The sequence below is a fragment of the Paractinoplanes bogorensis genome (assembly GCF_018829635.1).
GTDB classification, from domain to species: domain Bacteria; phylum Actinomycetota; class Actinomycetes; order Mycobacteriales; family Micromonosporaceae; genus Actinoplanes; species Actinoplanes bogorensis.
The window spans coordinates 343,973-454,185 of sequence record NZ_JAHKKG010000009.1; the positions used below are offsets into that span (position 1 = coordinate 343,973).

The window sequence follows — 110,213 nt, forward strand, 5'->3', positions numbered from 1 at the left end:
CGACCGGGACCAGCACGGTGGAGAGGAGCAGGGTGGAGAGGAAGGAGTCGGTGTTGTGCGACTCGGCGGCGTCGAAGAGGTCCTGCTCGACCTCGTTGGCCGGGTGGAACTGCACCGCGGGGGTGCTCGGCATCGCGGGGGCGGGCGCATCCAACGGCGGCTGCGCGCCGAGCCGGGCCGGGCGGTCGCTGCCGGGCGAACCGGGGATGACCGGCGGGGCCATCGGCTGGCTCGGCTGGTTGGCCGGGTTCGTCTGGAACGCCGGGAACGAGGTCATACCGGGGCGCTCGGCGGCCGACGCGGCCTGCCGGCGGGGCAGCGGGGTGCCGAAGCCCGGGCTCGGCTCGCTCGGCATTCCGGGAGCGGACATGCCGGACTGGCGCTCGGTGGGAGCGCTCGGTGGAGCCGGCGCGGCCTGCGGAGCCGGCGGGGCCGAGATGGGGGGCATGGCGGCCGCGGGGGTGCGCTGAGCGGCCGCGGCCTGCGGTGAAGCCGGGCCCTGTGGGAAGCCGCCGCCACTGGTGGGCTGACGACCCTCGGCGGGCTGGCGGCGCGGCAGGTCGGTCAGCGCACTCGGAGCACGCGGGGTCGAGGTGGGCGCCGACGATTCCCAGCTCGGGTTGAACGGGGTCTCGTCGGGGTTGTGCGGCGCGAAACCCTCGGGGGCCGGCGGGGTCTGCGCCATGGGGGTGCGGACCGGGAGCGGGGCGTTGGCGTCCGGCAGCGGGCCGCGCGGGTCGTCGCCGGTGGGCGACGGGCGGCCCATCGGCGGCAGGGGCGGTGGCTGGTAGGCGGGCGGCACCACGGCCGGGCCCGCGGACGAGGGCGCCGCGGGCGGTGCCGACATAGGCGCCGACATGGGCGCTGCGGACGGGCCCGAGCCGAAGCCGGACATGGGTGCAGCCGACGCCGGGCCGGGCGCGGCGCTCGGCGTGCGGGCGGGAAGTCCGCTCGGCAGGACGGTGCTGGGCGTCCGGACCGGGAGGCCGCCGGGGCCGATCGACTCGGGCGTTGCCGACTGGCCGTCCGCCGACGGGTTGGGCGAAGCCGGGCTTGGTGCTGCTGGGCTTGGTGCTGCCGGCTGGCCGTAGGCCGAGGGTGCGCTCGCGGGGCGGCCGTACGCGGGCGGAGCGCTCGCCGGAGACGCGCTCGAAGGCTGGCCGTACGCGGGTGGGGCGCTCGCAGGCTCGCCGTAGGCCGGGGGGGCACTCGCTGGGCGGCCATAAGGCGATGGGGCAGCGGGCGAGCGATTCTCCGCGGGCGGGGCGCTGGCCGGACGACCGTAGGCCGCTGGAGCGTCGGGCTGGCTGCTAGCAGGGCGACCGTAAGCCGCAGGCACGTCGGGCGGGCCACCGGCCGGGCGACCGTAAGCCGCAGGCACGTCGGGCGGGCCACCGGCCGGGCGACCGTAAGCCGCAGGCACGTCGGGCGGGCCACCGGCCGGGCGACCGTAAGCCGCGGGTGCGTCGGGCTGCCCACTGGTCGGGCGGCCATAAGCAGCAGGGGCCTCGGCCGGGCGACTATAAGGGGACGTTGCGGGCGGCGTGTTCGACGGCTGCCCATAGGCCGGAGGAGCGCTTGCCGGCTGGCCGTACGCCGGAGGGGCACTCGCCGGCTGACCGTAGGCCGGCGGGGCACTGGCCGGGCGCCCGTAGGCGGGTGGCGCGCTGGCCGGGGCAGTGGGTGCCGACTGGCCGAAGCCGGCCGCAGGCGTACGCGTCGGCAGGCCACCGTTAGCGGCGGCGGCGCGGGCGCCCAACCCGTCAGCGGCGGAGGGCGTGCGCGTCGGGAGGCCACCGGCCGGCTCGCCCGCCGGACCGTAGGCGGGCGACGGCGCACGGGTGGGAAGGCCACCGGCGGGCGCCTGCTCGGCGGGCTGACCGCGGTCGAGTCCGGGCGTCCGCGTCGGCAGGTCACTGGCGGGCGGCTGACCCGGGGTCGGGGCGTAGGCGCCGCCGTACGTGTTCGCAGCAGCCTGCCCATAAGCGGCCGGTGCCTGACCGGCGCCCGACGACTGGGCGCCGCCCAGGGACAGGCCCGGAGCCGACGGCTGGGCCGCGGCCGACATCTGACCAACGCTGGACGGCTGGCCGTAGGTGGCCGCCGGATATTGCGGATAGGAGCCGGTGACCGCGGTGAGCGGCGCGTCGGCGCGCGTGGGACCGCCCGGCCGCTCGTCCTTGCTGAGCGCGGCCGCGTTGGCCGCCATCGCGGCCGCCTGCAGATCCTGCATCTTGTTACCGCCGCCGGTGCTGGTCGGGGCGTCGGCGCGACCCGGGCCCCGGGTCGGCAGCCTCAGGTCGCCGCGGGACAGCTGAGCCACGAACCAGGCCGGCAGATAGCCCTCGATCGGCAGGCCGGGGTTGACCGCCAGCCACCACTCGAGATTGGGCCAGGTGTTGGCCAGCTCGGCGTAGGGGACGCGGCGCGCGGAGCCGGTGTAGTCGGCCAGGCACGACTGCAGAGCCGCCGTCGACGTGAACGCCAGCACATGCGTGCGTCCGCCCGTGCTCCACGTGCCCCAGCCGAGCGGGGCGAGACCCGCCAACGCATCGGCGGAGACAGGTAAGAGCAGGTCAACGCCGGAGAGGATGCGGAAGTAGGACTCTTGATCGTCGGTGCGCAACGCATCGCGCATTGCCACCTCGGCGTCCGTAGCCGGTTCCCACTCGGACACGTCCACCTCTCCCCACCGCGCGACGAGGCCATCTCAACGCGTACAACCTACAAGGTCAGGCCACGATCACAATGGGCGGCGGTACGCAGACGCAGAAGTCGGGTGGTCGAAGCCTTCTGAGGGCGCTCGGAAGCTCTCCGAAAAGCCCTTTCGGTTGCTCGAAGCGATCAAACAACAACTGATCGTAGCGTTATCGCCCAGACAGACCAGTACGCGTTCGAGGGACACCAAGCTTCGCAAGAACGGACCAAAAGGACGAACGGGTCGACAAGAATGATCGGAAAGCGAAACGGCCGGCAGTCGTCAGACTGATCCGGCCGTTCACGGGTGCGGCGGCACCGCGCTCACTGGAAGCGCTGGGTCGCCTGCTTTTCGGTGCGGACGTAGTCGTCGACCGACTGGTCGACCGCGCCCTTGATGTTCTGCAGGATGTTCGTCAGGTCGGCGGCCGACTTGCGCCAGATCTCCTGACGCGCGTAGTAGGCCTGCTGGGCCTCGCCGTCCCACGAGTTGACCAGGCGCTGCGAATCGCGCTCGAGCTGGTCGAGCTGCGACTGGAGCGAGCTGACCGCTTTCTGGATGTCGACGCCCGCCTGCTGCAGAGCGCCGAAGTTGACGAGAAGTACGCCGTCGTTAGGCATGTCTAAAGCTCTCCCCCGGTCAGAGCGGCAGCGAGAAGTTGCCGCCGGTGTTGGTCACGCGGCTGGCCGCCTCGGTGTCGGTCGCGTCGTAGGTGACCCCGGACTGCCGGATCGAGTCGGCCGTCTGGGACAGGGCCGTGTTGAGGCTCTTCAGGTCCTGCTCGTACTGAACCTTGACCTGCTCGAACGCGGCGGCGCCGAGACCCTTCCACGTGCCGCTGAGCGTGGACAGCTCGGAGATCAGCGTGCTCAGCATCTGCTGCAGCCCAGCGTTGACGCTGTCGAAATTCTTGGCGGCTGCCGCCATTTCGTCCGATGTAACCTGCGTTGATCCGGCCACCCCGGAACTCACCCCGCTTCCTCGTTCGGGTCGTCGATCACGTCATGATCCGTTGTGGACGGACGGTGATCCTTCACCTGTGACATATCGACGTTGGCCACCAGGCTAACCCCTGACCACAAGCCTCGGGGGGCGGGCCGTGAGCGACCGATTACTCTTCCATGACGTTGCCGACCGTAGCGAAACCCGTCAAGCGACGGTAGGCCGAAATCGGGGCCTGTGGATAACTTCGGCTAGTCCACAGGGCACGCCGCAGGTGGGCCGGAGCCCCTACGATGGGCGCCGCACGGGCGAACTCGCGGGGAAGGGCGGTGCGCCTTGACAGTCCAGCTTTCCGGCCCGGCCACGTCACCACCCCTGGCCTCGCCGAAGGCCACCGCGCGGCCGGTCCGGCGTGGACGGTTGCTCGGCATGCGGGCGGGTCAGCTGGTGGCCACCCAGATCGCCGTCGTCGCCGTCGCGATCGGAGCGGTCAACGGCCCGATCGGGTTGGTCGCGGGTGGCGTTCTCGCCTTGGCCGTTCTCGCTCTCACCTGGCTGCGGCTTCGACGACGCTGGGCGTTCGAGTGGCTCGGGGTGGGCCTTCGCTTCGGCGGGCGGCGACATTCCGCGTCGGTGGAAAGCGGACCGACGGCGCTGCTGCAGTTCCTGTCCCCCGGCGCCCGGGTCGAGCAGACCGACCTCGCCGGTGATCCGGCGGCGGTGCTGGTCGACGGCCACGGCCTGACCGCGGTGCTCGAGCTCGGCGATCCGGCGGGCCTGCTCGCCGAGGACGCGCCGGCCCTGCCCGCACCGGCCACGCTGCTCCCCTCGGCCGAGGCCGAGCTGCCGCCGGTACTGATCCAGTTGCTGCTCACCGGAGCACCGGCACCGTCCCTGCGCGCGGGCGCGGGCACCCCGGCCAATTCCTATCGCCAGCTCACCGAGGGTCGCCTGCTCGGGCACAGCCGGGCTCTGCTCGCCGTCCGGGTGCTGCGGGCCGAGGGCTGGTCCGAGGAAGAGCTGCGCCGCTCGTTGTCCGGCCTCGTCCGCAAACTGGTGCGGCGGCTCTCCGCGGTGCCGGCCCGGCCGCTGGGCGAGGCGGCCGCGCTGCGGGTGATCGCCGAGCTGGCCCACGACGACGGCACCGGCTCGGCCCACGAGACGTGGCCCGGTCTGCGGGTCGGTGGCCTGGCCCAGACCACCTTCCGGCTGCGGCGCTGGCCCGACCCGCAGGTCGAGACGTCACGACGCCTGGTGTCGCGGATGCTCGCCCTGCCCGCGGCCGCGACGACCGTCTCGCTCACGGCCGGGCCGCAGGTGGCACACGGCCCGACCGCGCTCGACGTGGCCGTGCGGCTGTCCGCGCCCGATCCCGGTTCGCTCGGGGTCGCGAGCCAGGCGCTGCGCAAACTGCTGTCGGGCGAGTACGCCGGGGTCCAGCGCCTCGACGGCGAACATCTGCAGGGCCTGCTCGCGACGCTGCCGTTGGGCGGTGCGCCGAGCGGCGTCCCCGGCATGGCGCCCGACGGGGTCCAGCCGGCCGAACTGCTCGAGGGGCTGCACCTGCCGGTCGGCACGTCGGGGCTGATGCTGGGTCGCAACCGCCACGGCAACCCGGTCGTGATCCGGCTGTTCCGTCCCGAGCAGACCCGGGCCCTGCTCGTCGGCGGGGTGCGCTGCGCCCAGTTGGTCGCGCTCCGGGCGATGGCCCTGGGCGCGCGAGTGGTGGTGCAGACGGCGCGTCCGCGGGCGTGGGAGCCGTTCGTCCGGGGCGCGGCCGTGCCCGGTGAGTCGATCGCCGTCGTCCCGCCCGGTCGCGCGGTCGAGATCGCACCGGGCTCGGCTCTGCATCCACTTCTGGTCGTGGTCGACATCGGCCCGGTCGGCGCCGACAACCGCCCCGGCGATGGCTGGCAGGCGACGCTGGTGGTCCGCGACGAGTTCTCGGCCGTCGACGTCGACGTGGCCTCGCGGGCCGACCTGCTGATCCTGCAGCCGCTGCGTCCCGAGGAGGCGACACTGCTCGGGGGCGCGCTGGGTCTGGGCGAGGTGGCCCAGTGGATGACGCGGATCCGCCCCGACATGGTGGGCGTCGTCAACCGCCGGGCCGTCCGCTGGGCGGCGCTGGCCCACACCCCGATCGAGGCCCAACTGGTCGGCCCGCCCGGCCGCTGACCGAGACCGCAGCCAACACCAGCGGCACGGCCGACGCAGCACGGCACGGCCGGGGCGGCAAGGCAGCGATGGCGCGGCCGACGCGGCACGACGCGGCCGACGCGGCACGACGCGGGCCGACGCGGCACGGCACGGCAGGGGCGGCACAGCGCGGCCGGGGCGGCACCGCAGCGATGGCGCGGCCGAGATGCATCTCGGCCGACGAGGCACGGCCAAGATGGCGCGGCCGACGCGGCACGGCCGACGCGGCACGGCCCGAGCGGCACGGCCGCGATGGCGCCGAGCGATATGTCGTGGTTTCGGCAACGGCATCGACAAGATCGGGGTGTGTCGCGGCCGGGAGTGGCGTGATCGTGACACCATTCCGGGCCATGGGCCTCATCATTCGGCTTCTGATCACCGCGTTCTCGTTGTGGCTGGCCACCGTCTTGATCGACGGGATTCAGCTGACCACCGACAAGGTGTCGGAGCAGATCATCACGCTGCTGATCGTCGCGGTCATTTTTGGCGTCATCAACGCGGTACTCCGGCCGATCATCAAGGTGGTCGGCTGCGGGTTCTACGTGCTGACGCTCGGGTTGATCGCGCTGGTCGTCAACGGCGCGCTCTTCCTGCTGACGAGCTGGATCGCCGGTCAGTTCGACCTGCCGTTCCACGTGGACGACTTCTGGCCGAGCGCCGTCCTCGGCGCGCTGCTCGTCGGCGTCGTGAGCTGGCTGCTCAACATGCTCGTCCCCGACGGCGGCGACGACTGACAACCGCCTGAATGCCCGGTCGCGACTCCTGCCCAGGCGTCACGGCCGGGCTTGCTGCGTCCCGGGGCGGGATGCGGCCGTGAGGTGGGCCATAGGCAAGGGGTGAAACACGCTCGAAACCTTACGGTGAGGGCATGAGCGACGAGCGGCGTGGATATCTCTACGGCATCGGTGCGTACGTGTTGTGGGGATTTTTCCCGATCTACTTCAAGCACCTGCAGCCCGCGTCACCGCTGGAGATCCTGGCCCACCGGGTGATCTGGTCGGTCGTGTTCGTCAGTCTGCTGCTCTCGATCATCCGGAACTGGGGGTTCGTCCGCCGGCTCGTGCGCAGCCCCAGGCTCCTCGGCGGTCTTGCGCTGGCCGCCGTCCTCATCGCGTTCAACTGGGGCGCCTACATCTACGGCGTCAACTCGGATCGGGTCGTCGAAACGGCGCTCGGCTACTTCATCACGCCGCTGGTCCTGGTGCTTCTGGGCGTGACCGTGCAGCGTGAGCGGGTCTATCTGCTGCAGTGGGTCGCGGTGGGGGTCGGCGCCGTCGCGGTCGTCGTGCTGACCATCGACTACGGCCACCTGCCGTACATCGCGCTGATCCTGGCCGGCAGCTTCGGCACGTACAGCCTGGTCAAGAAGCGCCTGTCGGTGCCGCCCGCCCAGGGCCTGTTCGTCGAGTCGAGCGTGCTGGCCATTCCCGCGCTCGGCTATCTGACCTGGCTGATGGCCGCGGGCCGGGCCGAGTTCGGGCATGTGTCGGCCACCCATACCGTGCTCATGATCTTTTCGGGGCTGGCCACGGCTCTGCCGCTGCTGCTGTTCGCATCGGCCGCCAACCGCGTGCCGATGGTCGGGATCGGCATCCTGCAGTACATCGCGCCGATCCTGCAGCTCGCCGTCGGCCTGCTGATCTATCACGAGCCGATGCCGCCGGCCCGCCTGGCCGGTTTCGCCCTGGTGTGGGTGGCGCTCATCATCTTCACGATCGACGCGCTGCGCCGCCGCCCCGGGAAAGGGGAGACAGCGGCCGATCCGACGGCCGCCACCGTCGAACCGGCCGCTACCCTGCCACCCCGCTGACCTGGAATCAACAGGTCAGGGGACGTCGTAGGCGAGCAGCACCTTTCCGTCGAACTGCACCAGTTCGAGCCGGGACAGGGCGTCGCGGCCGAAGTGGGTGACGCCGGGCATCGAGAACTCGGCGCCGGGCGTGGCCTGCCAGGAGCCGAGCTGCTCCTTCTGCTCGTCGGGCCCGTACGCGATCAGCCGGAACGTGTAGGGACGAGAGGCGGCCGCGCTGTAGGAGCAGAGCAGGTCGACCTTGGTGCCGCCGGAGGTGCTGGTCAGTCGCACCGAAGCGGTCACCGGGGACGAGCTCTGGACGGCGGTCATCGCGGTGGCCGGGCCGGTCGGTCCGGCGGCGGGAGCGGCGTTGTCCCGCGTCCACGCGAGGATTCCGACGGCGACGAGCGCCACCAGCACGACGGCCGCCGCGCTGCTCATAACCCGTACGCGGAAAGCCTTTGACCTGGTTTTCTTGCCGCGACGACCGTCAGGCGCCGAAGAAGACGGCGTGCCACGCTTCGCCTCGGCCGACAGGGTGGCCCACTCGCTGGTCGCCCAGTCGCGGAAGGCCGCCCCGGGATGACCGTCACCGCTGGTCAGCGACGGGTCGAGGAGTTTCGCGAACTCCCGCGCGTCGAGCCGGGACAGCAGGTCGGGCAGGGCCGAGATGTCGGCCACCGCCTCGCGGCAGAACGAACAGGTCGCCAGATGACCCTCGTAGGCCGCGCGTTCCGCCGGCGACAGGGCGCCCAGCACGTACGCCCCGTCGTCGTGCTCGTGCTCGCAGTGCACCCGTCACCACCCTCCGCCGATATCCCCCTTGCACCCTGCTTTACGTGAGGGATGCGCCGGAGGTTCAACGGAGTCTTAGGTCTGCATGTCAGGCCGTGGCGGATTCCCCGGCGGACAGCGCTTCGGCGACATTGCGCGCGGCGGCGGTCAGTTTGGCCCGGACGACCCGCGCCGAGGTGAGCATCTCGGCGGCCGGCAGCGCACACGCCAGCACCAGCCGCCGCTCGATGTCACGATCGGCGATGACCAGCACCGACGCGCAGGCCAAGCCCTGCCGGAACTGGCCCATCTCGAGCTGCATGCCGCGCCGCTCACCGGCCGCGAGGTCAGCCTCGAGCGCCTCGGGCGTGGTGAGGGTGGCCGGGGTGAACGCCCGCATGCCGTAGTCGCGCAGATAACGCGCCCGCTGATCCGGAGTGAGGGTGGCCAGCAGGGCCTTGCCGAGCGCGGTCGCGTGACCACCCTCGTCGAAGCCGGGCGACATGTCGTCGATGAACGGGGAGCGTGCCCCCTCGGCCGACGCGGTCACCGCTATCCGGCCGCCGACGAACCGGCCCAGGTAGTGGCTGTAGCCACTGTCGAGGGCCGCGCGCCGCAACGCCTCACCGACCGCGGGCGGCCCGCGGAAGGCCGAGACCAGCTCGCGGTAGCGGTCGGCGATCTCCAGACCCACGATGTACGTGCCGTCCTCACGGCGGATCACGTAACCCTCGTAGGCCAGAGTCCGCACAAGGTGATAGGTCGTCGCGACGGTCAACTCGCATCGCCGCGCTATCTGCTTCACGGTGAGTCCGCGGGGTGCCCGGCCTACCGACTCGAGTACGCGCAAAGCGCGTGACACGCTCCGGATCAGATCGGACGGCTCCGCCAGGGGGTCGCGCACAGCTACCTCCGACGCCAGGGACTTACACCATATGAATAATCTTCCTCCGATGGAATGCCAAAAGCGTGTGGATCACGGTCGATTTACACGAGCCGTGTGGTCATTAGCACTCAGCGCGCTCGGATGCATTCTGCTGACATAGTGTGCCGAGGATGCATCCGAGCTCGCCCACCAGCGCATTCCGGGCCGCAGCGGGAGCCCTGACCACGACGATCGCGGTCAGCGTGCCGGTGTTCCTGGTCGGTGGGCTCGCCGTGCAGATCGGCGACGAGCTCGAGTTCTCGCCGGCCGGGCTCGGTCTCGCCGTGTCGGCCTACTTCGGTGCCAGCGCGCTCGCCTCGGTTCCGGCCGGCCACCTGGTCGAGCGCTTCGGCGCCACGCGGGTGTCCCGGGCCGGGATCGCGCTGGCGTCGGCCTCGTTGCTGGGCGTGGCGGCGTTCGCCACTTCACTGTGGAGTCTCATCGCGATCCTGGCCCTCGGCGCCGGGGCCAACGCGATGGGCCAGCTCGCCAGCAACACCACGCTGTCGCGGCACGTGCCGCCGCGACGGCAGGGGCTCTCGTTCGGCATCAAGCAGGCCGCCATCCCGGTGGCCACGCTGCTGTCCGGTGCATCCGTGCCGGTCATCGCGCTGACCCTGGGCTGGCGGTGGGCGTTCGTCTTCGTGGCGGTGCTGGCCGCGGGGGCCCTGTTCCTCGTGCCCGCCGAGCCACCCGCGCTTCACAAGAAAGCGGCCAAAGGCGCGAAACAGGCGACGGGCGCATTGATCGTCGTCGGGGTGGGTGCCACCCTCGCGGGGGCGTCGGCCAACGCGCTGGGCACCTTCCTGGTCGACTCGGCGGTCGCTCGCGGTATCGCACCGGGCCCGGCCGGACTGGCCCTCACGCTGGGTAGCGCGGTCTGCGTGACCGCGCGAATCCTCGGCGGCTGGCTCGCCGACCGCCGGCCGGACAGCTCGATCGCGGTCATCGCCGGGCTGCTGGTGACCGGCGCGGTCGGGCTGGGGCTGCTCGCCGTGCCGGGCGGGCTCCCGCTGGTCGCCGGAGTGGTGCTCGGCTTCGGGTTCGGATGGTCCTGGCCCGGGCTGATGAACTTCGCGGTGGTCCGGCTGCATCCGCAGGCGCCGGCCGCGGCCACCTCTATCACCCAGACCGGGGTCTACGCGGGCGGATGCGTGGGACCGCTCGGACTGGGCGCGGTGGCCACGACGACCAGTTATCCGACGATGTGGGTGGTGGCCGCGGTGGCGATGCTGGCCGCCGCGGGTGCCATGTTGCTCGGCAGTCACCTGCTGCGCCGTCACACTCCTGTCATAAAGCCTGCCTAGGGCCGCGCACCCGGTTTAACCGGCTTAAACGTCGCCACCCCTAGGCCGTGGTCGCCGGACTCATGTGGCATCGTGAAAGCGTGGTGAGCACTGGGGAAATGACGCTGTCGTCGCTCGGCCTCGACATCGATCCCGCGATCGATGCCCGGGTGTCGGCAACGCTGGCCGCCGTGGAGGACGCGCTGCGCGACAACGTCGCCAGTGCCGACCCGCTGGTGGCCGAGGCCGCACGCCATCTCGCCGACGCGGGCGGCAAGCGGATCCGGCCGATCCTGGTCGCGTTCGGGGCCCAGTTCGGCGACCCCGACGCCCCCGAGATCATCGCCGCGGCCAACGTGGTCGAGCTGACCCACCTGGCGACGCTCTATCACGACGACGTCATGGACGAGGCTCTCGTACGCCGCGGCGCGCCCAGCGCCAACGCCCGCTGGGGCAACTCGGTGGCGATCCTGGTCGGCGACTATCTGTTCGCCCGTGCGGCCGACATCGCGGCCTCCCTCGGCCCCGAGGCGGTGCACCTGCAGGCGCGCACGTTCGCCCGGCTGGTGCACGGTCAGATCGCCGAGACGGTCGGCCCGCGCGACTCCGACCCGATCGAGCATTACCTGCACGTGATCGCCGAGAAGACGGCATCGCTGTTCGCCACCTCGGCCCGCTTCGGGGGCATGTTCTCCGGCGCCCCGGCCGAATACGTCGACGCGCTGGCCGGCTACGGCGAGACCATCGGCGTGGCGTTCCAGCTCTCCGACGACCTGCTCGACATCGCGTCCGAGTCGGTGCAGTCAGGCAAGACCCCGGGCACCGACCTGCGCGAGGGGGTGCCGACCCTGCCGGTGCTCTACGCGCTGGCCGGCGACGACACCGACGCGCGGCTGCGCGAGCTGCTGTCGGCCGGGCCGATCACCGACGACGCCCTGCACGCCGAGGCGCTCGGCCTGCTGCGCGAGTCGGCCGCGATGAAGAAGGCGCGGGAGACCGTGCGGAGCTACGCCGAAGAGGCCCGGGCCAGGTTGGCGCCGTTGCCCGACGGCTCGGCGAAGCAGGCCATGGCCGCGCTCTGCGACTTCATCGCCGACCGCACGAGCTGAGCCCACGCCGCGAGCCGAGCCGCAGCGAGCCGAAAGCTCACGCGCCGAGCGAACGAAAAAGGCCCCGGGATCCCCCGGGGCCTTTTGCATAAGCCGTCAGCGGACGAACTGCGCCGCATCTCGCGTCAGGTCGATCAGCGGAGCCGGCACGACGCCCAGGGCGAACGTGGCGACCACCCCGATGACCAGCGCGGCCGAGGTCAGGAAGCCCGGGATCGACACCGTAGGCGTCGACTCGTTCGGCTCGGACAGCCACATCAGCACGACCACCCGCAGGTAGGGGAAGGCCAGCAGCATGCTGGTGATCACGCCGAAGACGACCAGCCAGGTCTGCCCGCCCGTGACCGCCGCGCCGAAGACCGCGAACTTGGCCGTGAAGCCACTGGTCAGCGGAATACCGGCGAAGGCCAGCAGGATGAACGTGAAGGTCGCGGCGAAGAGCGGGCTCTTGCGCCCCAGACCGGCCCACCGGGCGAGGTGGGTCGCCTCTCCGTCGGCGTCGCGCACCAGGGTCACGATGCCGAAGGCGGCCAGCACCGAGAAGCCGTACGCCACCAGATAGAACATCGTGCTGCTGAGGCCCTCCTCGTTGAGCGCGAGGACGCCGACCAGCAGGTAGCCCGCGTTCGCGACCGAGGAGTAGGCCAGCAGGCGCTTCATGTCGGTCTGGGTGACCGCCAGCACGGCGCCGACCAGCATCGTCAGCACCGCGATGGCACCCAGCACCGGCTGGAAGTCCCAGCGCACGCCGTCGAACGCGACGTACAGGATCCGAAGCAGGGCACCGAACGCGGCGACCTTGGTGCAGGCCGCCATCAGGGCGGTGATCGGCGTCGGCGCGCCCTGGTAGACGTCCGGCGTCCACACGTGGAACGGGGCGAGGGCCGCCTTGAAGAGCAGACCGATCGCGATCATGGCCAGGCCGGCGTAGAGCAGCACCTGGCTGCGCTCCGGGTTGGCCACCGCGTCGTGCACCGCGCTGAGCGAGATGCCGCCGGAGAAGCCGTAGACCAGCGCGACGCCGAACAGGAAGAACGCGGAGGCGTACGAGCCGAGCAGGAAGTATTTGAGCGCGGCCTCCTGGCTGAGCAGGCGACGGCGGCGGGCCAGCGCGCACAGCAGGTAGAGCGGCAGCGAGAAGACCTCGAGCGCGATGAACATGGTGAGCAGGTCGTTGGCGGCGACGAAGAGCAGCATGCCGCCGAGCGCGAACAGGGTCAGCGGGTAGACCTCGGTCATGCCGGGCTGGTCACCCGCCTGCTTGACGTCCTTCTGCGACCCCACGGTGATCGCCGCCTGCGAGACGAACGGGCCGCCCCGCTCGATCGAGCGCTCCCCGATCAGCATCAGCGAGACCGCGCCGAGCACGAGCAGCGCACCCTGCAGGAAGACGGTCGGGCCGTCGACCGCGACCGCGCCGCCGATCGTGATCTTGCGGGTGCTGTGCTGGACGATCACGGCCACGAACGAGGCCGTGACGGCCAGGAACGCGACGGTCAGCTGGATCGCGTGACGCGACCGGCGGGGAGTGAACACCTCGATCAGGATGCCGACGGCCGCCGCCCCGAACAGGATCAACATCGGCAGCAGCGCGCCGTAGTCGATGCCGGGCAGTTTCAGGTCTCCCATGGCTAGCGCGCCACCCTTTCGTTAGCGACGACCGACGTCGGGCCCGGATCTTGCACGCCGACGTCCTGCATGGTCGCCTGCACCGCCGGGTTGATCACGTCGGTGACCGGCTTGGGATAGAAGCCGAGCAGGAGGATCAGCAGGATCAGCGGGGCCACCACGACCTTCTCGCGGAGCGTGATGTCCTTCTTCATCTCCGGCACCTCGGCGAGGGCCGGATTCAGGGTGCCCTGCGTGGTGCGCTGCACCATCCAGAGCACGTACGCGGCGGCCAGGATGATTCCGGTCGTCGCCACCACCGCGTACGCCGGGTGCACGGTGAAGGTGCCGATCAGCACGAGGAACTCGCTGATGAAGGGCGCCGTGCCGGGCAGGGCCAGCGAGGCCAGACCGGCGAAGAAGAGCACCCCGGCGAGCACCGGGACCATCTTGCCGGCGCCGCCGAAGTCGCTGACCAGGGCCGAACCGCGGCGGGCGACGAACATGCCGACCACGATGAACAGCAGGCCGGTGGCCAGGCCGTGGTTGACCATGTAGAGCACCGAGCCGGTGCCGGCCTGGGTGGTGAACGCGAAGATGCCGATGCCGATGAAGCCGAAGTGGGCGATCGACGTGTACGACACCAGGCGCTTGAGGTCGTTCTGGCCGACCGCGAGCAGGGCGGCGTAGATGATCCCGATGACGCCGAGCACCAGGGCGGCCGGGGCGAACCAGCGCGACGCCTCCGGGAAGAGCGAGAGGCAGTAGCGCAGGATGCCGAACGTGCCGACCTTGTCCATGATGCCGACGAGCAGCGCGGCGGCACCGGCCGGAGCCGCACCACCGGCGTCCGGCAGCCAGGTGTGGAACGGGAAGAACGGCGCCTTGATCGCGAACGCGACGAAGAAGCCGAGGAACAGCCACCGGGCGGTGTTCTGGTCGATGGACCCGGCCGCCTCGGCCAGCTTGGCCCAGTCGAACGTGTTGCCGCCGACCACCCAGAGCCCGATCACGGCGGCCAGCATGAACAGACCGCCGACCAGGCTGTAGAGGAAGAACTTGACCGCCGCGTACTGGCGCCGCTGACCGCCGAACGACCCGATGATGAAGTACATCGGGATGAGCATGACCTCGAAGAACACGTAGAACAGGAAGATGTCGGCGGCCGCGAAGACGCCGATCATCGTGAACTCGAAGGCCAGCAGCAGGGCGAAGTAGGCCGGGGCGGAGCGGTTGCTCTTCTCGACGTCGTGCCAGGAGGCCAGGATCACGACCGGGAACAGGATCGCGATCAGCATCAGCATCACCAGCGCGATGCCGTCCGCGGCGAACGTGAACCGGGCGTCCCAGGACGGGATCCAGGCGTACGACTCGCGGAACTGGAAGCGGTCGCCGCCCACCTTGAACGCGATCCACATGACGATGCTGAGCACCAGGACGACCAGCGACCAGACGAGCGCGATCGTCTTGGCCAGCTCGGCCCGCTGGCGCGGGATGAGGGCCACGACGAGGGCGCCGACCAGCGGCAGCACCGTCAGGATGGACAAGAACGGAAAGTCGGTCACGCCAACCACCCAAGCTGGATCGCGAGGAAGGCGCCGACGACAAGAACGGCACCGGTGAGCATGGAGAGGGCGTACGAGCGAACGAAGCCGGTCTGCAGCCGCCGCAGACGGCCGGAGCTGCCGCCGATGCCGGCCGCGATGCCGTTGACCACCCCGTCGATGCCCTTGTTGTCGAGGTAGACCAGCGCCCGGGTGAGGTAGATGCCGGGACGCTCGAACACCGCCTCGTTGATCGCGTCGGTGTAGAGGTTGCGGCGGGCCGCGGTGACCACGACCCCGGCCGGCTGCGGCTCGAGCGCCGTGCCCCGCCGGAACATCGACCAGGCCAGGCCCGCACCCAGCACCGTCACGACCAGACCGAGGATGGTGATCAACGAGTGCGGGATGACCGCCTCGTGATGCGCCTCCTCGGCCCCGAAGACCGGCTCCAGCCAGCTCGGCACCGAAGTGGAGAGCAGCCAGCCGGCCCCGATCGAGCCGAGGGCCAGCAGCATCAGGGGCACGGTCATGATGAACGGCGACTCGTGCGGATGCTTGTTGTCCTCGGTGTAGCGCTCCGGCCCGTGGAACGTGAGCACGAACAGGCGCGTCATGTAGAAGGCGGTCAGCCCGGCACCGAGCAGCGCCGCACCGCCGTACATCCAGGAGGTCCAGTCGCCGCGCTCGAAGGCCGCCGCGATGATCGGCTCCTTGGAGAAGTAGCCGGACAGCGGCGGGATACCGATGATCGCGAGCCAGCCCATCATGAAGGTGAGCCAGGTCCACTTCATGTACTTGCGCAGGCCGCCGAAGCGCCGGATGTCCACCTGGTCGTGCATGCCGTGCATCACCGAGCCGGCGCCGAGGAACATGTTGGCCTTGAAGAAGCCGTGCGCCAGCAGGTGGATGATCGCCAGCGCGTACGCCCCGCCGCCGAGCCCGACGCCGAGGAACATGTAGCCGATCTGGCTGACCGTCGACCAGGCCAGCACCCGCTTGATGTCGTCCTTGGCGGCGCCGATGATGCAGCCCATCAGCAGCGTCAGGGCGCCGACGCTGACCACGACCGTCTGCAGCACCGTGTTCGCGGTGAAGATCGCGTTGGAGCGGGCGATCAGGTAGACGCCCGCGGTGACCATCGTGGCCGCGTGGATCAGGGCGGAGACCGGGGTCGGGCCCTCCATCGCGTCGGGCAACCAGGCGTGCAGCGGGAACTGACCGGACTTGCCGGCCGCGCCGAGCAGCAGGAGCAGGCCCAGGACCAGCACCGTGGTCGAGCTCAGGGCGCTGACGTTGCTGAAGACCTCGTCGTACTGGGTGGTGCCGAGCGTGGCGAACATCAGGAAGATGCCGATGGCCAGGCCGGCGTCGCCGACCCGGTTCATCAGGAACGCCTTCTTGCCGGCGGTGGCCGCGGACGGCCGGGTGTACCAGAACGAGATCAGCAGGTACGACGCGAGACCCACGCCCTCCCAGCCGAAGTACAGCATCACGTAGTTGTTGCCGAGGACCAGCAGCAACATCGCGGCGACGAAGAGGTTGAAGTAGGCGAAGAACTTGCGCCGGCCCGGGTCGTGCTCCATGTAGCCGACCGCGTACAGGTGGATCAGCGAGCCGACGCCCGTGATCAGCAGGACGAAGACGCCGGCCAGCGGGTCGAACAGCAGGCCGAAGTCGACATGCAGGTTCCCCACGGCGATGAAGTCCCACATGCTCAGCTGAGCGGCCCGGCTCTCGGCGTCGAGCCCCCGCAGGCTGAAGAAGAAGATCAGCCCGAGCACGAACGACGCGGCCACGGCGAGGACGCCCAGCCAGTGCCCCCACTTGTCGGCCCGCTTGCCGAGCAGCAGCAGGATCGCCGCGCTGACGAGCGGGATGGCCACCAGCAGCCAGATGCCGCTCAGCGTCCCCGTCGCGGGGGCGTACTCCACTGTTGATTCCACGGTGAAGGCCCCTTTAGTACTTCAGAAGGTTCGCGTCGTCGACGCTCGCCGAGCGCCGCGTACGGAAGATCGACATGATGATCGCCAGACCCACCACGACCTCGGCGGCGGCCACGACCATCACGAAGAACGAGATGATCTGGCCGTCGAGGCTGCCGTTGATGCGGCTGAAGGTGACCAGCGCGAGGTTCGCGGCGTTGAGCATGAGCTCGATGCACATGAACAGCACGATCGCGTTCCGGCGGACCAGCACCCCGGCCGCTCCGATGGTGAACAGGATCGCGGCCAGCACCAGGTAATAGTCGGGAGTCACTTCTCAGTTCCCTTCGGTGCCGCCTCATCCGCGGTGAGTTCACGGATGGGCAGGATCGGGGAGATGCTGCGCTCGGCGCCGTTACCGTCGGGCAGCCGCGCGGGGGCGGCGACCGACATGGTGTTGGCGTAGACGCCGGGGCCGGCCTTGGGGCCGGGGTAGTTGCCCGGGCGGAACCGCTCCTTCATCCGGGTCAACTGGTCGACCTTGTCCTCCTTGGCCTTCTCGACGTGGGCCAGGATCATCGCGCCGACGGCGGCGGTGATCAGCAGCGCCGAGGTGACCTCGAAGGCGAAGACGTAGCGGGTGAAGAGCAGCGAGGCCAGGCCCTGGACGTTGCCGTCCGCGTTGGCCTCGGTCAGTCCGACCGCTGTGGCGTCGCCGAGCGAGCGGGCCAGGCCGGTGCCGATCAGCGCGGCCAGGCCGACGCCGAGGATGACCGCCGCGACCCGCTGGCCGCGCAACGTCTCGATCAGCGAGTCCGAGGCGTCCCGGCCGACCAGCATGAGCACGAACAGGAACAGCATCATGATCGCGCCGGTGTAGACGATGATCTGCACCGCGCCCAGGAACGGCGCCGAGTTGACCACGTACAGGAAACCCAGGCAGAGCATCGTCACGACGAGCCAGAGCGCGGAGTGGACCGCGTTGCGGGCCAGCACCATGCCGAGCGCGCCGATCACCGCGAGCGTGCCGAGGATCCAGAAGGCGACGGCTTCGCCGGTGGAGACGTGGTCCATCACACGCCCTCCTTCGCGGCTCCGCCGCTGGCGTCCGACTCTTCGTTGGTCGCCCACGGGGCCCGCTCGGCGCCGGCCGACGTGCCCGGGTTGCTGAGCGCGCCGACGTAGTAGTCCTTGTCGGTCTCGCCCAGGCGCATCGGGTGCGGCGGCTGCTCCATGCCGGGCAGCAGCGGGGCCAGCAGTTCCTTCTTGGTGAAGATCAGGTCTTGCCGGCTGTCGCGGGCCAGCTCGTACTCGTTGCTCATGGTCAGCGAACGGGTCGGGCAGGCCTCGATGCAGAGCCCGCAGAAGATGCAGCGGGCGTAGTTGATCTGGTAGATGCCGGCGTAGCGCTCACCCGGCGAGAAGCGCTCCTCGTCGGTGTTGTTGGCGCCCTCGACATAGATCGCGTCGGCCGGGCAGGCCCAGGCGCACAGCTCGCAGCCGATGCACTTCTCGAGGCCGTCCGGGTGCCGGTTGAGGATGTGCCGCCCGTGGTAGCGCGGCGCCGGCGTCGGTGGCGTGAACGGGTAGTCGGTCGTGATGACCTTGCGGAACATGTGCGCGAAGGTCACCCCGAAGCCCTTGAAGGAGCCGGTGAACGTACCCACGTCACACCTCCTTGTTTTCTTCGGCGGAGTCTCCGCCGACCGTGGCCGGAGCACGCTCGGCCACGGCCCGGCGGGCGCGTGGACTGGGGGGAACCTGCAGGTCCATGGGTGGCACCGGGAAACTGCCCGGTGGCCGGGACGCCAGTTCTTCCTCGATGGAGATCTGTCTCGGCTTGCGGGCGGCCGGCCAGAGCATGGCGATCAGCAGGATCACGACGACGATGCCGACGATCGACAACCACTTGACCTGCGTGGAGAACTCGTTGTTGGCGACCTTGATGTAGCTCAGGAAGAGGATCCACACCAGGTTGACCGGGATGAGGACCTTCCAGCCGAACCGCATGAACTGGTCGTAGCGCATGCGGGGCAGGGTCGCCCGCAGCCAGATGAAGCCGAAGAGCAGGATCAGCACCTTGGCGAAGAACCAGATCAGCGGCCAGTAGCCGCCGTTCGCGCCGTCCCAGAACCAGGTGATCGGCCAGGGTGCCCGCCATCCGCCGAGGAACAGCGTGGTCGCGAACGCCGAGACGGTGATCATGTTGATGTACTCGGCCAGGAAGAACAGCGCGAACTTGAACGACGAGTACTCGGTGTGGAAACCGCCGACCAGCTCGGACTCCGCCTCGGGCAGGTCGAACGGGGCGCGGTTGGTCTCACCGACGGCCGCGATGCAGTAGATGATGAAGCTCGGGAGCAGCAGGACGGCGTACCAGCCGGGGGCCGTGGCCTCCCAGCCGAAGATCGTCACCGGGTTGCCGTGGGCCTGCGCCGCCACGATCTGCGAGGTGCTCATCGTCCCGGCCGTCATGAAGACCGCGACGATCGAAAGACCCATGGCGACCTCGTACGAGATCATCTGGGCGCTCGACCGCAGACCACCCAGCAGCGGGTACGTCGAGCCGGAGGCCCAGCCCGCGAGCACGACACCGTAGACGGCCATCGACGAACAGGCGAGCAGCACCAGCACCGAGACCGGCACGTCGGTCAGCTGCAGCGCCGTCTGCTGGCCGAACATGTTCACCACGCCGCCGAACGGGATGACGGAGAACGCGGTGAACGCCACCGTCGCCGAGATCACCGGGGCGATGAAGTAGACGACCTTGTCGGCTGTCTTCGGGATGATCTCTTCCTTGAACGGCAACTTGACGCCGTCCGTGAGGCTCTGCAGCCACCCCTTGGGCCCGACCTGGTTGGGGCCGGGCCGCACCGCCATCCGGGCCACGACCTTGCGCTCGTAGACGATCGTGAAGAGCGTCAGCAGGAGCAGCAGGACGAAGACGCCGAGCAGCTTGATCAGCGAGATCCACCAGACGTCGTTCTCGAACGTCTGGAGGGTCGGGTCGACGGCGTGCGCCGCCAGCACCATGTCGGTCATGCCGAGGCCTCCGAGGCCGCGAGGATCGGGCCGGTCGAACCGGCGGAGAGCCGGACGACCGCACCCGCGGTGACGCCGAGGCTGCGTCCGACGGACGAGCCGGGCGAGTTGGTGGGCAGCCACACCACACGGGCCGGCAGGTCGGTGACCGCGGCCGGCAGGGTGATCGCGCCGCGGTCGGTGCCGACGGTGATCGCGTCACCGTCGACCACGCCCAGCGACTCGGCCAGGTCCTTGCCGATCCGCGCCACCGGCGGCCGCGCGGTGCCGGCCAGGACCGGGTCGCCGTCGAGCAGCGAGCTGTTGTCGATCGCGTGGTGCCAGGTCGCGAGCACGGCCTCGTGCTCGCCGGGCTCGGGCCGGGTCTCCGCGGCGACCGCGGGGGCCGACGGGCGAGGCGCCTTGCTGGCCGGCATGGCGCCCAGCTCGCGGCGGATCGCCATCACGTCCCCGGTGCCTAGTGAGACCTCCATCAGCGCGGCGATCGCCTCGAGCACGCGGCCGTCGGTCATCGCCGTGGTCGGGAGCACCACGCCGAAGGACCGCAGCCGGCCCTCCCAGTTGAGGTAGGTGCCGGCCTTCTCGGCCGCCGGAGCGATCGGGAGCACCACGTCGGCGCGGCGGGTGACCGCGCTCTGCCGCAGCTCGAGGCTGACCACGAAGCCGGCGTTGTCGAGCGCCTGCTCGGCCAGTCGCGGGTCGGCCAGGTCACCCGGGTCGACGCCGCCGACCAGCAGGCCACCGAGCTGACCGGCGGCGGCCGCGGCGACGATCGCGTCGGTGTCGCGGCCGGGCGCGCTGGGCAGCCCGCCCGCTTCGAGGTCCCAGGCCAGCGAGATCTCGGCCCGGGCCGCCGGGTCGCTCACCGGACGGCCACCGGGCAGCAGGTTGGGCAGGCAGCCGGCGTCGATCGCACCCCGGTCCCCGGCGCGGCGGGGCACCCAGGCCAGGCGGGCTCCGGTCCGCGCGGCCAGAGCCGCCGCCGCCGACAGGGCACCCGGCACGGTGGCCAGGCGCTCGCCGATGATCAGCAGCGAACCGGGCGCGGTCAGCGCCGCGGCGACCGCCGGGTCTTCGGCCAGCACCCGGGCCTCGTCGCCGGGTACGGTCGCGACCAGTGCCGCGCCCATCTTGTCGAAGCCGCGGGTGAGGAACGGGGCAACCGCCGTGACCTGCAGCTTCTTGCGCAGGTGACCCTTGCGCAGCCGCAGGAAGAGGATGCCGCTCTCCTCCTCGGGCTCGAGGCCCGCAATCACCGCCGACGGGGCGTTCTCGACGTCGGTGTAGGTGACGTCGGAGATGCCGGCGACCGACGAGGCCAGGAAGTCGGCCTCCTCGGCGCTGAGCGGGCGGGCCCGGAAGTCGATGTCGTTGGTGCCGAGGGCGACCCGGGCGAACTTCGCGTACGCGTACGCGTCCTCCACCGTGAGCCGGCCACCGGCCAGCACCCCGACGCCGCCGTTGCCGGTCGCCGCCTTGAGACCTTCGGCCGCGGCCAGCAGGGCCTCGCTCCAGGACGCCTCGCGCAGCTGACCGGTCGCCGGGTCACGCAGCTGCGGCGTCATGATCCGGTCGGAGGCGGTCTGATACTGGAAGCCCCAGCGACCCTTGTCGCAGTTCCACTCCTCGTTCACCGCCGGGTCGTCACCGGCCAGGCGGCGCAGCACCTTGCCCCGGCGGTGGTCGGCCCGCATCGAGCAGCCGCCCGCGCAGTGCTCGCAGGTGGTGGGCGTGGAGACCAGGTCGAACGGGCGGGCGCGGAACCGGTACTGCTCGCCGGTCAGCGCGCCGACCGGGCAGATCTGGATCGTGTTGCCGGAGAAGTACGAGTTGAAGGCGACGTCACCCTCGCCCTCGCCGACCTGGCCGTCCCCGGTGCCCGTACCGCCGAAGAAGTCGTCCCGGTAGACGTTGATCTGCTCGCCCGACGAGCGGTCCATCAGGTCGATGAACTTGTCGCCGGCGATCTCTTCGGAGAACCGGGTGCAGCGCTGGCACAGGATGCAGCGCTCGCGGTCGAGCAGCACCTGGCTGGAGATGTGGATCGGCTTCTCGTACTCGCGCTTGTGCTCCTTGAAGCGCGAGTCGGACCGTCCGTTGGTCATCGCCTGGTTCTGCAGCGGGCACTCGCCGCCCTTGTCGCAGGTCGGGCAGTCCAGCGGGTGGTTCGCCAGGAGCAGCTCCATCACGCCGCCCTGCGCCTTGGCCGCGACCTCGGAGGTGAGCTGCGTACGCACCACCATCCCCTCGGCCACGGTCTGGGTGCACGAGGCGACCGGCTTGCGCTGGCCCTCGACGTCGACCAGGCACTGGCGGCAGGCGCCGGCCGGGGCGAGCAGCGGGTGGTCGCAGAAGCGCGGGATCGCGATGCCCATCCGCTCGGCGACCCGGATGACCAGCTCGCCCTTCGCAGCGGTGACCTCGATGCCGTCGATGGTGAGCGTGACGGTGTCGGTCTTCTTGGCTACGTCCGTCATCAGTGAGCTCCAACCAGAGCCTTGGCGGACAGCCGCGGAGCGGTCCGGCCCTCGATGTAGTCCAGGTAGTCCTGGCGGAAGTACTTGAGCGTCGACACCACCGGGGTCGCGGCGCCGTCGCCGAGACCACAGAACGACCGGCCGAAGATGTTGTCGGCGGTGTCCTGGAGGGTGTCCAGGTCGGAGAGCGTGCCCTCACCGGAGAGGATCCGGCGGTAGGTCCGCACCATCCAGTAGTTGCCCTCGCGGCACGGGGTGCACTTGCCGCACGACTCGTGGTGGTAGAACTCCAGCCACCGCCAGGTCGAATAGACCGGGCAGTCCTGGTCACTGAAGATCTGCATCGCCGTGGTGCCCAGGATCGACCCGGCCGCGGCCACCCCCTCGAAGTCCATCGGGGTGTCGATGTGCTCGGCCGTGAGCAGCGGGGTGGACGATCCGCCCGGGGTCCAGAACTTCAGGTTGTGCCCGGGCTTCATGCCGCCGGCCATCTCGATCAGCTCGCGCAGGGTGATGCCGAGGCCGCACTCGTACTGGCCCGGGTTGGCGATCCGGCCGGACAGCGAATAGATCATCGGGCCGGACGACTTCTCCGTGCCCATGCTCTTCCACCAGGCCGGGCCGCCTAGCACGATGTACGGCACCGAGGCGATGGTGCCGACGTTGTTGACCACCGTGGGGCTGGCGTAGAGACCCGCGATCGCCGGGAAGGGCGGGCGCAGCCGGGGCTGGCCGCGGAAGCCCTCGAGCGAGTCGAGCAGCGCGGTCTCTTCGCCGCAGATGTAGGCGCCGGCACCGCTGTGCACGATCAGTTCCAGGTCGAAGCCGGAGCCGAGGATGTTCGTGCCCAGGTAACCCTTGGCCTTCGCCTCCTCGACCGCGTTGCGCAGCCGGCGGGCGGCGTGGACGGCCTCACCGCGGATGTAGATGAAGGCCCGGTTGGCGCGGATCGCGTACGAGGCGATGATCGCGCCTTCGATCAGCGAGTGCGGGTCGTACGTCATCAGGGGCAGGTCTTTGCAGGTGCCCGGCTCGCCCTCGTCCGCGTTGATCACGAGGTAGTGCGGCTTGCCGTCGCCCTGCGGGATGAAGCCCCACTTGAGACCGGTCGGGAAGCCCGCACCGCCGCGGCCGCGCAGACCCGAGTCCTTGATCAGCTGGATCAGGTCGTCGGGGTGGACGTCGAGGGCCTTGCGGAGGGCCGCGTAGCCGTCGAGCCGCTCGTAGACGCCGATCTTCCAGGCGTCCGGCGAGAGCCAGCGCTTGGTGAGCACCGGGGTCAGCTTCTCGAGAATCTCACGCCGTGGCTGAGTCACTTCTTCACCTCGTTACCGACGCTGTCCCCGGCCGGCTTGGCGTCGGCGGCGGGCTTGTTGGACGCCACACCGGCGGCCTCGGCCGGGTTGGCGGGCGTCGTCTTGCCCTCGCGCGCCGGCTTCGTGGTGGTGATCGGCGTGTCCGGGTTGAAGTCGGCGACCGCGATGCCGTGCTCCTGGGCCAGCGTCACGCCGCGCAGGGTCGGCGCTCCGGCCAGGCCATCGGCGACCGCACCGTCGCGCGGTTCGGCGAACCCGGCCAGCTGCAGCTGCATCTCCTTGAGCGAGCAGACGCGCGCGCCCCGGCTGGGCGTGACCGCCTCGCCGTTGCGCAGCTTGTCGACCATGCCGACCGCGGCTTCCGGGGTGGCCTCGTCGATCGCGAAGTCGTAGTTGACCGTCACGACCGGCGCGTAGTCGCAGGCCGCGAGGCATTCGGCGTGCTCGAGCGTGATCCGCCCGTCGGCCGTGGTCTCGTCGTGCCCGACGCCGAGGTGCTCGGACAGCTCGTCGTAGACCTGCTGGCCGCCGAGCGTGTTGCAGAGCGTGTTGGTGCAGACGCTGACCAGGTATTCGCCGGTCGGGCGGCGCTTGTACATGGTGTAGAACGTGGCGACCGCGCCGACCTGGGCCTTGTTGATGCCCAGCACTTCGGCGCAGAAGGCCACGCCGGTCGGGCTGACGAAACCTTCATCCGTCTGAACGAGGTGCAGCAGCGGCAGCAGGGCCGAGCGGCTGCGCCCCGCCGGGTAGCGGGCGATGATCTCGAGGGCCTGCGGCAGCAGACCGGCGAGCTTGGCGGCGGCGGGGGTCAGTTCCACCGTGGTATCGGACATTTAGCGGTCACACCCACCCATCACGGGGTCCAGGGACGCGCCGCCGGCGATCACGTCGGCCAGCAGCGCACCTTCGGCCATCGCGGGGATGGCCTGGAGGTTCACGAAGCTCGGGTCCCGCATGTGGACCCGGTAGGGATGGGTGCCACCGTCCGAGACGGCGTGCACGCCCAGCTCACCACGCGGGTGCTCGATCGCGACGTAGACCTGGCCCGGCGGCACCCGGAAGCCCTCGGTCACGAGCTTGAAGTGGTGGATCAGGGATTCCATCGACTGGCCCATGATCTTGGCGACGTGCTCGAGCGAGTTGCCCATGCCGTCCAGCCCGACCGCCAGCTGCGCGGGCCAGGCGATCTTCTTGTCGGCCACGAAGATCGGGCCGGGCCGGAGCCGGTCGAGGGCCTGCTCCACGATCTTGAGCGACTCGCGGATCTCGGCCAGGCGCACCTGGTACCGGCCCCACACGTCGGCCGTCGTCGCGGTCGGCACGTCGAACTCGTAGTCCTCGTACCCGCAGTACGGCATCGTCTTGCGCAGGTCCCAGGCCAGGCCCGAGGCACGCAGGACGGGACCGGTGACGCCCATGGCGAGGCACCCGGTGACGTCGAGAACGGCGACGCCCTTCGTCCGCTCCTGCCAGATGATCTGGCCGGAGAGCATGTCCTCGTACTCCTTGAGCTTCTTGGGCAGGTAGACCAGGAAGTCGCGGATCTTCTTGATCGCCGACTCCGGCACGTCCTGCGCCACGCCGCCCGGGCGGAAGTACGCGTGGTTCATCCGCAGGCCGCTGGTCTCCTCGAAGATGTCGAGGATGTACTCACGCTCGCGGAAGCCGTACAGCATCATCGAGATGGCGCCGAGCTCCATGCCCGTGGTGGCCAGCCACACCAGGTGCGACGAGATCCGGTTGAGCTCCATGAAGAGCACCCGGATCGTGTTGGCCCGCTCGGTGATCTGGTCGGTGATGCCCAGCAGCTTCTCGACCGCCAGGCAGTAGCCGGCCTCGTTGAACAGCGGCGCCAGGTAGTCGGCGCGGGTCACGAACGTCGTGCCCTGCGTCCAGTTGCGGTATTCGAGGTTCTTCTCGATACCGGTGTGCAGGTAGCCGACGACCGGCCGGACCTCGGTGACCGTCTCGCCCTCGAGTTCCAGCACCAGCCGCAGCACGCCGTGCGTGGACGGGTGCTGCGGACCCATGTTGACGACGATCTTCTCGTTGCTCAGCGGGTCGATGCTGCCGGTGACGGTGTCCCAGTCGCCGCCGGTGACCGTGAAGACCCGGCCCTCGGTGGTCTCGCGCTCGCTTGCGTATCCGGACTGTGTCATTGGTAGACCCTCCGCTGGTCAGGAGGCGGAATCTCGGCGCCCTTGTACTCGACGGGCACGCCGCCGAGCGGGTAGTCCTTGCGCTGGGGGTGGCCCTCCCAGTCGTCCGGCATGAGCACCCGCGTCAGGTTCGGGTGACCCGTGAAGATCACCCCGAACATGTCGTACGTCTCCCGCTCCTGCCAGTCGGCGGTCGGGTAGACGCTGGTGACGGTCGGGACGCTGCCGCCCACCGGCACGGCGACCTCGAGCCGTACGCGCCGCCGGTAGGTCATCGAGGCCAGGTGGTAGGTCACGTGCAGCCGGCGGGCGTCGCTGTTGAGGTAGTCCACGCCGGAGACCGACGAGCACAGCTCGAACCGCAGCGACTCGTCGTCCCGCATGATCTGCGCGACCTCGGCGAGGCGCTCGGGCACGATGTGCAGCGTCAGTTCGTCCCGGTCGACGACCACCTTCTCGATGGCGTCGGCGAATCCCGGGTACGCCTCCTCGAGCGCGTCGGTGACCTCGTCGAAGTACCCGCCGTAGGGCTTCGGCGTGCCGACCACCTCGTGGCGCGGGCGAACCAGGCCACCGAAGCCGGACACGTCACCGGTGCCGGTGATACCGAACATGCCCTTCTGTGGGCTCGACGGCACCTGGGCCGGGGCACCGAGGTTGGCGCCCTCGGGGCTGGTGGGTTCGATACTCACTTGCCGTCCTCCCGGAGGTGCGGCTGAAGCTTCATCCAGTTCTCGATGCGGAGCTGTTCCTCGCGGCCTTCCTTGACCGCCTGGGTCCACTCCGCACGCCGGACCTTGTCGACCCGGTACGACGACGGCATCGCGCCCGGGGCGACGATCGGCATCTTGCCCTCGGCCTTGCGCGCCTCGAGCATCTTCTTGCCGTTCGGGCCGAGCGGGGCCGCCATGACCTTCTCGCGCATCTTGAGGATGGCGTCGATCAGCATCTCGGGCCGCGGCGGGCAGCCGGGCAGGTAGATGTCGACCGGCACGATGTGGTCGACGCCCTGCACGATCGCGTAGTTGTTGAACATGCCGCCGGACGAGGCGCACACGCCCATCGAGATCACCGAGCGCGGCTCGGGCATCTGGTCGTAGATCTGGCGGACGACGGGCGCCATCTTCTGGCTCACCCGGCCCGCGACGATCATCAGGTCGGCCTGGCGGGGCGAGGCCCGGAAGACCTCCATGCCCCAGCGGCCCAGGTCGTAGTGCGGGCCGCCGGCCGCCATCATCTCGATGGCGCAGCAGGCCAGACCGAAGGTCGCGCCCCAGAACGAGGACTTACGCGCCCAGTTCGAGAGCTTCTCGACGGAGGTGAGCAGGATCCCGGCAGGGAGTTTCTCTTCGATACCCATGGCGAATCAGTCCCAGTTGAGTCCGCCGCGTCGCCACACATAGGTGTAGGCGATGAAGACGGTGAGGATGAAGAGGACCATCTCGACGAACCCGAACAGGCCGAGCGCTCCGAAGGAGACGGCCCACGGGTACAGGAAGATGGTCTCGATGTCGAAGATGATGAAGAGCATCGCGGTCAGATAGAACTTGACCGGGAAGCGGCCGCCCCCGACCGGCTGCGGCGCCGGCTCGATTCCGCACTCGTACGCGTCGAGTTTGGCGCGGTTGTAGCGATGTGGGCCGACGATGGGCGCGATCGACACCGAGAACAACGCGAAGAGCGCGCCGAGGATCAGCAACCCGACGATCGGGACATATGGGTTGACCGTCATTGATTCTCCTGCTCGACTACCCGGTTTAGTTTCTTTCGGTTTTCCGCTGCGGGGAGACTCAGTCGGTTCACACTATTCGTCCGAATTATCCGACTTGCCTGCGGGGTGCTCATACCGCCGGCGCGATCTTCGTCAGACCGTTGATGATCCGGTCCATGCTGTCGCCCCCACGCGGGTCCGTGAGGTTGGCCAGCAGTTTCAGAACGAACCGCATCAGCATCGGGTGCGGCATCCCGTGCTTGGTGGCGATCCGCATGATCTGAGGGTTCCCGATCAACTTCACGAATACGCCACCGAGACGGTAATAACCGCCGAACCGCAAACTCAGTTCCGACGGGTACGCCCGGAGAGCCCGCTCGCGGTCGGCCCCGGCCGGGCGCGCGAGCGCCTGAACCGCGACCTCGGCCGCCAGCTCGCCGCTCTCCATCGCGTAGGCGATGCCCTCGCCGTTCATCGGGTTGACCATGCCGCCCGAGTCACCGACCAGCATCAGGCCACGCGTGTAGTGCGGCACCCGGTTGAACCCCATCGGCAGGGCGGCCCCCAGGATCGGCCCGTCCGCGTTGGACTCGTCGCGCATGCCCCAGTCGGCCGGCGTCCCGGCCAGCCAGTCAGTCAGCAGCGTGCGGTAGTTGGTCTTGCCGAACGCGTCGGAGCTGTTCAGGATGCCCAGGCCCACGTTCACCCGGCCGTCGCCCATGCCGAAGATCCAGCCGTAGCCGGGCAGCAGGACGTCGCGGTTCTTGGCGCTGCGCAGCTCGAGCCACGATTCGAGGTAATCGTCGTCGGCGCGGACCGGCGAGTGGTAATAGCGCCGGACGGCCACCCCGAGCGGGCGGTCGTCGCGCTTGGTCAGACCCATCGCGATCGGGAGCTTGCCGGAGACGCCGTCGGCGGCGACCACGAGCGGCGCGCGGAACTCGACCGGCTCCTTGCCCGGGCCCACCTTGGCCTCGACGCCGATCGCGTGCCCGTCCTCGTCGAGCACCGGACCGGTCACATTGGTGTTGGTGTGCAGCACGACACCCGCCTCGACGGCCCGCTTGGCCAGCATGTCGTCGAAGTCGAGCCGCGTCCGCACCAGGCCGTAGTTGGGGAAGCTGGCCAGATCGGGCCAGTCCAGTTCCAGCCGTACGCCCCCACCGATCACCCGCAGACCCTTGTTCTGCAGCCAGCCGGCCTTTTCCGAGGTGTCGACGCCCATCCGGACGAGCTGGCGGACGGCGCGCGGGGTGAGCCCGTCGCCGCAGACCTTCTCGCGCGGGAACTCGGTCTTCTCCAGCAGCAGGACTCTGAGCCCGTGCCGAGCCATGTGATAGGCCGCCGCGGATCCGCCCGGACCCGCGCCGACGACTATGACATCAGCCTCGTCGGCTATTCGTCCGGATGGTACTTGGTTGCGCACACCACACCTCCGTCTCGCAGCGGCTCGTGAAACAGTTCACAAGCACGCCCAAGTCGGAGTCTAGGACGGCCATTGAAGGTCGTTCGGGTTAGGGAACCCTAACTGTTTCGGCTGGATGAATCGCGCTGCGTGAGCACCCGGTCGGCCGCCTGCCGCGCGTCACCGTCGAGGTAGTCACGGAAGTTGCCGCCCATGGCCTGGTCCAGCGCCACGATCAGGTTGTCGACCAGCTCCTGAGCCAGGTCAGGGTCTTCGGCGGCGACCATCCGGAGCCGGGTCGCCAGCTCCATGCCGCGACGCTCGCCGGCGTCGCGCTCGTCGATCGCGATGTCGATGTCGGTGTCTTCGAGATGCCCGAAGGTCGTCATGACCCGAGCCAAACAGGCCGTGCGGCTTTTCGTGGTAAAAGCCTTTTTTATCCCTCTTTAGGCCTTCCCGTACGCCCGTGCGCCCGGCCCGCCACAGGTCAGGCGGCCTTGGTCGCGCGGTGGAGCGCCACCACTCCCCCGGTCAAATTGCGCCAGCCGATCCGGCTCCACGGGCCGGCCGCGGCGATCCGGGCGGCCAGCGCCGGCTGGTCGGGCCAGGCCCGGATCGACTCGGCGAGATAGACGTACGCCTCCGGGTTGCTCGACACACGGCGGGCGACCTCGGGCAGCGAGCGCATCAGATATTGCATGTAGACGGTGTGGAACGCCTTGTTGGTCGGGCTGCTGAACTCGCAGATGACCAGCCGCCCGCCGGGCCGGGTGACCCGGGCGAGTTCGCGCAGCGCGCCCTCGACGTCGACGACGTTGCGGATGGCGAACGAGATGGTGACCGCGTCGAACGTCTCGTCGGCGAACGGCAGCTTCAACGCGTCACCGGCGACCAGCGGGACCTGCGGCCGGACGCGGCGACCGGCACGCAGCATGCCGGTGGAGAGGTCGGCGCCGACCGCGAACGCGCCCGAGCGTCCCAACTCGTCGGTCGAGACACCGGTGCCGGCGCCCACGTCGAGCACCCGCTCACCCGGCCGCAGCCCCAGGGCCGCGCGGGTGGCACGCCGCCAGCCGCGGTCCTGCCCGAAGGCGAGCACGGTGTTGGTCAGGTCGTACCGCTCGGCCACGCCGTCGAACATCTCGGCGACCTCGTGCGGCTGCTTGTCCAGGTCTGCGCGCGTCACGAGACCAACTCTCTCACTCCATCCAACCGCCCCGCCCGCCACCCAGAAGCGGACTGAAGCCGGAAACACAGAACGGGCGGGATGGTCACCCATCCCGCCCGTTTCCTTGTGCGTTATATATACGACCGCCATCGGTCGGGTCCGCGACCATCACCAGGAGTGGAGCTCCCGGCTCTGCGTCAGGAAGTTCTCAGGCCTTACGCGAAGCACCGTAACCAGGGCCGGAACACTGGCAACAGAGGTTCACGTCCCTCGTTACGAAGGAGATACCCACCCTCCCCAGTTCGGGGAGGGGTACCTGACCGAACGGTCAGCCGGAAGCCGCCGAAGAGCCCTCTCAGGAAGCTTCCACCAACGGCAACTGGGTGCGGCCGACGCCGCCGCCCGGAATCGCGATCGACGAGAAGTGGGACGTGACACGCTCATCGGTCGGGTCGTCGGCCGGGGTGTGGTGGACGGCCAGGTGGCGGTAGAGGGTGTCGCGCTGGGCCGGGGTGCGGTCGGCCGTACGGATCATCCAGATCAGGTCGTGCAGGTTGGACCGGTGCTTGGCGCCGGCCGAGGAGATCACGTTTTCCTCGAGCATGATCGAGCCCAGATCGTCGACGCCCAGGTGCAGCGCGAGCTGGCCGACGTCCTTGCCCGTGGTCAGCCAGGACGCCTGCAGGTGGGCGAAGTTGTCGAAGAACAGCCGCGACATGGCCAGGAACCGCAGGTATTCCATGCTCGTGGCCTGCGTGCGGCCCTTGAGGTGGTTGTTTTCCGGCTGGTAGGTCCACGGAATAAAGGCGCGGAAGCCACCCACCTCATGAGAGGTCTCGATCGCGTCGTCGCGGTAGCCGTTGGCGACGGCCTTGTCCTGCACGTCGCGGATCATGCGGATGTGCTCGATGCGCTCGGCGTGCGTCTCGCCGGTGCCCATCATCATCGTCGCGGTCGACGAGAGGCCGTGGCGGTGCGCGACCGTCATCACCTCGAGCCAGCGGGCGCCGCTCTCCTTGAGCGGGGCGATCGCCTTGCGCGGGCGGTCGGGCAGCATCTCGGCCCCGGCGCCGGCGATCGAGTCGAGCCCGGCCGCCTTGATCCGGATCACGGCGTCTTCGATCGAGACTCCGGAGACCTTGGCCATGTGCAGGATCTCGGACGGGCCGATCGAGTGGATCGCCAGCTGCGGATACGCCTGCTTGACGGACGAGAAGAGATTTTCGTAGTACTCCACGCCGAAGTCGGGGTGGTGGCCGCCCTGCAGCATCACCTGGGTGGCGCCGAGATCGACCGCCTCGCCGCAGCGGTGCAGGATCTCTTCCATCGGGTGGGACCAGCCCTCGGCGTGCTTGGGTGCCCGGAAGAAGGCACAGAATTTGCAGGCCGTGACGCAGACGTTCGTGTAGTTGATGTTGCGATCGATCAGGTACGTGACGATGCCGTCGGGATAACGACGGCGGCGCACCGTGTCGGCAGCCTCGGCCAGCGCGTGGAACGGCGCCTCCGTATAGATGAGCAGCGCCTCGTCGGGGGTGATCCGCCCGCCGTCGGCGGCTCGCTGCAGGATGCTGTCGATCTCCGGGTTCGCCGTCACGTAGTCGAGATTACGTCCCCCGCTCCCCAGGCGTCAGTCGGCCGGTTGCGTGGCGATGAGCACTCCGCGACCGGAGTCGGGGAATTTACGCCGTAACATGTACGGAGTATCAGCTCGGCCTCGGCGGTCGTTAGTCTCGACGCGAACTTTTCAGGGGGTGGGTGTGCTCGTCGTGCATGGCGGCTGGGTCCCGGGCACGGACCGGCCGGGTCAGCTCGCGCTCTGGGCCGAAGATCCAGATCTTCCGTCGACGACCCGTTCGCGGGCGCAGCGGCGGCAACACCCGTTCGCCGCCGGCTCCGATGCGCTGCTCCGTGAGCTGGCTACTGACGCGCTCGACCAGGCCGTCGAGGGGCTCCTGACGCTGCGGCTGCCCAGCTCGGCCGGCGGCCCGGTGCCCTCGCCGGACACCGGGGTCGAGTCGGCGAGCCGCGGCGTCCGGCTGTCCGAGTGGTCGGTGCCGGTGCTGCTGGTGCCGGGCGACGCCGCTCTCGAGGCTCTGGCCGCGCTGGCCGATCCCGGCGACTCCTGGCTGGCCGGCTCCTCCCTGCGCTATCTGAGCGTGCTCACGGCACACGCCTTCGACCTGGCCCGCCGCGGGCGCATGCTGCCCCAACTGGTCACCGAGGCGGGCGTGGCCACCGCCCGTTGGCGGCCGGTCATCACGGGTGCCGACGCCGCCACCTATCGCGACTTCGCCACGGCCATGCCCGCCGTGGTCCGGGCCACCGGCCGCGGCGTGGCCGACACGCTGCGCGATGCGCTGGCCACCCTCGTCGACAGGGCCGCCCGCACGGTCATGCCCGAGCGCATCCTGATCGGCCACCGCGCCGGGCCCAAGGCGCCGCTGCCCGACCGGTGGATCGCGGCCCTCACCGCCGACGACCCCACGCTGCCCGGCGCCAAGCCGGCCGAGGAGCGGGAGCTGCGGGCGGCGCTCGACGAATGGCTGCGGGCGGCCCACGAGGCGAACGGGCCGATCCGGGTCAGCTTCCGGCTCAGCGAGCCCGAGGTCGGGTCCGACCTGTGGGGTCTGGAGTTCGCGCTGCAGTCGGCCGAAGACCCGAGCCTCTATCTGGCCGCGGCCGACATCTGGGAGGGCGGACGGTTCCCGGGGCTGCCCCCTCGGCCCGACGAGACGTTGCTGGCCGGGCTCGGGCGGGCCATGCGTCTGTTCCCCCTGCTCCACCTGGCCCTCCAGGAGCAGGAGCCGGCGAGCCTCGAGATCGACACCGGCGAGGCGCACGAGTTCCTGCGTCAGGCGGCACCACTGCTGCAGGCGGCCGGGTTCGGCGTGCAGTTGCCGTCCTGGGCCGGGCGCAAGGGCGTCGGCCTCAAGCTGACCACCCGGTCGAAGTCGAAGAAGGGCAGCGCGTCGCGGGCCGTGGCCGATTCCGGGTTCGGGCTCGACGACCTGGTCAGCTTCCAGCTCGACCTGGTGATCGGCGACGGCGTGGTGACCGCCGAGGAACTGGCCGAGCTGGCCCGGCTCAAGGTGCCGCTGGTTCGCGTACGCGGGCAATGGGTCGAACTCGACGACCGCCAGCTCAAGGCCGCGCTCAAGGCGGTCGGTAAGCGCCGCGAGGGCGAGCTCACCGCCGGCGAGGTGCTGCAGCAGGTGATGGACGGCGGCGAGGAGGACCTGCCGCTGGTCGAGGTCGACGCCGACGGGATGCTCGGCGATCTGCTCTCCGGGCAGGCGGCCGATCGACTCGACCTGGTGCCGACGCCGCCGACGTTCCAGGGCACCCTACGGCCGTACCAGGAACGCGGTTTGTCCTGGCTGCACTTCCTGTCGCGCCTGGGCCTGGGCGGCATCCTGGCCGACGACATGGGTCTGGGCAAGACCGCGCAGACCCTGTCGCTGCTGCTGGCCGAGCGGACCGGGAACGCGACTCCGGTCGCGCCGACACTGCTTATCTGTCCTATGTCTCTGGTGAGCAACTGGTTCAAGGAGGCGGGCCGGTTCGCGCCGAGCCTGCGGGTCTACGTGCACCACGGCGGCACCCGCCGGCGCGGCGCCGATTTCGACGCAGCGGTTCGCGATGCCGATCTTGTGGTCACGACGTACGGAACGGCCGTCCGTGACCTGGAGACGTTGCGCAGTGTCCACTGGGGACGCGTCGCGTGCGACGAGGCGCAGGCGATCAAAAACAGTGGCACGAGACAGTCCCAGGCCGTACGCGCATTTCCCGCTCGCACCCGTCTCGCCCTGACCGGCACGCCCGTCGAAAATCACCTGGCCGAACTGTGGTCCATCATGGACTTCACCAACCCCGGCCTGCTCGGACCGGTCAAGAAGTTCCGCCGCCGCTTCCAGGAACCGATCGAGGTGCGACAGGACGAAGACGCCGCGGCCGCCCTGAAACGGGCGACCGGCCCGTTCGTGCTGCGGCGCCTCAAGACCGACAAGTCGATCATCTCGGACCTGCCCGAGAAGAACGAGATGAAGGTCTGGTGCACGCTCACCCCCGAGCAGGGGACGCTCTATCAGGCCGTGGTCGAAGACATGATGGAGACGATCTCGAGCAGCGAGGGCATCCAGCGGCGGGGCAACGTGCTGGCCGCCATGACCAAGCTCAAACAGGTCTGCAACCACCCCACCCACCTGCTCAAAGACGGCTCACGCCTGCCCGGCCGCTCGGGCAAGCTGGCCCGCCTCGAGGAACTCGCCGAAGAGATCATCGAGGAAGGCGACAAGGCACTGATCTTCACGCAGTACGCGGAATGGGGCTCACTGCTGCAGCCCTACCTGGCCGCGCACCTCGACCGGCCGGTGCTGTGGCTCCACGGTGGACTGTCGAAGGCCAAGCGTGACGAGATGGTCGAGCGGTTCCAGACCGACGACGAGCCGATGCTGTTCCTGCTGTCGCTCAAAGCCGCCGGCACCGGCCTCAACCTGACCGCGGCCAACCACGTCGTCCACTTTGACCGGTGGTGGAACCCGGCCGTCGAAGATCAGGCGACTGACCGCGCGTTCCGCATCGGACAGTCGCGCAACGTGCAGGTCCGCAAGTTCATCTGCACGGGGACGCTCGAGGAGAAGATCGACGCGATGATCGAACGAAAGAAGGCACTGGCCTCGTCCGTGGTCGGCACCGGCGAAGACTGGATCACCGACCTCAACACCGATCAGCTGCGCGAACTGTTCGCGCTCGACCCGGCGGCGGTGCGCTGACATGCCGATCGATCGCGAGGGACGGTTCTTCGAGGGCGGCCGGCCGATCGAGGTCGAGGGTGGCATCGCCGTACGCGCGAAACGGGGGCAGATCGGCGGCAGCTGGTGGTCCCGCAAGTTCGTCGACGTGCTCGAGCAGGTCTGCGACGGTGGGCGGCTGGCGCGCGGACGGGCGTACGCGCGTAAGGGCCAGGTCATGGACTTCACGCTGACGGCGGGCCGGGTCACCGGCCGGGTGCAGGGTTCCCGGCCGCAGCCGTACGAGGTCACGATCGACATCGCGGTGTTCGACGAGACATTGTGGACCGAGTTGACCGAGGCGCTGGGCACGCAGGCGCTCTATCGGGCCGCGCTGCTGGCGGGCGAGATGCCGCACGAGATCGTCGACCTGTTCGCCGCGCACGAGGCCCCCCTCTTTCCGAGCAATTTGGACATTTGTTGCAACTGTCCTGATTGGGGCGTGCCCTGCAAGCACGGGTCCGCGGTGCTCTACGTGCTGGCCGAGGCCTTCGACGACGACCCGTTCCTGGTGCTGGCCTGGCGCGGCCGCCCGCGGGAGGCCCTGCTCGACGCTTTGCGGGGCACGCCCGAGCCCACACCCACGGTCGACCCGCTCGCGGTGGAAGAGTCCTCTTTGGATGACCGCCTGGCCGACTTCTACACACCCGCGATCAGCCTGAGCCGCCTGCGCGAACGCCCGTCCCGCATCATCGCGCCGCCCGAGTTGCTGCTGCGAGCGCTCGACGCCCCTCCGATCCGGGTCCGCCACATCCCCCTGGTCGACCTGCTGCGCCCCGCCTACCGAGACCTGGCCACACCCCCGGACGCCTAGGATCCGTACCAGGGCAACAAACTAAGATCTGCGCGTGGAGATGCGTGAGCTGGTCGCGGAGGATCTCGAGCTGGTCGAGTTCGCGCGCGGGATCGTGGACGCCAACACCGACGGCGAGTTCGGGGTGCACACGATGGGCGCCGCGGTGCGGGAGGCCGACGGGCGGATGTTCGGCGGGATCAACCTCTACCACTTCCTCGGCGGGCCCTGTGCCGAACTGGTCGCGCTCGGGAACGCGCGCGCGTCGGGTGGGCGGGAGTTCACGACCATCGTCGCGGTCGGCAACTTCAATCGGGGGCCGGTCGGGCCGTGCGGGCGTGACCGTCAGATCCTCTTCGACTACCACACCGGGATCCGCGTCATTCTGCCTACTGATCAGGGGATTCGCAGCGTCCGGATCACCGATCTGATGCCGTTGGCCGCGCGCTGGGACCCCGACACCGGCACGCAGCCGTTCGACCCGACGCCATGACCGGCTGAGCCGCTCGGGGGCACAAGCACAAGCCCGAACCGAATGAGCCGTGTCAGGTGGTGAGCCGCCAGGAAACGCCAGACTCGTACGTGAGGTGGGCGCCGGGGGTGAAGACGTGGACGGTGGCGGGGCCGGCGTTTCGGGCCTCGACACCGTCGACGATGACGCCGGACGTTTCGGGGATCGCCAGCACGTTCACGTTGTGGCCGGCGGCCCACTCGGCGGCCGTCGTCTCCTGGTCGGGGGTGTAGTGCGGGTAGACGACGTGGCCGGCGAGCAGGTCGGCGCCGGTCGTGTCGGTCAGGCCGATGTCGTTCGGGTCGAGGATGCCGGCGATGTCGATGTCGGCGCCCAGCAGGATCGCGCCCGCGCTGCCGCCGTAGACGTGCCCGCCGGCCTGCAGAAACGCCGACAGGGCGGGGAGGCGCGAGCGCACGGCCGCGAGCAGGTCGTACGTGTTGCCGCCGGGGATGACGAGGACGTCAGCACCCGGCAAGGAGTCGGTGACCGTAAAGGTGCCCCGAGGTGCGAGCGCATCGCGGAACCACGAGACGACCGCGGCCCGGTCGGCCGGCGGCATCGCATAGGGCCACACGACGACACGCTGACCGGGGACGAAGAGCGAATCCCACAACTGCGACTCGTCGGACTCACTGCCGCCGCCTCCGAGAAAGATCACGCGTGGAAGCGTACGGGGAAACGGTCTTGATCTTAAAAAGGCGGCCCCACCACGAGAGTCCATGGTGGAGCCGCCGACACGACTCAGCCCTTGCGCCACTTCTGGTTGGCGGCGCCGACGCAGTCCCACAGGTGCAGGCGCGCCCCGTCGTTGGGGTTGACCTCCTTGATGTCGACACACCGGTTGGCCTGGGGGTTGACCAGGTCACCGGCGCCGCTCAGCACGAACTGCTGGGCCGCCGTCCCGTTGCAGGTGTAGAGCTGGATCGGCGTGCCGTTGCCGGTGCCCGCGGCCTGCACGTCCATGCACTTGCCGCCGGCCTGCAGCGTCCCGCCGGTGAAGTTCCACTTCTGGGCGGCGGTGTTGTTGCAGGTCCACATCTGCAGCGGCGCGCTGTCGACGAAGTTGGAGCTCGGCACGTCGATGCACTTGTTGTTGAGCGAGCTGATCACCGGCACACCGCCCGTGGACGGCGGCGGGTTGGTCGTGCCCCCACCGGTGAACGGCGTCAGGTGGATGCCGGCCGAGCGCGGGTCGCCGTCGTGCACGAGCGACTCGAACGCGCCGACGTCGTCGAAGGCGAACGCGTAGGCCTTGCCGTCCTGCATGTTCGCGTGGACCGCCTTGGCGTACACGTTGGTCGGGTTGTTCTTGTAGAAGTCGGCCGCGTTGGTGCTCGGCTGCGTGTCGATGGTGCCCAGCGTGCCGCGGTTGAGGGCGGCGCACAGCGTACGGGAAATGGGTCCGACGACCTGGTCGTTGGGGGCCGGCAGGTCGCCGTCGCAGCCCCAGACCGAGGAGGACGACGGCCGGTTGAACGACGCCACCTGCGCGCCCGACGAGTTCGTGAAGCGCATGACGTTGCCCGAGGTCCGACCGGTGTACCGCACGTTGGGCTGGTCGCCGAACGGAACAACGGTCAAATTCTTCCCGGTGTACGCGTTCCAGGCCGACGCGATATAGGAGTCCAGATACGTCGTGCTCATCAGGCCCGCGCCCGCCGCCTTGCCGGGTGCGAGGGCCCGCAGCACGGTGCCGTCCGACCGGGCATAGATGGTGTTACCCAGACCGGCGTTGCGGAGCGCGGCGAAAATGTTGTCGCGCCCGTTGGCGACCAGGTCACCCGTACGCTTCGTGGCCCCGCCCGCCCCGGTCACCGAGACCGCGTGCGGCACCGCGAACATGTCGACCTGCGAGCTGTTCAGCCACAGGCCGGCGTCGTTGTAGGTGAACTCGCTCCAGTCGAACAGGATGTCGCGGTTGGAGTCACCACCGGCCCACGGCGCCGGCTGCACCAGGCCGTCCGGAGTGAGGAAGAACTTGAGCTTCTGGCCGAGCGAGAAGTACACGCGCCCGGAGAACCCGCGCGGGAAGTTGATCGTCGTCGAGCCTCCGTTCCCGGCGGCGTTGATGGCCACGTCCGGGGCGGGTGCGGGCGGGTTGGCGCCGCCGCTCCACGCGGTGAACGTGCCGCCCTGGTTGACGTAGCCAAGCCGGCCGGACGACAGCTGGATGCCGATGACGTAGAGGTACACCGCGTCGCCGCGACCGGTGTTGTTGGAGACGGTGACGGGCAGGATGTTCGGGCCGATGGCCTGGGCCGCGGGTGGGGAGACCGCGACCGCGGCCGGTATGGCCAGGGCCGCTGCGACCAGGGTTCGCAGGAGGGTACGCACGGGGGAACACCTTCCGCTGAAGGGGGGAACGGGGAGAGCGCTCTCAGAGAGAGTCGGATTTGTTTCCGACTTGTGTCAATAGACGCTTGCCGATGTCGCGCGGTCCCGGGCAAACGTCGGCCCGAACGGGCATAGGGTCGAGCGCATGAGTGAGATGAGCTATCGGCGGCTGGGCACCTCGGGCCTGGTCGTCTCCGTCGTCGGCATCGGCTGCAACAACTTCGGCCGCAAGCTGGACGCCGACGGCACGCGCGAGGTCGTGGACGCGGCGTTCGACGCCGGGATCACGCTGTTCGACACCGCCGACCGCTACGGCGAGCCGGCCGGCGCCTCCGAGGAATGCCTGGGTGCGGCACTCAAGGGCCGTCGCGACGAGGTGGTGCTGGCGACCAAGTTCGGGCTCGACGTGTCCGGCCTCAACGGCAACGACTTCGGCGCCCGCGGGTCGCGCCGCTACATCGTCCGCGCGGTCGAGTCGTCGCTACGCCGGCTCGAGACCGACTACATCGACCTGTACCAGATGCACGAACCCGACCCGCTGACCCCGATCGACGAGACGCTGGCCGCCCTCGACGACCTGGTGCGTTCGGGCAAGGTGCGCTATCTGGGCAACTCGAACTTCGCCGGCTGGCAGATCGCCGACGCCGACTGGACCGCCCGGGCGGCCGGCCACACCCCGTTCATCAGCGCGCAGAACCAGTACAGCCTGCTCCACCGCGAGGTCGAGAAGGAGGTCGTGCCCGCCTGCGAGCAGTTCGGGCTGGGCCTGCTGCCGTTCTTCCCGCTCGACTCGGGTCTGCTCAGCGGTAAGTACAGCCGCGGCTCGGCACCCACGCCGGGCACCCGGTTGTCGCTGCCCCGCTACCAGCGCTGGCTCGACGGTGCCGACTGGGACACCATCGAGGCGCTCACCGCGTTCGGCGCCGCACGCGGCCACAGCCTGCTCGACGTGGCGATCGCCGGCCTGGCCGCTCGTCCGGCCGTGACCAGCGTGATCGCGGGCGCGACGACGGCCGAGCAGGCGCACGCCAACGCGGCAGCCGGATCGTGGGAGCTGTCCACGGCCGACGTCGCCGCGCTGGACCAGGCGCTAGAGCCCGAATCCGCCTGACACCTCGACGTTCTGGGCGGTGATCCACCGGCTCTCGTCGCCGAGCAGCGCGACGATCGCCGCCCCCACGTCGTCGGGTTCGCCGAGCCGGCCCAGCGCCGTCTGCCCGGCCAGAATCGGAATCATTTCCGGGTACGCGTCGAAGCCCACCACGCCGTCGGCATCGGCCAGCCGGGTGCGGGTCGGGCCGGGCGAGACCGCGTTGACCCGGATCCCGCGGACGGCGAGTTCCTTGGCCAGCACCCGGGTCCACACGTTGAGCCCGCCCTTCATCGCCGCGTAGGCCGTGTATCCGGCGTCGGCCGCCCCCGACGGCAGCGCCGAGTTGCTGCTGACGTTGACGATCGCGCCACCGTCGGTGAGCAGCGGCAACAGCGCCTGGGTGAGGAAGTACGGCCCCTTGAGCAGCACCCGCAGGAACCGGTCGAACAACTCCTCGGTCACGTCGGCGAACATCGCCATCCCGCCGAACCCCGCACTGTTGACCAGATAGTCGAACGAGTCACGCTGCCAGTTGTCGCGCAGCGCGGCCGCGACCTGCTCGCGGAACGCCGGGAACTCCTCGGTCCGCCCGACGTCGAGCCGGAACGCGACCGCCGTCCCACCCTCCTTCTCGACCAGCGCCACGGTGTCGCGGGCCCCGCTCGGATTGCCGCTGTAGGTGACGATCACGCCCACGCCGCGCCGCGCCAGCTGCACCGCCGTCGCCTGCCCGATGCCCGAGCTGCCCCCGACCACGATTCCGACTCGCATGATCCAACCCCTTTTCCCGTACGCCGTCATTTCGTTGCTTCTATTCGAGCAGCTCGTGGGATTTTCGAGTAGAACGAGACTGGCTCTCACTTGCCTATTACTCCCATCGCGAGCAGGCTGGTCTCGTGGACGAGTTGCGCGCACTCCTCAACCGGCACGCCCGATCCGGTAGCACCACGGCGATCGACGGGATGCTGATCGGGCGGGCGGAACGGGCGTACGAGGAAAGCACCTCGATGTCCGGGACTGTGCTCGCCCTCATCGCGCAGGGGGCCAAGACGCTCGCGCTCGGCGACCGCGTATACGAATATCGGGCCGGGCAATACCTCGTCGCCTCGATCGACCTGCCGGTGACCGGCCATTACACGGAGGCGCCGGCCCTCGGTTTCGGGCTCGTGCTCGACCCGGCCGAGATCGCCGCGCTGCTGCTCGAAGCTCCGGCCGGCTCGCTACCCGCAGCCACCGGTTCGCCGTCCGCGATCGCGGTCAGTGACGCTCCCGCCGAGCTGATCGACGCCGCAGTCCGCATGGTGCGACTGCTGGAGACCCCGCGCGACATTCCGGTGGTGGCACCCCTGATCCGCCGCGAGATCCTGTGGCGCCTGGTCAGCGGCGAGCAGGGCGCGGCCGTACGGCAACTGGGCCTGACCGACAGCAGCCTGTCCCACGTGGCCCAGGCCGTGCAGTGGATCCGCGACAACTACCGCGAGTCATTCCGCGTCGACGACGTGGCGCGACGGGCCGGGATGAGCGCGTCCGCGTTCTACCGCAACTTCCAGGCGGTCACCGCGATGAGCCCGATCCAGTTCCAAAAGCAGATCCGCCTCCAGCAGGCGCGCCTTCTGCTGGCCGCCCGCCCAACCGACATAACCGGCGTAGGCCACCGAGTCGGCTACGACAGTCCGTCCCAGTTCAGCCGCGAGTACCGCCGCCAGTTCGGCGCCCCACCCAGCCAAGACGCAGCCCGCCTGCGCGACCGGTCACCCGCACCGGCCGTTCCGTGAGCCTGTCCACCATTCAGCCGCAAGTACCACCCGAGCTCGGCGCCCCACCCAGCCCGCCCGCACCGGCCGTTCCGTGAATCTGTCCACCAGTCAGCCGCGAGTACCGCCCCGAGCTCGGCGGCCCCACCCAGCCCGCCCGCCCGCGCAGCCAGACACCCGCACCGGCCGTTCCGTGAGTCCGTCCACAAACTCAGCCGTGACTACCGCCGCCAGTTCGCCGCCGCCACCCAGCCAAGACGCAGCCCGCCTGCGCGACCAGACGCCCGGGCCGACCGTTCCGTAAGTCTGTCCACAGTCTCGCGATATCCACAGGGCAGGCGCTCGTCGACCGCCAAGATTCGCCCAGCCCCGTAAAATCCGTGGTGGCCGGGGGCGCCCCCGGTGGAGGGCGGGCTCTGCGCTCGGCCGACCACCAAGACCACTGCGCATGCCGGCTACGCGCGCAAGCCCACCGGCCAGCAGCGCCGAGGCGGGCAGGCCCAAGTCGCCGCGGTCGGTGCAATGCCGCAGCGACCCGGTGAGCGCCAAGTCGATAACGGCCAGCGCCGCGAGCCGCCGCCCCGCCTCATCAACCAGCTCGCGACGCCATCCAGCGTCCCGGCGAAGGCCGGTTATGAGCCGACGCGGGCGGGCCAGGCGCCACGGTCGATGCGATGCCCGCCTCTGCCCGCTGAGCGCCAAGTCCATAACGGCCCTGCACAGCAGCGCCGCGAGCCGCCGCCCCGCCTCATCAACCAGCTCGCGACGCCATCCAGCGTCCCGGCGAAGGCCGGCTGTGAGCCGACGCGGGCGGGCCAGGCGCCACGGTCGATGCGATGCCCGCCTCTGCCCGCTGAGCGCCAAGTCCATAACGGCCCTGCACAGCAGCGCCGCTGGCAACGCCATCCAGCGTCCCGGCGGATGCCGGTTAAGAGCGGATGCCGGTCAAGAGCGGACGCCGGTCAAAAGCGGACGCCGCCCGCCAGCAGCGCCGACGCGGGCAGGGCCAGGTCGCCGCGGTCGGTGCGGTAGGGGGCAGTCAGCTCGTCGAACGCAGCCCGCACCTCGGCCACGACCGACGGCGGCTGGGCGTCGAGGATCAGCCCGGCGGTGCTCAGGCCGGCGGCCGGCCCGGCCCACCAGTCGTCGGCGGTGATGTGCAGCGTCCACGAGACCGTCGAGCAGGTGACCTCGGTCAGGCCGGCGCTCTCGAGCAGGGCGGACAGGCCCGATTCCGTACGCGGGAAGTCCTTCGCCGGTTCGAGACGGGGCATCGTGGCGGGCCGTTCCGCGCCGGCGGCGTCGAAGATCTCGCCCCACAGCCGTTGGGCGGTCGGCGGCGGGGACGGCCAGAGCGTCACCGCAACCCGCCCGCCGGGACGGGTCACCCGCGCGAGTTCGGCCACCGCGGCGGCCGGGTTGCCGACGTGGTTGATCACGAAGTTGGCCACGGCGACGTCGAAAGTGCGCGCCGGGAAGGGCAGCACCGGCAGGGTCGCGAGCACGGTCGCCCCGGGTGGAAGGCGGGTCGCGGCCAGCTCGAGCATGGACGGTTCGGCGTCGGCGGCCATCACCGTCGCGCCACGGGCGGAGGCCAGGGCGGCCACCGTGCCGGTTCCGGTGCCGGCGTCGAGCAGGTGATGCCCCTTGTCGACCTCCGCCGCATCCAGCAGCGCCTCGGCCGGATGCGCGCAGAGTCGTGCGAAGCTGCGGTCGTAGGCGACGGCACGCCCGGCCCAGCGGGCCCGCTCGTGCCCGTCGAACTGGGGACTCTTCATGGCCCGACGGACCCTAGCAAGCGGGGTCAAATGCGGCGTTGACCACCGCATCGCCCTCGGAGATCAAACTTCGGCGAACAGCGGGCCTTCGGCGGGCAGCGGGGGAACCTCACCGCGAGCCGCCGCACGGCGGGCGAACTCTCGCACACCGGCGATCTGGCGCTCGCCGAGCGAGAAGTCGAGCGCCCGGAAGTAGGTGGCCAGGGTCTCGGCGTCGAACGGTTCCCAGCGGGCGGCCGAGGCGGCGACCTCGTCGAGTTCGCCCAGGCAGAGGTCGCGGGACCGCTGGAACGCCTCGTGCACCTCTTTGACCACGCCGGGGTGGGCGGCCGCGAACTCCTTGCGGACGGCCCACACCGCGAACACCATCGGCAGGCCGGTCCAGTCGCGCCAGGCCTGGCCCAGGTCGGTGACCTGCAGGCCGAGGCGGGGTGCCTCGTACATGGCGCGGAGGGCCGGGTCACCGATCAGCACGCCGGCGTCGGCTTCGATCAGCATCTGGGTGAGTTCGGGCGGGCAGCGGAAGTATTCGGGCTCGGCGCCGTACTGCTCGGCCAGCAACATCTGGGCCAGCAGCACGCCCGTTCGGCTGGTCGAGCCGAGCGCGACCGGCCGGCCGTCGAGCTCGGCCAGCGGCCGGGTCGAGATCAGGTTGACGCTGAGCACCGGGCCGTCGCTGCCGACGGCCAGGTTGGGCAGTAGCAGCAGGTCGTCGGCGTGACGCAGATATTCGACGAGCGTGATCGGGCCGATGTCGAGGCGGCCCGCGACCAGGTCGGCGCTGAGCCGCTCGGGCGTGTCTTTGTGCAGGTCGACATCGATGAGGGCGCCGGACCGCATCAGACCCCAGTAGATCGGGAGGCAGTTGAGGAACTGGATGTGCCCGACCCGGGGCCGACCGGCGCTGTCGCTCATGCTGCGACGCTATCCCGCACCGGCACGGAACCGCTCGCGACCGGATCCGATGGTGGCTCACGTCGCACCACCAGCGCCCCGGCCAAGGTCATGACCAGGCCGAACGCACCCGCTGCGGCCACCAGCAGGCGGGCGTCGAACTGGTCGACCAGCGGTCCCGCGGCCAGCAGCCCGATCACCCCGGCGCCCTGGACGGCGGCGCCCAGCGCGGCGAAGGCCCGGCCGTGCACGGACCCGGGGGTGCGGCCCGCGATGATCACCATGACGAAGACGTTGATGCCGCCGTTGCAGATACCGCCGGCGATCCACAGCGGGAACAGCCAGCCCGGCCCGGGAACCGTCGCCCCGACAACCATCGGCAGGCACGATCCGGCCACGACCATGAGCACCGCGGGCACGCTGATGCGATGCGGCGGAACCCGGCTGAAGATCACGTTGCCGAGCAGCATGCCGGCCGTCCACGACGCCGCGACCAGGCCGAATACGGTGGTCGAGGCGCCCAGCGTGTCCCGGATGAAGAACACCTCGAACACGTTGATCGCACTGACCCCGGCGATGGTCGCGGCGAGCACGCCGATCATGACCGTCAGGGTCCGGTCATCCCGCAGACGCCACTTCGCGAGGTCGGCTTGGTGGGCTTTCAGACCTTTCCTTCGCGTACGCAGGAAGAGCGCAGCAACCACAAGCGCCAGGTAACTCGCCGCGTCGAGCAGCAGCGGCAACCGGGCTCCGGTCGACCCGACCAGGAAGCCGGCCAGTGCGGGTGCGACCAGCATGCCGATGTTGCCCGCGGTCTGGCTCAGGCCGCTCGCCTTGGCCAGGTCACGACGCTGCACCATCTCGGGCAGCAGCGCCGACAGCACCGGCTGGGTGAACGCCAGCCCGCAGGCCAGCAGCGTGACCAGCCCGATGATGGCCACCGGGGAACTGACGAAGGCCAGGGCCAGGCAGACCACGGCCTGGGCCAGCGGCACGACGGTCAGGATCGTGCGGCTGTCGGCCCGGTCGGCGAGCCGCCCGGTGATCGGCGCGAGCAGGGCCAGCGGCACGCTCGCGGCCAGCAGCAGCCCCGACACGGCCAGGCCGCCGTGGCCGCTCTGCTGCAGCACCAGCGCCAGCGTCGTCGCCGCGAGGAAGTCGCCGCAGACCGACACGGCCCGCGACCCGGCCACGACGTAGACGTCGGACCAGCGCGTTGCATCGCCAGATGTGAAGGACATACTTCGAAAATAGTCCTTCACATCTGGTTCGCGCCAGCCCCCTTACTCGTCCGGGAATGCCAAATAGTTCAGATGGACGCGCCGGGCCCCGGCGGGAGGATCGGATTTCCGCGTACGCATGAGGTAGGGCTCGATGAGCTCACCGACCCGCTCGTTGAGCTGCCGCAACTCGTCCGCGGTGAGCAACAGCTGGCGGCTGCTGATCGTCCCCGCGTCCCGCCACTCCTCGGGTTCGGTCAGCTCCCGGGCGATGAAGTCACGGGCACGCGCCATGTCCCGCTCGAGAAAGATGTCGACCAGGGCCGACCGCGCCGACGCCGACTCCGGGTCATCCTGGTCGGCGTCGATCCGCAGTCCGGTGCCCGTGCTCCGCCAGAGCCGCTCGCGCCCGTCCCCGCGGCTGGGCGCCTGCTCGACCAGCCCGTATTTGGCCAGCTCACGCAGGTGATAGCTGATCGCACTGGGCGACAGATCAACCAGCGCCGCCGCCTCGGTCGCCGTCACCACGGCCCCGGTGTTGTTGAGATGCTCGACGATCGCGATCCGCGCCGGGTGGGCCAGAGCCCGCATGACTCGCGGATCCGTGATCCGAGTCCCTCCACCGTGCCCGCGCTCGCGCTCGTCCGTCATGGTCCGGTCTCCAGGTCGTACGCCGCGAGGATCGCCTCGGCCAGCGCGGGTTCCTGCCTGGGCAGCAGATAGCCCACTCGCCGGCCGATGGCCGAGCGCGGGATCGTCGTGACGTTGTCGCAGGACACCACCGAGTCATGGTCGAGCCCGTTCGCCTTGCCGACGGGCACCTCGGTCGACAGGCCGCGAATGGTGCCGGTGATGGGCGCGACGGTGATGGCGTTGAGATAGGGCCGCACGTGCTCGCGCGTGAGCACCAGCACGGGCCGGCTCTTGTCGAGGTCGGCCAGGTGGATCGGCCGCATCAGTCGAGGTCCAGCGACCGGCCGCCGGCCCAGGCAGCGAGCCCGTCGAGATCGTCGCGGTCGTTGCCGTCCGCGGCATAGATGGCCGCATCCCGCTCGGCGGCGGCCCGGCGGCGCTCCCGCTCGAGGGCGCGCACCACCACCGCGGCACGACTGGCCGCAGACCCGGAACTCACCTGTCCGTCGACAAACGCAACAAGCTCGTCCGGCAGCCGTACAGCGATCTGAGTGCTCATACCCAAACGGTACCTGCGTGGGATGCAGCCCGATACCGCCGTCGGAGCAGGGTCACGCCACCTTGAGCTGCTCGTCCCCGAAGTCGGCGATGAGCCTCAGCGTGCCGCCGAGCGCCTCGATGTACCGCGCGAGAACGTCGTGGGTCGAGACGTCGCCCGCCTCGATCTGGGACACGCGCGCCACGGAGACGCCCATCCGGGTCGCCACCTGGTCCTGCGTCATCTCGCGCCGCCGGCGCATCTCGGCCAGACGCCATCCCCGCGCCTCGTCGAGCATCCGGCCCAGGCCCGCCTCAAAGGCGTCGGGCCCACCCGCCGTCTCGATCGCGCGACCCAGGTGCTCGGTGTCCCGCCAGCGCTTAGTCCCGCTCATCCGTCATCTCCCCCTGCCGCTCCTCGAGATAGAGGGCAAAGCGCTCCTCCGCCTCCGGGACGGCGTCTCGATACCACCGACTGAAGTTTTCCGACTTGTCTCCCGCGACCAGCAGAATCGCTGAGCGCCACGGATCAAAAGCGAACAGGATGCGGATCTCTGTTCGCTTTCGAGAGGACGGTCGCAACTCCTTCAGATTGGCCAGCCGGGAGGCGGTGATGCTGTCGACCAGAGGTCGGCCCGCACCTGGCCCGACCCGCTCCAACACGAGTATCGCCTGGTTGACGAGCCGACGAGAGTCTCGGTCGGACTCATAGAGCGCGTCGAGAAAATCCTCGACCTGCTCGGTCATGAAGATCTCCCATTCCATCGGACACCTCAGGCGGGTTAAGAATATGCTTAACTCGGGGAAACGCCGAGGCCAGGCTGCGGTATTTCAGGGACTCGAGGTGCGGGGGACATTGCGCCCTGTCAACCACCCGAACTCGGTCATCCACAGCCCAGGCGCTATCCACAGATGCGGGGTAATTCGGTGGAGGCGCCCGACCAGGTGGCGTAACGTGGATGGCCGCTTGACGGCCGTGGTGAGCATGCACCGCAGCGGACGTCCCCCCGCGCCGAGCGGCCGACGTGGAACCCTCGGATACGCGAGCAGCCAGGAACCACCTGCCTGAGGATGCACCGTGCCCGCATTCGACCTGGACGCCGAACTCTCCGCCGAACGACACCACCTGACCGAGTCGCGCGCCGCGCTCGCCCGGATGCGGGGCCGCGCCGAGGAGCTCTTCTCGACCGGCGACCGGGTGGCCGGCGACGCCTACACCGCCGAGCAGCTCGGCCGCCACATGGCCCGTCGCGTCAAGGAGCTGGCCGACGACCCGACGACGCCGTTGTTTTTCGGAAGGCTGGACATCGACGACGCGGCCTATCACGTCGGCCGCCGCCACGTGACCGACGACGCCGGTGAGCCGATGGTGCTCGACTGGCGCGCGCCGCTCTCCCGCAGCTTCTACCGGGCCAGCGTCCGCGACCCGCAGGGCGTCGCCACCCGGCGCCGGTTCGGGTTCGTGCTGGGTGAGCTCACCAGCTTCGAGGACGAGCATCTCGACCGCGGCGAGGAGCTGGGCACCAAGAGCCGCATCCTGACCGCCGAGATCGAGCGCCCCCGCGTCGGTCCGATGCGCGACATCGTGGCCACCATTCAGCCCGAGCAGGACGAGCTCGTACGGGCGGACCTGGCCGACTCGATCTGCGTGCAGGGCGCGCCCGGCACCGGTAAGACCGCCGTCGGCCTGCACCGGGCCGCCTATCTGCTCTATCTGCACCGGGAACGGCTGCGGCGCTCGGGCGTGCTCATCGTCGGCCCGAACACGGCTTTCCTGTCCTACATCGCGGCCGTGCTGCCGGCTCTGGGCGAGGTCGAGGTGCAGCAGGCGACCGTCGAGGAGCTGGTCGGGCGTTTTCCCGTACGCACGATCGACTCCCCAGCCGCAACGCTGGTCAAGAACGATGTGCGGATGGCCGACGTGCTGGCCAAGACACTGTGGCGCAAGCTCACCAAGCCGACCGAACCGATCATGGTGTCGGACGGCTCGTACCGGTGGCGCATCGATGCCGAGCCACTGCGCCGGATCGTCGACGAGGCACGGCGCGAGAATCTCCCCTACAAAGTGGGCCGGGAACGGGTCCAAAGCCGGGTCGTCGCCCTTCTGCAACGACAGTCCGAATATCGCACCGGGAACTCGCCCGGCGAGGGCTGGCTGCGCAAGATGGGCAAGGTCGCGCCGGTGACCGGGTTTCTCGAGGCAGCCTGGCCCGCCGTGACGCCCGAGTCGCTGGTGGCCGAGATCCTCACCGATCCGCCCGAGGGCCTGCTGTCCGACGAGGAACGTGACGCGATCCGCTGGGCCAAGCCGCCCAAGACGGTCAGGTCGGCCAAGTTCAGCGCGGCCGACCTGGTGCTGATCGACGAGGCGGCCGGGCTGCTCGAGCGCGAGACCAGCTTCGGGCACGTGGTGGTCGACGAGGCCCAGGACCTCTCCCCCATGCAGGCCCGCGCGATCGCCCGGCGCAGCGAGCACGGGTCGATCACCGTGCTCGGCGATCTGGCCCAGGGCACCGCGCCGTGGGCCGCCGCCGAATGGCAGACGACGCTGGGTCACCTGGGCAAGCCGGATGCCGCGGTGGTGCCGCTGACGGTCGGTTTCCGGGTGCCTGCCTCGGTCGTCGAACTGGCCAACCGCCTGCTGCCGATGCTCGGCGTCGACGTGCCCGAGGCGGTGTCGCTGCGCCGCGACGGCGACCTGGTGATTGTGCCGGTGTCCGATCCGTCCGATCTGGACGCCGCCACCCTGACCGAGGTGACCGCGGCCCTGACGCACGAGGGCTCGGTGGCCGTGATCGCCGCCGATGCCGCGGTGGAACGACTGGTCATCGACAACCCCCGGGTCGAGGTCGTGCCGGCCAGCATGGTCAAGGGCCTCGAGTACGACCACGTGATCGTCCACGAGCCGGCCGACATCGTCGACGCCGAGCCGAAGGGTCTCAACCGGCTCTACGTGGTGCTGACGCGGGCCGTCTCGCGACTCTCGGTCGTACACGCAAAGCCCCTGCCCGCGCCCCTCATGAAAGCGGCTTGACCCAGCGCGACCAGTCCTCCTGACGGCGATATCCACGGGCGGCCCAGATCGCGTGGCCCCGCTCGTTGCCGTCGAGCACCATCGCGTCGACCCGCGTGCCGCCGAGGGCCCGGAACCGCTCCTCGGCGGCGTCGATCAGGGCCGCTCCGATGCCCTCGCGGCGCCGGCCGGGCGCGACCGCGAGCCGGTAGAGGTGACAGCGCCACCCGTCCCAGCCGGCGATCACGGTACCGACGATGCGCTCGCCGTCGAGCGCGACGATCAGCGCCTGGTCGTCGCGGCGATGCAGCGCGGCCAGGGCCTCGGCCGTGTCGGCGGGACGGCTGTCGTTCTCGGCGGCGGTCGTCCAGAACCGCAGAATCTCGTGGAGTTCCGAGGTCAGCGCGGGTCGCAAGATCATGCCCACCACCCTGTCAACTTTATGGCACAAACCTCTTTGACTTTGTGCGGTAAAGTTCTTTGCATGACCCCGATAGATGACGACGCTCCCCCTCTGAACCCGGCCGAGTCCCTGGCCCTCATCGAGCGCGAGCGGCGCAACGTCGGCCGTGACCTCTCGCCCGACCCGCGCGTGATGTTCTGGCCGTGGGGCATCGCCTGGCTGGTCGGCTTCGCCTTCTTCTTCCTGCGGTTCGGCCCCGACGGCCGGGTCTTCGTCGACATGCCGCAGTGGCTGCCGCTGGCCGTCCTGCCGGTGCTGATGATCGTCGCGGGCATCGTCACCGGCATCGCCGGCAGCCGGGTCAGCGGTCGCGTCAGCGGCCCGAGCAACCGCCAGGGCATCATGTACGGGATCAGCTGGTCGATCGCCTTCACCGGCTTCTCGATCCTGTTCGCCCAGTTCAGCCAGCTGCTGCCGGAAGAGAAATCGGGCCTGCTGTGGGCCGGCGGCATGGTCGCGCTGACCGGCGCGCTGCACATGGCCGGCGGCGCCGTCTGGAACGACCGCGACCTGTTCGTCCTCGGCGCCTGGACCAGCCTGATCAACATCGTCGGCATCCTGATCGGACCCGGCTGGCACTCGCTGATCGTCGCGGTCGCGGGCGGCGGCGGCATGATCGCGGCCGGGATCGTCGGCTGGGTACGCATGCGATGAGCGACACCAACGAACCGCTGGTCACCGAGCTCGACCCGGTCATCCACGCCCAGGCCCGGCTACGCGTCGTCTCCGCCCTCTCGGTGTTACGCGAGGACGACCGCATCACGTTCCCCCAGCTCCAGGAGTCGCTGCGGATGACCGCCGGCAACCTCTCGGTCCACCTGCGCAAGCTCGAGGACGCGGGATACGTCGAGGTCACCAAGACCCATCAGGGCCGCACCCCGGCCACCCTGGTCCGGCTCACCCGCCGCGGCCGGCTCGCCTTCGACGACTACACCGCCGCGCTCCGAGCGCTGCTGAATCCGTGAGGAGAAGCCATGGTCCTGGCCCGCGCAGTTGATGTCACCCGCCGCTACGGCGACAACCTGGCCCTCGACGGCGTCAATTTCGAGGTCGAGCCGGGCGAGCTGGTCGGCCTGCTCGGCCCGAACGGCGCCGGCAAGAGCACCCTGGTCAACCTGCTGATCGGCATCCGGACGCCGACCTCGGGCCGGGTCGAGCTGTTCGGCGGCGACCCGCGGCAGCCGCAAAACAGGCGGCGGCTGGGCGTCACTCCACAAGAGACCGGTCTGCCCGCGTCGCTGCGGGTCGGCGAGGTCATCGACTTCGTGTCCGCCCACTACGACGACCCGCTGCCCAAGGCCGAGCTGCTCGACCGGTTCGGGCTGACCGATTTCGTACGCCGGCAGACCGGTGGACTGTCCGGCGGTGAGAAGCGGCGCGTCGCCGTCGCCCTGGCGTTCCTCGGGCGGCCGCAGATCGTCTTCCTCGACGAACCGACCACGGGCCTCGACGTGGAGGCCCGCCGGTTCCTGTGGGACGCCATCCGCTCCTTCTCGGCCGAGGGCGGCACGGTCGTGCTGACCAGCCACTACCTGGAGGAGATCGAGGCGCTGGCCCGGCGGGTGGTGGTGATCGGGGGTGGCCGGGTGCTCGCCGACGACACGGTCGACGCGGTGCGCGGCCTGGTCGCCGTCCACCGGGTCAGTCTCACCGTGGCCGGCGATCTGCCCGAACTCGACGGCATCGTCAGCGCCGAGCGGGAGGGCGACCGGTTGCACCTGCTGACCGGTGACGCCGACCGGCTGGTGCGCGACCTGGTCGCGTACGAGGTCCCGTTCCAGGGCCTCGAGGTGCGCCCGACCTCGCTCGAGGAAGCGTTCCTCACCCTCACGCGCGAACCCGTCCCGGCCTGAGAAAGGGAACAACGATGACCTCGCTCGCGCTCACCCATGCCAAATTCCAGATCATCGAGACCGCGCGCATCCCGATCGCCCTGTTCGGCAGCGCTTTCTTCCCGTCCGCGGCGATGCTCGCGTTCGTCGTCCCGTTCGTCGGTGACAATGCCGAATACGCCACCACCGCGACCGCCTCGATGATCACTTTCTCGGTGATGTCGACCAATCTTTTCCAGTACGGGGTGGGAGTCGCCGAAGATCGGGCGCAGCCCTGGGATCCGTACGTGCGAACTCTCCCCGCCGGTGCCGGACCTCGCTTCGCCGGCCGCATCCTGGCCGGCCTCGCGCTGATGTTCGTCTCGCTGATCCCGGTGATCCTGATCGCCACGTTCCTGACCGAGGCCACCGTGACCCCGGCCGCGTTCCTGATCACCGCGGCCACCACGGTCGTCATCGCCATCCCGTTCATCCTGATGGGACTCGCGATCGGCTACTCGATGCCGCAGAAGGCCGCCATCGTGGTCGCTCAGCTGCTGTTCTTCCCGCTGGCGTTCCTGGGCGGACTGATGACCGGCCCCGGCCTGGCACCCGGGTTCGTGGAAAATCTGGCGCCCTATCTGCCGACCGGTGGTGCGGCCCGCCTGATGTGGGCCGGGGTCAGTGATTTCCCGTACGACGCCGGCTCGATCGCGGCCCTGGCCGGCTGGACGATTGCCCTAGGTTGGGTGGCCGTATGGGCCTATCGACGGGATGAGGGTCGTCGGTTCAGCTAGAACAACGACACTTAAGCCCGTGCAAAGGTGCGCGATGCGACGATGCGCGCATGACCCCATCGACTCCTGGATCACCTGCGTGGGTCGATCTCGGTACCGCCGATCCCGTCGACGCGGAACGGTTCTACACCGCGTTGTTCGGGTGGACGGCGGAGGTGGCCGGCGACTACACCACCTTTCTGCTCAACGGCCTGCCGGTGGCCGGAGCGGGCCCGCTCTACGGCGTCGGGCAGCCGACGGCCTGGAGCACGTACATCGGCACCAATGACGCCGACGGCGTCGCGCACCGCGTGGCCGCGGCCGGCGGCAAGGTCCTGGTCGAACCGTTCGACGTGCAGGACCAGGGCCGGATGGCCGCGTTCCTCGACCCGGGCGGCGCGCCGTTCAGCGTGTGGGAGCCGGGCACGATGCGCGGCGCCGAGCTGATGGACGTACCGGGCGCCCTGACCTGGAACGAGCTGAACACCCGCGACCTCGACGGCTCGATGTCCTTCTACCGCGCGGTGTTCGGCTGGCAGTTCCGCAACAGCTCGATGTCCGGCGTCCCCTACGTGGTGGCCAAGGTGCGCGACATCCCGGTCTGCGGCATTCAGGCGATGCGCCCCGAGGACTGGCCCGACGACATCGGACCGCACTGGGTGGTCTACTTCGCGGTGCAGGACGTCGACCGGGCGACCGACCACGCGCTGGCTCTCGGCGGCAGCGTGCTGATGGTGCCGACCACGCTGCCGATCGGCCGGTACGCCGTGCTGACCGACGCCCAGGGTGGCCTGTTCGCCGTGCTGGGCGGGCGCAGCCGGCACTAGCGTCTGTCCCTAGCCACGGACCGGGACCACCAGCGGGCCGTGCTCACCCTCGATGACCCGGACACGCACCCGGTAGTGCTTGGCCAGGTTCTCCTCGGTGAGCACCTCGCGGGCCGTCCCGGCCGCGACCACGGCACCCTCGGCCAGCAGCACCATCCGGTCGGCGTACTCGCCCGCGGTGGACAGGTCGTGCATCGTGGCCAGCACGGTCAGCCCACGCTCGGCCCGCAGCCGGTCGATCAGTTCGAGCACCTCCTGCTGGTGTCCGATGTCGAGCGCGCTGGTCGGCTCGTCCAGCAGCAGGATGCCCGCGCCCTGGGCCAGCGCCCGGGCCAGAAAGACGCGCTGCCGCTCGCCGCCGGACAGCGTCTCGAGTCGCCGGCTCGCGAACCGGGCCACGTCGAGCGACTCGAGCACCTCCTCGACGGCGGCCAGGTCGGCGGCGGACTCGCGGCCGAGCGGGGGGATGTAGGGCGTACGGCCGAGAAGCGCGTAGTCGAGGACGCGCATGGCCGGCGGCACGGCCGGGTTCTGGGCCACGGTGGCGATCGTGGTGGCACGTTTACGGCGGGGCATCCGCTCGATCGGGACGCCGTTGACCTCCACACTGCCGGTGGCGGGCAGCAGACCGCCGATCGCGCGCAACGCCGTCGACTTCCCGGCGCCGTTGGGGCCGATCACCATGACCCACTCGCCGTCGGCCACCTCGAGGTCGACACCGTCGACGATCAAGTTCCCGTCCAGCCGTACGCGGAGATCCCGCACCCGGATCATGGTGTCCCCGCCCCGCGGCTCCGGCGCAGCACGACGATGAAGAACGGCGCCCCGAAGAACGCCGTGACCACGCCGATCGGGATCTCGGCCTGGCCCCCGGCGGTGCGGGCGAGCAGGTCGGCCAGGGCCAGGAAGGCGCCCCCGAACAGCACCGACAACGGCAGGATCGAGCGGTAACTGGGCCCGGCCAGCAGGCGCATCGTGTGCGGCACGATGATGCCGACGAAGCCGATCAGCCCGGACACCGAGACCGCGGCCGCCGTGCCGAGCGAGGCGGCCACGATCAGCAGATAGCGGCTGCGCTGCGGATGCAGGCCCAGGCTGCTCGCCTCCTCGTCGCCGACAGTGAGCACGTCGAGTTCACGCCGCTGCGACAGGACGATGGCGGCGGTCACCACGGCGTACGGGAGAACGATCAGCACGTCGTGCCAGCCCGCGGTGGCCAACCGGCCGAGCAGCCACGAATAGACCTCGCGCAGCGTGTCGACGTGCTGCTGCATCAGATAGGTCTGCCCGGCGGCCAGGAACGACGACACCGCCACACCGGCCAGGATCAACGTGGCCGGCGAGCGGTCGCGACCCCCGGCCGCGCCGAGCAGCCAGGTCAGCGCGACCGCCAGCAGCGCACCGGCGAACGCCGCGACCGGTACGCCCACCGGCAGGTTCGCGGTGGCGTCGCCGCTGGTCCCGGCCCGTAGGGAGATCACCGCGGTGACGCCCAGCCCGGCGCCGGCCGCTACCCCGAGCAGATGCGGGTCGGCCAGCGGGTTGCGGAACACGCCCTGATAGGCGGCCCCGGCCAGCGCGAGCAGGCCGCCGACGAGCAGGCCGAGCACCACTCGCGGGAGCCGGAGCTCGGTGAGGATGGCCACCTCGCGCTCGGTCAGGCCGCTGTGCAGGTGGACGCCGGGGATCAGGTTGAGCAGCTCGATCGCGACTCCCGCCGGGGGCAGCGACACCGAGCCGAAGGCCAGGCCGGCGACGAGCGCGATCAGCACCGCGACCACGCCACCGGCCAGCCAGCCGGCCCGCAGGCCGGCCGGTCGCACGGTCCCGGCCGGCCTCGTTGTCCCGGCCGGCCGCACGGTCACGCCGGGACCTTGGTCACCGCGTCGGCAATCGCACGAACCAGGTCGACGGTGCGCGGGCCCCAGCGGGAGGCGATGTCGTCGTCGAGCGCGTAGATCTGCTTGCTCTTCACGGCCGTGATCGTGCTCCAGCCCTTGCGCGCGGCCACCGTGGCCGGCGACTGCTGGCAGCACTTGCTGTCGGCCAGGAAGATCGTGTCCGGATCGGACTTGACCAGCGCCTCCGCCGAGAGCTGCGGATAGCCGCTCTTGGCCCCGTCGGCGTCGGCCGGGTCGGCCACGTTGGTCAGGCCGAAGAGCGTGAAGACCGACCCGACGAAGGTCTTCGACGTCACCGAGTAGAAGGTCGGGTCGAGCTCGTAGTAGTAGCTGAGCGGCGTGCTCCGCTGCGGCACGTCCTTGACGATCTTGTCGATGTCGGTCTTCATCTGCGTGCTCAGCGCACCGGCCTCATCCGCGTGCCCGGTCAGCGTGCCCAGCTGTCCGATCTGCTCATAGGTGCCGTCGAGGTCGGCGGTGGCCGCGGCCAGGAAGACCGGGATCTTCAGCGCGGTCAACTGCGAGACGATCTTGTCGATGTCGTTGGCCAGCACCACCAGGTCGGGGTCCTTGGCCGCGATCGCCTCGGCGTTCGGCTTGAAGCCGGACAGGTCCGACTTGGGCGCGTCGGCCGGGAAGTTCGACTGATCGTCGACCGCGGTGACCTGCGCACCGGCCCCGATGGCGAAGAGCATCTCGGTGGCCGTCGCACTCAGCGAGACGATCTTTTCCGGACGGGCGTCGAGCGTGAGGTCGCCGACCGTCACCGGATAGGAGGCGGCGGCGCTCGACGGTGTCGTGGCCGCCGGCTGGGCACTGTCGTCGTTGCCGCCGCACGCTCCGGCGAGCAGCAGGGTGGTGGCCGCGAGGGCGGCGGTGAACACGCGTTTCATGGGGTCCTCCGGTCGGCCGGGTGGTGGCCGACGGAAGCCGGCCCGGTGCTTCGCCGACGGGAATCCGCCCGCGAGGCGCCCCTCCCCGGGAGCGCTGAATCGCGACCGCGCCCAGGCGACCTGGCTCGACCTCCGCTGAGGAGGACACACAGTTGCGGGACAGCGCCGGGCTCACACCGGCTTCGCTGAGACGCGGTCTCTCCGACGCTAACGCACGCGGATGGTCACGCGGGCTTTTCGCCGGCCGCGCGGTCACCCTGGGCGGCCGCGTCCTCGTCGCCGGCCAGGGCGGCGCGCAGCCGGTCCTTCTCGGCCTTGCGCCGGGTGGCCACGCCCACGAGCTGCTCGTTCATCTCGTTGCGCCACTTGGCAAGCAGGAAGTAGGACGCGACGGCCGACACCACGATCGCGATCATGCCGGCGACCAGGAGGTTGAGCGGGGCGAAGGACAGCGCGCCGAGAACCAGCACGAACAGCCCCACGCGCCCCAGCGTGTATTTGATGGCCGGACTCATGGTCTTCCCCTTCACCCCATGCGGTGGCTCAGCCACCGGAGGCCGTAGAACCACACCAGGCAATAGACGGCCGTGAAGGCCAGGGCACCGGCAAAACCGCTGATCAGCGTCGGGAACTGGTTTGCGGCCAGGCCGGCCAAGGTCATGCCGGCGACCACGGCGAAGCCGATGCCGAGCAGCGCGACCACGATGCGCGAGGCGCCGAAGCCCTCGGCCCGGAACTCCTCGACGAACAGCCACACCGGCAGGATGATCGCGAGCCATCCGCTCGTGTCGCCGAACTCGGAGACGTGGGTCAGCGACAGGATCGCCTCGAGGATCAGCACCAGGACGCCACTGACCACCAGCCCGGCCATCGCGGTGCCGAGAAGGTCACCGATGGTGGACAGGCGTCCACTGGGGTCGCGGCGCGGTCGGCGCTCGCTCTTCGTCTCCGTCATGACAACAGCAGGATACGCGCCGGGCTCAGGCCCAGACTTTCTGCGGCTCGCGGCGACGCTCGGCCAACGACGGGGCACGATCATGTTCCCGTACGACGTGGTAGCGCGCGTCGCGTCCGACCGGCTGGAAGCCCGCGTCCCAGATCAGCTCGAGCAGGTCGGCACGCTGCACCGAGTCCGGCGGGCCGGCGTCGTCGGACAGCGGACCGACCAGGTCGTCGGCGCCGAAGTTGAGGGTGAGCTGCGCGACCGACAGTCCGAGCGTGGTCCAGACACATGTCACGTGGGCCACGTTGTCGAACAGCAGACGCGACACGGCGAAGGTCTTGAGCGATTCGGCCGGCGCGGCCATGGTCGCGTCGTCCTGGTGGCGCAGCGGAATGAAGGCGGCGAAGCCACCGGTCTCGTCCTGCGTCTCGCGCAGCCGCAGGATCTGGTCGACGCGCTGCGCGGGCTCTTCACCCTGGCCGAAAATCATGGTGGCGACGTTCTCCGCGTCGTCGTCGGCGGCCGCGAACATCACCCGGTCGCCGTTGAGCTCGGTGCGCCTGTGGTGCGCGAGCCGGCCGAGCCAGGCGAGGTCGTCACTCGCGTACAGCACTTCGCCGTCGGCGCGGCTCAGTCGCTCCCCGGCGTAGACCTTCGCCTCGAGCTCACGCTTGAGTCCGGCATCCATCTGCGGCGCTCCTTCATCCCCGGCAACGTCTCCGAGCGTACGGGCAAGCCTTTGTGATCTTGAAAGAGCGCTCGCGGTCGGGGCCCAGGTCACGCGGTTGTTGGCCGAATTCCCAGGCTTCTTTCATCTTCGATCAATCGACAGGCGTGTAAGGAGTGAGGTAAGTCTTTAGGGGGAACGGCAGCGACACACGATGTCGCGGCGGACGGGGAGCAGATGGCGACAGCACGAGTTGGGGTCCAGCGGTCACGCAGCGCGCGCCCATGGTGGCGCCCTGTGGTGTTCTCTGCTGTCGCCGCCACCATCGCCGCCCTGTTCCAGCCCGTCCCCGCCTTCGCCGACCCGGCCGCCGCCCCGCAAGACACCTTCAGCGTCGCCGTTCCCGACGTCGGCTCCCGGCCGATGCCCCTGGGCACGCTGGCCATGCCGGGGCAGAAGGCCGCGACGCCCACCCCGACCACCTCGCTCACCGGCGTCGCCACCAGCCCGGTCCTGCAGCAGATCGAAAAGGGTCGCAACGAGATCTCGACCCTGGGCGACGAGCTGATCCAGCTCGGGCAGGATCGCGACCTCGCCCGTGACCAGCAGACCGCGGCCAAGCTGAAATACGAGCAGGCGACCGAGGCCCTGCGGCAGGCGCAGACCGCCGCCGCCGAGGCCGCTGCCCAGTCCGTGGTCGACGCCGCCGCGGCTCCTCCCGGCGGGCTCGGCGGTCTCTCCGACCTCGGCGACCTCGCCCGCCTGCAGCGCGGCGACGGCACCCAGCAGGCCGTGGCCCGCCAGATCCAGCTGGCTCAGATCAACTCGCAGCTCGCCCTCGACGAGCAGGCGCTGAGCACCGATCGCTACAACCAGTCGGCGACGAAGTACAACCAGCTCAACAGCAAGCTGAGCACCAAGCAGGCAGCCCAGCAGCGCCTCGAGCTGGCGCACACCGACGAGATCGCCGCCGCCGAGGCGAGCCAGGCCGGGGTCGACAGCGCGCTCGGCGCGGGCTTCCTGGCCGGCGCCGAGGCCGGTCGTGGCGCCGACGCCCGGGCCATCAACGCGCTCAAATACGCCCTGGCTCAGCGCGGCGACCCCTACGTCTGGTCCGAGGAAGGCCCGGACGAATACGACTGCTCCGGTCTCATGTACGCGGCATACCGCTCGGTCGGCTTCCCGCTCACCCGCGTCTCCCGCGACCAGTACTGGCAGACCCGCAACAAGGTCGTGTCGCGCTACTCGCTGCTCCCCGGCGACCTGCTGTTCTTCAGCTACACGAACAGCTGGAAGGGCATTCACCACGTCGCCATGTACGCCGGCAACGGCATGATGGTCGAGGCCCCGCGCACCGGCCTCAACGTGCGGCTGACCCCGGTCCGGTGGTCGCGGCTCTTCCAGGCCACCCGCATCTTCGGCTCGATCGAGGGCGTCGTCCCCGGCCCCGAGCTGGGCCAGCCCGACCCCGACCCGACCGGCGGCAACCCGGCGCAGCCCACATTGCCGACGAGGCCGACCACGCCTCCGGCGACCACAAAGCCGCCGACCACTCCGCCGGCCACCACAAAGCCGCCGACCACCCCACCGGCCACCACAAAGCCGCCGACCACCCCACCGGCCACCACAAAGCCGCCGACCACCACTCCACCCGCCACGACTCCACCGGCGACCACGCCGCCCGCGACCACGCCGCCGGCCACCACCCCGCCCGCGACCACGGCCCCGCCGGTCGCGACGCAGCCGCCGGCCACGACGCCGACGACCGGTGGGTCGGGTTCGGGCGGCAGCCCGTCCGGCGGCGGGTCCAACTCGGCCGGTGCCGGTTCCTCGGCGGCCAACACGCCGAGCGGCACGACCAGCTCGGCCAACGCCACCGAATCCAAGACCCAGTCCGCCTCGGCGTCCGCTTCCGGCAACTGACAGCACGGTTGGGCCGGGCGTCCGCTTCGGTCCGGCCGGGCCGGCGCCACGTCCACCGGCAGGCGTTCAAATTTCGCCTTTCCGGTGGTCAGTGCCGGGCCGGGGGCATGGTCCGGTTGATGCCGGGTGTGCTGACGCGCACGGATATGGCACGGTTATGTGCAGCGCCCGACGACCGAATCCCGTCGGCACGCGGCGGTCGGGAGGATCCATGGACGAGCGGCAGGCGGCACCGGACAGCGACGGCATGAAGCCGCCCGCTGCGCGGACGCCCGCAGACGACCAGGACGGTTACGCACCCCCGCCGCCGCCCGCACCGGGCGCCCTGTGGGCCGCCAAGCCGGCCGACCAGGATTCCGGCCCGGCCCGCGCCTCCGCCCCCGTTTCCGCAGCTCCCGTCTCCGGCTCGGCCCGCGCGTCCGCCCCCGTCTCGGCGGCGCCGGCTTCCGGCTCGGCCCCTGTCTCGGCGGCGCCGGCTTCCGGCTCGGCCCCGGTTTCCGCGGCTCCCGCTTCCGGCGGCGGCACCTACGGCACACCCGTCTCCGCAGCCCCTGTCTCCGGCCCCGGCACCTACGGCACGCCCGTCGCCGCAGCCCCTGTCTCCGCGGCCCCTGTCTCCGGCGCCGGCACCTACGGCACGCCCGTGTCCGCGACTTCTGCCGCCGACGTGCCGGCCTCGGGCGGACCGATCTTCGGCTCGCCCACCTCCGGCGTGCCTGCGTCCGGCTCGGCCGGTTCCGGTTCGCCTTCGTCTGCCTCCCCCGCCGTCGGCTCGCCCGGCTCCGGTGGGCCGATTTCGGAGGCGCCGGTTTCCGGTGCTCCGGGCGACGGCGGCCAGAGCCGGGCCATCGGCTCAGCCCGCCCGACCAGCCCCGCCGCCGGTGATCTTGTGCCCGAGCGCGTCGACGGCACCAGCCGCCGGCTTCCGTCCACCCTGGGCACCGGCGCCGCACGGGCCACGGTGCCCGGCTCGATCAGTCCCGATTCGGCGGGTGCGGCCCGCGCGACCGGCTGGGGCACGGGCGAGGCGAAGCTCTACGGCAGCAAGTCGGCCGAGGCCGCGGGCGCCAAGGTCGTCACCCCGACGTCGACGGCCTCGGCCCCCGTCTCCGCTGCCCCGTCAGCCCCGGTCGTCTCATCGGCCCCCGTCTCCGCTGCCCCGTCGGCGGCCCCGGTCGCCTCATCGGCCCCGCCGGCTGGATCGTCGGGAGCGCCCACCGCTTATTCCGGATCGTCCGGGGTCTCTTCCGCGCCACCGGCCCGCGATTCCTCGCGCTCGGAGTTCTTCCCGCCGACAGACACCGCCAAGAGCAGCTCGACCACCCGCTCGACCGCGCCGGAGTCCGATCAGGAGAGCCGCCCGCCCGCGCCCGAGCCCGGCCAGGTGAGCCGCCCGTCCGCGCCCGAGCCCGGCCAGGTGAGCCGCTCGGTCGTCGCCCGCGCCAAGGTCACACCGCCCCCGACGGGTTCCCGTCCGCAGGCCACCTCGCCCGAGCCGGGCCCTGGTGATCCCACGCCGTCCGACCCCAAGCCTTCGGATCCCCGGCCGTCCGATCCACAGCCTGGACGTCCTTCGCCCGGCGACCCGCGCCCGACCGACCCCGACCCGGGTCAGCCGCAGCCCGGCCATCCCGAGCCGACCCAACCCGACCCGTCGGAGCCGGAGCCCGTCGAGCCCGAACCCGAGCGCCCGGCCCCGGTGCCGGCACCGCCGTCGCGTCCCGAGCCGACCAGCCCCGCGCCCGGCCGCCCCGACCCGATCCAGCCTCCGGACCCGTTCCCGGCCCCGCCCACGCCCGGTCCGTTCCCGGCGCCCACTCCGGGCCCGTTCCCGAGCCCGGAGCCGCGGCCGGCCCCGACCCCGCCCGGACCGAACCCGCCCGGGCCCTATCCGCCGAGCCCGGTTCCGAGTCCGGCGCCGCCCGGTCCCGTACCGCCCGGCCCTGGTCCGTCGCCGGTTCCGCCCGGTCCCGGCCCCTCTCCGATGCCACCCGGCCCCGGCCCGTCGCCCGTGCCGCCAGGACCGGGGCCGAGCCCCGTACCTGGCCCGCCCGGACCGAGCCCCGTGCCCGGGCCGCCGCAGCCGATCGTCCCGCCGCCCCCGATGATCCAGACTGGCGGCAGCGGCCTACCTTCGTACACGGTGCCGCCCGCCACCGGAGGCCGTTCCCCGGCCGCCACCACCCCGTTCGGGGTCGTCGGGCCGGACCCTCAGCAGCCACCGATCGGCGCGAGTTCGTCTCGTCCGTTCGGTTCCCGCCCCAGCCAGGAGGCTTCCATTTCCGGTCCGAGCGAGTCCGCGCCGGCCACCCAGGTCAGCGCCGCTCCCGCCTACCCGCCCGGCTTCGACCCCGAGCCGACCATGGCCGTGCCGCAGCAGCGGATCCACCCCAACGGCACGCTCTACGGAACCGGTGGATACGAGACGATCGACGCGACGATGCCCGTCTCGACCAATCCGGTGGAGAATTCCGGGTCGCTAACCGGACACATCCTGGCCCAGGGCTGGCGTGACGAGGTCGTCGACCGGCGGCGCAGCAACCTCAAGGTCGCGGTCGCCATGCTGGTGGTGTTGGGCCTGCTCGTGACGGTGAGCATCGTGTTCCTGCTGACCGCGGGCAGCTCGTTCAGCGACTGGATCGGCGGCATCTTCTCCTGATCGCGGCGGGCCGCCGGTCCCGATTCGGCGAGTCGCCCGATTTGGTATGTCGCCCGGTGCGGCCTAAGCTTGCCGGGTTTGCGCAGCATGAGCTGCGTGCCCTGCGTCACTGGTGCGGTGAGCCTGCCCACTAGCGGCGTGGAATGCGGTCGGCGTGCGAAACGTTGAGCCGTACACTTATGACAGTTACTGACGCGGCGTGCCCTTGCGGAGCACGCCACGGGCGTTCTTGCGGGCATTTCAGCGGCCGGCTCTCGGCAGCCGCGGCGGGCTATTCGCGAGCATGCGCCCCCGTAGAGAGGTTCTCTTGACCACTTTCGCTGATCCCAGCACGTTCCCGTCCGTCTTCGAACCCCGTTCCACCGAAGAGCAGACCCCCGAGACTCCGGCCACCGACGAGACGTCGGTCACCGTCGAGACTGCGGAAGCCACCACTGAGGAGCCCACGGCGACCACGCACACGACCACCGAGCCGACGACCGCCGAACTCACGATCACCGAGCCCGCCGCTGTCGAGCCCGCGGTCTTCGCGGAGCCCGCGGCCACGGTCGCTGAGCCCACGGCCGCAGTCGCGGAGCCGGCTGTCGAGGAAATCGAGGAGCCCGCGGTCCCGGCCGTCGTCCTGCCGAGCTTCGCCGAGCTGGGCCTGCCTGCCGAGCTGGTGCGCGTCCTCACCCGCGAGGGCATCACCACGCCGTTCGAGATCCAGGCCGCGACCATGCCCGACGCGCTGGCCGGTCGTGACGTTCTCGGCCGCGGTCAGACCGGCTCGGGCAAGACCCTGGCCTTCGGTCTGCCGCTGCTGGCCCGGGTCGCCCAGGGCGGCCGCGCCAAGCCGCACCACCCCAAGGCCCTGATCCTGGTGCCGACGCGTGAGCTGGCCATGCAGGTGGCTGACGCGCTGATGCCGCTCGGCCGTTCGGTCGGCGTCTTCCTCAAGACCGCAGTCGGCGGCGTTCCCTACGACCGTCAGATGGACGCGCTGCGCCGCGGCGTCGAGGTCATGGTCGCCACCCCGGGCCGCCTCGGCGACCTGATCGAGCGGGGTGCCTGCAAGCTCGACGACATCGAGATCACCGTGCTCGACGAGGCCGACCAGATGGCCGACATGGGCTTCCTGCCCGAGGTCACCGAGCTGCTGGCCAAGACCCCCGAGCACGCGCAGCGCCTGCTCTTCTCGGCCACCCTCGACGGTGACGTCGACGCGCTGGTCAAGCGGTTCATGCACGACCCGGTCACGCACTCGACGGCTCCGGCCGAGGCGAGCGTGTCCACCATGGACCACCACCTGCTGCTGATCCCGCCGCACGACAAGTTCCCGATCGCGGCCGCGATCGCCAACCGGGCCGGCAAGACGATCGTCTTCGCCCGCACCCAGATGGGCGTCGACCGGCTGGTCGAGCAGCTGCGTCAGGTCGGCGTCCGGGCCGGTGCGCTGCACGGCGGCAAGACCCAGCGGGTCCGCACGCGCACGCTGGCCGAGTTCAAGGAGGGCCGCACCAGCGTCCTGGTGGCGACCGACGTGGCCGCCCGCGGCATCCACGTCGACGGCATCTCGCTGGTCATGCACGTCGACCCGCCCAAGGACCCGAAGGACTACCTGCACCGGGCCGGTCGCACGGCCCGGGCCGGCGAGTCCGGCGCCGTGGTCACGCTGGTGCTGCCCAAGCAGCGCCGCAGCACCCAGGCCATGATGTCGAAGGCCGGTGTCGCGCCGACCGAGACCCGGGTGCGCAACGGTGACGAGAAGCTGATCGAGATCACCGGCGCCCGCGAGCCGAGCGGCGTGCCCGTGGTCGACGAGCCGGAGCCCCGCCGCGAGCGTGGCGACCGGCCGCGGGGCCGCTTCGGCGACCGCCCGCAGCGCTCGTACGGCGACCGCTCCCGCGGTGACCGTCCGCAGCGCTCGTACGGTGACCGTCCGCAGCGCTCCTTCGACGGCGGTGACCGTCCGCAGCGGTCGTACGGTGACCGTCCGGCGGGCGACCGTTCCGAGCGCGGTGGCTACGGCGACCGCCCCCAGCGGTCCTACGGCGACCGTCCGGCCGGCGAGCGCGGCAGCTACGGCGACCGCTCGGGCTCGGGCGACCGCGCCACCGGCGGCGGCTACAGCGGCGACCGCGGTGGCTACGGCGACCGTCCGCGCGGCGAGCGCAGCTTCGGCGGCGCCCGCAACGGCGAGCGGGCCGGCGGCTTCCGTCGCGACAACAACCAGCGCAACGACCGCCGCGAGGGCCCCGCGGGCCGCTTCGGCTCGGCCCGCCCGGCGCGCACCTACTGAGAAACACCCAGCAAGACCGGACGCCCGGCCCCCCGAATCAGCGGGGGCCGGGCGTCCGGCTTTTCCACAGTTCCCACCAGAGCACGGCGCTCCTTTGGACAAGTCCCCCACGAACTTGACGCCGGGCTAGCGTCCCTTCCTATTCCCCAGGGCGGGTGGGGGCTAGACGAGTAAGTCCTAACCGCGGTTAGTGGTCGTAGGCGATCAGTGACCTGGTCACGGGCTGGCCGGTGGCGCGGTTGTGCCAGATCGCGGCGGTCAGGGCGAGGATGCGTTAGGCGATACGGGCGGTGACGCCTTCGATCTGCGACCGCCGTGCAGTTCGAGGTCGAGTTGGCCTTTCAACGCGTCGTTGACCGACTCGATGAGCTGCCGGACCGCCTGCCTGAGCAGCGATGACGCCGCCCGCAGGCGTTTGTTGTAGCCGGACTGGCCGGGCAGATACGGGAACGTGCCAGGCAGACGCTGAGGCAGGAACCGCAGCCAGCGGGCCTCGGACCGGATCCCGAGCAGAGCCTGGGCGACCGCGATGGTCTAGGGATGGCGGCTCCGGTCGCGCACGAAAAATCGAAGGCGGGCGCCGGCTCCCGTCGGGCACGACAATCGGGCGCTGGGCGGGTAGACAGGAGGGATGCTGCCCTCCTCGCTGTTCTGGCAACGCAAGGACACCGCCGGCGCTGAGCACGTTCTGGCCGACTCGTCCGATGGGCTCTACGCCCGCGGCACGGCGCTGGCCGTCGACCCGATTCCCTACACCTGCCGCTATGAGCTGCGCACCGGTCCCGACTGGACCACGTCCTACTTCGACGTCGCGGCTGAGGGGGCCGGCTGGGCCCGCACGGTGCGGCTGGAACTCGCCGCCGGCCGTTGGCGGGTCACCACGGCCGAGCAGGGCAACCTCGACGCGGTGCTGGCGGCCGCGGGGCACGCCGGCGCGGGGCTCCCGGGCACCGAGGATCCCGATCTGCTGTACGGCGCGTTCGACGTCGATCTGAGCGGCTCACCGCTGACCAACACCTTGCCCGTACGGCGTCTGGGCCTGCACCACCCCACGACAGATGACACCGGTGTCGCCCATCGGCTCAACGTGGCCTGGGTGCTCCTGCCAAGCTTGGAGGTCGTGGCCGCGGATCAGATCTACACGGCTCTCGGCGAGGGCCGCGTACGGTTCGCCAACGAGACCTTCAGTGCCGACATCGCCATCGACGATGACGGCTTCGTGCTCGACTATCCGGGCCTGGCCCAGCGGGCTGGTCAGCCGCACCCGCAGCGGGCCGGTTGAGTGGCGCAGCGGCGTTCTGACGGCACTTCCCAGGGCACTGCCCTGGATGTCCACCCTGCCAGAACCGACCACCCCGCGGGCGAGAACCGGCGAGGACCGGGGAGCGAGAGCCGCCGAGGACCGGGCACGCTTTCCGCCCGTACGGGAAAACGGGTTTTCAGCCGAGACCGGGCTGCGGCCGGTTCTCCCACTTGGTGGAAAGCGCGATCGCCGTGCGCGTCGAGGCGACACCGGGGGTGCGGTTGATGCGCACGATGAGCTGCTCGAGCTCGGCGATCGTGCCGACCCGGACGGTCAGCTGGTACGACTCCACGCCGGCCATGAAGTAGCAACTCTCCACCTCGGGCATGGCCCGCACGGCGGCCATCACGTCGTCGGTGTCGGCGCCCGAGTCCTCGATGATGCCGATCAGCGCGGTCACGCCCAGGCCCAGCGCCTCGTGGTCGACCTCGGCCCGGTAGCCGCGGATCGTTCCCGCCGCCTCGAGCTTGCCGACCCGCTCGTGCACGGCCGGCGCCGACAGCCCGACCTTGCGGGCGAGCTCGGCGTACGACGAGCGGGCATTCTCCCGTAGCAGCTCGATCAGCCGTAGGTCGATGGAGTCCATGCTGATGACCCTAAACGGGTGGCAGATCGCCACTCACGCCCGGTAGCGACGAATCGGCGGCAGGATAACGATCACTGTCGCAATTAGGGCTTTTTCCGCATTCCAGGGACTCGGTTCCGGGGCAATGCTCTAATGGCTTTACGTCCCGATCGAGCACGCCGACACTCACCGTGATCACGGCCGCTCCAACTGACCGACGCGAGGAGGGGGCTGTGGACACTGGAGATCGTCTGCTGACGCCAGGCGAGGTGGCCGCGCTGTTCCGCGTCGACCCGAAGACGGTCACGCGATGGGCCGCCGCCGGACGTATCGGCAGCATTCGCACGCCAGGTGGTCACCGCCGCTTCCGTGAATCCGAGGTCCGAGCGTTGCTGGAAGGCGACGGCGTGGTCGAGGAAATGCGTGAGGACGATGCCGCCAACCGCCCACGTAATTCCGGCCCGAGCAATCCGGGCCTGGGTTACGGACCGCCCAACGGGTTGCGCTGAGCGTTCAGCTCGCCCTTCCAGCGGGTGAGGAGCGTGTGCTCCACACCGAGCGCGTCCAGCGCCTTGCCCGCGATGAAGTCGATGAGTTGCTGCGCTGTCGCCTGCGCCCCGGAGCCGTAGAAGCCCGGGCTTGCAGGCAGAACGACCGCTCCGGCGTCGTGCAGGGCGATCAGGTGCTCCAGGTGACTGCGAGTGACCGGCGTTTCCCGCGGCACGATGACTGTGCGTCGACGCTCTTTGAGGTTGACCTCGGCCGCGCGCTGGAGCAGATCTTTGGACAGCCCGATCGCTATGCCGGCGCACGCAGCCGTGCTGGCGGGCACCACGATCATGCCCTTCGCCGGGTATGACCCACTGCTGGGACCGGCGGCCAGATCGGCCGCCGGCCAGTAGGTCAGGTCGCCCAGATCGCGGCCCAGCCATGCGCCGACGTCGTCCTTCCAATGCGCATCCCGTACGGTCGCACCGGTCTCGTCGAGAATCGTCAGCCGGGCGGCTTTCGAGATGACGAGGTCGACGGCCTCACCGGCGTCCAGCAGTCCGCTGAGCACGGCACGGGCGTACGGCGTACCGGAAGCTCCTGAGACACCCACGACCCACGGTTCACGCATGCCTCAAGTGTGCAACCTAGTCGCTCGGCACCTGAGCCGAAGTGGGAAAGGACTCCACGGTCGTCCGCTCGGCCTCGGTGAGCCGGCCCGACACCGCCATCCGCTTGAGGTCCGCGATCGGCACGTCGGGACTCGACCGGGCGACCAGATAACTGTCGTTGTCCGGAGCGACCTCGCACTCCGTCGCGGGTGTGTCCGGAGATTGGCCCCACGACCGGGATTCGATGACCGACCGGCACGTCGGCGTCCGCCCCAGTCGAGCCGTGAAGCCCGGGGTCATGCCGATGGCGATGCCACCGGGCGGCACCGGCGTATAGCCCGGCGGAGACGAGAGGGGCATGGGAAAGGCGTAGTCGACCACGTTCCCCGCCGAGTCCACGGTCGGTGAACTCCACCCGGCCGTCGTCATCTCGGTCTGATCCACCCGCGGATCGATGGTGAAGCCGGCACTGTCACGCGCCGGAACGAACACCGCCGTCGGCGAGCCTCCGCGACCGCCCTCCACGGCGACCAGCCGCAGGCCGGGTGGCACCCACGAGACGGCGTAGCTCTGCCGGGCCGGTCGGGCCTCGGACAGACGGAACGCCGTGGCCACTCGCACCATCTCCTTGCGGCTGAGTTCGCCGTACGACATCACGACGCCCAGCGCGCCGTCGGCGTACTCCCAGACGAGCAGGCGGTCGGCCCGGTTGCCCGCGGTCACCGTCGGCTTGGCGAAATACGCCTGACCGCCTCGAATCGGCTCGGCCGCGGCGACGGTGGCGGCATCCCAGAGGTCGGGTGGGGTGAAGCCGGGGCGGTAGAGGGCGAGCCGGCCGGCCGACTCGTAGACACTCGGCCGGGACGAGAGCGAGGCGCTGGACGGCACGGCGCGGGCGATCCAGGTGGTCTGGTTGTTGACGCTGACCCAGTCCGGATCGCCGACGCGGAGGTCGCCGCTCAGATACCCCGAGAAGATCTGGTCGAACGGCTTCGCCCCGGGCGGGTAGGCGGGCAGCAGCACGTCGTCATGCCGGGTGAGGATCTGCGGCACCCCGATCGCGATGGCTACCGCCACCACGGCCGCGATCGCCCACCCGGCATTCCGGCGCCGCCGACGACGGCGGCCCGCCGACACGAAATCGTCGACGGAGTATCGGGCCGGAGGTGCGCCCTCCAGCAGGTCAGAAAGCTTCATGACGGGCCTCCGTCCGCCGTCGATCGGCCGCGACGGGGCCGGAGACACGCTCGTCGAGACTGAGGTCGGCGCCGAGAATCCGGCGCAGCGTTTCGAGACCCCGCGACGTGTACGCCTTGACCGTGCCCTCGGGGCAGCGCAGCGCCGCCGCCGTCTGCGGCACGCTGAGTCCCTCGAGAAACCGCAGCACCAGCACGGCCCGGTGCTTGACCGGCACCTGCATCAGGGCGGCGCGCAACTGCACACGGTCGTCCACGTCCGGGATCACGTCGGGCGCCGGCATCTCGGGCATGGCGTGACTGTGTGACTGTTCGCGGCGCCACCACGGCCGGCGCGTCTCGTCGATCGCCGCGCGGACCACCGCCGTACGGGCGTAGGAACCGTGGTTCTCGACCCGGCCCCATTTCACATAGAGCCGGGCCAACGCGGACAACACCGCGTCTTCGGCCACCTGCCAGTCGCCGCATGTGAGGTAGGCGAGGCCGCGCAGCGACTCCATCTGCGCCCCGACGAACTCGCGGAACTCGGCCTCATGGTCGCTCACGCCGGTTAGACGGACGCCGATGGCGAAACGGTTACAGCAGCATCAGGTCGAGCAGGGCGAACAGGAACAGCGCGATGCCGACAAAGCCGTTGGCCGTGAAGAAGGCGCGGTTGACCTTGGACAGGTCGTTCGGCGTGACCACGATGTGCTGGTAGACGAAGGCGGCCGCGGTCAGGAGCAGACCGATCCACCACAGCCAGCCGAGGCCGACGAGCTGGCCGAACCACACGAACAGCGCGAACGTCACCACGTGGGTCGCGGTCGAGATGTGCAGCGCCGTGCGGACGCCGAACCGGGCCGGGGTCGAGTGCACGCCGATCCGGCGGTCGACGTCGACATCCTGGCAGGCGTAGATGATGTCGAACCCGCCGATCCAGAGGCCGACCGCGACGCCGAGCAGCCAGGCCGGGCCCGAACCGTCGAACGTGCCGGTCATCGCCAGCCAGGCACCGACCGGGGCCACCGCCTGGGCCAGTGCGAGCACGTAATGCGGGAAGTTGGTGAACCGCTTGGCGTACGGATAGATCACCAGCGGGATCACGGCCAGCGGCGACAGCACCAGGCAGAGCGGGTTGAGCAGCCCGGCCGCCACGAACAGGACGACCAGCGAGATCGCCGCGCCCGTCCACGCCGTCCGCAGGCTGACCGCGCCGGTGACGAGCTCGCGGTTCTGCGTCCGCGGGTTGAGGGCGTCGATCTTGCGGTCGAGGATGCGGTTGGCGGCCATGGCGAACGTGCGGCCGGACACCATCGCGACCGTCACCAGCAGCAGGTCGATCCAGTGGATGCCGGTGTCGAGGCGGTCGAGCGCGACCAGCGCCGACAGGTAGGCGAACGGCAGCGCGAACACCGAGTGCTCGATGGCGACCAGGCGCAGGAACGCCTTGACCTTGCCCGGTTTCTCGGGGACTTCGGCGATCGCCGTCATATGCCGTATTCCTTCCAGCGCTTGTCCACCAGGCTGGTCACCTCGGGGGACATCACCATCTCTTCGGGCCAGCCTCGTGAGTAGCCCTCCGACGGCAGCTTACGGGTGGCGTCGATGCCCGCCTTACCGCCCCAGAACTGCTGGTAGGAGGCGTGGTCGAGGTGGTCGACCGGGCCCTCGGTGAGCAGCAGGTCGCGGCTGTAGTCGACGTTGCCGAGCGCGCGGAAGGCGACCTCGGCGTAGTCGTGGACGTTGCAGTCCTCGTCGACGATCACGATCAGCTTGGTGAACGCCATCGAGTGCGCGCCCCAGATGGCGTTCATCACCTTCTGCGCGTGCTTCGGGTAGCGCTTCTTGATCGAGACGATCGCACAGTTGTGGAAGACGCCCGCCGACGGCAGGTCGTAGTCGACGATGTCGGGGATCATCATCTTGAGCAGCGGCCGGAAGATGCGCTCGGTGGCCTTGCCGAGGCCGTGATCTTCCTGCGGCGGCTGCGACGTGATGATCGAGTGGTAGATCGGCTTCTTCCGCATGGTCATGCACTCGATGTGCAGCACCGGGAACGGCTCGACCGGCGTGTAGAAGCCGGTGTGGTCGCCGAACGGGCCCTCGGGCAGCCGCTCGCCGGGCTCGAGATAGCCCTCGAGGATGATCTGGGCCTCGGCCGGCACCTGGAGCGGCACGGTCAGGCAGTCGACCATCTCGACCCGCTCGCCGCGCAGGAAGCCCGCGAACAGGTATTCGTCGATGTCGGACGGCAGCGGCGCCGAAGCGGAGTAGCTGACCACCGGGTCGCAGCCGATCGCGATGGCCACCGGCAGGCGCTGGCCGAGCCGCTCGGCCACCGCGTGGTGGGCGGTCGAGTCCTTGTGGATCTGCCAGTGCATGCCCAGCGTGTTTTTCGAGTGCTGCTGCAGGCGGTAGAGCCCGAGGTTGCGCTTGCCGGTCTCGGGGTGCTTGGTGTGGGTGAGCCCGAAGTTATGGAAGATGCCGCCGTCGCCGGGCCAGACCTGCAGGCCGGGCAGCAGGCCGAGGTCGACCTCGTCGCCCTTGAGCACCACCTCTTGGCAGGGCGCCGTCTTGACCTTGCGCGGCGGCAGCGACTTGAGCTGCAGCACCTTGCCGATGCCCTCGCGGATGCCGGACCAGCCGACCGGCAGCTCCGGCTTGATCATCGAGCCGATGCGGTCGCCGACCTCGTCCAGCGTCTCGACCCCGAGCGCCATGGCCATGCGTTTCTCGGTGCCGAAGAGGTTGATCGCCAGCGGCATCGAGCCCCGGGTGGGCCGCTCGAACAGCAGCGCCGGGCCGCCCTCGCGGACCGTGCGGGTCACCACCTCGCTGATCTCGAGCGTCGGGTCGACCGGCACGGTGACCCGGCGCAGCTCACCGGCCGCCTCGAGGGCGTCGAGGAAGCTCTGCAGATCGGCATAGGGAAACCCACGGGACGCCATGCCAGTAAGTCTCGCGCACGGGTCCGACAGTTCCGAGCCCGGGCGATCACCGTCACTCATCATGTCCGATTCGAGTTGGAGTGGGCGATTTCCCGACACTCAGGCGAGGTGCAGGTGAAGATCCGGAAAGCAGTGCTGTGGTGCGCCCTGGCCGCGCTGGTCACCGCAGGTCCGACGCCTAGCGAGGCGGCCGCCACGGCGACCGGGCTGCCCGCGTGCCCGAAAGCCGGGAAGTCCACTCGGCCCCCCACCGAGCGGGCCGGACGGGCGACCCCGGGAGCGTGCCGTGCCGCAGGTCACATCCTCGAATCCGGGGTGAGGCTGGCCCGGCGCGGCGAGGCCGGGTTCACCCCGAGCGGCTATCACCACCTGGGCGCCAACACCGGCGGCGAATGGGCCGGCGTCTCCGGGCGCATGTCGGTGGTGGACGGCTCGATCCGCCCCCGCTCGTACGACTTCGTAGCCGGCCGCTTCATGGTCAAGCGCAACATGGGCCGGGGCGACATCCGGTGGCTCGAGGCGGGCTGGGCCGAGACCGGCTGGGCCGGGCCGGGCCGCCAGCAGATCTACACGTTCAACACCAACACCAAGACCTGGCAGTTCTACGAGCAGTACGCGCTGAAGCCGGGCGACAAGGTCTGGCTCGACCTGCACGCCGATGCGGGTGGCTACTGGAGTGCCTGGCTCTGGTGGGGCAACCGGTGGAACCTGCTGACCGCCCAGCAGCTGCCGCTCGGCGCCACCGCGACCGTCGAGCAGTACGTCGAGGTGCACGTCGACGCGGGCAAGCCGGGCCTGATCGACGTGCCGCCGGTGATGGTCGACAACGTGCGGCTGCGCCCGGGCGGCGGCGGGGACTCCCGCTTCTGGCGCGAGGACATCCCCACCCTGACCGGTTCGAACCCGGCCCAGCGCGAACTCAACGGCGGCTTCTGCCTGGACTGGCTGACCCGCTATGACACCTGGACGGCGGGCGACTGCGGCAAGGGCTAACCGGCGTTCGCGTACGAGTGCAGGCCCTCGAAGAACAGGTTGACGCCGAACAGGTTCATCAGCATGGTCAGGAAGCCGAACAGGGCGATCCAGGTCGCCACCGTGCGCTTGACGCTGGGCGTGGCCCGCGCGTGCAGGTAACCGGCGTAGACGACCCAGGAGATGAACGCCCACACCTCCTTGGGGTCCCAGCCCCAGTAGCGGCCCCACGACGCCTCGGCCCAGATCGGACCCGCGATCAGCGCGCCAAAGGTGAACAGCGGGAACGCGAAGGCGTGCAGCCGGAACGTCAGGCGCTCGAGCGAGACCGCCTCGGGCACGTGCTTGCCCAGCGTGTAGGGGAAGCGGCGCTTGCCTTCGTCGTAGCCGTTGCGGATGAGGAACATCGCGGCCGGCACGGCCCCGATCAGGAAGATGCCGGAGCCGATGATGATCGTCGACACGTGGATGATGAACCAGTAGGAGTGCAGCGCCGGCACCAGCGGGCCCACCGGGGTGTAGGCGATCATGCTGGCCGCGCCGATCATGACGACCAGGAACAGCGTGGCGAACAGGCCCAGGTGGCGTACGGCCGGACGGGCGAGCACGACGCCCAGCCACACCGCCGAGGCGATGAAGGTAGTCGACAGGATGTACTCGTACATGTTGCCCCACGGCATCCGGTCGGCCGCGACACCGCGCGTGACCAGGCCGCCGAGGTGCAGCAGCACGGCGAGGACGTTGATGCCGACCGCGATCTGGCCGACCAGCTCACCGCGGTTGCGCCGGGCGGCGGCAACGTAGTCCGCGGCCGCCACATCGGCGGCGGGCGCAACGTCATCAGCGGGCGGAACAACGTCATCAGCGACGGACGCCGGCGCTCCCGCGCCCACCAGCTGCTTAGCGGGGCGAACGGCGGCACGGCCGATCCGGCTGCGTTTGCCGAACGCGTACTCCCCCGCGTAGGCGACCATCGCGGCCAGATATGCCAGGACGGCCGCGGCCATCAGCTGGTTCGACAACTCCGCCATCAGGGTGTCCCTTCCTCGGCGGCCTTCACCAGTGCCTTGAACTCGGCTTCGAAACCGGGATAGTCGGTGCGTGGCAGCCCACCGGCCGTCAACAACGTACCGCCGGACTCTCCCGGCGAACCTGCCAGGTCAGCATTTTGCGACACACGGAACCACACCCGCCGCCGGCGCCCGCTCAGCGAGAACATCAGACCGATCAGGCCGACCACCGCGCCGGCCAGGGCAAGCAGCTGGGTCGGGTCGTGGCGGATGGAGAGCGTGGCGAACGGGCGGGTGCCGACGAACTCCAGCTTGGTGCCGTCGTCCAGGGTCCAGGTGTCGCCCAGCTTGAGCGCGTACGGGCGGTCGCCGCTGACCTTCTTGAGGTCTCCACTGGTGATCTGGCTCTGGTCGAGCGAGTAGACCGAGCCCGGTGTGCCGACGTCGAGGCCCAGGTCGCCGCGGAACGCGCTCAGATAGAGCATCGGGTTGTTCTCGGCCGGGAACACCGAGGTCGCCCGGCCGTCGGTGGGCGCCGTGGGCAGGTAGACGCCCTCGAAGCCCATCTGCAGCGTGGAGTCCCGTTTGTCGGTCTTGGGGTCGATGTTGACGTCGGGGAACTGCGCGACGCCCTCGCTGGTCTGCATCGCGTCCATCGGCAGGAACGGCACGACCTTGGTCTGCGAGACGCCGTAGCGGTCGGTGTACTTGAGCACCGGCGCGTAGCCGTGGCCGAGCAGGTAGACGTTGGCGCCGTCGAGCCGCAGCGGGTCGTTGACCGTGAACTTCCGGGTCTCGTACGGGCCGTTGTTCTCGCTCACCCCGACGGTGGCCGAGAAGGACTTGGGCTGACCGGTGCTCTGGAACGTGGCGTCGAAGTCGCTCAGCCGCAGGCAGAAGTTGGGCAGGTCGGACGGCTCGACACGCGGTCCGAGGGTGGAGTCGTCATATTGCGTGAGCGTGTTGCAGAAGCCCGAGTCGTTGCCGCCGACCAGGATCCGGTTGGCGTGCCAGCCGTACCAGTGCCCGAAGCCGACGCCGAGCAGCACGGCCAGCAGGGCGGTGTGGAAGAACAGGTTGCCGGTCTCTTTGAGGTAGCCCTTCTCGGCCGAGACCGTCCAGCTGCCGTCTTCGCTCTCGCGCACCCGGGTGCGGAACCGGTGGCGGCGCAGCATGCCGGCGACGTTCGACGCAACCTCGGCCGGCGCGCCGGTCCGCGACCCGAGATCGGCGAACTGCGGCAGCCGCTGCAGCCGCTTGGGCGCGTCCGGTGGGGCCTGGCGCAGCGCGCGGACGTGGTCGGCGATGCGCGGGATGATGCAGCCGACCAGCGACGTGAACAGCAGCAGATAGATCGAGGCGAACCAGGGCGAGGCGTAGACCTCGAAGCCGCCGAGCCGCTCGACCCAGGGCGCCAGCTGCGGATGAGCCTGGTAATAGCGCGTGACCCGCTCGGTGTTGACCGCACGCTGCGGGAAGACCGAGCCCGGGATGGCCGCGATGGCCAGCAGGAAGAGCAGGACCAGCGCCGTACGCATGCTGGTGAGCTGCCGCCACGAATTGCGCAGCAGGGCCCAGAGCCGGTTCGGCCGGCGGGGCGGCGGCGCGGCCGGTGCGGCCGGTCGTTCCTGGGTGACCGTCATAGCAGGGTCCCCGCGTCGAAGTTGAAGGTCGTCAGCAGCCACACCAGGAAGTGGTCCCACCCGCCGCTGACCAGCATGACGCCGACGAGGATGAGCAGCACGCCGCCGATCCGGGTGACCCACTGGCTGTTGCGGCGGATGAATCGGAACACGCCGAGCAGCTTGCGGAAGAACAGACCGAAGAGCACGAACGGAATTCCCAGGCCCAGGCTGTACGCGAGGGCGAGCACGACGGCCCGGTTGGTCTCCCCGCTCGTGGTGGCCAGCGCGAGCACGGCGGCCAGGGTGGGCCCGGTGCAGGGCAGCCACGAGAACGCGAAGATCGCCCCGAAGATCGGCGCACCGATCAGGCCGGCCGCGGGCAGCTTGGAGATGCGGGCCTCGCGCTGCATGCCCGGGATCCAGCCCAGGTAGCCGAGGCCGAGCACGATCACCAGGATGCCCAGACCGATGTTGAGCGCCTCCTTGTTGCGCAGCAGGAAGCCGAGATTGGCGACCAGCGACGCGAGCAGCGTGAAGACGACCGCGAAGCCGAGCACGAACAAGCTCGTACCGGCCAGCACCCGGCCCCGGCGAGTGGTCGGGCGGGTGAGCGTCTGGACGCCGCCCTCCGGCGAAGGCTTCGGCGCGGAGGAGTCGAGATCGGAGCCGGCCAGTCCGGTCACATAGGACAGGTAGCCGGGTAACAACGGCAGCACGCAGGGCGAAAGGATGCTGACCAGGCCGGCCAGCGCGGCCACGGCGATGGCCAGCAGCAGCGGCCCTCCGCTGGCGATGTTGGCGAAGGAGTCGGCCATCAGCGCTGCCCCTCGGCCGCGATCTTCTCGACCAGCGGCTTCAGTTGCGTCTCGGTGGTGGCACCGCGCAGGGCGATCGCGATCCGCCCCTGCCGATCGATGATCAACGTGGACGGCGTGCTGACCGCGGTCACGTCGAACTGGATGCCGACCCGGCCCTCGAAGTCGTAGAGGCTGGGGTAGGTCACCCGGCCGCGCTCGAACTCGCGGGCGGAATCCTTGTCGTCCCGCGAGTTGACGCCGAGGAACGTGACGTCTTTGGCCTTGGTGGCCTGGAAGGTGTTCTCCAGGTCGTCGGCCTCGGCCCGGCAGGGCGAGCACCACGATCCCCAGAAGTTGACCACGATGACCTTGCCGCGATCCTGGCTGATGTCGTACGCCTTGCCGTCGAGCAGCTCGCCCTGGATCGGCTTGACGGCGGGCCGGTTTTCGGGGGCGCACTCGACCACACCCGACGCGGTGGCGCACTTCTTGGTCCAGTTGTCCTCCCCGCTGCATCCGGCGAGCACACCGCCCGTGAGAGCGGCGGCGGCCAGGACGGCGGCGAGGCGGCGCATGGTCAAGCTCCCTTGGCGGTCTTGGCTGTCGCGGAGAGGGCCACCAGGTGGGCGGCCGGCTCGGAGTAGTCGATGCCGACTACCTTGCTGTCTTCGAACCGGAACGAGGTCAGGCTGGCCAGACCGCACTGACGCTTGCGCGGGTCGTGCCACAGACGCTTCTTTTCCACATAGCGTCGAAGCGTCCAGATCGGTAGCTGGTGTGAGACGCAGACGGCTTCGTGACCCTCGGCGGCGACCCGGGCCGCCTGGACCGCGGCGAACATCCGCTGGGCGATGACCAGGTAGGCCTCGCCCCACGACGGCGTGATCGGGTCGCGCAGCACCCACCAGTGCCGCGGGTTGGTCAGCGCGCCGTCGCCGACCGAGACCTTCTTGCCCTCGAAGTAGTTGGCGCTCTCGATCAGCCGGGTGTCGGTGGCGATCTCGAGGTCGAACTCGCCGGCGATCGGGACGGCCGTCTCCTGCGCGCGCTCGAGCGGGCTGGCCACGACGTGCGTGATGTCGCGCTTGGCCAGCGCCTCGGCCGCCGCCTTGGCCATCTGGGTGCCGAGTTCGGACAGGTGGAAGTCGGGCAGCCGGCCGTACAGGATCTTGCCGGGGTTGAACACCTCGCCGTGCCGCAGCACGTGGACGGTCGTCTTGGTGGTCATGCTGCTCCCCCCGCCGCGGCCGCCCGTGCCGCGAAGGGCAGCGCGGTCGCGATCGTCTCCAGCGCTTCCTCGTCGATCGCGGTCGAGACGAACCACGACTCGAAGGCGCTCGGCGGCAGATAGACACCGCGGGCCAGCATCTCGTGGAAGAACGCCTTGAACGCGGCCGCGTCCTGCGTCTTCGCCGTCTCGTAGTCGTGCACCTCGGAGGCGGTGAAGAAAATCGAGAACATGTTTCCCGCGTACGCGAGATGGTGCGCGACACCCGCAGTCGTCAGCGCATCGGAAGCGAGTGCCCCGACCGTCGCCGAGAGTTCGTCGAGCCGCTTGTACGTCGCATCGTCGGCCAGCCGCAGTGAGGCGAGCCCGGCCGCACAGGCCAGCGGGTTACCCGAGAGCGTGCCCGCCTGATAGACCGGGCCGGCCGGAGCGAGCCGCGACATGATCTCGCGCCGCCCGCCGAACGCCGCCGCGGGCAGCCCGCCGCCCATCACCTTGCCAAAGGTGAACAGGTCGGCGTCGACCGGGTCGAGCCCGGCCCAGCCCCCGGGCGAGACGCGGAAGCCGGTCATCACCTCGTCGACGATGAGCAGGGCGCCGGCCGCGTGGGCGATCTCGGCCAGCCGCTGGTTGAAGCCGTCGCGCGGGGCGACCACGCCCATGTTGCCGGCCGCGGCCTCGGTGATGATCGCGGCGATCTCGGCGCCGTCCTGCCGGAAGGCCTCCTCGACGGCGGCCACGTCGTTGTAGGGCAGCACGATCGTCTCGCTGGCGGCCGCGCCGGTGACGCCGGGCGAGTCGGGCAGGCCCAGCGTCGCGACCCCGGAGCCGGCCGCGGCCAGCAGCGCGTCGACGTGGCCGTGGTAGCAGCCGGCGAACTTCACGATCTTGGAGCGGCCGGTGTAGCCGCGGGCCAGCCGGATCGCCGTCATGGTGGCCTCGGTGCCCGAGTTGACCAGGCGGACCTCGTCGACCGGGGTGCGGCGGACGATCTCCTCGGCCAGGTCGACCTCGCCCGCCGTCGGGGTGCCGAAGCTGGTGCCCCGGGCGGCGGCGGCCGTGACGGCCGCGATGATCTCGGGGTGGGCGTGGCCGTGGATCAGCGGACCCCACGAGCAGACCAGGTCGACGTAGCGACGGCCGTCCACGTCCGTCATCCAGGCGCCGGAGCCGGAGGCCATGAATCGGGGCGTGCCGCCGACCGCCCGGAACGCACGCACGGGTGAATTGACCCCGCCCGGCACGATGGCCTGGGCGCGGTCGAACAGGGCCTGGGAAGCCGGGGCGTCCTCCGGGTAGGGGAGGCCCTCGGCGCGGTATGAGGTGGTCACAGCGGCTCCCATTGTGTCAGCGCGGTCGGGCGGGAATCTCAAGAGGGTTCCTCACATCACCCGAGGATGGCGCACGGCGGCACCCGCGGATGTCGGGAACGCCCCGATCTGGCCGAGCCCAACAGGCCGAACAAGCGCACAGGCGATAGGCTGGCCCGGTGGAACGACCCGAGCTGTCGATCACGGTTGAGCACGCACCCGACGAGGTCACCTTCCATCTCGCCGGGGAGATCGACGTGCTCACGGTCACGAACCTGTCGACCCTGGTCAACGAGACATTGACCGACCCGCCGGCCCGCATCGTGCTCGACATGGCCGGTGTCACGTTCTGCGACTCCCAGGGTCTCGGCACCCTCGTGGTGCTCAGCCGCAAGGCCCAGCATGCCCGTTCTGTCCTGTCTCTGGCGAACGTGGGCGACTTCCTGCTGCGAGTGCTCGATATCACCGGCCTGCGCAGCGCCCTGATGATCAGCAGCACTGCTTAGCTAACTGCCCCAGCGGGCTTTCTCGAGCAGGGCCAGCGCCTCGGCCGCGGCGTCTTCGCCACCCGAACGCAGCACCCGGGCGGCCTCGTCGACCGTCTCGGTGAGCCGGTCCCACTGCGCCTCACGCTCGCGGGTCGCCTCGCCCTGAGCCTTGAGCTGCTGGGTCTTGGTCCACAGCTCGACGAAGATGTTGACCTTGGCACGCAGCACCCACGGGTCGAACGGCTTGGTCAGGTAGTCGACCGCGCCGACGGCGTAGCCGCGCAGGGCGAGCTGGGCGTCCCGGTCGGCCGCGGTGAGGAACAGGATCGGCACATGGCGGGTCCGTTCCCGCCGCTTGATGTGGCTGGCGGTCTCGAACCCGTCCATGTTGGGCATCTGCGCGTCCAGCAGGATGACCGCGAAATCGTCGGTGAGCAGCTGTTTCAGCGCGGCCTCGCCGCTCTCGACGGCCACCGGCGTGACCGGCAGGCCCTGCAGGATCGCCTCCAGGGCGAGCAGGTTGTCCCTGCGGTCGTCGACCAGCAGGGCCTTCGCTAGCTCCGCCACTTTGCTCCCCTCGTGGACCGGTCAGCCCAGGTCCGGCTCCGTGGACTTGTCGGCGTTCACCCAGCGGGCCATCAGTTCGATCAGCTCGTCCAGGTCGACGGGCTTGGTGATGTAGTCGCTGGCGCCGGCCGCGAGTGCCGACTCCCGGTCGCCGGGCATCGCCTTGGCCGTCAGGAACACTACCGGGAGATCCTGGAAGCGCTGATTGCGCCGGATTCCGCGGGTGGTCTCGTAGCCGTCCTGATCGGGCATCATCGCGTCCATCAGCACGATGTCGACCTCGGGATGCTCGGCCAGCAGCCGTACGCCGTCGACCCCGTTGTCGGAGTAGAGCACGTTCAGCCCGTGCATCTCGAGCGCGCTGGTCAGCGCGAACACGTTCCGCACGTCGTCGTCGACGATGAGCACCGTGGCGCCGTCGAGCTGCCGGCTGGCCGGGCTCACCACGTGGCCCTCCAGCGCCGGGCCCTGGTGCAGCACCGGCATCTCCATCAGCGGGATGTCGATCGGCGCCGGCGCGGGCTGCACCACCACCGTGGTCGACGGCAGCGTGGGCAGGCTCAGCGGCGGGATGGCCTCGGCGCTGAGCGCGTCGGGCATGTAGAGCGTGAAGGTCGAGCCTTCGCCCGGCCGGGACGACACCACGATCGTGCCGCCGAGCAGGGCGGCCAGGTCACGGCTGATCGACAGGCCCAGGCCGGTGCCGCCGTACTTCCGGGTGGTCGTGCCGTCGGCCTGCTGGAACGGCTCGAAGATGATCGCCAGCTTCTCGTCGTTGATGCCGATGCCGGTGTCGGTCACCGCGAAGGCGATCACCTGCCGGGCCGCGGCCAGGGCGGGCACCTCGAAGTCGGTCTCGGGCGGGGCACCGAAGATGCTCAGCGTGACCGAGCCGCTGTCGGTGAACTTGACCGCATTGGACAGCATGTTGCGCAGGATCTGGTGGAGCCGCTGCGCGTCGGTGAGGATCGAGTCGGGCAGGCCGGGCTGGAGCCAGACCCGGAATTCCAGGTTCTTCTCGTTGGCCTGCGGCGCGAACGCCTGCTCGACATAGCTGCGGACACCCTCGAAGTCGACCTGGTCGGGCTCGACGTCCATCCGACCGGCCTCGATCTTGGCCAGGTCGAGGATGTCGTCGATCAGCGACAGCAGGTCGGTGCCGGCGCTGAAGATGGTGCGCGCGAACTCGATCTGCTTGTCGGTCAGGTTGGTGTCGTTGTTGTCGGCCAGCAGGCGGGCCAGCAGCAGCAGCGAGTTGAGCGGGGTCCGCAGCTCGTGGCTCATGTTGGCCAGGAACTCCGACTTGTAGGCGCTGGCCCGGCTGAGCTGCTGCGCCTTCTCCTCCAGACCGCGGCGGGCCTGCTCGATCTCGCGGTTCTTGGTCTCGATGTTGGCCTTCTGCTCGCTGAGCAGCTGCGCCTTGTCCTCCAGCTCGGCGTTGGTGCGCTGCAGCTCGGCCGACTGATCCTGCATCTCGCGGGCCAGCCGCTGCGATTGCGAGAGCAGTTCCTCCGTACGCCGGTTGGCCTGAATGGTGTTCAAGGCGACGCCGATCGTGGAGACGAGCCGCTCGAGGAACGTCAGGTGCAGCCCCGAGAAGGCGGCCACCGACGCGAACTCGATCACGCCGAGCATCTCGCCCTCGAACAGCACCGGCAGCACGACCAGATCGTTCGGCGGCATCGACATCAGGCCCGAGCGCATGGTCAGGATGCCGTCGTGGGTGGCCCGCACCCGGATCGTGCGGCGCGAGACGGCGGCCTGGCCGACCAGTCCCTCGCCGGGCCCGAAGGTCACCTCGTGGTTGCGGGCGACGTAGCCGTACGACGCGGCCAGCCGCAGCCGCATGACTGCCTGCTCGTTGTCGACCAGGAAGAACGCGCCGAGCTGGGCGTCCACCAGCGGGGTCACCTCGGTCATGATCATGCGGCACACCTCGCCGAGATCACGCTGGCCCTGCAGCAGGCCACCGATGCGGGCCAGGTTGGAGTCGAGCCAGCCCTGCTCGGCGTTGGCCTTGGTCGTCTCGCGGAGCGTGACGATCATCTGGTTGATGTTGTCCTTGAGCTCGGCCACCTCGCCCTGCGCATCGAGCACGATGCTCTGGGTCAGGTCGCCGCGGGTCACGGCGGTGGACACCTCGGCGATCGCGCGCAGCTGGATGGTCAGCGTCGAGGCCAGCTGGTTCACGTTGTCGGTGAGGTCCTGCCACGTACCGGAAACGCCCTTGACCTGGGCCTGACCACCGAGCTTGCCCTCGACGCCGACCTCGCGGCCGACCCGGGTGACCTCGGTGGCAAAGCTGGAGAGCTGGTCGACCATCGTGTTGACAGTGTCTTTGAGCTCGAGGATCTCGCCGCGGGCGTCGACCGTGATCTTCTGCGACAGGTCACCCTTGGCCACCGCCGTGGTCACCGAGGCGATGTTTCGCACCTGGGCCGTCAGGTTGGACGCCATGTAGTTCACGTTGTCGGTCAGGTCGCGCCACGTGCCGGCCACGCCGCGCACCTGGGCCTGACCACCCAGCTTGCCCTCGGAACCCACCTCGCGGGCCACGCGGGTGACCTCGTCGGCGAACGACGACAGCTGGTCGACCATCGTGTTCACGGTGTTCTTGAGCTCGAGGATCTCGCCCTGGGCGTCGACCGTGATCTTCTGCGACAGGTCACCCTTGGCCACCGCCGTCGACACCTGGGCGATGTTGCGCACCTGGCCGGTGAGGTTGGAGGCCATCGAGTTCACGTTGTCGGTCAGGTCGCGCCACGTGCCGGCCACGCCGCGCACCTGGGCCTGACCGCCGAGCTTGCCCTCGGTGCCGACCTCACGGGCCACGCGGGTGACCTCGTCGGCGAACGAGGAGAGCTGGTCGACCATGGTGTTGACGGTCGACTTGAGCTCGAGGATCTCGCCGCGGGCGTCGACCGTGATCTTCTGCGACAGGTCACCCTTGGCCACGGCGGTGGTGACCGACGAGATGTTGCGGACCTGGCTGGTCAGGTTGGACGCCATGTAGTTCACGTTGTCGGTGAGGTCGCGCCACGTGCCGGAAACGCCCTTGACCTGGGCCTGGCCGCCGAGCTTGCCCTCCGAGCCGACCTCGCGGGCCACTCGTGTCACCTCTTCGGCGAACGAGGAGAGCTGGTCGACCATCGTGTTCACGGTGTTCTTCAGCTCGGCGATCTCGCCCCGGGCGTCGACCGTGATCTTCTGCGACAGGTCACCCTTGGCCACCGCCGTCGACACCTGGGCGATGTTGCGGACCTGGTCGGTGAGGTTGTCGGCGAGCTGGTTCACGTTCTCGGTCAGGTCGCGCCAGGTGCCCGAGACGCCGCGCACCTGGGCCTGACCACCCAGCCGGCCGTCGGTGCCCACCTCACGGGCCACACGCGTGACCTCGTCGGCGAACGACGACAGCTGGTCGACCATCGTGTTCACGGTGTCTTTGAGCTCGAGGATCTCGCCCTGCGCGGCCACCGTGATCTTCTGCGACAGGTCACCCTTGGCCACCGCCGTCGACACCTGGGCGATGTTGCGCACCTGGCTCGTCAGGTTGGAGGCCATCGAGTTCACCGAGTCGGTGAGGTCCTTCCAGGTGCCGGCCACGTTGGGCACCTCGGCCTGGCCGCCCAGCTTGCCCTCGGTGCCCACCTCGCGGGCCACCCGGGTCACCTGCTCGGCGAAGAGCCGCAGCGTGTCGGTCAGGCCGTTCATCGTGTCGGACAGCTCGGCGACCTCGCCGCGGGCGGAGACCGTGATCTTTTGCGACAGATCGCCCCGGGCCATCGCCGTGGCCACCTGTGAGATGGATCGCACCTGGTGGGTCAGGTTCGACGCCATGGTGTTCACCGAGTCGGTCAGGTCTTTCCAGGTGCCGGCCACGCCGCGTACGTCGGCCTGGCCGCCCAGCTCGCCCTCGGTGCCCACCTCGCGGGCCACCCGGGTCACCTCGTCGGCGAACGACGACAGCTGGTCCACCATCGTGTTCACCGTGCGGCCGATCCGCAGGAATTCACCCCGGAGTGGTCGCCCGTCCATTTCCAGTGCCATGTGCTGCGAGAGGTCACCCTCGGCGACGGCCACGATGACCCGGGAGATCTCGGTGGTCGGCCGCCCGAGGTCGTCGATCAGGGAGTTCACCGATCGGACGCTGTCGGCCCACGAGCCGTCGAGGCCCTCGTCGTCCAGCCGCTCGGTGAGCCGCCCGTCGCGTCCGACGATCCGGCTGATCCGGCGCAGGTCGAGATTCTGCCGCTCCTGCAGCGACACCACCTCGTTGAACGCATCGGCGACCTCACCGGCCATCCCGCTGCGGCGGGGCAGCCGGACCTTGAGATCACCACGGCGAACTCGCCGCAGAGCCTCGGCGAGTTCACCGAGCACGGCGGTGTCGTCGGGCAGGCCGACGCTGGCTTCCTTGGCCGCGGTCATGCTGTCCTCACTCGCTGTCCATCCGGCTGGGCTCCCTATCCTCTCTCGCCCGACCGGGTCAATGCGAGAGACGACTTTGTGCACGGGCCCCCCTACAGGAGAGGATGCATGCGTGTCAGTGGAGGCCGATGCGATCTCGGACACCCCGCCGGGTGGGCCCGTCCGGCGCGTCCGGCTGCCCAACGACCGGCGGACGCCGGCTGCTGCGCGTGCCCTCGTGCGCACGGTCCTCGAGGAAGCGGGGCTGGAAAGCCTGCTCAACGAGGCGTTGCTGCTCACCACCGAGCTTTCCACCAATGCGGTGGTCCACGCCAACACCGAGCTCGACATCGAGGTTCGCGCCGACGCCACCGGGCTGACCGTGACGGTCACCGACTTCGCGCCGGGCCCGGTCGAGCAGCTGGCGGTCGGCCCGCGCAACGAGAGCGTCGACATCGGCGAGGTCGCCGAGCGCGGCCGTGGGCTGCTGCTGGTCGACCATTTCGCCAGCCGCTGGGGCACGGTGCACGAGGGTTCCGGCAAGGGCGTCTGGTTCCGCCTCGAGGGGCGGGCGGCGAGCCCGGCCACGGCCGTGGTGCCGGCGACCGCCGACGCGCCCGATTTCGGGTCGGCCGGGGTCGGCGCGCTCGCCACGCTGCTGCAGGTCAACCCCGAGCGCAACTCCGAAGAGGGCGTGGCCGAGTTCGCGGCCGATCTGCTGGCCCAGCTCGCCCGGCTGACCGGGGCGGCCGGCGGGGTGATCCGCCTCGACCGCGGCGACGGCGGCGGGCGCCAGCTGCTGGCCCGTTACGGCCGGGCCCCGCGCGACGACGCCGACACCATCCGGGTGCCGCTCAACGTGCAGAGGCCGTACGCGGGGGAACTGGAACTTGACTCTTCCCCCATCGGCTTCGCTCAGCCGCTGGCCGCGCTGGTCGCCGAGCGGTTCTCGCTGCACCTCGAGAACGACCGCCTGCGCCGGGCCGACCTGCGCCGCCAGACCTGGCTGACCTTCCTGGCCGAGGCGAGCGAGCTGCTGGCCCAGTCACTCGACGTCAACCTGACGATGGCGCTGATCCCGCAGCTGGTGGTGCCGCGCCTGGGCCAGTGGTGCGCGGTGCACACCACCGACGCGTGGGGCCGGCTGCAACTGGCCGCGGCCACCCACACCGACGAGTCGCTGCTGCCCCAGCTGCACGAGACGCTCGAGGAGACCGGTCCCGACTCGATCCTGGCCCGGCTCGAAGAGGCGTCAAGGCTCGGCACCCAGGTGATGCTGGGCGCGCCGACCGAGGGCTTCGCGGTGCCGCTGGTCGCCCGGGGCACCCGGCTCGGCACGCTGGCGGTGGGTCGCCATCACCGCATCCGGCACGACGCCGACGAGGTCAACGTGCTCGAAGACGTGGCCCGGCGCGCCGCCCTGGCGATCGACAACGCCCGCATCCACGACGAGCGGCACAAGGTCGCCCGCACGCTCCAGGCCTCACTCCTGCCGCCGGCGCTGCCCAAGGTCGAGGGCATCGGGTTCGCCGCCGAATACGTGCCGACCGGCTCCGAGGTCGGCGGCGACTTCTACGACGTGGTGCCCTCGGGCCCCGACAGCTGGATCGTCGTGGTCGGCGACGTGTCGGGCAAGGGCGTGCAGGCGGCGACCGTGACCGGCCTCGTCCGCGACGTGATCCGCATCCTGGTCGACGATGGCAAGCCGATGGGCGAGATCCTCTGCCGGGTCAACAAGACGCTGGTGCAGCGCGGGGGCGGGCGATACTGCACGCTCGCGATGGCCTCGGTGACCCGAGCGCAGGACGGGGTGCTGTCGGTCTGCCTGCACCTGGCCGGGCACGACCGGGCGGTGCTGGTGCACGCGGACGGCAAGACGTCGTTCGTGGGCGAGGGCGGCACGGCGCTCGGCCTGCTCGAGTCGATCACCTCGCCCGACGTCGAGGTGCGGCTGCAGCCGGGCGACTCCCTGATCTTCTACACCGACGGGGTGACCGAGCGTCGCCGCGGGCGGGAGCTTTTCGGTACGGGCCGGCTGCGCGACGCGGCGGGCCCACTGGCCGGTTATCCGGCCGAGGTGATGGCGGCCCGGCTGCGCTCCACCACGATCAACTTCTCGGTCGAGGAGCCGCGGGACGACATCGCGATCCTCGTGCTGCGCAACGACGCCTGAGTCTCACTGTTCACCGGGAATCCCGGGCCGGCATCACGCGGGATTCCGGGCCAGCTTCACAGGTAAACCCAAGCCAGCCGATTCGCCCCTTTAAGCCAGATTTTTCGTGGCATGGTGTTTGTCATGGCGAAAACTCAGTACTACACGGCGACGAGCATCGACGGTTATATCGCCGACGAGAACAACTCGCTGGAGTGGCTCTTCGACGTCGACGGGGGCAACGAGAACCCCTTCGGCGGGTTCTTCGCGGGTGTCGGCGCGTTCGCCATGGGCGCGACCACCTACGAGTGGGTGCTGAAGAACGACAACGTGCTCGACCAGCCGCAGAACTGGCACGACCTGTACGGCGACATGCCCTGCTGGGTCTTCGCCAACCGGGAGCTGCCGCTGGTGCCCGACGCCAACGTCTTCATGGTCAGCGGTGACGTGAAGCGGGTGCACGAGGCGATGCTGGTGGCGGCCAAGGGCAAGAACGTCTGGCTGGTCGGCGGCGGCGACCTGGTGGGCCAGTTCGTCGACCAGGGCCTGCTCGACGAGATCATCCTGGGTATCGCCCCGGTCGTGCTCGGCGGCGGCGCCCCGCTGCTGCCCCGCCACCTGACCTCGCAGAACCTGGCGCTGACGGGCACGGCCCAGATCGGCCGCTTCGCCTATCTGACCTACGCCGTCGGCAGCGAGCCCGTCCCCGACCGCCACCCGGCCGCCGCGGGCAGCCGTTACGCCGTCCTGCACAGCTGAGCCACCGCAGCGCGCGCGTAAAGCGGCAGCCCCGCGTACCAGCAGCCCCGCGAACCGGCAGCCTCGCGTACGAGCAGCCCCGCGAACCAGCAGCCCCGCGAACCGGCAGGCTCGCACGTCCGCGGGCTCGAGCGGCACCACCGGACCGGCGGCCTACGGCACGCTGCTCGAACGGGTCGCCCGGGTCGAACCGGCAGCACCGCGAACCGGCAGCCCCGCGAACCGCGCAGGCTCGCACGTCCGCGGGCTCGCGTACCGGCAAGCTCGCGCGTCCGCGGGCTAGCACGTCCGCAAGCTCGCGAACCGGCAAGCTCGCGAACCGGCAAGCTCGCGAACCGGCAAGCTCGCGAACCGGCAAGCTCGCGAACCGGCAAGCTCGCGCGTCCGCGGGCTCGCACATCCGCGGGCTCGCGAACCGGCAAGCTCGCACATCGGCGGGCTCGGCGCACCGCGCCCGTCAGAACAGGTCGCGCTGGCCGGCCATCTCGACCTCGTGGGCGACCTCGGGCGGGGCCGCGACGACCACCGCGCGCCCGTTGCGAGCCAGCAGCACGTGCCGGACGCTCTCGACGATCGCGGTGATGCGGTCGGGCGGCAGCGTGCCCGGCAGCACCGCGTGGACCGTGCCCAGCCCGGCCGAGCCACGCACCGGCACCGCACCACCGGCCGCGTCGCCCAGCGAGTAGATGGCGGACGGCAGGTCGGCGACCGACATCGAGAGCCGCAAGGCGACGTCGTCGCGGCGGAACGGATAGACGCCCCACCACGGCGGCGCGATCGGCGTGACCACGGCCCCGGCACCCCAGGCGCCCGCGAGCCGCTCGGCCTGCTCGACCGCCGACGCCTCGGCCCCCTCGAACAGCACCGCCAGCGTGCCGCCCTGACCGCCGGCGGGCAGGTCGGCCTCGATCGCGCTGGGCTCGAAGTCGTCGGCCGTCTCGATCAGTTTGCCCAGTTGCAGCGGGGTCGGGAGGGCGACGCCGACCCAGCGCCGGGCCGGCGGCAGCGGCTCGAGCCGCAGAGTGGCCGCCGTGATCACGCCGTCGATCTCGGCCAGCCCGGGCCGGCCGTCCTCCCCGTCGGACGAGGCCGCCTGACCGGTGCGGTCGATGTAGGCGACGCTCTGCACGTATTCGGCCGGGGTGCCGAACCGGTAGCGCAGCGGCCCCGACTCATTGACCGCGAGCATGCCGCCGACCGTGGCCGTGCGGGACGGCGGATCGACCGGGAGGCGCTGACCCTGCAGAGCGAGCGCGGCCTGCAGAGCGTGAACGGGAGTGCCGGTCGCCACCTCGGCCGTGGCGCGCTCGACGTCGTGATTCCACATGCCGCTGAGCCGCCCGGTGTCGACCACCACGTCGACGCCCGGCCGCGGCGTACCCCAATCGATCTTGGAACCGCTGCCCCGGGCCAGAGCGCTGAGGCCCCGATCGGCGACGAGGCTCAGGATGTCGGAGACCGCATGCGCGGTGGCCGGCACCGCGACGTGACCCACGCGCCGGCCGCCGACCGTGTCGACAGTGCGGGCGACGCGCGCGTAGTCGGGCCCGCAGATGTCCACAAGCGCATCGAGAACTGGTTCGTTCACGTCCCGTTTCTCCACGTCCCTCGACGGCGGTAGATCGAACGATCCGAAGATCGTCCACTCTGGCATATCGTACACCTGTTCGAACGAGCGCGGTCAGCAGGCGCAAGAAGTGCAGAAGTCGCGGATTTCGGACCGGTAACCTGGGGCGCGTGACAATCCAGACTCCCGACGGCCCGCCCTCGGCCCGCCAGGTGCCCAGCGAGCGCACCTTCCACGGCGACACCGTCACCGACGAATACGCGTGGCTGGCCGACAAGGAGGATCCGCAGACCCGCGCCTATCTCGAGGCCGAGAATGCGTGGTCCGAGCAGGCGACGGCCCATCTGGCCGGGCTCCGCGAGACGATCTTCGACGAGATCAAGGGCCGCACGCTCGAGACCGACCTCAGCGTGCCCGCGCGTAAGGGCGCCTACTGGTATTACACGCGCACGGTCGAGGGCCAGCAGTACGGCATCCAGTGCCGCGTCCCCGTGCGTCCGGGTGAGACCGACCCGCCGTCGGCCGGCGACAACCCCGACGAGCAGGTGCTGCTCGACGGCAACGAGCTGGCCGAGGGCCACGAGTTCTTCGCGCTGGGCACCTACGACGTCAGCATCGACGGCAACTGGCTGGCCTACTCGACCGACTTCTCCGGCGACGAGCGGTTCACCCTGCGCATCAAAGACCTGCGCACCGGCGAGCTGCTGCCCGACGAGATCCCCGACACCTTCTACGACTCGGCCTGGTCGGCCGACGCCGGCTCGCTGTTCTACACGACGGTCGACGAGGCCTGGCGGCCGCACCGAATCTGGCGGCACACGATCGGCCGCCCGTCGAGCGACGACGTGGTCGTCTACGAAGAGGCCGACGCGCGCTTCTGGGTCGGCGTCGAGCTGACCCGCAGCGACAAGTTCATCGTGATCAGCTCGGGCAGCAAGATCACGTCAGAGGTCCGGGTCCTCCCGGCCGACGCCCCCGAGTCCGAGCCGGCCCTGATCGCGCCGCGCGTGCAGGGCGTCGAATATTCGATCGACCACCACGGCCACCGCTTCCTCATCCTGCACAACCGGGACGCTGAAGACTTCGCCCTGTCCTGGACGTCGGCCGACGCCCCCGGCGACTGGGTCGATCTGATCCCGCACGAGCCCGGCACCCGCCTCGAGTCGGTCGACGCGTTCGCCCGGCACATCGTGATCTCGCAGCGGCGTGACGGCCTGACCGGGCTGCGGGTGATGACCGACGGCAGCACCGACTCGTACGAGATGGAATTCCCCGAGCCGCTCTACACGGTCGGCCTGGGCGGCAACCCGGAGTACGACACGTCGACCGTCCGCATCGGCTACACCTCGATGGTCACGCCCGGCTCGGTCTTCGACGTCGACCTGAACACCCGCACGATGGTGCTGCGCAAGCAGAAGCCGGTGCTGGGTGGCTACCGGCCGGAAGACTATGAGCAGTTCCGTGAGTGGGCCACGGCGCCCGACGGCACCCGGGTGCCGATCTCGATCGTCGCGCGCACGGGCGTCCACGAGGGCGGGCCGGCGCCGATGGTGCTCTACGGCTACGGGTCGTACGAAGTCAGCACCGACCCGTACTTCTCGATCGCCCGCCTGTCGCTGCTCGACCGCGGGGTCGTCTTCGCCATCGCGCACATCCGCGGCGGCGGCGAGATGGGCCGCCGCTGGTACGAGCAGGGCAAGATCCTGACCAAGCGCAACACGTTCACCGACTTCGTGGCGTGCGCGCAGGCCCTCAGCCGCGGCGGCTGGACGTCGCCCGGGCAGCTCGTCGCCCGCGGCGGCTCGGCCGGCGGCCTGCTGATGGGCGCGGTCGCCAACCTGGCCCCCGAAGAGTTCGCCGGCATCCTGGCCGAGGTGCCCTTCGTCGACCCGGTGACGAGCATCCTCGACCCGTCGCTCCCGCTCACCGTCACCGAGTGGGAGGAGTGGGGCAACCCGATCGAATCGGCCGACGTTTATGCCTATATGAAGTCGTACAGCCCGTACGAGAATGTCGCGAAGCTGAAATACCCGCGAATGCTGGTGATGGCCGGGCTGAACGACACGCGCGTGCTCTACCACGAGCCGGCCAAGTGGGTGGCCCGGCTGCGCGCGGTCGCCCCCGACGGCGACTACCTGCTCAAGACCGAGATGGGCGCCGGCCACTCCGGACCGAGTGGCCGCTACGACGCCTGGCGCGAAGAGGCTTTCGTGCTGGCCTGGACCCTCGACGTGCTGGGCCTGACCGGCAAATAGCAGAGCCCCCGCGGCGACCGCGACATCACTGTTGAAACGGCGACGGTGAATGTCTACGATGCGGTCGATCACAACGGGGGCCATAGATGTACACAACTTCCCGCCGCGCCGTCGCGGCGGTCATTTCCGGTCTCTTTCTCTCGGTCGGCGCCTCGGTCACTCCAGCCGAGGCGGCCACCGCACCGAGCGAAGTCAAGGTCATTCCGGCCGACCGGTCGCCGGTGATACTCGCCCAGCGGCTGGTCTTCGCCGGCGAGACCGGCGTGCTGCACCAGCACACGGCCACCTCGCCGTGGCTGTGGACGCCGTACGCGACCGGCCGCACCACCATCGTCGAGGGCATCACCGGCGTCTCCTCGTCGGCCGTCATCCCGGCCGGCGGCGACACTGTGGAGTTCACGACCGCGGTGCCCGGCCACGACTTCTCGGTGACCACCCGGGCCGCGCTCGACCTGAGCACGATGACCTGGCGGCAGCACAGCCTGCCGGGCAGCGGCTACGTCACCCGCCTGCTGGGCGACTTCCGCGTCGTCCTGCGCAACACCTCCACCCCGGTGCGCGAGGTGTGGTCGCTCGGCGCCGACGGCAGCCACGAGGCCACGCCGATCACCGGGGTGCCCGAGGACACGTCGGCCATTTCCGTACGGGCCGGGGACGCCGACGCCGCCGTACTGTCGCTGACCGGCCCCACCGATGACCGGCTGGGCCTGCTCGACCTGCGCACCGGCCGGGTCGAGCTGCTGGCCGGGACCGACGGGACGGGCACGGCCCGGCTGAGTTCGGACCGGATCGGCATCTTCCTCGGCGCCACGGTCCGCACCTGGTCGCGGTCGGCCGTGCTCGCCGGCCGGAACCCGGAGCCCACCGTGCTCACGCTGCCGTCGACGCCGTCCACAGTGTCGGTCGGGCTCGCCGGCGACGACGTCATCGTCGCGCCCTCGGTGAGCATGACGGGCCGGGCTCCGGTGCTGCGCTACTCGCCCGGCGGCGGGCAGCCCACGCCGGTGGTCCCGCTCGGCGACTTCTGGACGGCTCAGGGCCCCGACGGTGTGCTGCTGACCGGCGGCGACGGCGCGGGCACGTGGTCGATCCGCCAGGCCACGGAGGGCGGCCAGTCGGTCGTGACGTCGCTCGACCGGCCCGCCAGCACCCTCGGGGTCACGCTGCTGGCGGGCCGCCTGCGGCACCTCCAGGCCTACCCGGCCTCGGGCGAGACGAACAACCCGGAAAGCCGGGTTTTCACCCACTCCGTCACCGGCCCGGCCGAGCCGACTCCCGACACCGGCGCCCTGCCCGCCAATCTGCTCCCATGCCAGACCGGTGCCGCCTGTGCCCGCACGGTGGACGGCTATCAAACCGGCACCGTCTACCTGGCCGGCGACGACGGCTCCATCACCGTCCGTTCCCTGCCCAACGGCGGCAGCCTGGAAAACCTGCCATCGGCGGGCGGTTCGATCGCCGACGTGTCCTCGTCGTGGATTCTGGTCAACGGCACCAGCCCGGCCAAGCTCTACATCGTCGGCATCGGCAACACGCCGACCATCACCCGCCCGGCCACCGGTGCCGCCCTGGTCGGCAACATCATGTGGAGCGCCAACCGGGCTGGTTTTCTGCGGGCGGAAGACTTGAGCAAGGGGACCGTCGGTCTCGAGGTGCCGACCGGATCGAACTGCACGGCCACCGAGGTGCAGGCCACCGCGCGGCACCTCTACTGGGCCTGCGGCGCGAGCGGCCCGGCCGGCGTCTACGACAAGGTGCGCAAACTCAACATCGCGGTGCCGCCCGCGCAGTATCTGCTCGGCGACAACTACGTCGTACGGCATGACGCCACCGGCGCACTGATCCGCCACGACCTCACCGATGGCGTGCTCGGCGCAGCCACCACCATGGCCACCTTCCCGCGCGGGAGCCTGGCCGACGACCGCCACATCACGTGGGCCGTCGACAAGCTCGGCGGCGACGTGGCCTGGGTCGACGAGTCGGACGACGTGCACATCGTCGACCCGGGCGTCACCCCGTCCCCGCCGGCCGCCACGGCCACCCGGATCCAGGAATCGCTCTACTACGGCGACGGGATCGGCTGGTCGGGCTCGATGGACCTGAACCAGCCGGTCGACTCCTCCACGACGACGATCACCGAAGTCCGTACGGGACAGGTCGTCGCCACCACCGACAACGGTTTCAGCCGCAGTGCGGTCTACGCCAGCTGGAACGGTCTGGTCGGCGGCAAGCGGGTGACCAGCGGGACCTACCGGGTGAGCGTGACCGGCACCGCGGGTGGAGTCACCGCGACCCTCGGCTCGGGCACGTTCTGGGTCATGTGCGGCGTCACCCGATTGCACTCCCCCGAGTGCCACGGCGCTCCGGCCGTGCTCGGCACACTGGACACGCCAACCAGGCTGGAGGGCCACTGGCTGATCTCGCAGCCGTCGAAGACGACGCTGTGGGATCAGGGCTCGACCGAGGACTGGACCGGCGCCACGGCGATCGTGCCGTACGGCGACATCACCCAGGACTTCATGAACGACCTGCTGGTCCGCCGCTCGGACGGCACGATGCGGTCCTATCGCGGCATCGGTCAGTCGCACTACGGCACCAGCACGGCCGTGCTGGTGCCGGGCAACTGGAACCCGTACAACGTCCTGATCCACACCGGCGACGTCACCGGTGACGGACTGGCCGACCTGATCGCCCGCAACCGCGAGACCGGCGTGCTGTCCATCTTCCCGGGCGACGGGAAGGGCGGCTTCTCCGCGGCCCGGACGATCGCGGGCGGCTACCTGGGCTACAGCCGCTTCGTGGGCTCCGGCGACATCAACGGCGACGGCAAGGCCGACCTGATGATGCAGTACGACCCCACCAGCACGATGTACGCCAAGTACGGCAACGGCGACGGCACGTTCCAGGACAGGGTGGTCGTCGGCACCGGCTGGCTCGGCTACAACGTCGTCCTGGGCGCGGGCGACCTGAACGAGGACGGCAAGAACGACCTGATCATGCGCGACACCGCCGGCAACCTCTATCGGCGGCTCGGCACCGGCGCGGGCACGTTCGGCGACCGTCAGCTCATCGGCTCCGGCTACCAGAAGTACGCCGGTCTCTACTGACCACGGGGAGAGAAATGAAAAGAACCATCGCGGCAGCCATAGGCGGCGTGGTCGTCGCCGCCGGGCTGTCCCTGCCGGGCGTCGCCCAGGCGGCCACCGCACCGACCGAGATCCGGGTGATTCCGGCCCCGGCCGCAGACACCACGTTCGGCACCGACACCCCGGTGTTCGCCGGCGAGACCGGATTCCTGCACCGCCGGGCGTCGTCCTCGCCCTATCTGTGGACGACCTACGCCGACCGTCGCACCACTGTGGTCCCGGGCCTGGGCAGTGTGCCCTCGGCGGCCGTCGCCGGGGCGGGTGGCGACACCGTCATGCTGTTCGCCTCGGCGCCCGACCACCCGGTGACCGACACGACTCGCCAGTCGCTCGACCTGGGCACGATGACCTGGCGCGAGCTGCCCTCGGGCCCCGACATCGGCACCAACCGACTGCTCGGCGACTCGGTGCTGGTCGTCGAGAACGAGACGCCCAACACGGCCGAACTGCGCCGGCTCGCCGCCGACGGAACCGTCACGACGACGCCGGTCACCGGCATCCCGGACGCGTCGCTGCAGACCCTCATCTCAGCCAACGACGGCACCGCCGCCGTGCTCCGCTTCGGCGTGCCCAACGGCCGCTACGGCCTGCTCGACGCCGCTTCGGGGCGCGTCGTTCTGCTGCCGGTCGTCCCGGCCGCGAGCCGGGTCGTGCTGACCGCCGATCGGATCGGCCTGATCTATTCGACCTCGGTGCAGATCTTCGACCGCGCCGCGGTGGCCGACGGCACCGCCACCGAGCCGCGGATCGTCACGCTGCCCGCCGCCGTGTCGTCGCAGAACGTCGGGCTGGCCGGGGACGACGTGATCGCCCTGCGGCCCAGCACCGACCCCGAGCGGCGGCCCGTGCTGCGGCACACGACGGCCGGCGGGGAACCGGCGACCGTCTCCGCGCGCTCCGACAACTACCTGATGCAGGCCTCCGACGGCGTCTACTTCGTGGGCGGCACGGCCCCGGCCGACTGGTCGGTGCGCAAGGCGACCGCGACCGGCGCCTCGGTCGTGCTGGCGCTCCAGGACGCCGACGCGGTCACCGCCGGTCTCACCCTGACCTCGGGCGTGGTCCGTTACACGACCGCGCAGCCGCGACCCGGCGAGAACGCGATCTACCGCCAGTACGCCACGCAGATCGGCGAGGGCGAGCCCGGCACCGGTTCCCCCGTACGCGACGGCGCGCTCTCGTTCCCGCAGACGTGCGAGGCCGACTCGGTCTGCGTCCGCACGGTCGACGGCGCGAACACCGGCTCGGCCTATCTGAGCCGCGACCCGTCCGACTTCCTCGTCCGGTCGGTGCCGCTGGGCCCGGTCGCGGTCGAGGTCGCCGCGCCCGCCAAGCTGGTCGACGCGTCCCCCAACTGGCGGCTCGTCACCCACACCAACTCGAAGGACCTGCTGCGCACCGACGGCACCAAGGTCATCCGCCCGGGCGGGGGCGTCTCGGCCCTCTGGTTCGACAACCTGTGGACGGGCGGTGCGTCGGACGCCATCTCGAGGTACGACCTGCGGGCGAGCGTCGAGACCTTCCCGGGTGTCAGCACCGGTTCGACCTGTACGAAGACCGAGGTCCAGGCCACCGGCAAGCACCTGCTCTGGGCCTGCGGCCCGGACGGACCGGCCGGCGTGGCCGAGTTCACCGGCCGGCGCATCGAGGTTCCGGCCGGGCAGTACCTGCTGGGTGACAACTACCTCGTGCGGCACGCCGACAACGGTGACCTGCTGCGCTACGACCTCACCACCGGCACGCTGGGCGAGCCGGTCGTCATGGCCAACTTCCCGCGCGGCGACCTGGCCGACGACCGCAGCATCACGTGGGCCGTCGACAAGTTCGGCGGTGACGTGGCCTGGGTCGACGCGGACAACGCGGTGCACATCGTCGACCCGGGTGTCGCTCCGTCCGCCCCGGTCGCCGGCACCACCATCTCGGCGCCGACCTCGGTCACCCTGCCGGGCCCGGTGGCCGTGACCGCGCAGCTCTCCCGGCCGGTCACGTCGACCACGCTGACCGTTCTCGACGTACGCAAGAACGTGGTCGCCGCCCGCATCACCGGCGGCGCGGCCCGGGTCACCTCGACCACGACCTGGGACGGTCTGCTCGAAGGCGGCAAGCGGGCGGCCAAGGGCCCGTACCGCTGGACTCTCGCGGCCACTGTGGACGGCCGGACGACCAACATCGGTACCGGCAACTTCACGATCACCTGTGGCGGGGCACCGATGCTGCACAGCTACGAGTGCACCGGTCAGCCGACGCTGCTGGCCCTGAACAGCGCGTCGACCGGCCAGGGGAACTGGCAGTACACCCGGAACACCGGCGACACCATCTCGACGGTGAGCGCCGGCTCCGAGTTGCTGCCGGCGCTGACCGGCATCCTGCCGTACGGCGACATCAACAACGATTCCCGCAACGACCTGCTGGTCCGCCGGTCCGACGGCTCGATGCGGGCCTACCTGGGCGGCGAGGCCCCGCCGCTTGGCAACAAGACCTCGGTGGCACTGCCGGGCAACTGGAACGGCTACGACGCGCTGATCCACACCGGTGACCTCACCAGCGACGGGATCTCCGACCTCGTCGTCCGCGAGCGGGAGAGCGGCTCCCTCTTCATCTTCCCCGGCAACGGCACCGGCGGCTTCGGCGCCGCGCTGCAGATCCCGGGTGGCTACAAGGGATACAGCCGCTTCGTGGGCGTCGGCGACATCAACCTGGACGGCAAGGCCGACCTGATGATGCAGTACGACCCCACCAGCACGATGTACGCGATGTACGGCAACGGCAACGGCACGTTCCAGAACCGGGTGGTCATCAGCACCGGCTGGCTCGGCTACAACGCCGTGATCGGCGCCGGTGACCTCAACGGGGACGGCTTGAACGACCTGCTCCTGCGCGACACCGCGGGCGTCCTCTACCGCCGCCTCGGCATCGGATCCGGCACGTTCGGCGACCGGGCCGTCGTCGGCACCGGCTACCAGCAGTACTCCGGGGTGTACTAGAGCGTTATCGGCGGCGCAGGGCGACGATCGCGATGTCGTCGGCCTGTTGCCCGGCGCCGCCGAGTTCCACCATGAGGCGACGGCAGTACGCGTCCAGGCTCGGCTCGACCGACCCGGACGCCTCGGCCAGCGCCGCCAGGCCCACGTCGATGTCCGCGTCCCGGCGCTCGACCAGGCCGTCCGTATAGAGCACGAGCGTCCCGCCCGGCGGCAGCACGAACTCGAGGTCGTCGGCCGGGCGGGCCGCGTTGATGCCGAGCAGCGGGCCGTGCGGCGCCAGGAACTGCGTGCCCTCGGCGGTGTGCAGCAGCGGCGGCAGGTGCCCGGCGCTGGCCATCCGCACCTTTCCGGTGGCGGGTTCGAGCGTGAGCAGGCAGATGGTGGCCGAGTCGTCCGGCAGCACGGTTCGCATGAAGTGGTTGACCAGGCCGAGCACCACGCCCGGCGGGTGCCCTTCGACGGCGTACGCGCGAACAGCGTGCCGCACCTCGGCCATGACCGTGGCCGCGTGCAGCGAGTGGCCGGCGACGTCGCCGATGGCCACCAGCAGCCGCCCGTCGAGCATGGTGAGCTCGTAGAAGTCGCCGCCCACCTCGGACTGCGCACCGGCCGGCTCGTAGCGCATGGCCAGCTCGACACCGGGCACGTCGGGCAGGTGCGACTGCAGCAGGCTGCGCTGCAGCGTGACCGCAATCCGATGTTCCTCGTCGTAGGAGCGTTGAGCCTCGACGGCCGCCGCGACTGTCTGGGAGAGCTGCCGCAGCACCGGGAAGCCCGGATTTTGACTGCTGGCGGGCACGGCCACATAGATCGGCGGGCGGTCGTTGCGCAGCCGGGCCGCGGCGACCGCCACCGACTCCCCGTCGGGCCAGGTGACGCCGTCCCAGTCAGCGACATCATCGGTCCGGACCCGCGAGCCGACCTCGACCGTCTCTTCCGGCAACGGCCATTCCCGTACGACCGGAGGTGAGCCCACCGCAGCGATGCCCTCGCCGTCCGCGCCCTCGGCCAGCACCACCACGGGGCCACCGAAGATCTCCTGCGCCCCGATCGCCGCCGCCTGGAGCAGGTCGGGCAACGTGGCCGCGGTGTTGATGGCGAGCGTGGCCTCGGCGAGCCGCACCATGCGGGTGGCCAGCGCCTCGGCTCGCCGGCGGGCCGAGTAGTAGCGCAGCACGGCCTGGGTGGTGGCGATCAGCTCGTCGGGCTCGATCGGCTCGACCAGATAGGCGTCGGCGCCCCGGTTAAGGCCCTGCGTGCGATCGACGACGTCGACCGCGTGCGCCGACACGTGGATGACGGGCAAGGAGCCGTACGCGGAATCGGTCTTGATCCTCTCGCAGACGTCGAAGCCGCTCATGTCGGGCAGCTTGACGTCGAGCACCACCAGGTCGACGTCGGAGCCGGGCAGCATGGTCAGCGCCTCGCCGCCGGTCTCGGCCTGGCGCACCGTGAAGCCGGCCCGGGTCAGCCAACTGACCAGCAGATAGCGCTTGGTCGCGCTGTCGTCGACGACCAGCACGGTGGCCGGGGTCATGACGGCAGCCTCAGGGTGAAGGTGCTCCCCTCGCCGGGGGTGGAGTCGACCCGGAGCACGCCGCCCAGGATGCCGGCCAGCCGGCGGGCGTAGGGCAGACCGAGGCCGGTGCCTTTGCCGTTGAGCGACTTGCTGCCCGGCACCTGATAGAACTCCTCGAAGATTCGTTCGTGCAGCTCGGGCGGGATGCCGGTGCCGGTGTCGGCCACGGTGAACTCGATGTCGTCGTCGACCGCGCGGGCGACCAGCCGCACCTCACCGGCGGCGGTGAACTTGAGCGCGTTGGTGAGCAGGTTGCGCAGCACCCGGGCCAGCAGCACCTCGTCGGAGCGGATCGACGCCACGGCCGGCTCGTCGACCCGGAAGTCGACCTCGGGCCGGGTCGCCAGCGGCCGCAGGGTGCCGCGCAGCTGGCCGAACATGGCCTTGAGGTCGACCTGCTCCCACTGCGGCTCGATCCGGCCGGCCTCGGCCTTGGCCAGGTCGAGCAGGTCGTTGACAAGCGCGAGCAGGTCGCTGGCCGAGCTGCCGATCAGCTCGACCTGACGCCTCTGCTCGGTGGTGAGGGGATCGGAGGAGCCATCGCCGAGCAACCGGCCGAGGCCGATGACCGCGGTGACCGGCGCACGCAGTTCGTGGCTGACGTTGGCCAGGAAGCGGCTCTTGGCCTCGCTCGCCGCGGCCAGCTGCTCCGACTTCTCGTCGAGCTCGGCATAGAGCGCCACCACGCCGCGGTTGGTCTCCTCCAGCTCCTCGGTGAGCTGGTTGTAGAGCGCCATGACACCGCGGTTGGTCTCTTCCAGCTCGGCGTTGAGCCGGGCCAGTTCGTCGCGTTGCGCGCGCACCTCGTCGAGGGCGGCGATGAGCTGCTGATTCTGCACGTTGAGCTCGTCGAGGGGGCTTCCCGGGACGTGGCGGGCCAACCCGGCGCGGATGTCGTCCATCCGTTCCGGGGTCAGCCTCGGCGCACTCGCCGGCAAACGTCGAGCCATCCAGACGACCGTACCGGTCTCACCCTGTTCGACCTCCATCCGATCCACCAGACGGCCCACATGTGCAAGTTCTCCGCGCAGTCGCTCCACGTCACCGGTAGCCGCACGTTCGACCGTCAACCGTAGGGCGGGCTTTACCCCGTTTTCCCACACGGTGAACGTCACGTCGGCATCGGTGCCCTCGGCCAGCACCACGCGGCTCACCTCGCTCAGCCCGGTCGCGATCCGGGTCTGGTCCTGCTGCTCGAGACCGACCGCGCGGGCCACCTCACGAGCGAGCTGGCGCACCACGAAGACGTCCTGCTCCACCCGCAGCCGCATGCGCAACAGGGGCGCGGCGCTCATCACAGCCTGGCCACGACTACACCGGCATCGTCGCGCCGGGTGCCCGCGTCGCGCAACAGGGTCGCCGCGATCACCAAGGGCGAGCCCAGCAGCAGGCCCGGATAGTCGGCCAGGTTCCAGCGGTCGACCACGCCGTCCGAGTGCATCACCACGACATCCTCCGGAGTGATCGGATAGTCGTACTGGCGGATCTGGCGGCGCTGGTGACCGGTGATGCCGGGCAGCGAGATCATGCCGCGCCGGGTGCCCCCGGGCGAGACCACGGTGCCGGAGATGTTGCCCAGTCCGGCGTAGCGGACCAGGCCGGCGTCGGGGTCGAGCTCGGCCACGGCCACGGCCGCGCCACGGGTGTGACTCATCCGGCGGTGCAGATGCTCGAGGACGGTCGCCGGTGGGGCCGCGGGCGCGTCGGTGAACGCGCGGACCGCCTCGTGGGAGGCCGCCGCGGCCAGCCCGCCGTGCCCCAGCCCGTCCGACATCAGCACCTGCCGGCGGCCCTCGGCCTCGCGGACGGCGAAGGCGTCCCCACTGACCGGCTCACCGGTCAACGGACGGGTGATTCCGGCCGCCCGGGCGGGCAACGGGGGTTCGCCCGGCCACACCTGAGCCGCCAGCACAGTGCCTTTTCCCGGTACGGAGTGCAGGTCGCACCACGACGACTGGCGCACGATCGCACCCAGTCCGATGCCCAGGGTGCCCACCGTCGAATGCCCGTCGCCGATCGAGTGCACCAGGTCGGCCATGCCCGGCCCGTGGTCCACGGCGATCAGCTCGACCCCGGCCTGTTCCGGCGTGCGGACCACCCGCAGCAGCAGGACGCCCTGATCGGCGTGCTTGACGAGGTTGCCGGCCATCTCGGCGGCGAGGATGGAGAGGTCGTTGACGCGGCGCTCGGGCAGAACCAGTTCGGCTGCCAGGCGCTCGGCCGTCCGGCGTACGGCGGAGGCCGTGGCGGCTTCCTCCACCCGGAACCAGACTCCCCCGTCGAGAAGCCCCTCGGGTAGCGACGCCACCGCGCCTCCGCTCATCGGCACCACTTGGTCACGGTAATGGTCGTACCCTCGCCTACCGCGGTGACGATGTCGAATTCGTCGACGAGTCGCCGCGCGCCGCTGAGACCGAGCCCCAGCCCGCCGCCCGTCGTGTACCCGTCGGTGAAGGCCAGATCGAGGTCGGCGATGCCCGGCCCATTGTCGGCGAAAACGATCCGGATGCCCTTGCGCCGCCCGTTCTCGGCCGGGCTCACCTCGACCGAGCCGCCCCCGCCGTAGACCAGGGTGTTGCGGGCCAGCTCGCTCGCCGCCGTGACAAGTTTGGTCTGGTCGACCAGCGACAACTTCACCGCCACGGCCAGCGTACGCACGAGCTGGCGGACCCGGACGACGTCCCGGTCGGAGGTGACCTCGATCCGCTCGTTCACGGCGTCGATACCGCGGGCGTATCGGTGCCTTCCACGTCGTCGCCGTCGTCCCCGTCGTCGTCGCCGCGTTCCCGGGCCAGCAGGTCCATGCCGAGCTCGACGTTCAGTGCCGTACGGATGCCGGGCAGCTGCAGGCCCAGCTCGACCAGCGTGATCGCCACGGCCGGGCGCATGCCGACCACGACGGTCTCGGCGTCGAGCACCCGCGAGACCGCGGCGATCGTGGCCAGCGTGCGGCCGACGAACGAGTCGACGATGTCGAGCGCGCTGATGTCGATGATCACACCGTGGCAGCCGGTGGCCACGATGCGGTCGGCGAGGTCTTCCTGCAGCTGCAGGGCGACCTGGTCCTCCATGTCGATCTGGATGGAGACCAGCAGGATGTCACCGATCTTGAGGACCGGTACGCGGTCCACGTCAGCGCGCCTTCCGGCCCGTCTGGGCCAGCACGTAACGCAACGCATCGGCCAGCGAGGACTTGGTCGCGATGTCGCCGAACTCGATGCCCAGGGCCACGATCGTCTGGGCGATCTGGGGGCGGATGCCGGAGATGATGCAGTCGGCGCCCATCAACCGGGCGGCCACCACCGTCTTGAGGATGTGCTGGGCCACCTGGGTGTCGACCGCCGGCACACCGGTGATGTCGATGATCGCGTACGGGGAACCGGTGTCGACCAGCGTCTGCAGCAGCCGCTCCATCACCACCTGGGCGCGGGCCGAGTCGAGCGTGCCGACCAGCGGGACGGCGACCACGCCCTCCCACAGCTTCACCACCGGCGTCGACAGCTCGAGCAGCTGCTCGGTCTGGTCGGCGATGAGTTCCTCGCGTACGCGGACGTAGCTGTCGAAGGTGAACAGCGCCGCCTGGTCGACAAAAGAAGAGAAGGCCACGTAGTCCTTGAGAGTGGCGGCGTCGCTGCTGTAGTCGCCGAGGACGCCGAGCACGGCCTCCTTGAGGGCGAAAACACTGACCGCGGTCTCGGTGGCGCTGAAGCCCTGCCGCGCCCGCGAGGCGGACAACTCCGCGAGCTGAGCCCGCAGCTCGGCCGTGCTCTCGCCGGAGAGATCACGCGCCGCGCCGGCCAAGGCCTGCTGGAAGCCGCGCCGCAGCTCGGCCGTCTGCCGTTGCAGCTCGGCCTGGCTCAGCCGGCCGCGCAACGTGGCCGCCACCTGCTCGGTCCAGGCCGCCACCAGGGCGTCCTGATTCTCCTCGAGCAGAGCGGCGAAGCGGGCCGCCTCATCCACGCTCAGCGTCACCGCTGCCTCCCCTTGTCCTGGCTCCTGCAACTTGTCCCAGCTCCTACAACGGGCGGGACTTTACCATCGCGGACCTTGATACTTGCTGCGAGCCAAATAACCCCCGTTCTGCGCGCCCGGCGTGTCTTGGAGTACCGTTCAGCACATAACTGGAGGTCCTGAATGTCTCTGACGGTACAAACGGAACAGCGCGCCGACATGGTCGTCGTGTCGGTCGCGGGCGAGCTCGACATGGCCACCGCGCCCCAGCTTCAGGACCAGATCAGCGACCTGCTGGAGAAGGGGCGCACCCGTCTGGTCTTCGACCTCGCCGAGGTGTCGTTCTGTGACTCCACCGGCCTCTCGGTCTTCGTCCGGGCCAAGAACAGCACCGACGATGCCGGCGGCACGGTCCGCCTGGCCGCCCCGCAGCGCGGGGTGCTGCGCATCCTCGAGGTGAGCGGGCTGGTCGAGGTGTTGCGCACCTATCCCACGGTCGACGAGGCCGTGAACGCTCAGGAACCCGCGCTCGACTGAGACTTCTGCTCTTTTCGGCTCGTCCCGATCGGCGTAGTTTGTCGCCGACCGGTCGTGGGCACCTGCGGCCGTAAAGATCCCCAGGCGCGCGCAGGAGAGCTTCGTGAACAAGATCTTCCAGGGCTTCAAAGACTTCATCATGCGGGGCAACGTCGTCGACCTCGCGGTCGGCGTCGTGATCGGCGCCGCCTTCACCGGAGTCGTGACCGGATTCACCACCGGCTTCATCAAGCCGCTGATCCAGCTCATGGGCGGCGGCTCGGGCATGGGCGCGGGCACCTTCTCGGTCAACGGCGTGCCGTTCGACTACGCCACCTTCATCAACTCGCTGATCACGTTCCTGATCACCGCCGCGGTGCTCTACTTCTTCGTCGTGCTGCCGCTGAACATCCTGGCCGAGCGTCGCCGCCGCGGCGAGGAGCCGCCGCCGAAGGCCCCCTCCGAAGACATCGTGCTGCTCACCCAGATCCGCGACGCGCTGGTCGCCCAGTCGCAGACCCGCGGTTACGGCGACACTCCGGGCCGTCACCAGCAGGAACCGCCTCGCTGATTGTCGGCCCCGCTCGGCGACGATCGAACAGATGTTCGATACGCTGCCGGGATGGAGCAGCGTAAGCACTGGTGGAACGGCAAATGGGGCCGCGTCGCCCGCAAGGACATCTACTTGCGGGTGAGCGGCGACCAGTGGTATGTGGAGCAGCGCGCGGGCGGGGCCGAGGGTGTCTCGGCCTTCTTCGAGTACGACAGCGAAGAGGCAGCCCTCGACACGGTCCGGGCCCTGCTCTCGGCTCCGGGGGATTGGCGGGAGCTTTCCGTACGCCCTCCGTCCCGCTGACCCCCTCCGCCTGCCCTTTTCTACGCACGCTCCTCGAAGATCACACCCACCCGTCGTGACTCAGCCGCACCGCTCGTCGTGGCGCTTGTCGCGGGTCAGGCCGCGTGCCGCTCGTCGTGGTGGGCGGTCATCGGGCCGGGCGGCACCAGCCGCAGGCCGGGCCGGACGGCGGACGTGGTCGCCGGCTCGTCCTCCTCGGTCTCGCCGAAAGCGGCCCGCCAGGCCCCGCCGCTCGAACGCGCCCCCGGCGGGGTGCTGACGAAGCCGCCCGGGATCCGCGAGAGCGCGACGATCAGCAGATATCCCAGGATGACGAACCCGTGACTGATCAGCCGGGTGGCGTCGACCCGGGCCGCGGTCAGGTCGTTGACCGAGAGCAGCAGCAACATCCCGACGAAGGCCGTGAGCATGGGCACCAGCCCCGACGGGCGGGTCCGCCGCAGCGCGATGAAGAGATAGCCGGCGCCGACCGCCACGTTCCACGCGGCCGACTCGTGCCAGAGGTGACCCGGCGTCGCGTCGAGCCCGGTGTGCACGTGAGCCCCGACTACGCCGCCGCCGATCTGGTTGAGCCCGAGGATGAGTTGCACCGCCCCGACCACAGCCAGCGCCACGGTCAGCACGATCGCCACCGGAAAGCGGCGCAGCCGACCTCGCCAGCCCTCAGCACGATCCCCGACGCCGGGCAACACAGCGTCGCGCGTCGGCAGCGCGGCCAGGATCGCCGCGGTCAGGTCGGGCGGGGCGGTCATGCTCGTGCTGGTCAGCCGGTTGACCGACGCCGCACGATCCAGCCATTCCCGACATCCAGCACATTCCGCCAGATGCGCGTCGACCGCGGGCCGCTCGGCCGGGTCGTCCTCCCCGTCCAGCTGCGCCGAAAGCATCTCGCGCCACCGCTCACAAGCCATGCCCAATAGTCGCTCGGACCAGGCCGAGAGTTCCCATCCGGCCCGGATCAGACGAGGCCGGCGGGCCGAATCAGGTTGGGCGGCCCCTGCACGGTCGGCCGCGGCGGCAACGCCCCGCTGCCACCCATCAACCGTCGCCGCTCGCGGAAGGCCCGCAGATTGGCCGTATTGCCGCAGGTGCTGACGTCATGCCACACGCCGCTGTTGTTGCGCGACGTGTCGAAGAAGGCGGCCCGGCAGTCCGGGTTGTTGCACAGCTTGAGCCGCGGCCAGATCCCCGCCTGCTGGGCCAGCAGCGCCTCGGCCCACAGCGCCGACGCCAGCCAGCGCGTGCCCCGCCCGGTCGGCACGATGCGCACCCAGCCGTCGGCGTCGGGCACCAGGCTCACCGGCACGTCGGCCGGCGGCAATGAACCGTCGGGCCCACGATGGCCACCCGCCAGGATCACGTTTTCGAAGGTGCTGCGCAGCCGCCGCAGCGACCGCAGGTCGGACGACGAGATCAGCAGCGTCGGCGCCGGCAGTCCGGACACCAGCGACCAGGTGGCGAGCGCCTCGGTCAGCCATAGCTGGGCATCGTCGGCCGCGAGCAGCAGGTCACTCCCGTACGCCAGCGGCGCCCGGGTGTTCAGCAGCTCCTGAAGAAGCGCCAATCCGGCGGGCGCCTCCCGTACGCCGTGCCGTGCGCTGGCCAACCATGACATAGCCGAAGCGTACTTGATTCTTTTTCATCGCCCCGCCCACCTCGGCTTTGGTTCCCCTTAAGAGATCAGATTTCCATCGTTGTGGGGTGGCCCACTTGTGCCGATTCGCCACAGTGCGGACACGAGCCGAGGGGCGGGTAACGAAAATTTCTCAGTAATGATCGTCTCAAAAGGCGAGAGGGGGCGACGCATTGACGCATGCGGTCGCCCCCGTCGTCACTGCTCAGCCGTCGATTCGGGTGATGTTCCGGATCTTGTTGGCGGCATCGAGGGCGGCCACCTTGTACGCCTCCGACAGCGTCGGGTAGTTGAAGACCGCGTCGACCAGGTAGTCGACCGTGCCCCCGCAGCCCATCACGGCCTGCCCGATGTGGACGATCTCGGTGGCGCTGGTGCCGAAGACGTGCACACCGAGCAACTTGCCGTCCTCGGGCGCGACCAGCAGCTTGAGCATGCCGTAGGAGTCGCCGACGATCTGCCCGCGGGCCAGTTCCCGATAGCGCGCGATGCCCACCTCGAACGGCGTCGAGCTCTCTGTCAGCTCGTCCTCGGTGGCGCCCACGAAGCTGATCTCGGGGATCGTGTAGATGCCGATCGGCTGCAGCCGGTGCATCTCGCGGGCCGGCTCGCCACAGGCGTGGTGCGCGGCCAGGCGTCCCTGCTCCATCGAGGTCGAGGCCAGCGCCGGGAAGCCGATCACGTCGCCCACGGCATAGATGTTGTCGACCGCCGTACGGTAATTGCTGTCGACCTCGATGCGGCCGCGCCGGTCGGCCTGCAGTCCGGCCGCCTCCAGCGCCAGGTCGTCGGTCTGACCCTGGCGGCCGGCCGAATACATCACTGTGTCGGCGACGATCTTTTTGCCGCTCTTGAGAATGCAGAGCGCGGCCGTCTGGTGACGCTCGACCGCGGCCACCTCTTCGCCGAAACGGAACGTCACGCTGAGGTCGCGCAGATGGTATTTCAGCGACTCGATGATCTCGTCATCGCAGAAGTCGAGCATTTTCTCGCGACGCTCGACGACGGTGACCTTGGTGCCGAGCGCGGCGAACATCGACGCGTACTCCATGCCGATGACCCCGGCGCCGACCACGACCATGCTGCGGGGCACCGCCTGCAGGTTGATCACGCCGTCCGAGTCGACGATCGTCCGGTCGTCGAAGTCGACACTGTCGGGCCGGGCGGGACGCGTACCCGCCGCAATAATGATCTTGTCCGCGCTGACCTTGGTCTCGCGTCCACTACCGCTGTCGATGTACACCGAGTGCGCGTCGGCGAACCGGCCGGTGCCCGTGATCATGGTGATCTTGTTACGGGTGAGCTGGTTCCGGATGACGTCGGTCTGCCGGGTGATCACGTGCTGGGTGCGGGCACCCAGGTCGCTGACGGTGATCTCTTCCTTGACCCGGTAGTTGCTTCCGTACATATCGCGCTGACTGAAGCCGGTCAGATAGACGACCGCCTCCCGCAGCGTCTTCGACGGCACGGTGCCCGTGTTGATGCACACGCCGCCGATCATGTCCCGCCGGTCGACGATGCCGACCCGGCGCCCGAGCTTGGAGGCAGCGATGGCGGCCTTCTGACCGCTGGGACCTGACCCCAGCACCAACAGGTCGTAGTCATACACATTGCTTAGCGTCGCAGTGCCGGGGCTTCCGGTCCACCGAGTCCGATTCTTTTTTCATAGGCTATTTACCTCCAGCCACACAGACCCCTTCCGCCGTACGCCGTGGGGCCGGCACCGTGGCTACCGGGGCGAATGCCGGCGGCCAGGCGGTCCCGTAGAGCTCGGCACACAACACGACGCTCATCCACGGCACCCACGGTCCGCTCAGCACCAGCGGCACGTCCCGCCCACGCACCTCGAGCGCCACCGACCACGGCATGGCACCCGGCCGGATCGCCGTGATCGCCCAGAGCGGAATCTCGTCCCCCACGATCAGCCGCAGGTTGGTGACGACCGCGATCCGGCGCTCGCCGCCGTTCACGGTCACCGGCAGCCACCCGTACTGCTTCTCGGCCGCCCGCAGCTCGATGGTCGGAGCCACCGCCGCCGGACGGCCGCCGCGCCGGACGAGCGCGGTCAACATCGTCATAGAGCGGAATCCCGCCGACAGCTGCTCGGCGTCAAACTCGGTCACGCGAATCCCCACTCCCGTTCGAGCCGCGGTCTGCGACCCGACGAAAATCCTGGACCCCCCACGCCCGACCGAACAGTGCCGACATGCCCGTTTCGCACGTTCATCCCGCGCTTCTACCGGACCCGGCTAATCCTTCAGGGTGCAACCTTTCCCGTACGGCTGTTCTTTCAGTCCACAGCCCTTCATCAGTCCACAGCCCTGATGACCGCCACAGGGCAGCCCGAGTCGCGAATCAGCGCCTGACTCGTCGACCCGAGCAGCAAACCCGCCAGTTGCCCGCGCCCACGAGAGCCGACGATCACCAGGGCCGCACCGGAGGTCTCATGGGTGACCGCCGACTCGGCGGGCCCTTCGACCAGGCGCTCATAGGCCGCCACGGTCGGAAACGCCGACCGCCACGGCACGAGCGCATCGGAAAGCAGCCGCTTGGCCGCCGCCGCCCACTCTTCCCAGCCATCCGCCGCGGCCGACGCCAGCGTGCCGGCCCCCGTCGGCACCAGCGGCTGCTGCCACGCATGCACCGCGAACAGCGCACACTCACGACGCTCAGCTTCCCGAAAGGCGTACGCCAAAGCAGGTTCGTTGGACCGCGACCCGTCCACCGCGACAACAAGCGGCCCCACCGGATCCGAATCCCCCCGCACCACGATCACCGGACAAACAGCGTCAGCCACCACCCGTACGGCAACCGACCCGGTCAACGCAGCCGCGAACCGCCCGCGCTCACTCTCCCCCAGCACCAGCAGCCCGGCCTCCCGGGACGCCCCGACCAGCGCCGCAACCGCATCCCCCGGCACCTCGTAAGCCGAAAAGTCGAGCCCCGACCCCGCCTCCATCACCGCGGCGTTCAAGACACGCTCGCTGACCGCCACCGGCTCGGCGGTGCCGGCCGCGTAGATCAGCCGCAGCGGAGCCCCCACCTCACGCGCATGCCGAGCCCCCCACCGCACGGCCGCGCCCGAGCTCTCAGACCCGTCAACCCCAACCACTACCGGCCTACGAACATCCATGCCAATGTTCTGCACGACCCACGTGGCAGCCCCCACTCAGCCACATGACAGTTCCAAAACATCCACCCTGATCAGCCAAAACCCCGCCACGGCGAATACCGTACGACTCCGCGGAAGGGCACAGGTACTCTATGATCGCGGGCCGCTAGCTCAATGGCAGAGCTGAGGACTTTTAATCCTTAGGTTCGGGGTTCGAGTCCCCGGCGGCCCACCCATGCCAACCCCGGGGGCGACCCCCGGGAACCCCACGGTGCGGTGGCCGCGGTCAACTGCTCCGCTGACGCCCGCGTCGGGCTTGCGTCCTCCGGCCGGGCAAAGCCGTCGTCCTCGATGCTGCACTGTCCAGCAGCTATCAGCCCAACGGCCGACAATCTGGTCGGTTAGCGCGGCCAGAGGAGATCAGACCACGACTCTCCCGCAGATGAAATCTGAGTGACCAATGCCTGATCGGCGGCGTGAGGTCCTCTTCGACTCCTGTCCGGCGACCATGACGACAACCCGTGGGCGGTCGCCAGCAGCTGCTAGTTGGCCAGCGAGCGTCGATAGCAGCAATTCAGGGCGGCTTCCGATCCAGCTGATCCAACTGCGCGACACTTGGCCCTGTCCAGCTCGGATTCGAAGTCGACCGTCGGGATGTCGCTGCAGATCGATAACGACGAACTATGTCAACCGGCTCGCGCTCGTCATGTCACGCAACGTCGCCACCCTCACCTTCCCACTGCGAGCCAATTCGGTCGAGAAGCTCATCGAGCGTGTCCCGGGACTGCTCGTCGAGGGTGGTGGCGGCTGCGTGGTGGAAGGCTTGCTCGCCGAGGGTGGTGCGGAGCTGGGCGAGTGCGGTGAGGTCGGTCCGGGCGTCGGGTACTTGCAGGTCGAGGCGGATGGCCAGGGCGGTGCAGTGCAGGGGTACGGCTTGTTCGGGGCGTCCGGTGGCGGTGTGCAGGATGCCGAGCTGACTGGTCGTGCGGGCGGTGCCGGCCCGGTCGCCGAGGTCCCCTTTGATGGTCAGGGATTGCTGGTAGCGGCGTTCCGCCTCGGCATAGTCCCCCCGGTCCTGGGCGAGCATGCCGAGCTGGTGATAGGTGCTGGCGGTGCCGACCCGATCCCCGAGGTCCTCGGCGATAGCCAGGGATTGCTGGTAGCGGCGTTCCGCCTCGGCATAGTCCCCCCGGTCCTGGGCGAGCATGCCGAGCTGGTGATAGCTGCCGGCGGTGCCGGCCCGATCCCCGAGCTCCTCGACGATGGTCAGGGATTGCTGGTAGCGGCGTTCGGCCTCGGCCAGATCGCCCGTCAGGTAGGCGAGGTTGCCGAGCTGGTGGTAGCTGCGGGCGGTGCCGGCCCGGTCCCCGAGGTCCTCGAGGATGGTCAGGGATTGCTGGTAGCGGCGTTCGGCCTCGGCATAGTCCCCCCGGTTCTGGGCGAGCATGCCGAGCTGGTGGTAACTGCGGGCGGTGCCGGCCCGGTCCCCGAGGTCCTCTTTGATGGTCAGGGATTGCTGGTAGCGGCGTTCGGCCTCGGCCAGATCGCCCGTCAGGTAGGCGAGGTTGCCGAGCTGGTGGTAGCTGCGGGCGGTGCCGGCCCGGTCCCCGAGGTCCTCGAGGATGGTC

Annotated in this window: 99 protein-coding genes, 1 tRNA gene, 1 pseudogene and 1 riboswitch (1 of these 102 cut by a window edge); of the genes and pseudogenes, 32 read left to right on the forward strand and 69 right to left on the reverse strand. The window is 70.1% G+C overall.

Going from position 1 to position 110,213, the window contains the following annotated elements:
• The 3 genes from KOI35_RS47745 to KOI35_RS29670 form a co-directional block, all read right to left on the reverse strand.
• Positions 1 to 2,677, reverse strand: partial view of an SseB family protein gene (locus KOI35_RS47745; protein ID WP_308121208.1) — the 5' portion only. 842 nt of this gene lie to the left of the window's left edge; only the first 2,677 of its 3,519 coding nucleotides appear in the window; its start codon is at positions 2,675 to 2,677; the stop codon falls past the left edge of the window.
• Positions 2,678 to 3,021: 344 nt separating this feature from the next.
• Entirely contained in the window at positions 3,022 to 3,318 is a 297-nt protein-coding gene (locus KOI35_RS29665) for a WXG100 family type VII secretion target (protein WP_215791921.1), read from the reverse strand.
• A 19-nt stretch (positions 3,319 to 3,337) separates the two neighbouring features.
• The gene (locus KOI35_RS29670) at positions 3,338 to 3,670 is read right to left on the reverse strand and encodes a WXG100 family type VII secretion target (protein ID WP_308121209.1); all 333 of its coding nucleotides are present in this window, start codon (positions 3,668 to 3,670) and stop codon (positions 3,338 to 3,340) included.
• Between the two features lie 306 nt (positions 3,671 to 3,976).
• Between KOI35_RS29670 and eccE the strand changes: the two genes are divergently transcribed.
• The 3 genes from eccE to rarD all read left to right on the forward strand — a co-directional run bounded on the left by eccE (position 3,977) and on the right by rarD (position 7,646).
• On the forward strand, positions 3,977 to 5,815 hold the full coding sequence (eccE, locus tag KOI35_RS29675) for a type VII secretion protein EccE (protein ID WP_246613924.1): 1,839 nt from the start codon (positions 3,977 to 3,979) through the stop codon (positions 5,813 to 5,815).
• A 371-nt stretch (positions 5,816 to 6,186) separates the two neighbouring features.
• The gene (locus KOI35_RS29680) at positions 6,187 to 6,570 is read left to right on the forward strand and encodes a phage holin family protein (RefSeq protein ID WP_215791923.1); all 384 of its coding nucleotides are present in this window, start codon (positions 6,187 to 6,189) and stop codon (positions 6,568 to 6,570) included.
• Positions 6,571 to 6,704: 134 nt separating this feature from the next.
• On the forward strand, positions 6,705 to 7,646 hold the full coding sequence (gene rarD / locus KOI35_RS29685) for an EamA family transporter RarD (RefSeq protein WP_215791924.1): 942 nt from the start codon (positions 6,705 to 6,707) through the stop codon (positions 7,644 to 7,646).
• A gap of 15 nt (positions 7,647 to 7,661) precedes the next feature.
• On the opposite strand, the gene KOI35_RS29690 is transcribed toward rarD, so the two are convergent.
• Both KOI35_RS29690 and KOI35_RS29695 read right to left on the reverse strand, forming a co-directional pair.
• A complete protein-coding gene (locus KOI35_RS29690) occupies positions 7,662 to 8,423 on the reverse strand; it encodes an anti-sigma factor family protein (RefSeq protein WP_215791925.1) in 762 nt (253 codons plus the stop codon).
• A gap of 88 nt (positions 8,424 to 8,511) precedes the next feature.
• A complete protein-coding gene (locus tag KOI35_RS29695) occupies positions 8,512 to 9,306 on the reverse strand; it encodes an IclR family transcriptional regulator (RefSeq protein WP_215791926.1) in 795 nt (264 codons plus the stop codon).
• Positions 9,307 to 9,458: 152 nt separating this feature from the next.
• On the opposite strand from KOI35_RS29695, the gene KOI35_RS29700 reads away from it, so the two are divergent.
• Both KOI35_RS29700 and KOI35_RS29705 read left to right on the forward strand, forming a co-directional pair.
• Positions 9,459 to 10,634 carry an MFS transporter gene (locus KOI35_RS29700; protein WP_215791927.1) on the forward strand — a complete coding sequence of 392 codons (1,176 nt, stop codon included), beginning with the start codon at positions 9,459 to 9,461 and terminating at the stop codon, positions 10,632 to 10,634.
• Between the two features lie 62 nt (positions 10,635 to 10,696).
• Positions 10,697 to 11,722, forward strand: coding sequence for a polyprenyl synthetase family protein (locus KOI35_RS29705; RefSeq protein ID WP_215791928.1), 1,026 nt, complete (start codon positions 10,697 to 10,699; stop codon positions 11,720 to 11,722).
• 96 nt (positions 11,723 to 11,818) lie between these two features.
• Here the strand turns inward: KOI35_RS29705 and nuoN are convergent, their stop codons facing one another.
• The 18 genes from nuoN to mqnC form a co-directional block, all read right to left on the reverse strand.
• The gene (gene nuoN, locus KOI35_RS29710; RefSeq protein ID WP_215791929.1) at positions 11,819 to 13,351 is read right to left on the reverse strand and encodes an NADH-quinone oxidoreductase subunit NuoN; all 1,533 of its coding nucleotides are present in this window, start codon (positions 13,349 to 13,351) and stop codon (positions 11,819 to 11,821) included.
• A gap of 2 nt (positions 13,352 to 13,353) precedes the next feature.
• The gene (locus tag KOI35_RS29715; RefSeq protein WP_215791930.1) at positions 13,354 to 14,895 is read right to left on the reverse strand and encodes an NADH-quinone oxidoreductase subunit M; all 1,542 of its coding nucleotides are present in this window, start codon (positions 14,893 to 14,895) and stop codon (positions 13,354 to 13,356) included.
• Positions 14,892 to 16,817 (reverse strand): NADH-quinone oxidoreductase subunit L, encoded by a 1,926-nt coding sequence (gene nuoL, locus KOI35_RS29720; protein WP_215791931.1) that lies wholly within the window; start codon positions 16,815 to 16,817, stop codon positions 14,892 to 14,894. Before nuoL ends, KOI35_RS29715 begins: the two co-directional genes overlap by 4 nt.
• 13 nt (positions 16,818 to 16,830) lie before the next feature.
• On the reverse strand, positions 16,831 to 17,130 hold the full coding sequence (nuoK, locus tag KOI35_RS29725) for an NADH-quinone oxidoreductase subunit NuoK (protein WP_015618499.1): 300 nt from the start codon (positions 17,128 to 17,130) through the stop codon (positions 16,831 to 16,833).
• The gene (locus tag KOI35_RS29730) at positions 17,127 to 17,870 is read right to left on the reverse strand and encodes an NADH-quinone oxidoreductase subunit J (protein WP_215791932.1); all 744 of its coding nucleotides are present in this window, start codon (positions 17,868 to 17,870) and stop codon (positions 17,127 to 17,129) included. The genes nuoK and KOI35_RS29730 overlap by 4 nt, the downstream gene beginning before the upstream one ends.
• The gene (gene nuoI / locus KOI35_RS29735) at positions 17,870 to 18,463 is read right to left on the reverse strand and encodes an NADH-quinone oxidoreductase subunit NuoI (RefSeq protein WP_215791933.1); all 594 of its coding nucleotides are present in this window, start codon (positions 18,461 to 18,463) and stop codon (positions 17,870 to 17,872) included. The genes KOI35_RS29730 and nuoI overlap by 1 nt, the downstream gene beginning before the upstream one ends.
• Position 18,464: 1 nt before the next feature.
• The gene (gene nuoH / locus KOI35_RS29740) at positions 18,465 to 19,829 is read right to left on the reverse strand and encodes an NADH-quinone oxidoreductase subunit NuoH (protein ID WP_438870636.1); all 1,365 of its coding nucleotides are present in this window, start codon (positions 19,827 to 19,829) and stop codon (positions 18,465 to 18,467) included.
• Between the two features lie 5 nt (positions 19,830 to 19,834).
• Positions 19,835 to 22,315 (reverse strand): NADH-quinone oxidoreductase subunit G, encoded by a 2,481-nt coding sequence (locus KOI35_RS29745; protein ID WP_215791934.1) that lies wholly within the window; start codon positions 22,313 to 22,315, stop codon positions 19,835 to 19,837.
• Positions 22,315 to 23,631 carry an NADH-quinone oxidoreductase subunit NuoF gene (gene nuoF, locus KOI35_RS29750; RefSeq protein ID WP_215791935.1) on the reverse strand — a complete coding sequence of 439 codons (1,317 nt, stop codon included), beginning with the start codon at positions 23,629 to 23,631 and terminating at the stop codon, positions 22,315 to 22,317. The genes KOI35_RS29745 and nuoF overlap by 1 nt, the downstream gene beginning before the upstream one ends.
• Complete coding sequence (gene nuoE, locus KOI35_RS29755; protein WP_308121219.1) at positions 23,628 to 24,446, reverse strand: NADH-quinone oxidoreductase subunit NuoE; 819 nt, start codon at positions 24,444 to 24,446, stop codon at positions 23,628 to 23,630. Before nuoE ends, nuoF begins: the two co-directional genes overlap by 4 nt.
• Positions 24,447 to 24,467: 21 nt before the next feature.
• Entirely contained in the window at positions 24,468 to 25,793 is a 1,326-nt protein-coding gene (locus KOI35_RS29760; protein ID WP_215791937.1) for an NADH-quinone oxidoreductase subunit D, read from the reverse strand.
• Complete coding sequence (locus KOI35_RS29765; RefSeq protein WP_215791938.1) at positions 25,790 to 26,485, reverse strand: NADH-quinone oxidoreductase subunit C; 696 nt, start codon at positions 26,483 to 26,485, stop codon at positions 25,790 to 25,792. The genes KOI35_RS29760 and KOI35_RS29765 overlap by 4 nt, the downstream gene beginning before the upstream one ends.
• Positions 26,482 to 27,153 carry a NuoB/complex I 20 kDa subunit family protein gene (locus tag KOI35_RS29770; protein ID WP_215791939.1) on the reverse strand — a complete coding sequence of 224 codons (672 nt, stop codon included), beginning with the start codon at positions 27,151 to 27,153 and terminating at the stop codon, positions 26,482 to 26,484. The genes KOI35_RS29765 and KOI35_RS29770 overlap by 4 nt, the downstream gene beginning before the upstream one ends.
• 6 nt (positions 27,154 to 27,159) lie before the next feature.
• The gene (locus KOI35_RS29775) at positions 27,160 to 27,525 is read right to left on the reverse strand and encodes an NADH-quinone oxidoreductase subunit A (protein ID WP_215791940.1); all 366 of its coding nucleotides are present in this window, start codon (positions 27,523 to 27,525) and stop codon (positions 27,160 to 27,162) included.
• 109 nt (positions 27,526 to 27,634) lie between these two features.
• Entirely contained in the window at positions 27,635 to 28,930 is a 1,296-nt protein-coding gene (locus tag KOI35_RS29780; protein WP_215791941.1) for a geranylgeranyl reductase family protein, read from the reverse strand.
• Between the two features lie 98 nt (positions 28,931 to 29,028).
• Positions 29,029 to 29,298, reverse strand: a complete 270-nt coding sequence (locus KOI35_RS29785) for a hypothetical protein (protein ID WP_215791942.1) — start codon at positions 29,296 to 29,298, stop codon at positions 29,029 to 29,031.
• Positions 29,299 to 29,396: 98 nt separating this feature from the next.
• Complete coding sequence (locus KOI35_RS29790) at positions 29,397 to 30,095, reverse strand: demethylmenaquinone methyltransferase (protein ID WP_308121210.1); 699 nt, start codon at positions 30,093 to 30,095, stop codon at positions 29,397 to 29,399.
• Positions 30,096 to 30,432: 337 nt separating this feature from the next.
• On the reverse strand, positions 30,433 to 31,674 hold the full coding sequence (gene mqnC / locus KOI35_RS29795) for a cyclic dehypoxanthinyl futalosine synthase (RefSeq protein ID WP_215791944.1): 1,242 nt from the start codon (positions 31,672 to 31,674) through the stop codon (positions 30,433 to 30,435).
• Between the two features lie 163 nt (positions 31,675 to 31,837).
• Here mqnC and KOI35_RS29800 point away from each other — a divergent pair, with 163 nt between their 5' ends.
• Genes KOI35_RS29800 through KOI35_RS29810 form a run of 3 tightly spaced genes read left to right on the forward strand, consistent with a single transcriptional unit; the run spans position 31,838 to position 36,156 of the window.
• Entirely contained in the window at positions 31,838 to 34,852 is a 3,015-nt protein-coding gene (locus KOI35_RS29800) for a DEAD/DEAH box helicase (RefSeq protein ID WP_215791945.1), read from the forward strand.
• A gap of 1 nt (position 34,853) precedes the next feature.
• On the forward strand, positions 34,854 to 35,684 hold the full coding sequence (locus KOI35_RS29805) for an SWIM zinc finger family protein (protein WP_215791946.1): 831 nt from the start codon (positions 34,854 to 34,856) through the stop codon (positions 35,682 to 35,684).
• 34 nt (positions 35,685 to 35,718) lie between these two features.
• Positions 35,719 to 36,156 (forward strand): cytidine deaminase family protein, encoded by a 438-nt coding sequence (locus tag KOI35_RS29810; protein ID WP_215791947.1) that lies wholly within the window; start codon positions 35,719 to 35,721, stop codon positions 36,154 to 36,156.
• A gap of 52 nt (positions 36,157 to 36,208) precedes the next feature.
• Here the strand turns inward: KOI35_RS29810 and KOI35_RS29815 are convergent, their stop codons facing one another.
• Positions 36,209 to 36,835 (reverse strand): Type 1 glutamine amidotransferase-like domain-containing protein, encoded by a 627-nt coding sequence (locus KOI35_RS29815; protein WP_215791948.1) that lies wholly within the window; start codon positions 36,833 to 36,835, stop codon positions 36,209 to 36,211.
• Positions 36,836 to 36,918: 83 nt separating this feature from the next.
• Complete coding sequence (locus KOI35_RS29820; RefSeq protein WP_215791949.1) at positions 36,919 to 38,511, reverse strand: beta-1,3-glucanase family protein; 1,593 nt, start codon at positions 38,509 to 38,511, stop codon at positions 36,919 to 36,921.
• Positions 38,512 to 38,656: 145 nt separating this feature from the next.
• On the opposite strand from KOI35_RS29820, the gene KOI35_RS29825 reads away from it, so the two are divergent.
• Positions 38,657 to 39,622: an aldo/keto reductase gene (locus KOI35_RS29825; protein ID WP_438870629.1), complete on the forward strand. Its 966-nt coding sequence runs from the start codon at positions 38,657 to 38,659 to the stop codon at positions 39,620 to 39,622.
• On the opposite strand, the gene KOI35_RS29830 is transcribed toward KOI35_RS29825, so the two are convergent.
• Positions 39,602 to 40,375 carry an SDR family NAD(P)-dependent oxidoreductase gene (locus tag KOI35_RS29830; RefSeq protein ID WP_215791950.1) on the reverse strand — a complete coding sequence of 258 codons (774 nt, stop codon included), beginning with the start codon at positions 40,373 to 40,375 and terminating at the stop codon, positions 39,602 to 39,604. The two genes, KOI35_RS29825 and KOI35_RS29830, sit on opposite strands and share 21 nt — an antisense overlap.
• A gap of 125 nt (positions 40,376 to 40,500) precedes the next feature.
• Between KOI35_RS29830 and KOI35_RS29835 the strand changes: the two genes are divergently transcribed.
• Complete coding sequence (locus tag KOI35_RS29835; protein ID WP_308121211.1) at positions 40,501 to 41,379, forward strand: AraC family transcriptional regulator; 879 nt, start codon at positions 40,501 to 40,503, stop codon at positions 41,377 to 41,379.
• Positions 41,380 to 42,320: 941 nt separating this feature from the next.
• Here the strand turns inward: KOI35_RS29835 and KOI35_RS29840 are convergent.
• The 8 genes from KOI35_RS29840 to KOI35_RS29875 form a co-directional block, all read right to left on the reverse strand.
• Positions 42,321 to 43,136: a class I SAM-dependent methyltransferase gene (locus tag KOI35_RS29840; RefSeq protein WP_215791951.1), complete on the reverse strand. Its 816-nt coding sequence runs from the start codon at positions 43,134 to 43,136 to the stop codon at positions 42,321 to 42,323.
• 63 nt (positions 43,137 to 43,199) lie between these two features.
• Entirely contained in the window at positions 43,200 to 44,051 is an 852-nt protein-coding gene (locus KOI35_RS29845) for a menaquinone biosynthetic enzyme MqnA/MqnD family protein (RefSeq protein ID WP_215791952.1), read from the reverse strand.
• Positions 44,048 to 45,271: an MFS transporter gene (locus tag KOI35_RS29850; protein WP_215791953.1), complete on the reverse strand. Its 1,224-nt coding sequence runs from the start codon at positions 45,269 to 45,271 to the stop codon at positions 44,048 to 44,050. The genes KOI35_RS29845 and KOI35_RS29850 overlap by 4 nt, the downstream gene beginning before the upstream one ends.
• Positions 45,272 to 45,313: 42 nt before the next feature.
• A complete protein-coding gene (locus tag KOI35_RS29855; protein ID WP_246613925.1) occupies positions 45,314 to 45,841 on the reverse strand; it encodes a helix-turn-helix domain-containing protein in 528 nt (175 codons plus the stop codon).
• A gap of 56 nt (positions 45,842 to 45,897) precedes the next feature.
• Complete coding sequence (locus KOI35_RS29860) at positions 45,898 to 46,206, reverse strand: type II toxin-antitoxin system PemK/MazF family toxin (RefSeq protein ID WP_215791955.1); 309 nt, start codon at positions 46,204 to 46,206, stop codon at positions 45,898 to 45,900.
• Positions 46,206 to 46,442: a YlcI/YnfO family protein gene (locus tag KOI35_RS29865; protein ID WP_215791956.1), complete on the reverse strand. Its 237-nt coding sequence runs from the start codon at positions 46,440 to 46,442 to the stop codon at positions 46,206 to 46,208. The genes KOI35_RS29860 and KOI35_RS29865 overlap by 1 nt, the downstream gene beginning before the upstream one ends.
• Positions 46,443 to 46,494: 52 nt before the next feature.
• Positions 46,495 to 46,815, reverse strand: coding sequence for a helix-turn-helix domain-containing protein (locus KOI35_RS29870; protein WP_215791957.1), 321 nt, complete (start codon positions 46,813 to 46,815; stop codon positions 46,495 to 46,497).
• Positions 46,802 to 47,185 (reverse strand): type II toxin-antitoxin system RelE/ParE family toxin, encoded by a 384-nt coding sequence (locus KOI35_RS29875; RefSeq protein ID WP_215791958.1) that lies wholly within the window; start codon positions 47,183 to 47,185, stop codon positions 46,802 to 46,804. The genes KOI35_RS29870 and KOI35_RS29875 overlap by 14 nt, the downstream gene beginning before the upstream one ends.
• A 313-nt stretch (positions 47,186 to 47,498) precedes the next feature.
• Between KOI35_RS29875 and KOI35_RS29880 the strand changes: the two genes are divergently transcribed.
• Positions 47,499 to 49,454, forward strand: coding sequence for a HelD family protein (locus tag KOI35_RS29880; protein ID WP_215791959.1), 1,956 nt, complete (start codon positions 47,499 to 47,501; stop codon positions 49,452 to 49,454).
• On the opposite strand, the gene KOI35_RS29885 is transcribed toward KOI35_RS29880, so the two are convergent.
• Positions 49,438 to 49,854: a GNAT family N-acetyltransferase gene (locus KOI35_RS29885; RefSeq protein WP_215791960.1), complete on the reverse strand. Its 417-nt coding sequence runs from the start codon at positions 49,852 to 49,854 to the stop codon at positions 49,438 to 49,440. The two genes, KOI35_RS29880 and KOI35_RS29885, sit on opposite strands and share 17 nt — an antisense overlap.
• Before the next feature lie 63 nt (positions 49,855 to 49,917).
• On the opposite strand from KOI35_RS29885, the gene KOI35_RS29890 reads away from it, so the two are divergent.
• The 5 genes from KOI35_RS29890 to KOI35_RS29910 are packed head-to-tail and all read left to right on the forward strand — an operon-like array spanning position 49,918 to position 53,310.
• Entirely contained in the window at positions 49,918 to 50,550 is a 633-nt protein-coding gene (locus KOI35_RS29890) for a transporter (RefSeq protein ID WP_215791961.1), read from the forward strand.
• Positions 50,547 to 50,861 carry a winged helix-turn-helix domain-containing protein gene (locus tag KOI35_RS29895; protein ID WP_215791962.1) on the forward strand — a complete coding sequence of 105 codons (315 nt, stop codon included), beginning with the start codon at positions 50,547 to 50,549 and terminating at the stop codon, positions 50,859 to 50,861. The genes KOI35_RS29890 and KOI35_RS29895 overlap by 4 nt, the downstream gene beginning before the upstream one ends.
• A 9-nt stretch (positions 50,862 to 50,870) precedes the next feature.
• A complete protein-coding gene (locus KOI35_RS29900; RefSeq protein ID WP_215791963.1) occupies positions 50,871 to 51,749 on the forward strand; it encodes an ABC transporter ATP-binding protein in 879 nt (292 codons plus the stop codon).
• Positions 51,750 to 51,763: 14 nt separating this feature from the next.
• On the forward strand, positions 51,764 to 52,504 hold the full coding sequence (locus KOI35_RS29905; protein ID WP_215791964.1) for an ABC transporter permease: 741 nt from the start codon (positions 51,764 to 51,766) through the stop codon (positions 52,502 to 52,504).
• A gap of 50 nt (positions 52,505 to 52,554) precedes the next feature.
• Positions 52,555 to 53,310, forward strand: a complete 756-nt coding sequence (locus KOI35_RS29910) for a VOC family protein (protein WP_215791965.1) — start codon at positions 52,555 to 52,557, stop codon at positions 53,308 to 53,310.
• Between the two features lie 9 nt (positions 53,311 to 53,319).
• Here the strand turns inward: KOI35_RS29910 and KOI35_RS29915 are convergent, their stop codons facing one another.
• From KOI35_RS29915 to KOI35_RS29940, 6 genes are all read right to left on the reverse strand, one after another.
• On the reverse strand, positions 53,320 to 54,084 hold the full coding sequence (locus KOI35_RS29915) for an ABC transporter ATP-binding protein (RefSeq protein WP_215791966.1): 765 nt from the start codon (positions 54,082 to 54,084) through the stop codon (positions 53,320 to 53,322).
• Positions 54,081 to 55,169, reverse strand: coding sequence for a FecCD family ABC transporter permease (locus KOI35_RS29920; RefSeq protein WP_438870637.1), 1,089 nt, complete (start codon positions 55,167 to 55,169; stop codon positions 54,081 to 54,083). Before KOI35_RS29920 ends, KOI35_RS29915 begins: the two co-directional genes overlap by 4 nt.
• A 2-nt stretch (positions 55,170 to 55,171) precedes the next feature.
• Complete coding sequence (locus KOI35_RS29925) at positions 55,172 to 56,104, reverse strand: ABC transporter substrate-binding protein (protein WP_215791968.1); 933 nt, start codon at positions 56,102 to 56,104, stop codon at positions 55,172 to 55,174.
• A 119-nt stretch (positions 56,105 to 56,223) separates the two neighbouring features.
• Positions 56,224 to 56,285, reverse strand: a riboswitch (cobalamin riboswitch).
• A gap of 43 nt (positions 56,286 to 56,328) precedes the next feature.
• The gene (locus KOI35_RS29930; RefSeq protein ID WP_215791969.1) at positions 56,329 to 56,619 is read right to left on the reverse strand and encodes a DUF4229 domain-containing protein; all 291 of its coding nucleotides are present in this window, start codon (positions 56,617 to 56,619) and stop codon (positions 56,329 to 56,331) included.
• 11 nt (positions 56,620 to 56,630) lie between these two features.
• Positions 56,631 to 57,059 carry a hypothetical protein gene (locus tag KOI35_RS29935; protein ID WP_215791970.1) on the reverse strand — a complete coding sequence of 143 codons (429 nt, stop codon included), beginning with the start codon at positions 57,057 to 57,059 and terminating at the stop codon, positions 56,631 to 56,633.
• Positions 57,060 to 57,084: 25 nt separating this feature from the next.
• Positions 57,085 to 57,735, reverse strand: coding sequence for a hypothetical protein (locus KOI35_RS29940; RefSeq protein ID WP_215791971.1), 651 nt, complete (start codon positions 57,733 to 57,735; stop codon positions 57,085 to 57,087).
• A gap of 276 nt (positions 57,736 to 58,011) precedes the next feature.
• Between KOI35_RS29940 and KOI35_RS48520 the strand changes: the two genes are divergently transcribed.
• The 3 genes from KOI35_RS48520 (at position 58,012) to KOI35_RS29955 (ending at position 64,577) form a co-directional block, all read left to right on the forward strand.
• Positions 58,012 to 59,637 (forward strand): C40 family peptidase, encoded by a 1,626-nt coding sequence (locus KOI35_RS48520; protein ID WP_308121212.1) that lies wholly within the window; start codon positions 58,012 to 58,014, stop codon positions 59,635 to 59,637.
• Between the two features lie 211 nt (positions 59,638 to 59,848).
• Positions 59,849 to 62,296, forward strand: a complete 2,448-nt coding sequence (locus tag KOI35_RS48525) for a hypothetical protein (RefSeq protein ID WP_215791973.1) — start codon at positions 59,849 to 59,851, stop codon at positions 62,294 to 62,296.
• Between the two features lie 307 nt (positions 62,297 to 62,603).
• On the forward strand, positions 62,604 to 64,577 hold the full coding sequence (locus tag KOI35_RS29955) for a DEAD/DEAH box helicase (RefSeq protein WP_246613926.1): 1,974 nt from the start codon (positions 62,604 to 62,606) through the stop codon (positions 64,575 to 64,577).
• Between the two features lie 187 nt (positions 64,578 to 64,764).
• Here the strand turns inward: KOI35_RS29955 and KOI35_RS47765 are convergent.
• Positions 64,765 to 64,961 (reverse strand): annotated as a pseudogene (locus KOI35_RS47765) (IS982 family transposase); the annotation flags it as partial.
• A 247-nt stretch (positions 64,962 to 65,208) separates the two neighbouring features.
• Between KOI35_RS47765 and KOI35_RS29960 the strand changes: the two are divergent.
• Entirely contained in the window at positions 65,209 to 65,859 is a 651-nt protein-coding gene (locus tag KOI35_RS29960) for a putative glycolipid-binding domain-containing protein (RefSeq protein WP_215791974.1), read from the forward strand.
• A 157-nt stretch (positions 65,860 to 66,016) separates the two neighbouring features.
• Here the strand turns inward: KOI35_RS29960 and KOI35_RS29965 are convergent, their stop codons facing one another.
• Positions 66,017 to 66,466: an Lrp/AsnC family transcriptional regulator gene (locus KOI35_RS29965; protein WP_215791975.1), complete on the reverse strand. Its 450-nt coding sequence runs from the start codon at positions 66,464 to 66,466 to the stop codon at positions 66,017 to 66,019.
• Between the two features lie 212 nt (positions 66,467 to 66,678).
• On the opposite strand from KOI35_RS29965, the gene KOI35_RS29970 reads away from it, so the two are divergent.
• Entirely contained in the window at positions 66,679 to 66,954 is a 276-nt protein-coding gene (locus KOI35_RS29970) for a BldC family transcriptional regulator (RefSeq protein WP_215791976.1), read from the forward strand.
• On the opposite strand, the gene KOI35_RS29975 is transcribed toward KOI35_RS29970, so the two are convergent.
• From KOI35_RS29975 to KOI35_RS29995, 5 genes are read right to left on the reverse strand one after another with little or no spacing between them, the layout of a single operon-like run.
• A complete protein-coding gene (locus KOI35_RS29975) occupies positions 66,927 to 67,565 on the reverse strand; it encodes a UbiX family flavin prenyltransferase (protein WP_215791977.1) in 639 nt (212 codons plus the stop codon). The two genes, KOI35_RS29970 and KOI35_RS29975, sit on opposite strands and share 28 nt — an antisense overlap.
• A gap of 16 nt (positions 67,566 to 67,581) precedes the next feature.
• Entirely contained in the window at positions 67,582 to 68,742 is a 1,161-nt protein-coding gene (locus tag KOI35_RS29980; RefSeq protein WP_215791978.1) for a hypothetical protein, read from the reverse strand.
• Entirely contained in the window at positions 68,729 to 69,286 is a 558-nt protein-coding gene (locus KOI35_RS29985; protein ID WP_215791979.1) for a SigE family RNA polymerase sigma factor, read from the reverse strand. Before KOI35_RS29985 ends, KOI35_RS29980 begins: the two co-directional genes overlap by 14 nt.
• 31 nt (positions 69,287 to 69,317) lie before the next feature.
• The gene (gene mqnP / locus KOI35_RS29990) at positions 69,318 to 70,214 is read right to left on the reverse strand and encodes a menaquinone biosynthesis prenyltransferase MqnP (RefSeq protein ID WP_215791980.1); all 897 of its coding nucleotides are present in this window, start codon (positions 70,212 to 70,214) and stop codon (positions 69,318 to 69,320) included.
• Positions 70,211 to 71,671 (reverse strand): menaquinone biosynthesis decarboxylase, encoded by a 1,461-nt coding sequence (locus KOI35_RS29995; RefSeq protein ID WP_215791981.1) that lies wholly within the window; start codon positions 71,669 to 71,671, stop codon positions 70,211 to 70,213. The genes mqnP and KOI35_RS29995 overlap by 4 nt, the downstream gene beginning before the upstream one ends.
• 108 nt (positions 71,672 to 71,779) lie before the next feature.
• Here KOI35_RS29995 and KOI35_RS30000 point away from each other — a divergent pair, with 108 nt between their 5' ends.
• A complete protein-coding gene (locus KOI35_RS30000) occupies positions 71,780 to 72,664 on the forward strand; it encodes a hypothetical protein (RefSeq protein WP_308121213.1) in 885 nt (294 codons plus the stop codon).
• Here the strand turns inward: KOI35_RS30000 and ccsB are convergent.
• Genes ccsB through hemL form a run of 6 tightly spaced genes read right to left on the reverse strand, consistent with a single transcriptional unit; the run spans position 72,661 to position 78,646 of the window.
• On the reverse strand, positions 72,661 to 73,674 hold the full coding sequence (gene ccsB / locus KOI35_RS30005) for a c-type cytochrome biogenesis protein CcsB (protein ID WP_215791982.1): 1,014 nt from the start codon (positions 73,672 to 73,674) through the stop codon (positions 72,661 to 72,663). The two genes, KOI35_RS30000 and ccsB, sit on opposite strands and share 4 nt — an antisense overlap.
• A complete protein-coding gene (resB, locus tag KOI35_RS30010) occupies positions 73,674 to 75,296 on the reverse strand; it encodes a cytochrome c biogenesis protein ResB (protein WP_215791983.1) in 1,623 nt (540 codons plus the stop codon). Before resB ends, ccsB begins: the two co-directional genes overlap by 1 nt.
• Positions 75,293 to 76,093, reverse strand: coding sequence for a cytochrome c biogenesis CcdA family protein (locus tag KOI35_RS30015; protein ID WP_215791984.1), 801 nt, complete (start codon positions 76,091 to 76,093; stop codon positions 75,293 to 75,295). Before KOI35_RS30015 ends, resB begins: the two co-directional genes overlap by 4 nt.
• On the reverse strand, positions 76,093 to 76,656 hold the full coding sequence (locus tag KOI35_RS30020; protein ID WP_438870630.1) for a TlpA family protein disulfide reductase: 564 nt from the start codon (positions 76,654 to 76,656) through the stop codon (positions 76,093 to 76,095). The genes KOI35_RS30015 and KOI35_RS30020 overlap by 1 nt, the downstream gene beginning before the upstream one ends.
• Positions 76,653 to 77,303 carry a histidine phosphatase family protein gene (locus KOI35_RS30025; RefSeq protein WP_215791986.1) on the reverse strand — a complete coding sequence of 217 codons (651 nt, stop codon included), beginning with the start codon at positions 77,301 to 77,303 and terminating at the stop codon, positions 76,653 to 76,655. Before KOI35_RS30025 ends, KOI35_RS30020 begins: the two co-directional genes overlap by 4 nt.
• Positions 77,300 to 78,646 (reverse strand): glutamate-1-semialdehyde 2,1-aminomutase, encoded by a 1,347-nt coding sequence (gene hemL, locus KOI35_RS30030; protein ID WP_215791987.1) that lies wholly within the window; start codon positions 78,644 to 78,646, stop codon positions 77,300 to 77,302. The genes KOI35_RS30025 and hemL overlap by 4 nt, the downstream gene beginning before the upstream one ends.
• Positions 78,647 to 78,792: 146 nt before the next feature.
• Here hemL and KOI35_RS30035 point away from each other — a divergent pair, with 146 nt between their 5' ends.
• Positions 78,793 to 79,119: an STAS domain-containing protein gene (locus KOI35_RS30035; protein WP_215791988.1), complete on the forward strand. Its 327-nt coding sequence runs from the start codon at positions 78,793 to 78,795 to the stop codon at positions 79,117 to 79,119.
• Here the strand turns inward: KOI35_RS30035 and KOI35_RS30040 are convergent, their stop codons facing one another.
• Together KOI35_RS30040 and KOI35_RS30045 are read right to left on the reverse strand one after the other, a co-directional pair.
• Positions 79,120 to 79,668 carry a response regulator gene (locus tag KOI35_RS30040; protein ID WP_215791989.1) on the reverse strand — a complete coding sequence of 183 codons (549 nt, stop codon included), beginning with the start codon at positions 79,666 to 79,668 and terminating at the stop codon, positions 79,120 to 79,122. It lies immediately after the preceding gene.
• Between the two features lie 21 nt (positions 79,669 to 79,689).
• Positions 79,690 to 84,096 (reverse strand): HAMP domain-containing protein, encoded by a 4,407-nt coding sequence (locus tag KOI35_RS30045; RefSeq protein ID WP_215791990.1) that lies wholly within the window; start codon positions 84,094 to 84,096, stop codon positions 79,690 to 79,692.
• A gap of 61 nt (positions 84,097 to 84,157) precedes the next feature.
• On the opposite strand from KOI35_RS30045, the gene KOI35_RS30050 reads away from it, so the two are divergent.
• Both KOI35_RS30050 and KOI35_RS30055 read left to right on the forward strand, forming a co-directional pair.
• Positions 84,158 to 86,248 carry a SpoIIE family protein phosphatase gene (locus KOI35_RS30050; RefSeq protein WP_215791991.1) on the forward strand — a complete coding sequence of 697 codons (2,091 nt, stop codon included), beginning with the start codon at positions 84,158 to 84,160 and terminating at the stop codon, positions 86,246 to 86,248.
• A gap of 123 nt (positions 86,249 to 86,371) precedes the next feature.
• A complete protein-coding gene (locus KOI35_RS30055) occupies positions 86,372 to 86,986 on the forward strand; it encodes a dihydrofolate reductase family protein (RefSeq protein ID WP_215791992.1) in 615 nt (204 codons plus the stop codon).
• Between the two features lie 457 nt (positions 86,987 to 87,443).
• On the opposite strand, the gene KOI35_RS30060 is transcribed toward KOI35_RS30055, so the two are convergent.
• The gene (locus KOI35_RS30060; RefSeq protein WP_308121215.1) at positions 87,444 to 88,574 is read right to left on the reverse strand and encodes an FAD-binding oxidoreductase; all 1,131 of its coding nucleotides are present in this window, start codon (positions 88,572 to 88,574) and stop codon (positions 87,444 to 87,446) included.
• Positions 88,575 to 88,723: 149 nt separating this feature from the next.
• Between KOI35_RS30060 and KOI35_RS30065 the strand changes: the two genes are divergently transcribed.
• From KOI35_RS30065 to KOI35_RS30075, 3 genes are all read left to right on the forward strand, one after another.
• Positions 88,724 to 90,808 carry a S9 family peptidase gene (locus KOI35_RS30065; protein WP_215791993.1) on the forward strand — a complete coding sequence of 695 codons (2,085 nt, stop codon included), beginning with the start codon at positions 88,724 to 88,726 and terminating at the stop codon, positions 90,806 to 90,808.
• An 86-nt stretch (positions 90,809 to 90,894) separates the two neighbouring features.
• On the forward strand, positions 90,895 to 93,915 hold the full coding sequence (locus KOI35_RS30070; RefSeq protein ID WP_215791994.1) for an FG-GAP repeat domain-containing protein: 3,021 nt from the start codon (positions 90,895 to 90,897) through the stop codon (positions 93,913 to 93,915).
• Positions 93,916 to 93,929: 14 nt separating this feature from the next.
• Positions 93,930 to 96,938, forward strand: a complete 3,009-nt coding sequence (locus KOI35_RS30075) for an FG-GAP-like repeat-containing protein (protein WP_215791995.1) — start codon at positions 93,930 to 93,932, stop codon at positions 96,936 to 96,938.
• A 4-nt stretch (positions 96,939 to 96,942) separates the two neighbouring features.
• On the opposite strand, the gene KOI35_RS30080 is transcribed toward KOI35_RS30075, so the two are convergent.
• From KOI35_RS30080 to KOI35_RS30105, 6 genes are read right to left on the reverse strand one after another with little or no spacing between them, the layout of a single operon-like run.
• On the reverse strand, positions 96,943 to 98,475 hold the full coding sequence (locus tag KOI35_RS30080) for a SpoIIE family protein phosphatase (protein ID WP_215791996.1): 1,533 nt from the start codon (positions 98,473 to 98,475) through the stop codon (positions 96,943 to 96,945).
• A complete protein-coding gene (locus KOI35_RS30085) occupies positions 98,472 to 99,812 on the reverse strand; it encodes a sensor histidine kinase (protein ID WP_246613928.1) in 1,341 nt (446 codons plus the stop codon). The genes KOI35_RS30080 and KOI35_RS30085 overlap by 4 nt, the downstream gene beginning before the upstream one ends.
• Entirely contained in the window at positions 99,812 to 100,840 is a 1,029-nt protein-coding gene (locus tag KOI35_RS30090; protein ID WP_215791997.1) for a SpoIIE family protein phosphatase, read from the reverse strand. Before KOI35_RS30090 ends, KOI35_RS30085 begins: the two co-directional genes overlap by 1 nt.
• A complete protein-coding gene (locus tag KOI35_RS30095) occupies positions 100,837 to 101,232 on the reverse strand; it encodes an ATP-binding protein (RefSeq protein ID WP_438870631.1) in 396 nt (131 codons plus the stop codon). The genes KOI35_RS30090 and KOI35_RS30095 overlap by 4 nt, the downstream gene beginning before the upstream one ends.
• Positions 101,229 to 101,648 (reverse strand): STAS domain-containing protein, encoded by a 420-nt coding sequence (locus KOI35_RS30100; protein WP_215791998.1) that lies wholly within the window; start codon positions 101,646 to 101,648, stop codon positions 101,229 to 101,231. The genes KOI35_RS30095 and KOI35_RS30100 overlap by 4 nt, the downstream gene beginning before the upstream one ends.
• A gap of 1 nt (position 101,649) precedes the next feature.
• Entirely contained in the window at positions 101,650 to 102,489 is an 840-nt protein-coding gene (locus tag KOI35_RS30105; protein WP_215791999.1) for an STAS domain-containing protein, read from the reverse strand.
• A gap of 162 nt (positions 102,490 to 102,651) precedes the next feature.
• Between KOI35_RS30105 and KOI35_RS30110 the strand changes: the two genes are divergently transcribed.
• The 3 genes from KOI35_RS30110 (at position 102,652) to KOI35_RS30120 (ending at position 103,840) form a co-directional block, all read left to right on the forward strand.
• The gene (locus KOI35_RS30110; RefSeq protein ID WP_215792000.1) at positions 102,652 to 103,005 is read left to right on the forward strand and encodes an STAS domain-containing protein; all 354 of its coding nucleotides are present in this window, start codon (positions 102,652 to 102,654) and stop codon (positions 103,003 to 103,005) included.
• Between the two features lie 112 nt (positions 103,006 to 103,117).
• Positions 103,118 to 103,555: a large conductance mechanosensitive channel protein MscL gene (mscL, locus tag KOI35_RS30115; protein ID WP_215792056.1), complete on the forward strand. Its 438-nt coding sequence runs from the start codon at positions 103,118 to 103,120 to the stop codon at positions 103,553 to 103,555.
• A gap of 51 nt (positions 103,556 to 103,606) precedes the next feature.
• Positions 103,607 to 103,840, forward strand: a complete 234-nt coding sequence (locus tag KOI35_RS30120) for a hypothetical protein (protein ID WP_215792001.1) — start codon at positions 103,607 to 103,609, stop codon at positions 103,838 to 103,840.
• Between the two features lie 95 nt (positions 103,841 to 103,935).
• On the opposite strand, the gene KOI35_RS30125 is transcribed toward KOI35_RS30120, so the two are convergent.
• From KOI35_RS30125 to KOI35_RS30145, 5 genes are all read right to left on the reverse strand, one after another.
• Positions 103,936 to 104,751, reverse strand: a complete 816-nt coding sequence (locus KOI35_RS30125; RefSeq protein ID WP_215792002.1) for a zf-HC2 domain-containing protein — start codon at positions 104,749 to 104,751, stop codon at positions 103,936 to 103,938.
• Positions 104,752 to 104,798: 47 nt separating this feature from the next.
• A complete protein-coding gene (locus KOI35_RS30130) occupies positions 104,799 to 105,455 on the reverse strand; it encodes a CGNR zinc finger domain-containing protein (RefSeq protein WP_215792003.1) in 657 nt (218 codons plus the stop codon).
• 223 nt (positions 105,456 to 105,678) lie between these two features.
• Complete coding sequence (gene sthA, locus KOI35_RS30135) at positions 105,679 to 107,082, reverse strand: Si-specific NAD(P)(+) transhydrogenase (protein ID WP_215792004.1); 1,404 nt, start codon at positions 107,080 to 107,082, stop codon at positions 105,679 to 105,681.
• A gap of 61 nt (positions 107,083 to 107,143) precedes the next feature.
• Positions 107,144 to 107,551 carry a hypothetical protein gene (locus KOI35_RS30140; protein ID WP_215792005.1) on the reverse strand — a complete coding sequence of 136 codons (408 nt, stop codon included), beginning with the start codon at positions 107,549 to 107,551 and terminating at the stop codon, positions 107,144 to 107,146.
• Positions 107,552 to 107,781: 230 nt separating this feature from the next.
• Positions 107,782 to 108,606: a universal stress protein gene (locus tag KOI35_RS30145; protein ID WP_246614041.1), complete on the reverse strand. Its 825-nt coding sequence runs from the start codon at positions 108,604 to 108,606 to the stop codon at positions 107,782 to 107,784.
• A 139-nt stretch (positions 108,607 to 108,745) separates the two neighbouring features.
• Here KOI35_RS30145 and KOI35_RS30150 point away from each other — a divergent pair.
• Positions 108,746 to 108,817: transfer RNA gene (locus KOI35_RS30150), tRNA-Lys, on the forward strand.
• 477 nt (positions 108,818 to 109,294) lie between these two features.
• Here KOI35_RS30150 and KOI35_RS30155 read toward each other — a convergent pair.
• A partial coding sequence (locus tag KOI35_RS30155; RefSeq protein WP_215792007.1) for a tetratricopeptide repeat protein occupies positions 109,295 to 110,213 on the reverse strand: 919 nt, incomplete at its 5' end.

Excerpts from the sequence above, each read along its gene's own strand:
- KOI35_RS29700 (WP_215791927.1), top strand. The coding sequence starts at position 9,459 with ATGCATCCGAGCTCGCCCACCAGCGCATTCCGGGCCGCAGCGGGAGCC.
- KOI35_RS29895 (WP_215791962.1), top strand. The coding sequence starts at position 50,547 with ATGAGCGACACCAACGAACCGCTGGTCACCGAGCTCGACCCGGTCATC.
- KOI35_RS29680 (WP_215791923.1), top strand. The coding sequence starts at position 6,187 with ATGGGCCTCATCATTCGGCTTCTGATCACCGCGTTCTCGTTGTGGCTG.
- KOI35_RS29940 (WP_215791971.1), bottom strand. The coding sequence starts at position 57,735 with ATGGATGCCGGACTCAAGCGTGAGCTCGAGGCGAAGGTCTACGCCGGG.
- KOI35_RS29730 (WP_215791932.1), bottom strand. The coding sequence starts at position 17,870 with ATGGACCACGTCTCCACCGGCGAAGCCGTCGCCTTCTGGATCCTCGGC.
- KOI35_RS29770 (WP_215791939.1), bottom strand. The coding sequence starts at position 27,153 with ATGGGTATCGAAGAGAAACTCCCTGCCGGGATCCTGCTCACCTCCGTC.
- KOI35_RS29925 (WP_215791968.1), bottom strand. The coding sequence starts at position 56,104 with ATGAAACGCGTGTTCACCGCCGCCCTCGCGGCCACCACCCTGCTGCTC.
- KOI35_RS29915 (WP_215791966.1), bottom strand. The coding sequence starts at position 54,084 with ATGATCCGGGTGCGGGATCTCCGCGTACGGCTGGACGGGAACTTGATC.
- KOI35_RS29890 (WP_215791961.1), top strand. The coding sequence starts at position 49,918 with ATGACCCCGATAGATGACGACGCTCCCCCTCTGAACCCGGCCGAGTCC.
- KOI35_RS30070 (WP_215791994.1), top strand. The coding sequence starts at position 90,895 with ATGTACACAACTTCCCGCCGCGCCGTCGCGGCGGTCATTTCCGGTCTC.
- KOI35_RS29845 (WP_215791952.1), bottom strand. The coding sequence starts at position 44,051 with ATGAGCGACAGCGCCGGTCGGCCCCGGGTCGGGCACATCCAGTTCCTC.
- KOI35_RS30075 (WP_215791995.1), top strand. The coding sequence starts at position 93,930 with ATGAAAAGAACCATCGCGGCAGCCATAGGCGGCGTGGTCGTCGCCGCC.
- nuoH (WP_438870636.1), bottom strand. The coding sequence starts at position 19,829 with ATGGTGCTGGCGGCGCACGCCGTCGACCCGACCCTCCAGACGTTCGAG.
- KOI35_RS29875 (WP_215791958.1), bottom strand. The coding sequence starts at position 47,185 with ATGGAATGGGAGATCTTCATGACCGAGCAGGTCGAGGATTTTCTCGAC.
- KOI35_RS29960 (WP_215791974.1), top strand. The coding sequence starts at position 65,209 with ATGCTGCCCTCCTCGCTGTTCTGGCAACGCAAGGACACCGCCGGCGCT.
- KOI35_RS29995 (WP_215791981.1), bottom strand. The coding sequence starts at position 71,671 with ATGGCGTCCCGTGGGTTTCCCTATGCCGATCTGCAGAGCTTCCTCGAC.
- KOI35_RS29840 (WP_215791951.1), bottom strand. The coding sequence starts at position 43,136 with ATGAAGAGTCCCCAGTTCGACGGGCACGAGCGGGCCCGCTGGGCCGGG.
- KOI35_RS29870 (WP_215791957.1), bottom strand. The coding sequence starts at position 46,815 with ATGAGCGGGACTAAGCGCTGGCGGGACACCGAGCACCTGGGTCGCGCG.
- KOI35_RS30090 (WP_215791997.1), bottom strand. The coding sequence starts at position 100,840 with ATGAGCGGAGGCGCGGTGGCGTCGCTACCCGAGGGGCTTCTCGACGGG.
- KOI35_RS29975 (WP_215791977.1), bottom strand. The coding sequence starts at position 67,565 with ATGCGTGAACCGTGGGTCGTGGGTGTCTCAGGAGCTTCCGGTACGCCG.
- KOI35_RS30050 (WP_215791991.1), top strand. The coding sequence starts at position 84,158 with ATGCGAGAGACGACTTTGTGCACGGGCCCCCCTACAGGAGAGGATGCA.
- KOI35_RS30015 (WP_215791984.1), bottom strand. The coding sequence starts at position 76,093 with ATGGCCGACTCCTTCGCCAACATCGCCAGCGGAGGGCCGCTGCTGCTG.
- rarD (WP_215791924.1), top strand. The coding sequence starts at position 6,705 with ATGAGCGACGAGCGGCGTGGATATCTCTACGGCATCGGTGCGTACGTG.
- hemL (WP_215791987.1), bottom strand. The coding sequence starts at position 78,646 with ATGGGAGCCGCTGTGACCACCTCATACCGCGCCGAGGGCCTCCCCTAC.
- KOI35_RS30120 (WP_215792001.1), top strand. The coding sequence starts at position 103,607 with ATGGAGCAGCGTAAGCACTGGTGGAACGGCAAATGGGGCCGCGTCGCC.
- KOI35_RS29745 (WP_215791934.1), bottom strand. The coding sequence starts at position 22,315 with ATGACGGACGTAGCCAAGAAGACCGACACCGTCACGCTCACCATCGAC.
- KOI35_RS29825 (WP_438870629.1), top strand. The coding sequence starts at position 38,657 with ATGAGTGAGATGAGCTATCGGCGGCTGGGCACCTCGGGCCTGGTCGTC.
- KOI35_RS29665 (WP_215791921.1), bottom strand. The coding sequence starts at position 3,318 with ATGCCTAACGACGGCGTACTTCTCGTCAACTTCGGCGCTCTGCAGCAG.
- KOI35_RS29865 (WP_215791956.1), bottom strand. The coding sequence starts at position 46,442 with ATGAGCACTCAGATCGCTGTACGGCTGCCGGACGAGCTTGTTGCGTTT.
- KOI35_RS29965 (WP_215791975.1), bottom strand. The coding sequence starts at position 66,466 with ATGGACTCCATCGACCTACGGCTGATCGAGCTGCTACGGGAGAATGCC.
- KOI35_RS29935 (WP_215791970.1), bottom strand. The coding sequence starts at position 57,059 with ATGACGGAGACGAAGAGCGAGCGCCGACCGCGCCGCGACCCCAGTGGA.
- KOI35_RS30125 (WP_215792002.1), bottom strand. The coding sequence starts at position 104,751 with ATGGCTTGTGAGCGGTGGCGCGAGATGCTTTCGGCGCAGCTGGACGGG.
- KOI35_RS30045 (WP_215791990.1), bottom strand. The coding sequence starts at position 84,096 with ATGACCGCGGCCAAGGAAGCCAGCGTCGGCCTGCCCGACGACACCGCC.
- KOI35_RS29775 (WP_215791940.1), bottom strand. The coding sequence starts at position 27,525 with ATGACGGTCAACCCATATGTCCCGATCGTCGGGTTGCTGATCCTCGGC.
- ccsB (WP_215791982.1), bottom strand. The coding sequence starts at position 73,674 with ATGGCGGAGTTGTCGAACCAGCTGATGGCCGCGGCCGTCCTGGCATAT.
- KOI35_RS29910 (WP_215791965.1), top strand. The coding sequence starts at position 52,555 with ATGACCCCATCGACTCCTGGATCACCTGCGTGGGTCGATCTCGGTACC.
- mqnP (WP_215791980.1), bottom strand. The coding sequence starts at position 70,214 with ATGACGGCGATCGCCGAAGTCCCCGAGAAACCGGGCAAGGTCAAGGCG.
- KOI35_RS29850 (WP_215791953.1), bottom strand. The coding sequence starts at position 45,271 with ATGTCCTTCACATCTGGCGATGCAACGCGCTGGTCCGACGTCTACGTC.
- nuoN (WP_215791929.1), bottom strand. The coding sequence starts at position 13,351 with ATGGGAGACCTGAAACTGCCCGGCATCGACTACGGCGCGCTGCTGCCG.
- KOI35_RS29785 (WP_215791942.1), bottom strand. The coding sequence starts at position 29,298 with ATGACGACCTTCGGGCATCTCGAAGACACCGACATCGACATCGCGATC.
- KOI35_RS29930 (WP_215791969.1), bottom strand. The coding sequence starts at position 56,619 with ATGAGTCCGGCCATCAAATACACGCTGGGGCGCGTGGGGCTGTTCGTG.
- KOI35_RS30110 (WP_215792000.1), top strand. The coding sequence starts at position 102,652 with ATGTCTCTGACGGTACAAACGGAACAGCGCGCCGACATGGTCGTCGTG.
- resB (WP_215791983.1), bottom strand. The coding sequence starts at position 75,296 with ATGACGGTCACCCAGGAACGACCGGCCGCACCGGCCGCGCCGCCGCCC.
- KOI35_RS30080 (WP_215791996.1), bottom strand. The coding sequence starts at position 98,475 with ATGACCCCGGCCACCGTGCTGGTCGTCGACGACAGCGCGACCAAGCGC.
- KOI35_RS30140 (WP_215792005.1), bottom strand. The coding sequence starts at position 107,551 with ATGACGATGTTGACCGCGCTCGTCCGGCGCGGCGGCCGTCCGGCGGCG.
- KOI35_RS29885 (WP_215791960.1), bottom strand. The coding sequence starts at position 49,854 with ATGATCTTGCGACCCGCGCTGACCTCGGAACTCCACGAGATTCTGCGG.
- KOI35_RS29900 (WP_215791963.1), top strand. The coding sequence starts at position 50,871 with ATGGTCCTGGCCCGCGCAGTTGATGTCACCCGCCGCTACGGCGACAAC.
- KOI35_RS48525 (WP_215791973.1), top strand. The coding sequence starts at position 59,849 with ATGGACGAGCGGCAGGCGGCACCGGACAGCGACGGCATGAAGCCGCCC.
- KOI35_RS29830 (WP_215791950.1), bottom strand. The coding sequence starts at position 40,375 with ATGCGAGTCGGAATCGTGGTCGGGGGCAGCTCGGGCATCGGGCAGGCG.
- KOI35_RS30055 (WP_215791992.1), top strand. The coding sequence starts at position 86,372 with ATGGCGAAAACTCAGTACTACACGGCGACGAGCATCGACGGTTATATC.
- KOI35_RS29805 (WP_215791946.1), top strand. The coding sequence starts at position 34,854 with ATGCCGATCGATCGCGAGGGACGGTTCTTCGAGGGCGGCCGGCCGATC.
- KOI35_RS29760 (WP_215791937.1), bottom strand. The coding sequence starts at position 25,793 with ATGACACAGTCCGGATACGCAAGCGAGCGCGAGACCACCGAGGGCCGG.
- KOI35_RS30085 (WP_246613928.1), bottom strand. The coding sequence starts at position 99,812 with ATGAGCGCCGCGCCCCTGTTGCGCATGCGGCTGCGGGTGGAGCAGGAC.
- KOI35_RS29860 (WP_215791955.1), bottom strand. The coding sequence starts at position 46,206 with ATGCGGCCGATCCACCTGGCCGACCTCGACAAGAGCCGGCCCGTGCTG.
- KOI35_RS29905 (WP_215791964.1), top strand. The coding sequence starts at position 51,764 with ATGACCTCGCTCGCGCTCACCCATGCCAAATTCCAGATCATCGAGACC.
- KOI35_RS29855 (WP_246613925.1), bottom strand. The coding sequence starts at position 45,841 with ATGCGGGCTCTGGCCCACCCGGCGCGGATCGCGATCGTCGAGCATCTC.
- KOI35_RS30025 (WP_215791986.1), bottom strand. The coding sequence starts at position 77,303 with ATGACCACCAAGACGACCGTCCACGTGCTGCGGCACGGCGAGGTGTTC.
- KOI35_RS29980 (WP_215791978.1), bottom strand. The coding sequence starts at position 68,742 with ATGAAGCTTTCTGACCTGCTGGAGGGCGCACCTCCGGCCCGATACTCC.
- KOI35_RS29705 (WP_215791928.1), top strand. The coding sequence starts at position 10,697 with ATGTGGCATCGTGAAAGCGTGGTGAGCACTGGGGAAATGACGCTGTCG.
- KOI35_RS30145 (WP_246614041.1), bottom strand. The coding sequence starts at position 108,606 with ATGGATGTTCGTAGGCCGGTAGTGGTTGGGGTTGACGGGTCTGAGAGC.
- KOI35_RS30130 (WP_215792003.1), bottom strand. The coding sequence starts at position 105,455 with ATGTCATGGTTGGCCAGCGCACGGCACGGCGTACGGGAGGCGCCCGCC.